The following is a 111,556-nucleotide window of genomic DNA, read 5'->3' as shown; positions in this document are numbered from 1 at the left end:
GGGTCGTCGCAACCTGGACTGAGACATGCGTCGTGGAATGGGGCGGCATCCGTCGGTCTTTTCGGGTGCCGCCCCATTCCACGCTATTTATCACTCCATGGAAATGTTTCTGTTTGCACTGTAACGCGGAGGGTACAGAGCACGTCGGAAACGATCCCGCACCCCTGGAGATGGCCACATGAGAGATAACGTGACGGACGCGGTCGGTGACGCTCTGCGTTCGGTGATGCTGTTCCTGCCGAAGGCGGTCGCCTTCCTGGCCATTCTGCTGGTGGGCTGGCTGATCGCCAAAGCCGTTCGCAAGATCGTGGACAAGGTCCTCGAGCGGGTGCACTTCGACCGCGCCGTCGAGCGTGGCGGCATCCGCACCGCCCTGGCGCGCTCGAAGTACGACGCCAGCGACATCGTCGCGCAGCTGGTCTACTACGCGGTGCTGCTGGTGACCCTGCAGCTGGCGTTCGGTATCTGGGGCCCGAACCCGATCTCGGACCTGATCCGTGGCGTCGTGTCCTGGCTGCCGAAGGCGTTCGTCGCCATCATCATCGTCGTGGTCGCCGCGGCCATCGCCAAGGCCGTCAAGGACCTGATCTCCGCCGCCCTGGGCGGTCTGTCCTACGGCCGCGTCCTGGCCAACGTCGCGTCGGTGTTCATTCTGGCCCTCGGCGTGATCGCCGCGCTGAACCAGATCGGTGTGGCCACCACCGTCACCACCCCGGTGCTGATCGCCGTGTTGGCCACGATCGGTGGCATCCTCGTCGTCGGTGTCGGCGGCGGCCTCGTCCGGCCGATGCAGAACCGGTGGGAGAACTGGCTGAACCGGGCTGAGGAGGAGTCGCAGGCCATCGCCGCGCACACCCGCGCCTACCAGTCCGGGCGCCGCGACATGACCGACGCCATGACCCCGCCGCCCGCCCAGCCGATCGGCCGGGACATCGGGAACGAGGCCACCATGGTCATCCCCGACGGTGGCCGCCGCAGCTGATCGACCGTCGCGTGACGGAGGTGGGATCCGACCGGGGGCGGATCCCACCTCCGCCTGCGACCGACTCGACCACCCGTCGACTGACACCGACGCTCTCCGGCGGCACCCCTCCGGCATTCGCATCGAATAACGGGGCGGCGGCTGCCGCCAACCGCGGCGACCGCGCACCGGAAGGGCCGATAAACGCTGCGAGAAATTCGGGTATGGCCAGTCGACCATGCCCATTTATGGCGTTCCACATCCTAGGACCGGGCTGTTTCCCGGGTCGCCATGCGCCAAGCTCGGCTGAGCTCCGAAGAGGACCGGTTCCGTATCCGGCACACATTCCGGAGCCCGAATGGCATTCATCCATGCCGACTTGCGCGTCGACCCATCTCGACTGGGAGCTGCCCGATGACGGACCATCGGAGCGGGACCACCCTTCCCGCGATCGCCGACGGCGGCCCGCCGCCCGAGCTGACCGTGCGCACCCTGGGCGAGGCGTTGGTCCGGGCGGCGGACCTGCCTCCCAACGGGCACCTCACCTACATCGCCGATGACGGCAGCGAGTCCCGCCAGACGTACGGCGATCTCCTGCGGAACGCGTCGCGGGTCCTCGCCGGCATTCACGGTCACGCCCACGGTCCGGTCACCGGTGACCGGATTCTGCTGCAGATCGACCGGCCCCAGAGCATGCTCGCCGCCTTCTGGGCCTGTGTCCTGGGCGGATACGTGCCGGTCCCGGTGAGCGCCGATCCGCCGCCGGCGGCGGGCATGTCGGCGGCGGAACTGCTGGCCGGCGTCTGGGACGTACTCGGTCGGCGGGCCTGGGTGGTGACCGGTGACGCCGCCGGGGCGGGAACGCCGGTCGACGCGAGCCGGCCACCGGCCTGGCGGGATCGCCTGCTGGGTTCGGTCGCGGAGTTGCGCCGGCGCGGCGCGCAGCCGGGACGGGCGGTCGCCTTCCACCGCGCCGATCCCGACGACGTGGCGGTCCTCCTGCTCACCTCGGGAAGCACCGGGCTGCCCAAGGCGGTCCGCCTGACCCACCGCAACATCCTCAGTCGGGCCGTCGCCGCCGCCCAGGTACGAGGGCTGACGGCGGCCAACCGGTCCTTCAACTGGATGCCGCTGGACCATGTCGGTGGGCTGGCCATGTTCCATGTGCGGGACGTCCTGCTCGGCTGCCACCAGGTCCACGCCCGCCACCGGTGGGTGATGGCCGACCCGCTGCGGTGGCTCGCCGCGATGAGCAGGCACCGGTCCCACACCACCTGGGCACCGAACTTCGCGTTCGGCCTGATCAACGACCGGGCGGGAGACCTCGCGGGACAGTCCTGGGACCTGAGCGGCCTGCGCTACATCATGAACGGTGGGGAGCCGATCAGAGCGAGGGTCGCCCGTCGGTTCCTCAGCCTCCTCGCGCCGTTCGGTCTTCCGGCCACCGCCATCCATCCCGGCTGGGGCATGTCGGAAACCTCGGCCGGCGTGGTCGAGAGCGTGTTCGACCCGGAGTCCAGCAGCGACGAGGACCGCTTCGTCTCACTGGGGAGACCGCACCCGGGGGTGCGGCTCCGGGTCGTCGACGAGCGGGGTGAGCTCCTGCCGGCGGGGGCGGTCGGCAGACTCCAGGTCACGGGCACGGCGATCACCGCCGGGTACGACAACAATCCCGAGCAGAACCGGCAGACCTTCACCGACGACGGCTGGTTCAAGAGCGGTGACCTGGCCTTCATCCGGCACGGGGAACTGACCGTGACCGGGCGCGCCGACGACATCGTCGACGTCGACGGCGTGAGTTACCACAGTCACGAGATCGAGGCCGCGGTGGAGGAGATGCCCTTCGTCGAGCCGTCGTACACCGTCGTGTGCGCCGACGACACGGCGCCGACCGCCGAGCTGGTGATCTTCCTGCACCTGCGGCCCGGTACCGATCACCACGTGGCCGAGCGCACGGTCCACGACCATGTCGCGGCCCGGTTCGGCACACGGCGCACACGCGTCGTACCGGTGGGCAGGGACGAGGTGCCCAAGACCGGGATCGGCAAGCTCAAGCGCACTCAGATGCTGCAACGGCACGCATCCTGACGGCACCTCTGTCACCCGGCGACTGCGCGCGACGGCCGTCGGCGGAGTGTGCGTGACCAGGCGGTGCGGGGGGTCTGACATCGCGCGGGGCACGGTTTTTCGAAGAGGGGACGGGCTGTGGTCAATGGTGGGATGGACGGGGCCGACATCGCCGTGGTCGGCGGTGGGGCGTCGGCGGTGTGCCTCCTCGACGCACTCGTGACGCTGGACGGGCCCCCCGGAGGAGTCACGATATTCGAACCGGGACCGCACCTGTGGCGCGGCCGCCCGTACCAGCGGGACACCGAGGTGCTGCGGCTCAACGCCACCCCCGACGACATGTCGGTGCGGCACGGTGACCCCGGACAGTTCGAGCGGTGGCTGGCGGCCCGTGATCTCGTCGTCGGCGTCCCTGCCGAAGGGCCGGGTCCCCTCGACCCCTACTCCGGCGCACGCTTCGCCTCACGGACGGTGTACGGCGAATACCTGGAGCACTCCGCCCGGGCCAACCTGATGGCGCTCATCGAGCGCGGCTGGCGCGTCGACATCGTCCGGGAGCGGGTGGTCTCCGCCGCCCCCACCGCCGAGGGTGGGGCCCTGCTGCGGACCGAGCAGGGCCGCCGGTTCCAGGCCGACCACGTGGTCCTCTGCGTCGGGGGCGGCGCCACCCAGGACAGTTACGGCCTGAGCGGCTCGCCCCGATTCCTCGTGGACCCCTATCCCTTGTCCGGCACGCTCGACTCCCTCCAGGACTTCGACCAGGATTCCCGGGTCGGGATCATCGGCAGTGGCCTCACCGCGGTCGACGTGGTGCTGGCCCTGGTCGCACGTGGTCACCGGGGGCCCATCAGCCTTCTGTCCCGCGGCGGCGTGCTGCCCGCCGTCCGGCAGCGCCCGGTACGGCACGACCGACGCCACTTCACCCCGGAGCGACTTCGCGCCGCCGCCCAGCGGGGCCCGGTCACGCTGGACACCGCCGTGCGCCTGCTGGACGACGAGCTCACCGCCGCCGGAGAGGACCTCACCACCGTCGCCGCCGAGGTGACCGCGCTGCACCGGGAGGAACCCGTGGCGCGACTGCGACGCCAGTTCGCCGAGGTCGACTCCACCAGCATCGCCCTGCGGATCGTGCAGGCCGCGGTGCCGGACACCGGCCCCGACCTCTGGTCCCTGCTGCCCGACAACCAGAAGGCGGACCTGATCCGCCGCCACTACCGGAGCGTCCTGACTCTGTGCTGTCCGATGCCGGCGGCCAGCGCCGCGACGCTGCTGAGCCTGATCGAGCGTGGGCAGCTCCGGATCGTGCGCGGCCTCCAGCGGATAGCCGCCCCGGGGGTGGCCCACTCCGGCGGATTCACCGTCACCACCGACACCCACGTCCTGCGGGCCGACCACATCGTCAACGCGGTGAGCCCCCCGGCCCACCGGATCCCCGCCGCTGCCGCGGAACTCGTCGACTCGCTGGTCATCGCCGGGGTGGCGTCCCGCAACCCCGTCGGTGGACTGCACGTCGACCGTGCCACCAGCCGGCTGACCGTCGACGGGAGACCCCATCCCCGCTTCTACGCCCTGGGCGACCTCGCCTTCGGCAGCCTCTTCTTCACCTTCGGTATCCCGGCGATGGTGGATCGCGCCCACGAGATCGGCAGCGCCCTGCGCGAGGACATGTCCGTCGTCCGGCGCACCCGGAGGCCGGCGTCCGCCCTGGCCGCCCCCCGGTAGGTCGTCATCCCCGCCGATTCGCCGACCCGCACCAGCATCCCTCGACCAGACACCCGGAGACGCCCATGAGCGAGCTGTCCACCCTGGACCCCGCCCCCTTCCTCGCCGACACCCACACCGGTCTGCCCATCCCCGACGACGCGACCTTCGCCTCGGTGGCCGACGAGCGGCGTCACCGCAAGCAGCGGCTCACGGCCGCGCTGCGACTCTTCGGCAGGTACGGATTCGGCGAGGGAATCTCGGGCCACGTCTCGGTCCGTGACCCCGAGCACCACGACAGGTTCTGGGTCAACCCGTTCGGAGTCTCCTTCAACCGGGTCAAGGTCCGCGACCTGATCCTCGTCGACAGCGGCGGGCGCGTCGTGGAGGGCCGCCACAGGGTCAATCCCAGCGCGTTCGTCATCCATTCCAAGATCCATGAGCTGCGGCCCGGCGCCACGGCGATCGCTCACGCCCACACGGTGAACTCGCGCGCCCTCGGCTCCCTGGGGCGCCTGCTCGAACCCTTCGACCAGGAGTCCGCCGCCTTCTACCAGGACCAGGCCTTGTACGACGACTACCGGGGCACCTCGGTCGGGCTGGACATCGGCCAGGAGATCGCCGAGACGCTGGCCGACAGGAAGGCGCTCCTGCTCAGGTACCACGGCCTCATCACGGTGGGCGGCTCCCTGGAGGAGGCCGTGCACTGGTTCCTCACCTACGACAGCGCCGCCCAGGTGCAACTGCTGGCGTACGCGGCCGGCGAGCCACGGCTCCTGTCGCACGAGCAGGCGCTGGCCGCCAAGGACGGGTTCGGCGACGCGCAGTTGGCCCGGTTCAGCTTCCAACTGCTCTGGGACGAGATCACCTACGAACAGCCCGACCTGTTGGAGGAGGAGTAGCCGCATGGGGGGATACGAGTTCCCCGGAGACGTCTACGAGATCGTCCGCAGGGATTTCCGGAACCTGGGCGCGGAGACGGATCTCCTCGCCTCGCTCGCCCCGCCCGCGGGCCGGTTCCTGGATGTCGGTAGTGGCACCGGGACCAACCTGCGCGCGCTGGCGGAACGGGGACACTCCGGGGTCGGTGTCGACCAGAGTGCGAGTTTCACCGACCACGCCAAGAACGCCGGCGGCGGGAACATCGAGTTCGTGCTCGGTTCGATGACCGAATTCGAGACGGGCGACACGTTCGACGTCGTCTACTGCCTGTTCTCCACGCTCAACCTGGTCCCGCCCCACGAGCTCCCCGGGCTGCTCGCCCGAGCTCGGCGCTGGCTGCGACCCGGCGGTCATCTCGTCCTGGATCCGGGCCACCTGTTGAACTACGTCGACAGCTACCAACCGTCGATGGTGGCGCACCACCGGGGCGACGGTCTGCTCGTCACCCGGCTCACCCGCACCCAGATCAACGCACACACCGCCAACTGGCGGAACGAGGAGACGGTTCTGGTGAGCCGGCCCGACGGCCACGTCTCGCTGTACCCCAACTTCTTCGACCAGTGGGTGGTCACCGCCCCGGAGCTACGCCGGCTGCTGTGCGCGGCCGGCTTCGAGGTCACCGCGGAGTACGGCTCGTTCCGCGGGGACGGTCCGCCCCCCTTCGGCCGGGGGCCTCTCATCCAGGTGGCCCGTGTCGCCGACGACGCCCGTTGACGCAGGGGGACCTGAAACCACGTCGTGGCCGCGGCGACCGGCCGCGGCCACGACGGAGGTCGTGACGTCACTCAGGATGCCGTCGGCCCGGGACGGCAATTGTCGTGGCGCGGGTGACGGGCACATGAACTGCGGTGTCTTGTCGTCGACAACAGCCGCCGACAAGACCGGGAAAGCGACAGCTCCCCGGTGATGCCCGCGTCATGTCGCCCCTTTCCGCACCGCGGAGCATGCCCGAGCAATGCGTTGTCCGGCCGGCTCGGCCGCTCGTTTCCCATTGGCCACCGTCACTGGATCGGGACGGGTGGAATCGACGCCCACCCCGGGCTTCGGAGAGGCCGATCGGCGCCGGTACCCGCCGCGGATCAGCGGCTGCGCAGCCGGCGCAGCGCCCGTCGTGCCTCGGGCAGCGCGAGCACCACGCTGGCCGCCGAGGCGAGGGTGGCGACCTGGCAGTACGCGCAGAGTGCCCGGTTGTCGCGCCACTCCTCGCGGGCGAGTTCGACGGCCAGCACGGTGTCGGCCGCCGCCTTGGCCGCCGTCAGCAGGGACAGCACGGGAGCGCGCTCCGCCCGGGCGGGACCACCTGCCCCGGCCAGCCAGGCCGTCACGCCGTAACTGACGATCATCATCAGGGCGTCCGGGGTGGCCAGGCGGGAGTACGCGTACCCCGAGGAGTCGACGCGGGCGCTGTCGAACGGCCCCGGCGGGTCCGGCAGTCGGCGCAACAGACCGGTCTGGTACGCCCCCACGACCTGACCCATCGCCGCTCCCAGCAACGACAGCGCGACCACACCCCGGCGTCGGCGCAGTTCGGGATCACCGCCGGTGCGCAGGTAGTCGCTCAGGCGGGCCGGCGAGTCGGTGCGGTAGGACAGGCGGGTCATGCCGATCCCCGTACCCGCGATCGTCGTGATCAGTCGCCACGACCCCGTCTCGCCCGGCCGGATGATCCGGTGCTGCTCGCCCGCCCGCGGGTCAGGTCGTCGAGCAGGGTCTGCACCGCGGTCGCCACCTCGGCGGCGCACGCGCGGACGTAGGCGTCGTCGGCCGCGGCCTCGGGGCCGCTGCGGTCGAACCGCAGCGGCGGACCGACGGCGATGGTGATGCGGACCGGCAACGGCAGGTAGGGCACGGCGGGCAGGAAGGTCAGTCCCCAGGGGAGACTGAGCAGCAGCGGCCACCGGTGCAGGCGCAACCATCGGGGCGCGCGCAGCCGGCGGGCGACGGCCGCGCCGTCGTACAGGACGATGGCCGTGTTGTGGGCGCCGGCCGCCGCCACCGGGACGACGGGCGCCCCGCAGGCGACGGCCAGCCGGGCGTGACCGGTCCGCCCCTCGAAGACGACCCGGCGGCGATCCCGCCACGATCGTGCGCCGTCGCAGTCGCCGCCGGGATACGTGAGCACCTTGTCGCCGCCGTTCAGCAGCGCCGCCGCGGTCCGGGGGTCGGCCGGCACCGCCCCCAGGGGGCGCAGCCAGCGACCCAGCAGGGCGACGCCGAGGTCGTGGGTCATCACCCACGGTGTGTCGACCAGACCCCGCTCCTCGTACACGGCTGCCCCGAACAGGTAGGTGTCACCCGTGTAGAAGCCGCCGTTGTGGTTTCCGACGTACAGGGCCGCACCGGGCGGGATGTTCTCGAGCCCGTGGACCTCGGCGCGGTGGTAGGGCACCAGAAACCGCCGTACCCGTGCCGCCGCGCGTGCGAGGGCCGCCGGGTCCCGCACGGGTGGGGCAGCGGTCACCGACGTGCCCGCGTCATGCGGCGACGCTACCAGCCGGGCGCCGCCCGGCGACCACGTGTCCGTGAACCTGAGGGCCTCCGAGAACGACTGTCAGGATTGTGGAGAGCTTGCGGACGGGAGACGGTGTGGAGCGGACCGGGCAGGACGTCCTGCTCGTCGTACGCGCGCAACTCGGTGACCGGCGGTCGCTGGCCGAGCTGGTCGGGTACTGGCACGAGCCGGTGTGGTGGTACGTCCGTCGGCTGCTGGACCGGCCCGGGGCGGCCGACGACGTGAGCCAGGAGGCGTGGGCGGCGGCCCTTCGGGCGCTGCCCGGTCTGCGGCAACCCGAGCGTTTCGCGCCGTGGCTGTTCACCATCGTCCGTCGGGCGGTGGCGAACCATCTGCGGGACCTGTACCGACAGCCCGACCTGGTCGAGAGCGACGAGGTCGTCGACGACGACGTCGCCGGGGTGCTGGACCGCAGACAGGTCAGCGACGGGTTGACCGTGCTGGCGCCACGGGACCGGGACGCGCTGATCCTCTTCTACCTGTACGACTTCACGCTGCAGGAGTGCGCGCAGGTGCTCCAGGTTCCTCCGGGCACGGTCAAGTCCCGCCTGCACCGCGCCCGACGGCTGTTACACGACCACCTCGTGGAGAAGGGCTATCCATCATGACGAAGGACGGACCGGGTTACACCCCGCAGGACCTCCTGCGGCCCCTGTCGTTGCCGCGCCGGGTCGCTCATCTCGTCGCCGGTCTGGGCGGCCTCACCATGGCGGTGCTCATCAGCGTGCTGTGGGCCACCGAACCGCGCGCGCTGCCGGTCGGTACCCGCGTCGCGTTCTCCGGAATGATCGTCGTCGGTCTGTGCTGGGCGGGCGTCGCCGGCTGGGCTCTCGGCCGTCGACCGTTGTTCGCCGCCGACCGGGTCGTGGCCGCCGGTCTGGCGCTCACCGCCAGTGTGCTCGTCACCCTCGCCACCGTGGCGATCACCCTGGCCCGGGACAGCGTGCGGGGCCTGTCGGCCGCCGTCGCCCTGGGCCTGGCCCTCACCGGCACCGCCGGCGTGGCTCTCGCGCGCGCCCGCTCCCACCGGGCGGCGTTGCTCAGCCGCCGGTGGGATCTCGAGAAACGGCCGGACGGCGACCTGCCACCCGCACGTCCGGAAGGTCGTGACCGCTCGCTCCTGCCCGTCGGTCCGCTGGCCCTGGCCCTGCGCCACTTCTCCACCCCCGGGCGCGCCGCGGTGATGGCCGCGGTCCTCGCGGCGGGTGTCGTCGCCGGAACCATCCTGCTGTCACGCTGACGGCGATAGCTCCACCGGCTTCGGTCAGCGGCGCCCGCGCCGCTGGTTCCTGGGTCGCAGCATGTTGCAGACGTCGGCGACACCGGGCACGTCCCAGGCCAGTTCCCCGGCGACCTGTCGTACGTCCGTGCCGCTCACCAGGCCGGAGAGAATGACGACCCGGTTCTGCACGGCGACGCTGATCTGCTGCCGCCGCGTGGTCCAGTCGATGCTCAGGCGCTGCGCGACCAGCGCCTCGACGCGCAGGTCCTCGCTGTCCGGCTCGGGCTGGTCGCCGGCGTCGGCGAGCCAGTTCTCGTCCGGCAGGGGCCATGGCAGGTACATGGCGATCCTCCTTGTCTCGATCAGGAACCGGTGCGCGCTCCGGCCGTCGTGGTGTCGGCGGCCGTCGAACTGCACAGCACGAGCTGGGACAGTCCGGCGAGGGCGTGGTCGCGGCTGTCGAAGATCGGGAAGGCTACGTCCAGGCGCATGGTGTGCAGGACGGTGCGGATGAACCGCGACGGCGCGGCGAGGCAGAGCGTGACACCGCGCTCGCGGGCGTCGCGGTGGGCCCGCACGAGGAGGCCGAGGCTGGTGGAATCGATGACGTGCACGCGGCTCAGGTCGACCACGACGTGCCCGCCCATCTCGGCCGTGTGACGCAGCGCGGTGCGCAGTGTGTCACCGGTGTCGAGGTCGATGTCACCGGCAACGGTGACCACGGTCGCCTCGTCGAGGTGGTCGATGCCGAGGATGCCGCCGGGGCCGTGGCTGTCGCACGACGGGTGCGTGCGACCGGAGGGGGGCAGCAGGCTGCAGCTCGGGCACCGGTGCGGGCCGGTGGCGAACGGGGAGCCGCTCCAGCCGTGCTCCGCCACGAAGGTCCAGACGACCTCGGCGTCCGGGAGCACGCACGCGGGGGCCGTGATCGTGTCGCCGCAGGTGTCGCAGATCAGTGTCATCAGGTGGTCGTCGGGGACGACGGTCATGCTGCTGGTCCTTCCTGTGTCCGGTGTCCGGCCGCCGGGACGCCGGGCGGCGACGGCGCGAGGTCCGTGGTGATCGGCAGGACCTGGTCCAGGCGGGCGGTGTGCAGGATGCGTCGGATGCGGGGATTCGGGTCACGCACGACGAGGACCCCGTCGCTACGGGCCAGCCGCCGGTGCACGTCGAGCAGCAGGCCGATGGCGGCAGCGTCAATGTGCCGGCAGCTCGACAGGTCGACCACGACCTGCTCGGGATTCAGGGCCAGGAGCCGATCGAACACGGCTCCGGCCTCCGGCAGACAGGCCAGGTCGAGCTGGGTGACGCACACCTCCACCAGAGGAAGCGCGCATGGCGTCGGTCCCAGCGGCCCTGTCACGGTCGTACCCCTTTCCTCACCGACCTGGTCGTCCGCCACGGTGCCGGGCCCGCTTGGCGGTCATCGCGCGGATCCATGACAGTTGGGTGACAAATCCGCACGGCGGCGGTCACGATTGGCAAGGTGGCCGGTGGCCTGGGGATGATGCCGGTATGACGGCCGTACTGGTGATCGAGGACGACGACCGGATCCGCCTGGCGCTGCTGCTCGCACTCGAGGACGAGGGCTACGACGCTCTGGGCGCGGCCACCGCCGAGGAGGGCCTGCGCGCCCAGCGCCGCGACCCGGCCGACTACGTACTGGTCGACCTGATGCTGCCCGGCCTCGACGGCTTCGAGTGCATCCGGCAGCTCCGCCGTGACGACGACGTGCCGATCGTGGTGGTCAGCGCCCGCGACGACACCCATGACATCGTCGCCGCCCTCGAAGCTGGCGCCGACGACTACCTCGTCAAGCCGGTGGCGATCAAGGAACTGACCGCGCGGCTGCGCGCCCTGCGCCGCCGCGCCCGTACCGGGGTCGGAGGACCGGCGCCGGACCCGGTGCCCGTGCTGGCCTTCGGGGAGTTGGAGATCAGCCCGGACGCGGGGGAGGTACGCCGTGCCGGCCAGCCTGTCGCGGTGACCCGCACGGAATTCCGGTTGCTCTGCGAGCTGGCCGAACACGCCGGCCGGGTGCTGTCGCGCCAGCAGTTGCTGCAACGGGTCTGGGGGTACGACAGCGGCGACGAGCGGCTGGTCGACGTGCACGTCGGCCGGTTGCGGCAGAAGATCGAGCCGGACCCGGCAACCCCCCGACACCTGGTCACCCTGCGGGGTCTGGGTTACAAACTGCAGCGATGAGACGCCTCGGACTGCGTACCCGGGTCACCGCCGCGTTCGCCGTCGGCGCGCTCCTGCTCGCGGCTTCCATGGCCCTGGTCTCCTACGAGCTGACGCGCCGCTCCCTGATGGACGAGCGGGAGCGCACCGCCCTGCGCGCGGCCTACTTCGACGCCACCATCGTCCGTGCCGGGCTCGACACCGACACCCCCGACGTCGTGCAGGTGCTCCGGTCGCTGGACACGGGGGGTGTGCGCCGTCCCGTGCTGCACCTGAACGGCGAGTGGTACGCCCGGGACGCCGACCGCGGCACCAGCACCGCCATTCCCGCCGACCTGCGTCGCGTCGTCGCCGCCGGAGAGCCGGCGGTGCAGCGCGTACGCGTCGACGGCCAGACCGTCCTGGTGGTCGGCGTGCCGCTGTCCGCGACGGCGACGTACTTCGAGGTCAACTCCCTGCGGGAGCTGGAGCAGACGTTCCAGGTCCTGGCACTCGCCCTGACCACCGTCGCGGTCATGATCGCCGGATCCGGCGCCGCTCTCGGCTGGTACGCCACCCGGCACGGGCTGCGTCCGCTGACGGCGGTCGCCGACGCGGCGGAGAAGATCGCCGCGGGTGACTTCACCGCCCGGCTCGACCCGGCCACCGATCCCGACCTGACCCGTCTCTCCTCCTCGTTCAACCAGATGGTCGACCGGCTCGCCCACCGCATCGAGCGCGATCGCCGCTTCGCCGCCGACGTCAGTCACGAACTGCGCTCGCCGCTGCAGACCCTCGCCGCGGCGGCCAGCGTCCTGGCCCGTCGTCGGGAGCACCAGGACGAACGGACCGCCATCGCCGCCGGGCTCGTCGCCGACGAGATCGACCGTTTCCAGCGGCTCGTCAACGACCTGATCGACCTGGCCCGCAGCGACCAGCCCGCGCACCGGGCCCCGGTGGACGTGGTCGCGCTGGCCCGGGACGCCTGTCGGAACCTCGACCTGCCACCCTCGCTCGTCCACCTCGCACCGGAAGCCCCCCCGATGTGGCGGGTCGAGCGGCGGCGTGTCGCACAGATCCTGGTGAACCTGCTCGACAACGCGGTGACATACGGGGGCGGCCCGACGAGCCTCCTGCTCAGCCGTGCGGGTGGCGCCGGCGTCATCGAGGTCGAGGACGACGGCCCGGGCGTGCCCGTCGAGGACCGCGAGGTGATCTTCGACCGTTTCGTCCGCGGGCGAGCCGCCCACACCCGCGGAGCCGGCGACGGCACCGGCCTCGGCCTCGCGCTGGTCGCCCAGCACGCCGCCGCGCACACCGGGCAGGTCACTGTCGCCGACCGCCCCGGCGGAGGCGCCCGCTTCCGCGTCACTCTGCCGGACTCCCTGACATGAACCACCGCCACCTCGCCCTGTTGGTGCTTGCCGCGCTGGTGGCCGGCTGCGGCATCCCCACCGACGACAGGCCGCGTACGGTGCAGCCGCCGCGGGGACCGTTCCCCAGTTCCGCCACCGCCGATGCCGCGGCGCCGGCGGGCCCTGCCGTGGAGACCCTCTGCCTGGTCCGCGACGGTCGGATCATCCCCGTGGTCCGGCGTGTCGACCGCTCACCCACGGTCGAGGAGCAGCTGCGGCATCTGCTCGCCGGACCCACCACGGCCGAACGCGACACCGACCTGACCAGCGCGTTGCCGGGAGCGGTCAACGCCGCCGGTGCCACGGTGACCGGTACCCGGGCCCAGGTAGCGGTCGACGAACCCGACGAGGCGGCCGGCCGCAGCGACGACGTCCTCGCCTTCGGGCAGATCGTGTGCACCCTCACCAGTCGCGACGACGTCACCACCGTGGCCTTCGTTCGCGACGGCAGACCACTCGGCGTGCCCCGCGCCGACGGCTCACTGTCCGAGCAGCCGCTCGTCCGCGCCGACTACGCGCCACTGATCGCCCCACGTTGACCTCGGTGCGTACGGCGACGGAGGTCACGGCGGTGTGGCGACGTGACCGGCACGCGGGCCCAGGTCGCGGTTCCGCCTGGGGTCATGACAGTTGTGTGACATATCGGCCCGTACGCCGATCTTCGGTTTGCGCCCCGGTCGGCCCAGGGCACCAAGAGCCGCACTGACGACAACCCCTCGGAAGGGACGGCTCCCGTGGAAGTGACGGGCTTCTTCACCGCCATCATCATCGGCCTGATCATCGGGGCTCTCGGCCGGCTCGTGGTCCCCGGCCGACAGAACATCCCGATCTGGCTCACCCTGCTCATCGGTGTGGTCGCCGCTGTCCTCGGCACCCTCGTCGCGGGCGCCCTGGGCGTCGACGACACCCCCGGCGTCGACTGGATCGAACTGCTCCTCCAGGTCGTCTTCGCCGCGATCGGCGTATCCCTCGCGGCGGGTATCTACGGCCGCCGACGCCACTGAGCCTCTGCGGCAGGCCGCCTGCGGCACCGTCGCCGCCCCCGCACGCGCCGGTCGACACGACCGGCGTGTGCGGTCTCTGGCTCCGGTTCCCGCTGTGACGCTGGCGCCGTCGGCGGTTCAGCCCCTCGGCGTCGGGTCCGTCTCGCCGATTCTCGGTTCCAGGACCACGACCGCCGTCTGCGAGGATCGCAGGGCCGCGTAGGCGTCGAGGTTGGTGTCGATGTCACGCCAGCGGGCCCACAGCCGCGCCCGCTCGTCGCCTGTCGCGGCGCGAGCGCGTACCGGCCGCCGCTGCCCAGAGGGACGCCAACCCGGGTGGTCAGAGCGGGCCGGGCGTCTCCCGGCGCAGGGCGGCCTCGATGCGGTGCAGGGTGGTGGTCATGCCGGCGCGCAGGTGGGCGGCGCGGTCGCGGACGCCGACGGCGTCCTGAAGTTTGCGGACGATCGTCAGCTGCGGTGTCGCCCGGGTCATCGACTCGGTGATGCGGGTGCCGCCCTCCCCCTCCTCCAGCAGGTACCGCCAGGACGAGGAGGACGGCCAGTCGGTGGTGAAGGCGAACGTCCGCCCCGGTGTGGCCTCGGTGACGGTGGCGCTGATGCTCCATCGGTAGAACCGCCCGATCCGGTTGCGCCCGGTGAACCGGCGGCCCGGCTCGGTCCACCTGGCGGCGTAGGTCTCCGGACTCCACTCGCCCATCCTGGTGATGTCGCTGATCAGCGCGTAGACCCGGTCGGGGGGTGCGGGGACGGTGTGACTCACGGTCACCGCGAGCGCGGGATGCTCGGTGAGGTCGGCGATCAGCCGGCGAGCCAGCCGCACGGACGAGGCGGGGTTCTGCCCGGTGTAGAGGTTGCGGTCGACCGTGACGTGGGGCCGCAGCGGTATCCGGCCCTTGACGTACCGGGCGCCCCGGTCGACGAGCCGGTCCTCCAGGAGCCACGGCGCCTTGCGCGCGAACCGGTTGAGCAGCTCCTCGCGGTTGGACAGGGCGGTCAGGGTGTAGCCGGCGAACGGCCAGGTGCCGTCCTCGTCGCGCGCGGCCAGCAGCGCCGCGGGGGCGTGGCAGAGCAGCGCGAGCGGCCGGCCGGAACGCAGCCGGCGGGTGAGCAGTGCGCCGGAGACGGGGTCGACGGCCAGATCCTCCATCGGGCCGTGGCTGCCGGGGTAGAAGACCACGTCGTGGTCGTCGGGGTCCATCTCGGCCAGCACGCGGGGCCGGGTGAACGTGTCGGCGTGCGCGGCGAGGTGGCGGCGGTGGCGCCGGGTCCGCCAGGGACTGCCGGCGAGGGGACCGAGGCTGAGCGGGTCGACCGTCGGCGCGACGCCGCCGGGAGTCGCCACGGTGACCTGCCAACCGGCCTCGGTGAAGAGCCGGTGCGGCTCGACGAGTTCCTCGGCCCAGAAACCGGTGGGGTGTCGCGTGCCGTCGCGCAGCGTCCAGTGGTCGGCGGCCGAGACGACCATCAACACCGTACGCATCGCCGCACCTCCAGATCCGAACCAGGTGGTTCGGTATCAGGTCTACCATTCCCGGACGCCGATATCAAACCGTACGGTTCGGTTCGACCTCTGGTGGACGTGGCGGGTGACGGCCGGGCGGCCCTACGGCCCCGGACACACCAGGCGCTCGGCCGCACGACGGACCTCCGTGCGGGGATCCACCACCGGGCTGTCCTCGTTCGCGGCGACCTGATGCAGATCGACGGGCGCCATCAGCCAGGACGTGGCCACCGAGATCAACGTCGCCAGGAGGTGGTGTGGTTGCCACGCCGGATCGGCCAGGCCCGCCGCCTGCGCCTGACGCACGACCTCGATCTTGTGGCGGTAGGCCTTCAGGCGCCGCTCCGGCAGCGGGCCGGCCTGGCCGTGTTCGTGCAGCCACGCCCACACCGCGATCCGTTGCAGGTCGGGGCGGGCGGCGAAGGTGTCGTGCAGGCGCACCGTGTAGTCGACCAGGTCCGTGGTGATCGGTACGACCCGGGACAACTCCTCCAGGCCGACCTGCATCACCTCGTCGAAGAGCGCGTCCTTGTCGCCGAACCACGCGTAGATGCGTTCCTTGCTGGCCTTGGCCTGCGCGGCGATCCGGTTGACGCGGGCTCCGTCCACGCCGTGCAGGGCGAACTCCGCCATCGCCACCTGAACCACCCGCTGCCGGGTCTCCAGGCCCCGTGCCTGCGCAGCCCGAGACGTCATCCGGCCACGCTATCCCAGGCCACGTGCGCGGCCTGGCACGGCACAGCCGTCAGGGCCGGCGCGGCACCGGCTCGGCCAGAGCGCGTATCGGCCCGGGCAGTTGCACCATCGCGTCCTCGAACCGGGCGGCGACCTTGTCGTAGAAGCTCGGCCGGGCCATGCCGTCTCCTTCCGTCCGAGGCGGCGTGGCCACCCGCGCCGTCCGGCGGCGAACGCCCGGCCTTCCCGGGCGGACCGGCGGTCAACGGGGCTGCCGGGAGAAGTATTCGGGACGGCTCACCCAGGTCTCGCTGACGAACATGACGCCGGGCCGGTCGGTGAGCAGTTGCCGCAGGCCCGCGATGACGGACCCGGCCTGCTGGTCCGGCAGCACGGCGATGACCATGACCAGACCGGACCGGTCGTTGAAGATCAGCCGTCCCTCGTGGCTGCCGTGGTGTCCGAAGCCGGACACGCCGGAGAGGCTGGTCCAGCCGGTCACGTCGGCCGTGAGCAGGAGCTCACGAACCACCTCGGCGTCGGCGGCGCGGACCACCACCTCGATCTTGACCATGCGGGTGAGACCGAGCTCCTTCATCGATGACGTCCTTTCCTCGTGGCGGTCGTGTCCGGACAGTGGATCAGGCGGGAGCGGGTGCGAGCGCGGCGGCGGGCACGGTCGGCTCCGCCCCGGCGCCCGGTGCGGGAACCTCGCGCCAGGTGTCGCCGTCGCCGGGCTCCCACCAGACGTCGGTGCTCGGGTCGAGCACCGTGAGGTGGAGCCACGCGCCGTCGACGAGGTCCCGCAGCGCCGGGTTGCGCCGCAGGACGGCAGCCACCGTCGCGCACGGTGCCTGCACCACGGTGAGCAGCCGCAGCGGTTCGTGCACCAGGACGCTCCCGTCGCTGACCGACTGCCACGGCAGCCCGGTGCGCAGGTCTCCGCCGGAGCCGGAGAGCACGCCCAGCCCGTCACCGAGCACGCTGTGCACGGTCTTGTCCCCGGCACCGAACCGGGCGGGGTCCACGCTGGCGAAGTAGTACTGCATGTTGATCCACTGGGCCACCACCAGGGGGCCGGTGAGGATGGTCTCCAGGTTGGCGCCGTCCGGGTCGGTGGACCAGTCGTAGGAGTGCAGGAAGGCTCGGCAGTCGAGGTCCAGTCCGGTGGTCAGTGTCCGGGGGGCGGCGATGAACGCGGCGTTGCCGGCCAGCGCCCACTCCGGCCGGACCTGTGCCCAGTCCGCCGCCCGGGTGGGAACCGTCCGGGCCGCCGGGCGGCCGGGCAGGCGGGTGGCCCGCTCCCGCCGCAGCCGGGTCGACGCCGCCGTCAGCAGGAGGGACAGGTCCACGACCCTGTCCTGGTGCGTGGGCGGCACGCTGTCGGTGTCGTAGAGCCGTACCTCGTCGGTCACCGTGTCGTGCTCGGCGGCCAGGACGTGCGTGCCGCCGGGAATCCGGATGCCGCGCTCGGCCAGGCCCGCCCGCACCGCGGGGTCGTTGAGCATCGCGGCCACCATCCGCGCACTGACGCCGCCCCGGTTCCCGCCGCACGCGCCGCAGTCCAGCGCGGCCGCGTACGGGTTGTTGACGCTGCTGCCGCCGTGTCCGCACAGCAGCAGCAACGGCGCGAAGCCGTCGGTCAGGCCCATCGCCCGCAGGCTCGCCTCCGCGTAGTAGACCCGCTCGTCGAGCGTCAACGCCTGCGCCAGATCGGTCGCCCCGGGTGCCGGGCCCTCCGCGTCCTCGCGGAACCGCCACGGCGTCACGGCCCGGGCCAGCAGGGCACCGACGGCGACGACACCGGCGACCTCGACGAAGGCGAAGGCGCCGACCGGCTGGCTCTTGGCGGCGGCGACGGCTCGCCGCCAGCCCTGCCGCAGACGCCGGCGACGGGCCTCGGCGAGCCCGGGGTCCGGGTTGGTGACGGTGGCGACGGGTCGCATCAGGACCGGGCAGCGGTCCCGCCCGCCGGGGGCATCGGGCGACACCGTCCGGACCGGCAGGCCGAAGAAGCCGGCGAAGCCGAGCGTCTGCACCGGCCCCGCGCCTTCGAGGTGCCGGCGGAGTCCTTCGCTGCGGACGTCGATGCAGAACACCGCCTGCGCCAGCAGTGACCGGCTGTCCGCACCCACGGCGTGACCGGGACCTCGCGGCGCCGTCGTCCCGCCGGCCGCCCGACCCCGGTCGAGCTGGGCGCGAAGCCGCCGCTGGTAGGCGTGCTCGGCGGCGGCGAGCCACACCTCGGCCTGCCGCTGTGGGGGCATGCCGGACACCGCGTCCCGCAACACCGAGAACGCCGGGTCGGCAAGCGCGTCCAGGTCGGCGGCGGTCAGGCCGAGAACGGCGGCCAGTCGGGCAACCGGTAGGGCCGCGTCGAGGAGATCGGGCTCGTCGCCGTCGACCGGCACGTCGACCGCGTCGATCCGGCCGGGAACGCCGAGTCGCCGGCGGGCGAGGCTGTCGCCGAGCGCCACCTCGTACGCCAGCCGGATCGCCAGCAGTTCGACCAGGCTCATTCCGGGCCGGTCACTGGGGTGGGTCGACCACCAGCGGGCGTAGCCCGCCCAGCCGGGCGACCGGAGCGCAGACCGCGACAGGTAGGCCGACCACCGGGCGACGGGTACCCCCAACCGGTGCAACAGGACAGCGAGGGCATGCTCCGGCGTGTCCGGCAACCCGGCGACGAAGCTGTCGAACCCGGCCGCTCCCCGCATCCGGGGCAGGGCGTCGCCGCCCGCCGTCCGACGCCACTGCGACCAGCAGCCGTCGCCGTCGAGCCCGGGCAGCGGCCAGCGGGCGGACCGGTGACCGCAGTACGCCGCGCACCAGCCGGTCAGCAGGTCGTCCACCTCGTCGGTGAGCCGGCCGCCGAGCGACCGGTCCAACCGCTCGGTCAGGGTGGGCTCGGCACTCGCCCCGGCGCGGTCTGCGGTCCGGCCGAGCGGGGGCGCGGCGATCCGTTGTCGGACGACGGCGAGCAGCGGCGCGGGCGGCGGCGCCCCGTCGTGCACCGGCTGGACCAGCACCAGTTCACGCAGCTCCGCGGCGGTGAGCAGGCGACCGTCGGGAAGCAGCACGCTGGCGGTCGCCGGACGGGTGTCGGCCAGCGCGGCGGCTAGGTCGACCGCTTCGATGTCGCCGTCGCGCAGGCGCCGGCGGTACTCCTCGACGGGCAGGTGGGTGCGGGCGTCGACGGTGGCCCGCAGCCGGGCGGTGGCTGCCGGGAACGGCAGGCGTTCCAGTCCGGCCAGCGGGTTGACCGCCACGAACGTGTCGACGGGCCATGCCTGACCGACGAGTTCGGCGGCGTCGGCGGCGGCCGCGACAGCCACCGCGGCGTCCGTACCGGCGGTCCTGCCGGCCGGTGGGAGGGCGGCGGGGGCCGGGACGCGCGCTGCCCGCCACCATCGCCCGGTGTAGCCGTCCCGCCAGGCCCACCACCACAGCCGGATCGAGGGTCGCCGGGTGACGATCCACGTCAGGACCCCGACGGCTGCCAGGGCGCCCGCCGCCACGACGGCGGTGACCGGTGACACCGCGGACGGCAGGCCCAGCCAGGTGCCCGCCAGCCGGCCCAGTGCCAGGTAGGCCGCGCAGGCGGCGACGACCGCGGCGGCGACGGCGAGGGCGTGACGGCGGGCCATCATCCGGTCGGCCAGCGCCGCGCCCAGCGCCGCCGTCCCGGCGGCGACCACCAGCGCGGCGCTGAGCAGCCCGCCCGGGGACACTCCCAGGACCAGTTCGGTGACGCCCACGACCCCGAGCAGGACCGCGGCGGCCGGGACGAGCCGCCACCGGGGCGCGGGCCCGACCGGCCGCGGTGCCTCGGCGGCACGCAGGTGCGCGCGCACCGCGCCGCCGGCCGACAGGAACGCGTACGCCTTGAACACACCGTGCCCGACGAGGTGGACGGCGGCGAGCCCGAACGCGCCGAGACCGCACTGCGCCAGCATGAAGCCCATCTGCGCCACGGTGGACCGGGCCAGCGCCCCCTTGACGTCGGTGCGAACCGTGCCGAACAGCGTGCCGGCGGCTGCGGTCAGCAGACCCACCAGCAGCACCACGGTCATCAGGGCGGGCACCGCCAGGAACACGGGCGCGAGGACGATCAGCAGGAACCCGGCCACGTTCACCATTCCGGCGTGCAGGAACGCCGAGACGGGCGTCGGTGCGTCAAGCGTGCGGGGGAGCCAGCCGTGCAGCGGTACCTGGGCCGAGCGCACCATGCCGGCCGCCAGCAGCAGCAGGCCGGAGGTGGCCAGCAGGCCCACCGGCGCGTCGGGGGCGGCGGCGCGTACGGCGGCCAGGTCGACGGCCCCGACGCCGGCGGCGAGCAGCGCCAGGCCGGCCACCAGGGCCACGTCGCCGGCCAGGAAGAGGCGGCGGATCCGCCGGGTGCCGCGGCGCACCCTGGGCTGGTCGCGGTGGTGTCCGATCAGGCCGGTGAGGAGCCAGCCGGCGACGGTCCAACCGACGGCCAGTTGGACGAGGTTCGGCGCGGTCGCCATCACCAGGGTCGCCGCGGTCGCCCCGGCGACCCGGGTCTGGAATCCGGCCGCCGCCGGGTCGCCGTCGAGGTAGCGGCGGGCGTACCCGGAGACGACCGCGGCGATCCCGCAGACCAGCAGGGCGAAGAGCGCACCGAACCGGTCGATCCGTACGCCGAGGGTGACCGGTACCGCACCGGCCTCGACGCGCAGCACGACGCCGGTGACCGGGGGCCCGACCGAGGCGGCGACGACCAGCAGGAGTGCGGCGCCTGCCGCGACGGCGAGCAGTGGCGCCACGACCCGGGCGGCCCGCCGACCGTCCCGGGTCAGCAGGGCACTCGACGCCCCCAGTGCCGGCGCGGCGAGAGCCACGGTGATCAGTGCGATGGTCATGCCCACACCTCCAATGGGTGCACCATAGAACACGATTCAGAATTCCGGTATTGTGAGCCGTATGACGGTGGCGAGGAGGGGGCAGTCGATGCACGGTGCTAGTCAGCGCGGAAGACCTGCCGCCGATCCTCCGACGCGGGCTCTGGCCCTCCTGCGCGCCGGACACCGGCGCTACCGGGCCGGCGACCCGCCCACCGTGTCAACCTCCGGCGGCCCGGACACCGGGTTCGTCGCCGCGGTGCTCTCCTGTGCCGACCCGCAGACGCCCGCCGCCGCGGTGTTCGGCGGCCTCGACCTGTTCGGCGTGCGGACCGCCGGTCTCCGCCTGGGTCCGGCGGTCCTCGGAAGCCTCGAATACGCCGTCGACCACCTGCACGTGCCACTCGTGGTGGTGCTCGGCCACACCCGCTGCCGCCTCCCCGGCGCCGGCGGCCCCGCGCACGTGCGCGCCGCCGTCGCCGCGCTGCGGCACCGCTCGCGCCACCTGGACGCGGCCGTCACCGACGGCCGTTGCGCAGTCGTCGGCATGTGCTGGCACGACGGGCACGACCAGCTCAGCCGGGTGCTGTCCGGCCCGGTCCGCGTCCGCCGGCCCGCCGGCGTACGGCCGCCGTCGCGCCCGCTCGTGCCGAGCCGCTGACCCCCCGGGCCGCCGTCAGACGGATCACACCGTCACGGGTTGCAGGACGGGCAGCTCGCCGGATCAGCGGCGAACGGCCGCACCCGCTCCGCCCGCTGGTACGTGCACAGGCCGCAACCGGACACCCGCTCCGCGACCAGGTCCGTCTCCGTCCGGCAGGCCGAGCAGGGCAGGCCCGGACGGGCGGCGACCGGACCGAAGCCCGGTGCACCGCACCCGGGACACGCCGTGGCCATCCGCCGCGCGAGCCGGACACCCGCCTCGGCGATCACCGCCATCCGTCGCGGGTTGTGGTGCGCCCGCAGGTCGGCGGCCACCCGTGCCCGGCCGTCCCGGCTGGCCGCGCCGGCCGCCGCCACGGCCGCGAGCAGAGACCGTACGGTCACGATGCCCTTCGCCGGCAGTACCGGTGCACCCGGGGCCGGCACCGCCGGCACCACCGTCAGCGCATGTCCCGGAGTGCCGGTCCGCCGCGCGAACGCCAGCAGCTCGCCCCGGTCGGTCCCGTCGGTCAGCAGGTCCGCGTGGTTGCCGGCGACGCTCGACGCCGTCTCCAGCACCACCAACCCGAGCCGGTCGTCCAAGAGCACCACGTACTCCACCTGGAGGCTGTGCCAGGGCACGGCCGGGTGCGGACCGAAGCTGCCCTCGCTCGCCACGCCCACCGGGCAGTCGGCCGCGTCCATGCCCAACCGGGCCTTCGCCACCACCACCTGCGGCGCGGGACCCGGCCGTTCGACCTCCCCGGTGAACGTCCCCAACGCATCGGTGTCCACCGGGGGCACCCGCAGTCGCAGCCCGAGGTGACGGCGGAGCGGCGGACCGAGCGCCGCCCGCTTGCCGTGCCGCGTGGCCAGGCTTGCCACCACATCCCGGTACACCTGCGGAGCGTACGGGGACGGCGGATGCCCTCGCCGCCACTTCCTCCGCAGCGGGGCGGCCATGGTAGACATGCCGCGTGGAGGACCTGGTGCTGGACGCCGCCCGGGACTGCGTGCTGGCCTACGGGGTGCGCCGGACGACGTTGACGGACGTGGCGCGCCGGGCCGGGGTCTCCCGGATGACCGTCTACCGGCGTTGGCCCGACGTGCAGTCCCTGATCGGGGACCTGATGAGCCGGGAGTGGCACCAGGTGCTGGTGGCCACCGGCGAGGACGAGCACGACGGGCCGGCCCGGTCCCGCCTCGTGGCGCGGGTCACGGCCGGGGCGCGGCTGCTGCGGGAGCATCCACTGCTGTGCAAGATCCGGGACGTCGACCCGGAGGTGCTGCTGCCGTACCTCCTGGACCGGCGCGGCGGCGGCCAGGACGAGATGCTGCAGTTCCTCGCCACGGCGGTGACCGGCGGCCAGACCGACGGCTCCGTCCGGCCCGGCGACGCCGCGCTCCTGGCCCGCGCGGTCTACCTGACCACGCAGTCCTTCGTGCTCTCCGTCCGGACGGTCGCCGACGGCATGCCGGTCGCCGAGTTCGACCGTGAGCTGGCCCGGCTGGTCGACGGATACCTGCGCCCGGACTAGCCGGCGATGATCCGTAGCGCCCCGGGCCGTACCTCCACGTGCACCGTCCCTTCCCGGCAGACGGGGTCCCCGTCGCCGTACACGGCGACCGGACGGTCCGCGCGTACGGTGACCGCACTGCCGCGGTACGAGGTGACCTGCCGCAGCCGCACGTGCGAGCCGGTCCGCATCCGCCACAGGGCGATCGGGAACAGCAGCGGGCTGGCGTGCCGGATCACCACCACCTCCAGGGTCCCGTCGTCGGGCCGCGCCGCCGGGGCGACGTGGAGCCCGCCCCCGTAGTACCCGCAGTTCGCGGCGACGACGGTGTACGCGTGCACCTGCTCCGTCCGGCCGTCGACGGTGATCGTGTACCGGGTGCGGGGCCAGCGCAGCAGCGCGCGCAGCCCGGTGGTGGGATACACCAGCGACGCGGGCAGGCGGGACCGGTTGGCCAGTTCGTTGGCGGCGGCGTCGACGCCGGCGTAGACGCTTCCGACGATCGTCTGGCCCGCGACGCGCAGCACGTCCAACTGCCGGGGTCGACCGTGCAGCAGCAGGTCGGCGACCTCGGCGGGGGAGTGCGGCAGCTCGAGCTGACGGGCCAGGTCGTTGCCACGCCCGGCCGGGACGACGCCGAGCAGCCCTGCGGCGTCGACGACGGCACCGGCGAGGAGGCGGATGGTGCCGTCGCCGCCGGCGGCGACGACGACCTCGCCGGCGTCGACCGCCTCGGCCGCGCACCGGCGGGCCTGCTCAGGGGTCTGCGTGTACTCCACCCGGATCCGCGCGCCGGCGGCCCGCAGGTGGTGGGCCACCGGCATCACGCGGGACAGTCCCCGGCGCGCGGCCGGTCCGAGGATCACCGCGAAGGCGCGCACCTACGGCACCAGGATGCCGGGGTTGAGGATGCCGGCCGGATCCACGTGCCGCTTGACCGCCCGGAGCAGATCCACGGCGACGTCGCCGATCTCGGTGGCGTACCACGTCCGGTGGTCAGCGCCGACCCCGTGGTGGTGGGTGATGGTGGCGCCGGCGGCGACGATCGCGTCGGCGGCGGCCGCCTTCGCGGTGTGCCAACGGCCGATCGGATCCGGTCCCGGGGAGCAGATCACGGTGAAGTACAGCGAGGCGCCGGTCTCGTAGACGTGCGACACGTGACCCAGCACCAGCGCCCCGTCGGGCAGCGCGTCGAGAAGGGCCTGCCGGACGTGGTCGTGGACCTGCGGCAGCGTCGACCAGTACGCGGCGGTCTCCAGGGTCTCGGCGAACGCCCCGGCGTCCAGCAGCGCGTCGCGCAGGTACGGGGCGTCGAAGCGGTGCCGTGCCCACTGCTGTCCCGCCTCCGCTCCCAGCGGCACACCGCCGTGCGCGGCCAGCACGTCGGCGGCCGCCTCGGCGGTGGAACGGACGTCGGCGCCCTCGTACCCGGCAATCAGCAGGCACCCCCCGTCGGAGTGACCGGAGCCGGCCGCCCCGATCATCGTCTCCACCTCGTCGGAGAGCCGCAGCACCGTGGGTCGCGGCCCGTCCTGCGCCAACCGGCGTACGGCGTCCAGGCCGGCGGCGAACGACTCGAACCGCCAGCCCTCGTAATGGGACTGCGCCGGCAGGGGACGTACCCGCAGGGTGACGTCGGTGATGATGCCGAGCGTTCCCTCACTGCCCAGGAAGAGCTGCCGCAGGTCGGGGCCGGCGGCCGAGGCGGGCGCGCGACCGATCCGGAGGGTGCCGCGGGGCGTGGCGACCGTCAGTGCCGTCACCATGTCGTCGAAGCGGCCGTAGCCGGCCGAGGCCTGGCCGGAGGAGCGGGTGGCGGCGAAGCCGCCGATGGTCGCGTACTCGTAGGACTGGGGAACGTGGCCGAGCGTCAGCCCGTGCGCGGCGAGCAGTTGCGCGGCCCGCGGGGCGGGCAGCCCCGCCTGCAGGGTGGCGGTCCGGGACACCGGGTCGACGGCGAGGACCTGGTCGAGCCGGCCGAGGTCGACGGTCACATGCCGGGCTGCGGTCGGCGTGAGGCCACCCACGACGGAGGTGCCGCCACCGAAGGGGACGACCGCCACGCCGTGCGTGGAGCAGACGTCGAGCACGGCCACGACCTCGGCGTGGTCGGCCGGCCGGACCACCGCCTGCGGGGCGAGGGTGGGCCGGCCGTGCCGTTCGCGCAGCAGGTCCGGCGTCGACATCCCCGCCGCGTGCCGCGCCCGGGACCGTGCGGTGGTGGCCACGTGCTCGTCGCCGACCGCGCGCCGCAGCGCGTCGAGAACCGTGCCGTCGAGCGCACAGTCCGGCAGCACGACCTCGTCCAGCGGCACGGCCGGCGGTGGCGGTGCCAGGTCGAGCACCTGCGCCAGCAGTCGGCGCGCGCCGTCCGGCAGCTCCCGCGCCGCCTCCGGCGCTCCCCAACGGGCCCACCCGGTGCGCGACACTTCCCCTCGCTCATTCATGTGTGACAGAGTTACATCCAATGTCACTCAGAATCAAGGAGTACGGGTGAAGGCATCGCTGACCGGCACCCGCCGTGACCGTGACCTGGATGAGCTGGGCGCCGGCACGGCCGTCGACGTCCTCGTGGTCGGGCTGGGCGTCACCGGCGCCGGGGTGGCGCTCGACGCCGCCAGCCGCGGGTTGTCCGTGGTCGCCGTCGACGCCCACGACCTGGCGTACGGCACCTCCCGGTGGAGCTCCAAACTCGTGCACGGCGGGCTGCGCTACCTCGCCCACGGTGAGGTCGGCGTCGCCTACGAGAGCGCGGCCGAACGCCACCTGCTGCTGACCCGTACCGCCCCGCACCTCACACGGCCCCTGCCGATGCTGCTCCCGTCGACCGATTTCACCACCGGGTGGCAGGATCGCGCGGCGGCGGCGGGGTTGCGCGCCGGAGACCTGCTGCGTACCTGCGCCGGGACGTCCCGCAGAACCCTGCCGGGCACCCGCCGGCTCGGCGCGGCCGAGGCCGGCGCAATGGTGCCGGCGCTGCGCCGGTCCGGCCTGCGCGGGGCGCAGTTGTCCTGGGACGGCCAGCTCTGCGACGACGCCCGGCTCGTCGTCGGTCTCGCCCGCGCGGCGGCGGCCCACTCCGCCCGCATCCTGCCCCGGTGCCGGGCCGTCGACCTGCACCGCGACGGCGCCACCATCGAGGACACCCGCACCGGAGGCCGGCTGCACGTCTCCGCCCGCGCCGTGGTCAACGCCACCGGAGTGTGGGCGAGCGACCTCACCCCGCACGTCCGCCTACGCCCCTCGCGGGGCACGCACATCGTCCTGTCCGCCGCCCGGTTGGGCGGGCTCTGGACGGGGCTGACGGTCCCGGTGCCCGGTGAGTTCACCCGGTACGTCTTCGCCCTGCCCCAGACCGACGGCCTGGTCTACGCCGGCCTCACCGACGAGGCCGTGGAGGGACCCGTTCCCGACGTGCCGGAGCCCACCGAGGCCGACATCGCGTTCCTGCTCGACGTGCTCAACAGCGTCCTCGACGCGCCCCTGCGCCGCTCCGACGTCCTCGGCGCGTACGCCGGGCTCCGCCCGCTGCTGGCCGACGGCGACTCCCGGACCGCCGACATCTCCCGGCGGCACGCGGTGATCGACGACCCGGACGGCATCATCAGCGTGGTCGGCGGCAAGCTCACCACCTACCGTCGGATGGCGCAGGACGCCGTCGACACCGCGGTGCGCGCGCGTCGGCTCGCGGCCGGGCCCTGCCGTACCCGGCGGCTGCCGCTGCCCGGCGCCGCGAGCAGGGCGCGGTTGGCACGGGTGCCGGCGCCCCGCCGGCTCGTCCAGCGCTACGGCACCGAGGCGGTCGACGTCCTGGCCCAGGCCCCGGCCGACCTCCGCCGGCCGATCGGGCCGGACATCCCGGTCACCGGGGCCGAGCTGCTCTGGGCCGCCCGGCACGAACTCGCGCTCACCGTCGACGACCTGCTCGACCGGCGTACCCGCGTCGGGCTCGTCGCGGCGCACCGGGAGGCTGCGCTGCCTGTGGCGCGGGAGGTCCTGGCGCTGGCTGCGCGGGGGTGACGCGAGGTCCAGCGCGGAGGCGTCCGGTTCGGGACGCGCGCCGGAACGTGTCCCCGCGGCCGACCGACCACAGTGGGCAGAACATGAATCGACAACTCATGCCGGACTCCCACCCCCTGCCTCCGCCGACATGAATCATCAACGTCTTAGTGATATGCAGTTATTTGTCCGTTATAGGCGGTTAGGGTTATATCGCCTTCTCGACCGTCGGGAGGGGACTGAACGAGCAGAGGCAAGACGTGAATCTTTTCCGCCGAATCTCCGCCACCGGAGCGATGGCCGTCGCTGCCGGTGCGGTGGCGCTGTCCAGCACCGGCCCGGCGTTCGCCCAGCCGGGCGACGCGAGCGCCCGTGGCGTCGTGGTCGATCTGTCCGCCGCCGTGGCCGGCGTCCCGGTGATCACGGCCGACGCGGTCATCGGCAGCGCCGTCGCACCGGCCGGCGGTGGCACGGACACCGACACCGCCCTGGCGATCACCATCCCGGGCGCCTTGGGCGTGACCGCGTCGGGCACGGTCGTCGAGGTCACCGCAACCCGGGGCCCGACGGCCTCGTCGGCCAACGCGGAGATCGCCGACCTGGCCCTGGCCGTGCTCGGCACCCCGGTCATCGACGCCGAGGCGATCACCGCGGCGGTCGCCTGCCCGCAGACCGGCCCGCAGACGGCGGACACCACCTTCGTGGGGCTGGAGCTGTTCGGTGAGCCGATCGAACTCCTGCCCAACACCCCTGGTGTCACCGCCGGCACCGCCGTCGTCGTGCCCGGGCTGGTCGGCGCCACGTTGAACGCGACCCTGACCAACGTCGAGACCGTCACCGCGGACGATGCGGTCGCCATCGCCGTGCAGGCCACCCTGCGGTTGACGGGCACCGTCGTCGGTGGACCGCTGCTGGACGTCCCGGTGGGCACCGTCATCCTCGCCGAGGCGCGCTGCGAGCGTCCGCTCGGACCCTCCCCGACGCCGACCGTGACGCCCACCCAGCCCACGCCGACGCCCACGCAGCCGACCGGGGCCCCGACGCAGCCGACGGCCAGCCCCGACCCCATCCTTCCGGTGACCGGGAATGACTCGACCCGGCTGTGGTGGTTGTTCGGCATGGGCGCCGCGATGGTCGCCGTCGGTGGCGGCGGCATGCTGATCCTGCGCCGCAACAGGACCGCACTCGACGTCTGACACCGCCGTACACGCACGTGACGACGAGGGGTTTCCGGCCGACCAGGCCGGAAACCCCTCGCCCCTGTCCGCGCCCGCGTGCGACGACGTGCCGCTGACCGGCTCGCACCGGCCGGCGGCTCCGGCCCGCACCCTCAGCGATCCCGGACATTGATACATTTACATGTACTGCTCCTGCGTGTATGAAGGCTGCAAGCACGCCTTGGTGCTGGTTCCTCGGGAGGAGCGACGATGAAACATGCCCTGCGCCGCCTACGAACGGCGGCTGTCGCGCTCGGCGCCTGCACCCTCGGGCTGAGCCTGCTGTCGGTCCCCGCCGCCGAGGCGCACTCGGCTCGACCTCTCGCGCCGCAGTCGCAGCGGGCACCCGAGTCGGGTCAGTTCTCGGTGGAGGGCGTCCCCACGGTCGGTGAACTCCGCACCGTCGACGGCGCGCTGTCCCACGCCCGGAACGGCCGCACGCAGATCATCCGCCATCCCGGCGCGACGTACGTCAAGGTGCACTTCAGCGCACTGCGACTGGCTCACGGCGAGCACGTGACGGTGTCGAGCCCCGACGGCCGCGAGAGCTACCGTACGACCGCTACCTGAACCGGGCGACCGGCTCGGACTACACCACCGACGGACAGCCGGGCTTCTGGGCCATGTCGGTCCAGGGCGACACCGCGGTGGTGACGCTGCACAGCAACCGGGCCTCCCGGGGCAACGCCGCGACGATCGACCGGTTCTGGCGCGGCTACGACCGCACCGAGATCGCGCAGCACAACTTCTCCACGCAGTCCGTCTGCAGCACCGATGCCCGCCGCGACGTGGTCTGCTACCAGAGCAGCCACCCCAGCGAGTACGCGCAGGGCCGGGCGGTGGCGCGGCTGCTGATCAGCGGCGGTGGTCTGTGCACCACCTGGCGGGTCGGCAACACCAACCGCATGCTGACCAACAAGCACTGCTTCTCGACGCAGGCCGCCGTCAGCGGCAGTGAGATGCAGTTCAACTACCAGTGCGCCACCTGCGGCGGCGCGAACCCCGGGCCGGGCACCAAGGTCAGCGGTGCCACCCTCTACAAGGTGAGCAGCGGTGGATCCGGCGAACTGGACTACGCCCTGTACTCGGTGAACAACTTCGCCAGCATCCAGGGTTTCGGCACGCTGTACCTGGCGACGACCGCCACCAGCACCGGCACGCGGATGTACATCCCGGGGCACGGCGACGGCAGCCCGAAGCGACTGTCGATCTACGAGAACACCCAGGGCGGCACGACGTGCACCGTGAAGAACGCGAACTACAACACCTGGAACATCAGCTACAGCTGTGACACCTCCGGCGGCAACTCGGGCTCGCCGGTGCTCAACGCCAGCCACCGGGTGATCGCCCTGCACCACCTCGGCGGTTGTCCGTCCAACCAGGGCGCGAAGGCGCACCTCATCTACAACCAGATCGCCAGCCTGATCGACAACGGCTGACGACGACCGACGACGGGCCGCCATGGCGCGACACGCGCCCCCGGCGGCCCGTCGTCACCGCCGGTCGGTCACCGCGCTCGGTAGGGCGGTCAGCCGGACGCGTCGTCGTCGCGGCGTAGGCCGTCGAGGCCGTGCTGGATGAAGCGCAGGGCCCGGTCGAAGTGCGCGATGGTCAGCTCGGGGTGCTGCGTGTCCCGGTGGAACTGCTCGCCGGTCATGGCGGAGCGGTAGAGCGCGGCGACGGCGGCCGAGGCGACCATGTGGGGCGTGGGGTCCTGCGGGCGCTCGCCGAGGTCCACGGCGAGCGCCGCGGCGAGGGACCTCTCGATGCGTGCCATGACGGTGGTGCCGTGGGCGGCGACGGCGGGGATCTCCTCGCTGAGCTGGTCGAGCAGCCGGTCGGCGTCCTCGTCGATCGGCGCGGCGAGGAGGTCGTCCACCAGCCAGGCGCGGGTTTCCTCCAGTGCGCTCCCGCCGGTCGGCCGGGTGGCGAGCCGCTGCTCCAGACGCACGAACAGGGGTTCGAGGTGCTCGAAGAGCAGGGCCTCCTTGCTGTCGAAGTAGGTGAAGAACGTCCGCGGTGACACGTCGGCGGCGGCGGCGATCTCCGCGATGGTGGTGGCCGGGTAGCCCCTCTCGGTGAACAGGCGCAGCGCGGCCTGGTGCAGTGCGTGGCGCGTACGCGTCTTCTTCCGCTCACGGATGCCGGTCACGCGTCGCATCCTAATCCCCACTAAGGCGCACCTCTGCAAACTTGCAGTTGTGCAATACTAGTCCCGGAGTCGTTGCGTCCGGCGCGGCTCGGACGAGGGAGTGGGCGTGTCGGGACTGCTGTATCGGCTGGGTAGGGCCTGTGCAGGCCACGGATGGCGGGTGGTGGCGCTGTGGCTGGTGGTGTTGACCGCCATGGGTGCGGCGGTGGCCTCCGGCAGCACCCGTACGGCGGACGACTTCTCCCTGCCCGGCACGGAGGCGTTCGACGCCCTCGATCGGCTCGGCGCGGCCTTCCCGGGTGCCGACGGGACCAGCGCCCAGCTCGTGTTCGCCGCGCCGGCCGGGCAGGCGATCAGCAGTCCGCAGGACCGGCAGGTGGTCGCCGAGGCGGTCGCGGCCCTCGCCGCCGGGCCGCAGGTGGCATCGGTCGACGACCCCTTCGTCACGGGCGCGGTCTCGCCGGACGGTCGGATCGCGTACGCCTCGGTGCAGTACACGGTCGCGGTCGACGCCCTCGAACCGGCGGCGCGGGACGCGCTGTACGCGGCCGCGGACCAGGCGCGGGCGGCGGGCCTGACCGTGGAGGTCGGCGGCGAGGCGGCCATCGCCGCCGCCGAGATCGGCCTGACCAGTGAGATCATCGGCATGGCGATCGCGCTGATCGTCCTGCTGGTCACCCTCGGCACACTGGTCGCGGCCGGCCTGCCGCTGCTGACCGCGCTGGTCGGCATCGGGATCGGCCTGTTCGGGATCCTGCTGGTCGGCCGCGTCGTGGACCTGTCGTCCACCGCACCGATCCTCGCCCTGATGATCGGCCTCGCGGTCGGCGTCGACTACGCGCTGTTCGTGGTCTCCCGGCACCGCAGCCAGCTCGCCGCCGGGATGCCGGTGCGCGAGTCGATCGCCCGGGCCACCGCCACCGCCGGTGGAGCGGTCGTCTTCGCCGGGCTGACCGTGGTCGTCGCCCTGGCCGGTCTGTCCCTGATCGGCATCCCGTTCCTGACGGTGATGGGACTCGCCGCCGCCGCCACGGTCATGGTCGCGGTCCTGATCGCGGTGACCCTGCTACCCGGCCTGCTCGGTCTGCTCGGCCACCGCATCGACGCGGTCAGGGTCCGCCGCCGGCCGCTGCCGGTGCCGCCGCGCGACCGCACCGCCGGTGGCCGCTGGGTCCGGCTGGTGACCGCCCGTCCGGTCCTGACCCTGCTGGTCGGCATCCTCGCCCTGGGAGTCCTCGCGCTGCCGCTGACGTCCCTGCGCCTCGGCCTGCCCGGCAGCGAGTCCGCCTCCACCGAGCGCAGCGACCGCCGTGCCTACGACCTCGTCGCCGAGGGGTTCGGGCCGGGTGCCAACGGCCCCCTGGTCGTCCTCGTCGAAGCCGACCGCGACGTCGCCGTGACGGCCGAGGCCACCGCCCGCGAACTCGCGACGATCCCCGGCGTGGCGGCCGCGGTGCCGCCGGTCGTCGCCCCCGACGGCGCCACCGCCCTGCTCACCGTCATCCCCACCACCGGACCGGCCGACGAGGCCACGACCGAACTGGTCGAACGCATCCGCGCCCGAGCGGCCGGACTGGAGCAGCGGTACGACGCGACCGTCTCCGTCACGGGCACGACGGCGGCGAACATCGACCTGTCCGAGACCCTCTACTCCGCCCTACCCGTCTTCGTCCTCGTCATCGTCGGCCTCGCGCTGATCCTGTTGACCCTCGCCTTCCGCTCCGTCGTGGTCACCGTCAAGGCGATCCTCGGATTCCTGCTCACCATCGCCGCCACCGGCGGCGCGGTCGTCGCCGTCTTCCAGTGGGGGTGGCTCGCCGGCCCGCTCGGCGTCGACCAGGTCGGGCCCATCCTCAACTTCCTGCCGATCCTGCTCATCGGCATCCTGTTCGGCCTGGCGATGGACTACGAACTGTTCCTGGTCTCCCGCATGCGCGAGGAACATCTGCACGGCAATGACGCCCGCCACTCCGTACACCTGGGCTTCGCCCACGGCGCCCGGGTCGTCACCGCCGCCGCCCTGATCATGACCGCCGTCTTCGCCGGGTTCTTCCTCGCCGACGACCCCATCATCAAATCCATCGGCTTCGCCCTCACCGTCGGCGTCCTCATCGACGCCTTCGTCATCCGCATGACCCTCGTCCCCGCCGCCATGACCCTGCTCGCCGAACGCGCCTGGACCCTGCCCCGCTGGCTCGACCGCGCGCTGCCCCACCTCGACATCGAGGGCGGCACGCCGCACCCCGACCGGACCGTCGGCACCCCGACGTCTCCGACACCGACCGAGCCGGGGGAGGACTCCGTTTCGACGCCTCGACCCGTCACACCCCAGGGTGTCCGATGAGCGCCGCGCTGGTGGCGGGGCTGGCCGGGCTGGCAGCGCTCGACGCCCTCAACCCCGCCACCATCGCCGGGGTGGCACTGCTGCTGCTCGCTCCGCTGGCCCGGCCGGTGCGCGCCGCCGCCGCGTTCGTCGCCGGGGCCTACCTCACCGTCCTCGGCCTGGGTGTCCTGCTCTACTTCGGCGCCGACGCCGCCTCGGCAGCGGTCGGCGACGGTCTGCTCTGGCTGCGACGGGGAGCCTTCACCCTCGCCGCCATCGCCCTGGTCGTCGCCGGGATCCAGCGGCTGCGCACCCGCACCCGGGCGGCCGTCACCGTGCCGCGTTGGGTGAACCCGGTGACGGCGGCACCCCTCGGCGTCCTCATGACGGCGGCGGACCTGCCCAACGCGTTCCCGTACTTCGTCGCCGTCGAACGTCTCGTCAACGCCGACCTCGGCCCGCTCCCCGTGCTGCTGGCCCTGGCCGGCTACGCCCTCGTGTACTGCCTGCCCTGCCTCCTGCTGCTCCTGGCCGGCGCGGTCCGCGGCGACCGGGTACGCACCCGGTTGGAGACCGTCTACCAGCGGCTCGGCGCCGCCCGGGAGCGACCCCGCAGTCTCCCGGTCGCCGCCGCCTACCTCGCCGCCGGCGGCCTGGTGTTCACCCTGGTGGTCGCCACCTGAGGCGCTGGCGACCACTGCCGTCCGCGTGCCCGGCGGCTACCGCGCGGTGATGTCGGCGATGTCGATGGAGGCCAGGACCGGTCCGTCCGGCGTGGTGCCGTCCGCCGGGTCGCGGGGCACGACGCGACGCCGGGTGGGCAACACGAATCCGGCGATCGGCGTGCCGTCGGTCCGCGTGAGGCGGACCAGGCCCGGGGTGTAGACGCCGTGGGTGTTCGGATCGCCGAACGGCGCGAACGACACCCTCTGTTCGCGGGTGCGGACGGTGGGGTGGGTGCCGGCCAGGACACCCTCCTGGCCCATGCTGGCCCACATACCGCCGCCCACGTCGAGGGTGACGGACAGTTCGGTGAGCTCGGCCCATCGGTCGGCGTCCCCCGCGGCGGCGAGGACGTCGTCGAGAAGCGTGGACATCTGGTTCCCTCCGGTGTGCGTGTCAGCTGCGGTTGTCGGCCGTCGGCTGGTGCTGGTGCGGCCGGTTGCGGATGAGGGTGAGCGCGAGGACCGCGGCGGCGAGGAAGACGACGGCGTTGACACGCAGCCCGGCCTGCACGCCGGCGGTGAGGGACTCGGCGAGCGCCTGGCGCGCGGGCCCGGCCGGCGTCGCGGTGTCGCCGGTGCCGGAGCGCACGGCCGCCTGCACGGCGGCGCGGGTGGATTCCGGTACGCCGTGGGCGGCGAGCCGGCCCGGCAGGTCGGCGACCAGCGTGGTGCTGAGCAGGGTACCCAGCAGCGACGCGCCCATCACGGCGCCGAACTGGCGGGCGGTGTTGACCGCCGCGGCGGCCATGCCCGCCCGCGCGGGCGCGACGCTGGCCAGCGCCGCGGCGGTGGCCGGGGCGACCACCAGACCGCAGGCGGCGCCGAAGAGCGCGAGCAGCGGCCAGCTCCGGCCGAACGGGGTGTCCGGTGTGTGGGTGGACAGTCCCAGGCTGGCCAGACCGCCGAGCAGGAGGCCGAGGGTGAGCGGTGCCTTGAAGCCGGTGCGGCGGATCGCCGGGCCGGCGGCGAAGGCGGTGAGGGCGTAGAGGCCGAACAGCACGAGCATCCGCCAGCCGGTGTCGAGCGGGCTGAGCGCCTGGGCGCGTTCGTGGAAGAGCACCAGCAGGATCGACACGCCCGTGAAGCCGAACAGCGACACGGCGGCCACGAGCATGACGGCGCTGAAGGACGGCGACCGGAACAGCCGGACGTCCAGCATCGGCGCGGCGGTACGCAGCTCGACGATGACGAAGGCGACGACCGCGGCGCCCGCGATGAACCAGGCGGCCGCCACCGCCGGGCTGGTGTAGCCGCGCCGACCGCCCTCGATCAGCGCGTAGACGGCGGCGGCGACGGCGAGCGTGCCCAGCAGCAGGCCGAGCAGGTCGGGGCGGCTGGTCGGCTGGCGCGACTCGGCCACCCAGCGGGCGGTGACGGCGAGGGTGAGTACGCCGAGCACCACCGTGGACAGGAAGACGCCGTGCCAGTGGACGTGCGCCAGCAGCGTCCCCGCGATGAGCGGACCCACCGACAGCCCGACGCCGGACGCCGCCGCCCAGGCGGTGATGACCTCGGTACGGCGGTGCGGGTCGGTGAACGTCACGCCGAGGATCGCCAGGCTGTTCGACAGGATGAGGGCTCCACCCGCACCGGCCACGAGCTGTCCCGCGACGACCCAGCCGGGGAGGGTGGCCAGGGCGACCACGCCGGCTCCGGCCATCATGGCGCCGACGCCGGCACTGAACATCCGCTTGCGGCCGTACCGGCTGCCGAGCGTCGCGGCGGAGAGGATGAGGCTGGCCAGCGTGAGGGTGTAGGCGCTGGGGATCCAGACCACGCTGGTCGGGTCGATCCGCAGGTCCCGCTGGATCGTGGTCAGCGTCGAGACGGTCGCGGTGAGATGGAAGAACGTGACCATCGCGCCCAGGCACATGGCGACGAGGGTGGCCAGGTGCGAGCCACGGACCGATCCCTTCCCCGTCGGTGCGGTGGCGGCGGACGACGCCCGCCACCCGGTGGTGGTCCTCCGCGCTCTGGGCACAGCTACTCCTTGCGGGGGTGACGATCGGGAGCGTCGGGCCGGACCGGCCCGACCGCACGGACGTGGGTCGGGGCGGGGTCCGCTACGACAGCGGCGGGTAGACGGCGGCCACGCCGCCGGAGAGCTTGGCGCGTACGTCCCGGCTGAGGTCGTCGGCGAGGATCTCGTACGCGTCCGCCGCGAGCTGGGCGGGGTTGCGGGCGGCGGCGTGGACGGTGGCGCCGCGGGCGAGCAGTTCGTCGGCCAGGGCGCGGCCGAAACCCCGGTTTGCGCCGGTCGCCAGCGCGGTCGCGGTCGAGATGTCCATGATTCATCCTGTCTGCCGGGTGCCGCCGGAGGGCCTAACTTCTGCAAAAAGAAGCCAGCTCGGGCCAGTGAAGTACCCTGACTAGCGTTGACGCAAGTCAGCCCCTACGCTGAGGGCATGCAGGATCTGCGGGAGTTCCGGGAGGCGTGGTCGATGACCAACTGCTCGATCGCCCGCGCCATGGACATCGTGGGCAACAGGTCGGCGATGCTCATCATGCGCGAGGCGCTGCTCGGCACCCGCCGCTTCGACGACTTCGTCCGGCGGGTGGGCATCGGCGAACCGGCGATGGCGGCCCGCCTGCGCGAACTGGTCGCCGCCGGCCTGCTCGAACGGACCCCCTACCGCGAGCAGGGCCAGCGCACCCGGTACGAGTACCAGCTCACCGCCAAGGGGCAGGAGCTGCTGCCGGTCGTCACCGCCCTGCGCCACTGGGGCGACACCTGGGCGGCCGACGAGACGGGTCCGCCGGTGCTCGCCACCCACCGCGACTGCGGGTGTCAGGTCCGCGCCGTGCTCCGCTGCGAGCAGGGTCACGAGGTCGACGCAAGCGACATCACCATCGTCGCCGGCCCCGGCCTGATCACCCGGGACTAGGCGAAGCGGGGGCCACGAGTGGAGTCTTCGCGGTGCGCCGTCGCCGACGTCCTAGGATGCTCTAGCGGGTGTGGCCTGGCGCAGGCTCGCATGGTCGGGCCGACCATCAGAACGTGCAGCGGCGTATCGTTCGGCCGTGGGGCTGCGGTTCGAGACGCGTCGGTCCGACTCGCCATGGGTCGACACCGTGTGGACGTGCACGAGCGAGCGGGCCACGGCGATGACGTCCGTCGCCGGGGTGCGGTGGGGCCTGGTGTTCTGGCAGCAGGCTGGCCAGGCGTACGCGGGTGTCACCGGCCCCGAGACCCGGACCGGCACGGCGCCGGTGCCGGAGGGTGCCACCTTCACGGGCATCGAGTTCGCCGTGGGCACCTCGTTGCGGGCCGTGCCCGCGTCGGTGCTGGTCGACGGCGGCATCGAACTCCCCGACACCACGCGCCGGACGTTCCGGCTGGACGGCGCGTGCTGGGAGACGCCCGGCCCCGACGATGCCGAGGCCCTGGTCGAGAGTCTCGTCCGGGCCGGGATCGTGGTCCGTGACCCGCTCGTCGCCGAGGTGCTGCGGGGTCACCGCCCGGCCGTCTCCGAGCGCACGGTCGAGCGCCGGTTCCGCGCGGCGACCGGACTGACGCGGGGCGCGGTCCGGCAGATCGAACGGGCCCGCACGGCAGCGGAGCTGCTGGCTGCCGGCGACCCGGCCGCCGACGTCGTTGCCAAGCTCGACTACTTCGACGAGCCGCACCTGGCGCGAGCACTACGCTCCTACGTCGGACGCACCGCACGGCAACTGCGCGAGGGCGTCGGCGGCGCGATCGGCCTCGACCTGGATCAGCGCCTGACGTCGTAGACCAGCTTCAGGATCCCGTTCGAGTAGGTCTCGGACTCCCGCAGCGCCAGCATCTGCTTGCCTCGGTCGGCCCGGCCGAACAGGCTCTTCCCGGCACTCAGCAGCACGGGGAAGACGAGCAGGTTGTACTGGTCGATCAGGCCCGCGTCGGACAGCCGCCGGGCCAGCTCCGCGCTTCCGTGGATGAAGATCGCGCCGCCCTCGCCCTCCTTGAGCGCGGCGACGTCCTCGGTCGAGCGCAGGATCGTCGTCGGCCCCCATCCGTCGACGAGGGCGTCGTCCGACAGCGTGGTCGACACCACGTACTTGGGCAGTTCCTTGTAGCCGGCGTGGTCCTCCGAGCCGGGCCAGACCGGCGCGAACGCCTCGTAGCTGCGACGACCGAACATCAGCGCCGTCGTCTCGGTGAGCTCCTCACCCTTCAGTGACCAGGCTTCTGGGACGAACTCCAGGTCCTTGAACACCCAGCCGCCGCTGCGGTGCTCCTCACCCGGCCCGCCGCCGGGCGAGTCGACGACGCCGTCGAGCGACATGAAACCGGTGTAGACCAGGTTACGCATCGTGCTGTCTCCTCATGTTCGGGCGAGCTGCTCGGTCCACGCTAGATCAAGGCCGAGTCGTCGTCTTGGACGGAAACGACAGCAGGTTCCGGACGCGTACCGGGCAACGCCGCCACCCAGACGATGCGGCGCAGGGGGCGGCGACCTCGGCGATGGTGGACTGCCGCCGTGGGCGAACCTGATTCCGTACGGTCATGCGGTCACCCGGGCGATGAACGCGGCGAGGTGGGCCGCGGTCCGCTGGATCTTCTCCTCCTCGGTGAGCGACTCGTGGAGCCGTCCGCCGGCGCCGGCGTCCTTCCTGCCCCGTACGTACAGCGAGCAGGCGAGGTCGCTGCAGATGTACGTGCCCACCGAGTTGCCCTGCTGGCCGGCCTTGCCGGCCTTCGGCGCGACCATCAGGGTGACCCCGCCGCTGTGGGTGGTCAGGCACATCGAGCACATGCTGCGCCGGGGCTGCGAGGTGGTCGGCCGGGGACTGCGCAGCACGAGGGCCCGCGCCTGGCCGTCCACCCGGGCGGCCAGGTAGGCGCGCTCGGGTGCCTGCGGGTCTCGCCAGCCGAGGAAGTCCAGGTCCTTCCAGGGGCGGTCGACCAGGTCGCGTGGAACGAAGGCGCGCTTCGCCTGGCCTTTCGTGCAGTTCACGAACGCGGCGCGAATCTCCTGCTCGGTCAACGGTTCCATGAAAGCCATGGTAGTTTGCCTATAGCCATTAGGCAAAAAGCTTGTACCTGTAGCCGAAGGGAGGGGTATGGCGCGCGTGGGGCTCACCACGGAACGGCTGACCCGGGCGGGAGCGGAACTGGCCGACGAGGCCGGCTTCGACCAGGTGACCGTCTCGGCGCTAGCCCGGCGTTTCGACGTCAAGGTCGCGAGCCTGTACTCGCACGTGAAGAGCTCCGGGGATCTCAAGACCAGGATCGCGCTGTTGGCCCTGGAGGAACTCGCCGACCGGGCCGCCGACGCCGTGGCCGGACGGGCCGGCAAGGACGCCCTGACCGCCCTCGCCGACGTCTACCGCGACTATGCCCGGGAGCACCCCGGCCGCTACGCCGCGACCCAGCTTCGGCTGGACCCGCAGGCGGCTGCGGCCAGTGCCGGCGGCCGGCACGCGCAGATGACGAGGGCCATCCTGCGCGGCTACGACCTGACGGAGCCGGATCAGACGCACGCGGTCCGACTGCTCGGCAGCGTGTTCCACGGTTACGTCAGCCTCGAGCTGGGCGGCGGCTTCAGCCACAGCGCCCCCGACACGCAGGAAACCTGGTCACGGATTCTCGACGCTCTCGACGCGCTGCTCCGCAACTGGCCTCCGGCTTGACCGGGGCTCGATCACCGCACCTCCTCTTCTCGCGGGATCGGCCGTGCGGTCGCGCAGCCGCTGGCCGCCGACGGTCAGGCGATCGTGGTCGGCTAGGCGGGCAACGAGGCGGAGGCGAAGGCCACCGTCGCCGCGATCGAGGAAGCCGGCGGCACGGCGGTGACCGTCCGGGCCGACGTGGTCCAGCCGGACGCGGTCGCGGCGCTGTTCGACACGGCGGAGCAGGTGTACGGCGGCGTGGAGGTCGTGGTCAACGCCGCGGGCATCATGCGGCTGTCGCCGCTGGCGGAGTTGGATCTCGACGAGTTCGACCGGATCCACCGGACGAACGTGCGGGGCGCCTTCGTGGTCGGCCAGCAGGCCGCCCGCCGGGTGCGCTCCGGCGGCGCGATCATCGCCCTCTCGACGTCGGTGACGCGGTTCCGGATTCCGACGTATTCGGCGTACGCAGCGAGCAAGGCCGCCGTGGAGGCGTTGGTGCCGATCCTCGCCAAGGAGCTGCGGGGACGCGACGTCACCGTCAACGCGGTCGCTCCCGGGCCCGCCGCCACGGCGCTGTTCCTCGACGGCAAGAGCGACGAACTGGTCGCGCAGATGGCGAGTCAGAACCCGATGGGGCGGCTGGGCACCCCGGAGGACATCGCCGAGGTGGTCGCCTCGCTCGCCGGGCCGGCGCGGTGGATCAACGGGCAGACCGTCTTCGTCAACGGCGGCGCCGTCTGACCGCTCGACCGGCCACCGTGTGGGCCGACGGTCGTCGAGGACGTCGAGCCGGGCGGCCCACCGGGCCGGCTGCACCGTCGTCCGTCGCCGCGCTACCCGAAAGTGCTGAAGAAGATGACGCGCGGCGGCGGCCCGAGGCAGGAGTGGCGGGTGTGAGCAGTCGCCGGGCCCGCAGGGACTGGGTACGGCGCAGGTCGCGGAGCGGCTGCGATACTCCGAACGCACCGTGAAGAACGTCGTCTACGGGGTCACTCGGCGGTTGAAGCCGCGAACCGGTCGCACGCGGGCGGTGCCCTCGCCCGGCTCGACTCAACTCGTCCGGCTGCTGTCCGGACCGCGACGCAGTCCCGCAAGGACGAGCTCCACCAGATGGCGGGGGTCGTAGCGGGTGTCGTCCGCACCGATGCAGAGATTGCCGACGCCGCGCAGCAGTTCGTAGGGAGCCAGGTCGGGATTGATCTCGCCCGCCGTCGCGGCGGCGTCGAGAAGGCGGCCGCACACCGGGACGAGGCGGTCGACGAAGTAGGCGTGGAGGGTCTGGAAGGCGGCATCGTCGGACTGCAGCGCTTCGGCGAGGCCGTGCTTGGTCACCAGGAAGTCGACGAACAGGTCGATCCACCGCACCAGCGCGGCGTGCGGGCTGCTGCTGTTCGCCAGCAGTTCCGGGCCGGCCGCGGCACACGCCTCGACCTGGTGCCGGTAGACGGCGACGATGAGATCCGCCCGGCTCGGGAAGTGGCGGTAGATCGTACCCACGCCGACGCCGGCCCTGGCGGCGATGTCGCGCACGGGCACGTCGACGCCGGAGGCGACGAAAGCCGCGGCGGCCGCGTCCAGCAGCGCCTCCTGGTTGCGCCGCGCGTCCGCCCGCATCCGCGGGGCGGGCTGCCCCTTCTCGCCGGCCCCGTCGACCATTCCGCCGTTACCTCCGTCACTCCACTGGCAAAACGGAACCGTGTTCCGTATGTTGGCTAGCGGAACAACGCTCCGCTTGTTCAGGATGCCAGAACAGGGCCGGGCGGACCAAATAGACACCAGCAGGGCGGGGAAGCCTCCGACGAGACGAACCTTCCCCGCCGAGGAGGAAAAACCATGCAGTACCGCACCTTGGGTCGTACCGGTGTGCAGGTCAGCACCCTCGTGCTCGGCGCGATGAACTTCGGCAAGATCGGACGAACCACCCAGGACGAGGTCACCGCGATCGTGGGCGCCGCCCTCGACGCGGGCGTCAACCTCATCGACACCGCCGACGTGTACAGCGGGGGCCAGTCCGAGGAGATGGTCGGCAAGGCCGTCGCCGGCCGTCGCGACGACGTCGTGCTGGCCACCAAGGCGGGCCTGCCCATGGGTGACGAGCGCAACCACCAGGGCAGTTCCCGGCGCTGGTTGATCACCGAGCTGGACAACAGCCTGCGCCGGCTCGGCGTCAACCACATCGACCTCTACCAGATCCACCGGTGGGATCCGCGCACCGGCGACGACGAGACGCTGTCGGCCCTGACCGACCTGCAGCGCGCAGGAAAGATCCGCTACTTCGGCTCCTCGACGTTCCCGGCATACCGGATCGTGCAGGCCCAGTGGGCCGCGCGGGAGAACCACCTGGGTCGGTACGTCACCGAACAGCCCAGCTACTCGATCCTGCAGCGCGGGGCCGAGACCCACGTCCTGCCCGTGACCGAGCAGTACGAACTCGGCGTGCTCGCCTGGAGCCCTCTGGCCTCGGGCTGGCTGTCCGGCGCGATCCGCGCGGGTCAGGAGATCGCCACCAGCCGCTCGGCATTCATGCCGCAGCGTTTCGACACCGCGATTCCCGCCAACCGGGCCCGACTCGACGCCGTCGAGCAGCTGGCCACGGTCGCCGACCAGGCCGGCCTGACCATGATCCAGCTCGCCCTCGGCTTCGTCACCGCGCACCCCGCCGTGACCAGCGCCATCATCGGTCCTCGCACCATGGACCACCTGCACTCCCAGCTCGCCGCCGCGGACACCGTGCTCTCCGCCGACGTACTCGACGCGATCGACGCGATCGTCGCTCCCGGTGTCGACCTCGCCGCCCAGGAGAAGAACGACACGCCGCCCGCGCTGCTCGACGCGTCGCTGCGACGTCGCTGATCCCTCGTCGCTCCGAGCAGGGGCGACGGGCGGACCCCGCCGCCGGTGGACCGGCGCGCCGCGGGCCGGCCCGAGCCGGCCCGCGGCGCACGCAAACTCGGGCGCTCCCCGGACGGCGCCATCAGCAAGGTACGGCCGCCCTCCGCCCCACTCGTCCACCCGAAAGCAGCATCCATGCCACCACCACGCGAGAACGCCGACGAGCGGAGGAGCCGACGCCGTACCCGACGGACGTCCGGGTCACCGTTTGCCGGGACGGCAACACGGCTGGAGCAATGCCCGGCGGAGCCGGACGCTGGTGGGAGGAGGTACTGATGTCACACATGTCCGAGGACACGACCACCGGCGGGGGAGAACCCTCGGCCGACGCACGGGACGCTGCCTTCTCGCCACGCATCGAGGCCGAGGTCTGTGAGCTGCTGCTCGGCGACCGACGCCACGGGCTGGGCGAGGTCACGGGTACGGAGGTTCGGCGGCGCGGGAGCCGCCCGACACCGGCAGGGTGATCGTGGTGGCCGGCGCGTCGAGGGCCTTTGGCCACGCGTCCGGTGACGCCGCCCAGGACGTCGTCCTGGGCGGCATCGACAGGCGTAGAGATCGGGAAGTTGACACGGCGATGTTGCCGCGACCGGCGTCAGCACCCGGGCCCTGGGGTAATACGAGGAACAGGGACTGCTCAGCTCGACACGGAGCGCGAGCGGTCAGCGGCACTACCCGACCGACGCGGCGGGGCGTGTGCGGTGGATCCAGGCCCTCTACGCCGCCGGACTCAGCAGCAGGGTGATCGTGGGACTGCTGCCCTGCGTGCACACCGGTGCCGCCACCCCGGACATGGTGGCCCGGCTCGTGGCCGAGCGGGACCGTGTGGAGGCCCAGATCCGCAGCCTGTCGGAGACCCGCGAGCGTCTCGACCAGGTCATCACGGCTGCCCGCGGGCCGGTCTGATTCGCCCGCACAGGGCGCAGACCGTCCGGAGTGTCGGCGGTGGCCACCACGTCGACCCCCTCGGCGTGCAGGAGCAGTGCCATGCCCTCCCGCAGCAGCGACTCGTCCTCGGTGATCACGACGCGTATGGCGGGCGACGGTATCGGTACGGCTGGCCACCAGGCTGCCCAGCAGCCGCAGCGCCTGGGCACTCGCCGATCCGGGTTCGGCGTGGTAGACGACGAGTTGCTGGCCCGGCGGCTGCCCGCACGTCGAAGGCCTGCATCCGCAGGGTCAGCGGCCCCACCTCGGGGTGGTGGAACGTCTTAACCTCGAGCTGCTTGCCGCGCGCCTCGTTGTCCCGCCAGATCTCGCGGAACCGGGCGCTGCGTGCGAGCAGGCCCTCGCACACCTGGGCCAGGCGCTTTGATTACCTGCCCTGCTGCCCGGCATCGTCCTGCTCAGCGTCGGCCAGGGCCTCACCTGGACGGCGATGTTCGCCGCGGCGGCCACCGGCGTGGTCCCGCACCATCAGGGCATCGCCTCCGCCATGGCGTCCACCACCCAGCAGATCGGCGGTGCGGCCGGCCTGGCGATCCTGGTGGCGATCGCGAACGCCGGGGTCACCGCCACGACCGGCCCCACCCGCGTACCGGGGCTGCGTACGGCGGGTCTCACGGCCGCCCTGCTCACGCTCGTCGGTGCGGCCGTCGCGCTGATCCTCCCGGCGGCGCGGACCACGCCCGCCGACGTGAAGTCGACGTCCGAGGCGCCGTGACCGTCTGAGACGGCTTCGCGTCCGCCTCGACAGCGCCGGGACGGTTCGCGGTCACCGCGCGATCGGCAGGGGAGACCTGTCCGGCCGGGCGGTGGCCGCGGGTCACCGACCGCCGTCGTGGTCTTCGCGCAGCCTCCACCAGCGGTCGAGGACGGTCAGGGCCACCAGGACCACCATCAGGACGGCGACGAGGTACACCGGTGCGGGACCCAGGGGCACGACGAGCATCCCGATCGCCGTCACCGGAAATGCCAGCACGATGAGGCCGCGTTGCCGAGGCAGCACACGCAGGACCCAGAACGCCGTCAGGTAGGTCGCGACCGGCAGGGCGACCGCGTACCCGGCGGTCCTCGCGTCGGCGTGTCCCACCTGGCGCTGCCGGTCGATCGCGACCGCGAGCCCGGCACCGATCGCGGCGATCGAGGCGAAGATCAGATAGTGCCCGTACCCCCAGGTGAAGGCCAGGCTGGGGCGGGAGGAAACGTCGATCGGACGGTCGAACTGAAGCCACCAGACGGCATAGGCGGTGAGGGCACCGGCAGCCGCCAGCGGCCACAGTCCTTCGTCACCGGCGTCCACGCCGGCCTGGATGGCCACCGCCGTGGCCAGCACCGACTCACCGAGCACGATCAGCGTGAACAGCTCGTACCGCTCGACGATGTGCCGTGGGTGCCACGGAGTCATGCCGTGTCGCTCGGCGATCACCGGCACGAGCAGTTCGGCCGCGAAGAGCAGCAGGACCGAGGGGATCACCCAGCCGGCCGGCAGCAGGAGCCGCAACAGCCAGCCGAGTTGGAGGAGCGTCACGCCGACCGCGAACGTGGCGGCCGTGGCTCGGTGTGCCGGATCCCCTCGTGCCGCTCGGATCCAGTGCGTGATGCCGCCCAGCCGCATCATCACGTACCCGACGGTGGTGGTGGTGTAGTCGTTGTCGGTGAACGCCGCTGGAACGCCGGCGGCGAGGATCAGCGCCCCGGTGATCTGCACCAGCGTGGTGAGGCGGAAGACGTCGTCGTCGGTGTCGTACGCGGAGGCGAACCAGGTGAAGTTCATCCACGCCCACCAGACGGCGACGAAAACCATGAGATAGCTGGTCACGGCATGGGCGAGGTGGCCCTCCGACACCTCGTGGTGCAGGTTGTCCGCCGCCTGAGCCACCGCCACGACGAAGCAGAGGTCGAAGAAGAGTTCCAGCGGCGTGACCCTGCGATGCCGCTCGTCCGGCCGGCGCCCCTGGATCGGCCGGTGCAGGGGTCGCAGTCCTTGAGCCGTGTCCCGCCGCGCCGACCCCTCGGCGGAGGGACGGGTCGTCACAGCCCGTCGCCGCGTGCATCGCGCATCCTGGTCGCGAGGTCCTGGTCGGCCCGCGGCGAGGAGCCGCTTCGGTCCGTACCTCGCGGGTTCTCCTGCGCGACACGTCGGTCCGCCACGGCTCGGCGGGTGTCCTCGGCCACGAGGGCGGCGTTGATGGCGCCCGCCGCAGTGAGACCGGCGGCCGCGGAGCTGATGACCCGCGCGCGCGGGTCCACGACGTTGCCCGCCACCCATACGCCCGGCACCGTCGTGGCGCCGGTGGGCTCGGCGGTGACGTACGTGCCGATGGAATGGCCGTCCACCGCCATCTCGGTCAGGCCGGCGCCGACGACGAAGCCGAGGGACTCGAGCACCTCGGCGCGGGCGACGAACCGTGGTGCGACGACCAGTGCCTGACAGGCGACCACGGCGCCGGAGCGCAGGCACACCCCGGAAAGCCGGTCATCCTCGATCCGCACGGCGTCGACCTCTCCCTCGATGACCCTGGGGTCGCGCATGCCCCGGCAGTGCGCGCTCCTCCTGACCGGAGCGGCCGTGCGCGCCGTCGTGGCCGAGAACTCCGTCACCTATTCAAACCGTGGCCGTCCGGGCGGGTGGGCGGCCTCGTCCGGAGTCGCTCGATCGTGCTGCCGGGACGGCGCACGGTGGGTCGGCCCGGACACCTCTGTCCGGGCCGACCCAGGGCCTGGCGGCCGAGTTCGACACCCGGTACCGCAAGGTTCGGCGCCGTGGATCCGGCGCCGGCCGAGGTGCTGGCCCTGCTGGTCTTCAGCGTGAGCAAGCCCATGTACGGGCCCGCTCACGCCGCAAGGCCGCGGAGAGGGGCTGACTCGTCGCCGTTGGGGCGCGATGCCGGATCGGCATGAAGGCCACGACTTCTGTCTTCGACAGCATGCCGGACGCCTGTCAGGGTCGACTCCTGCCCGACCGACCCGGTCCACCGGGTCGGCCTACGGTACGGAGAAGGAGTGAAGATGGCACTGTCGACACGACGTCTGGCGACGGCGGTGACCGCGGCCTCGGCCCTGATCCCCCTGGTCGCGTGTGGCACCGCTGACGCGGCCGAGGTGCGGGCGCAGGACCGTGTGGTGGCGGACACCGCTTCGCCCGCGCCCGACCTGGAGTTCCGACGGCTGGAGGAGACGTTCGACGCGCGGCTGGGGGTCTACGCGATCGACACCGGAACGGGTCGGACGGTGGGGTACCGGGCCGACGAGCGGTTCGCGTACGCCTCGACCTACAAGGCGCTGGCCGCCGCCGAGGTCCTCGACGAGACCACCGACGCCGAACTGGACCGGGTGGTGCGGTACTCGGCGGACGACCTGGTCACCTACTCGCCGATCACCGAGCAGCACGTGGCCGAGGGCATGACGCTGCGCGCCCTCGCTGACGCGGCCGTCCGGTACAGCGACAACACGGCGGGCAACCTGCTGCTGCGCCACCTCGGGGGACCGCAGCGCTTCGAGAAGGAACTGCAGGAGGTCGGCGACAAGGTCACCGACGCGGCCCGCTACGAGACCGAGCTCAACGAGGCGACGCCGGGCGACCGGCGGGACACCAGCACCGCCCGGGCCCTGACCGACGACCTGCGGGCGTACGCCGTCGCCGACGCCCTCGACCCGGCGGACCGCGACCTCCTCGCCGGCTGGCTGCGGGGCAACACCACCGGCGGCGCCCTGATCCGCGCCGGGGTGCCCGAGGGCTGGGTCGTCGGCGACAAGACCGGCGCCGCCGGGTACGGCACCCGCAACGACATCGCGGTGATCTGGCCGCCGGATCGCGCGCCGATCGTGCTCTCGGTGCTGTCCAGCCGGGACGAGAAGGACGCCGGCTACGACAACGCCCTCATCGCCCGGGCGACGGAGGTGGTCGTCGCCCAGCTGTGAGGGGCGGGCGGGCGGTCCTGGTACGCACGGGTGACATCCTTGTCGAACGACCCGATCCGCTGTGGGAGGACGCCTCGATGATCACTCGTGCCGACGTGGTGGACGCCGCGGGGCGTACCGCCGGGCAGATCCGGCGCACGCCGGTGGTGACCGCCGGCCCCGACCTCGTTCCGGCGGGGACCGTGTTCAAGCTGGAGTTCCTGCAGCACACCGGGTCGTTCAAGGCGCGCGGTGCGGTCAACCGGATCCTGTCGGCCAAGGAACAGGGCCACCTCGACCCGTCCGTCGGCGTCGTGGTGGCCTCCGGTGGCAACGCCGGTCTCGCCAACGCCTGGGCCGCGACGCACCTCGGCGTCCCGGCGACGGTGTTCGTGCCGCACGGCGCGCCGCAGGTCAAGGTCGACGGACTGCGGGCGTACGGCGCGACGGTGGTCACGCGGGGCAGCGAGTACGCCGAGGCGTACGAGGCCGCCGTCGAGTACGCCGCCACGACGGGCGCGGTGTACTGCCACGCGTACGACCAGCCGGAGATCGTCGCCGGCGCGGGCACCCTCGGTCTGGAGGTGCAGGACCAGACCGAGGGTGCCCTCGACACGGTCCTGGTGGCCGTCGGCGGTGGCGGACTGATGGCCGGGGTCGCGGCGGCGCTGGAGGGCGTTGCCCGGGTGGTGGCGGTCGAACCGGCGGCCGCGCCGACGCTGCACGCGGCGCTGGCGGCCGGAACGCCGGTCGACGTCGGCGTGGCCGGGGTCGCCGCCGACTCCCTGGGCGCCCGCCGCGTCGGCACCATCGCCTTCGACGTGGCGGTACGCACGGGTGTCCGTTCCGTGCTGGTCACCGAGGAGGACATCGTGGCCGCCCGCCGGAGTCTGTGGCGGGACTGGCGGATCGCCGTCGAGCACGGTGCGGCCGTCGCCCTGGCCGCGCTGACGTCGGGCGCCTACCTGCCCGCGCCGGGTGAACGGGTGGCGGTCGTGCTGTGCGGAGCGAACACCGGGCCGCACGACCTGTCGTAGCGGTGCCGCGCTAACCCCACCAGGGCAGGGATCCCGCCCTCAGGTGGTCGTGCAGCGTACGCGCGACGTGGGCCATCGTCGCCTCGCTGCCGGGCTGTGCGACGGCCGGCACGCGGGAGGCGGTCAGCGCCGCGACCGCGTACGACTGCCCGTCGGCGTGGTCCACCACGCCCACCTCGTGCCGCAGGTGCAGCAGGGTGCCGGTCTTCGAGGACCAGCGGGAGGCGTCTGAGGTGAAGTCGGGGGCCAGCCGCTGCCGGAGCAGGTTGTCGCCCATCAGCCCGCGTACCCGGGCGGCGGTGGTCTCGTGGATCGCCGAGGGCCGCCAGACGGCCTGGAGCAGGTCGACGAAGGCCCGTGCCGACCCGGCGTTGGCGCGGGTGACGTCGAGCTGGGCGACGGGGTGGCCCTGCCCGGGTGTCACGGCGCCGATGGCGAGGGAGTGGGCCAGGTGCGCCTCCTCGGGACCGAGCCGTTCCGCCGGCGTGTCGGCGAGGTCGCCGACGCGGTGCCGTACGGCGATGCCCTCGATACCCAGTCGCCCCAGCTCGGCGGCGACCACGGCGGGTGGAGTGAGGTCGAACAGAGCGTCGGCGGCGACGCCGTCACTGACGGAGGTGCTCAGGTAGAGCAGGTCCTCCAGGGCGATCCGCGCGGGGTGCCGGAACCGGCTCAGCCCGGTCGGCCCCGGTGTGGTGATCCGACCGGGCGCGACGTCGACCGGCATCGCCGGGTCGAGTTCCCCTCGCGCCACCCGTTCTCCGACGGCGACCGCCAGCGGCACCTTCACCAGCGACGCCGCCGGGTACGGGACGTCCGCGTCGAAGCCGATCTCCTCGCCCGTGTCGAGGTTGCGCACGAGGAAGGCCCCGTGCAGACCCGCCTCCTCGAGCAGGTCCCGCGCGTTGCGTACCACGGCGGTGACGCTCATGCCGGCTCCTCGACCGGCGGCTCGTCGGGTGTGCCGCCCCGGGGTGGCCTCCGGTCGTCGCCCGTGGCGCCCAGACAGCGCGCGATGTCCGCGTGGAGGACGGTCCCCAACTGGTCGAGGTCCTCGCGCAGTCCGGCGGCGACGTCGTACCCGCGCTGGAGCCGCAGGCCGGCGAGGGGGCGCCAGTGCAGCCCGAAGTCCTCGGCCTGCTGGCGGGAACAGAGCAGCAGGTCGGGAGAGCTGAGCGCCGCCGCCGCGGCGTCGACGAGGGACGGCGCGACCGTCACCTGAGCCGGCGCCAGACCGACCGACTGACCGGCGCGGGTCAACGGATCCCGCAGGTGCGGAACGTCGTCCTCGGGCTGGATCAGGATCCGCCGCCGTGCCTGTGCGCCGGAACGGCCGGTGCGGAGGGTCTCCAGGAACACGGTCGGTGCCGGGAAAGGGGTCCGGGCGGCCAGCCCGAGCGGGACCCGCCAGGACGCCGTGCCGTTCGGAACCGCCACGATCCCGGCGCCGACCTCGAGGGTGCGGCAGAGCCGGGCGCGCTCGTCCGGACCGGCCGGCCGCACCTCCACGTGGATTCGCTGCCGTCGTGCCGCGGCCACCAGGGCGGCCAGGCGGTTCGGTGGGCAGATGTCGGGGACGGCGACCCGGAGTGGGCGCAGCCGCGCCCGCTCGGCGTCGTCGGCCATGGCGTCGGCCAGGTCGACCAGGCGCCGTGCCGTCGGCAGCATGTCCTGGCCGAAGGGAGTCAACCGGACCGCTCGGGAGGACCGGTCGAAGAGCCGGGCGCCGAAGTGTTCCTCCAGGGCGGCGATGCGGCGGCTGGCGACCGATTGCGGAATTCCCGCGGCGGCGGCGCCGGAGGTGAAGCTGCCGTGGCCGCTGACGGCCACGAAGGCCCGGCAGGCAGCAACCACATCCACCTGGGGATCCTATAGCGGAAACGCATCGACGACGCGGCCGGACACCGCCTCGGCATGGTTCTCCACCGTACTGGTCGAAACCTGTGGATGGACGTCGGTGTGGCGGCGCATCGGCCGCGGATGGCGATCCTCGCCGGCACCGGTCGGGGCGGTACGCCGCCCCGATCGGAACGGGCGGTCAGACGTCCGGACCGCCGCGCGCGATGACGTCGCGATACCAGTGGGCGCTCGACTTCAAGGTGCGGCGCTGCGTGGGGTAGTCGACGTGGACGATGCCGAACCGCTTGGCGAACCCTTCCGACCACTCGAAGTTGTCCAGCAGCGACCAGAGGAAGTAACCCCGCAGGTCAACTCCCTCCTCGATCGCGCGGTGCGCGGCCCGCAGGTGGCCACGGAGGAAGTCGACGCGCTGCGGGTCCTGGACCCGACCGTCGGGGTCGGCGTAGTCCTCGTAGGCGGCGCCGTTCTCGGTGATGTAGAGCGGAAGGGGACCGTAGTCGGCGCTGACCCGGTGCAGCAGGTCCGTCAGCGCGTCGGGCTGCACCGGCCAGTCCATGGCGGTGACCGGCACGCCGGGCGGAATCCGCACGTCGGCGCGGAGGGGATCGGAGCTCTCCGGCCGGTCGGCGACGCTGTTGGGCCGGTAGTAGTTGATGCCGAGGAAGTCCAGCGGAGCGTTGATCGCGGCGAGGTCGCCGTCACGGACGAAGGCGTAGTCGGTGTGCTCGCGGTACAGGTCGAGCACGTCCTGCGGGTAGCTGCCCCGGCGTAGGGGATCCAGGTAGAGGCGGTTGAGCTGCCCGTCGACCCGCCGTGCGGCGGCCCGGTCGGCCTCGGTGTCGGTGGCCGGCTCGCAGGGGGACAGGTTGAGCGTGATCCCGACCCGGGTGGACGGGTCCTTCTCCCGCAGCCGGCCGGCGGTCAGGCCGTGGGCCAGCAGGAGGTGGTGGGTGGCGGCGAGAGCCATTCCGGGATCGGCGTGCCCGGGGGCGTGGATGCCGAGCCCGTATCCGCACCAGGCGGAGACCCACGGTTCGTTCAAGGTGGTGACGTGCCGGACCTGGTCACCCAGGGCCTCGTGGACCACCTGCGCGTAGTCGACGTACCGCAGCGCGGTGTCCCGGGCGGTCCAGCCGCCCCGGTCCTCCAGGGACTGGGGGAGGTCCCAGTGGTAGAGCGTCAGGAACGGCTCCACGCCTCGCCGGTGCAGCCCGTCGACGAGCCTGCGGTAGAAGTCCAGCCCTCTGCGGTTGACCTGGCCGGCGTCGTCGATGACCCGCGGCCAGGCCACGGAGAACCGGTAGGCGTCGACCCCCAGATCGGCCAGGAGGTCCAGGTCCTCGTCGACCCGGTGGTAGTGGTCGCAGGCGATCGCGCCGGTGTCGCCGTTGCGGACGTTGCCGGGCTTCGCGCTGAACACGTCCCAGATCGACGGTGTGCGGCCGTCCTCGGCGACCGCGCCCTCGATCTGGTACGCGGCCGTCGCGGTGCCCCAGACGAAGCCCTGCGGAAAGGGGAACATCGACACACCTCCCCCGATCGAAAGCCTTTCGATCGCCTCGCCAGCCTATGCTGCCCGGGACGTACGATCAACCAGGGTTGCCGTGAGCGACCCGAAAGGAGAGGTGGCGTGGCTGCTCACCGCCCGACTCGGCCGACCCTGGCCGCCATCGCCGTCGAGGCGGGCGTCTCCGCGCCCACGGTCTCCAAGGTGCTGCGGGGGCGCTTCGACGTCGCGGAGCGGACCCGGGAACGGGTCGCCGGCCTGCTGGAGAAGTACGGCTACGACGTCGACCGGACGGTGCGCGGCTCCGGCGTCCTCGACCTGCTCCTGGCGGACCTGCGCAGCCCGTGGGCCGACGAGGTGGCGCGGGCGGTCGTCGAGACGGCCGCCGAGGCCGACCTGGGCGTCGTGCTGTCCACCTCGAAGGCCCGTCGCAGCGGCAGCGACTGGCTGGAACTCATGCTCGCCCGCGGCACCGAGGGCCTCATCGCGGTGGTCGACCCGCTCGGGCCGGGGGTGGGGGAGCGGCTGACCAGCTGCGGCGTGCCGGTGGTGCTGCTCGACCCGCTCGGCGAGCCGGCCGCAGGGCTGCCCAGCGTGGGCGTCACCAACTGGCAGGGCGGGCTGAGCGCCGCCGAGCACCTCGCCCGGCTCGGCCACCGCCGGATCGCGGTCATCGGCGGCCCGGAGACCTTCTGGTGCACCCGGGCGCGGATCGACGGCTGGCGGGCCGGACTGATGGCGTACGGCATCGAGCCCGACCCCGTCCTGGTGCGCTTCGGTGACTTCACCGAGACCGGCGGCCGGCGGCACGCGCTGGACCTGTTGGACCTGCCGGACCCGCCGACGGCGATCTTCTGCGGCAATGACGAGCAGGCTCTCGGCGCGCTGCACGCCTGCCGGGAGCGGGGCCTGGACGTGCCGGGAGACGTCTCCCTCGTCGGCTTCGACGACGTGCCGATGGCCGGGTGGCTGACCCCGAGGCTGACCACGGTTCGCCAGCCGCTGGAGGCGATGGGTGCCGAGGCGGTGCACCTGCTGCTGCGGCAGCTCGACGGCGGGCAGGTGCAGGGCGTACGCGTCGAGCTGGCCACCTCGCTGGTGCTCCGGGACAGCACCGCCCCGCCGCGCTGACCGCGGGGCCGGTTACCTCCGCATCCCGGGACGGGGGGATCAGGGGTGTCGGTCGGTCAGCCGCCAGGCCAGCGGACCGAGCCCCCGCCGGTCCAGCGGGGCTCGCGGGTCGCGCCCACCGGTCCGCCATGTCGAGGGGGGCTGGCCGTAGCGCAGCCGGAACCGGCGCGAGAAGTACAGCGGGTCCTCGAAGCCCACGGTGCGGGCGATCCGGGCGACGGTCAGATCGCTGCGGACCAGAAGGTCTGCCGCGAGCGACAGCCGGACCAGTTCCAGGGCGACCCCCGGTGGCGTGCCGTACCGGGCGGTGAAGAGCCGGGACAGGTGGGCCGGCGACATCGCGCAGGCCCGGCTCAACTCGGCGAGGGAGACTGGCCGAGGCCCGGCGGCCCAGGCCGTCGCCACCGCGTCCAGCAGGCGTTCGACCGGGTCGTGCCGTACTCGGGACGGCGGCGTCAACGGGCCGTTGCCGAACAGGTCGACCACCGCACCGACGACCTGCGCGATTCGGGGATGGGTGGCGCCGTGGTGGCCGCCGACCCACAGCAGGTAGCGCAGCAGAGCGGTGATCGGGTCGTGCTCGGTCAGTCGGCGCCGCCACGGCCAGTCCACCGGCTCGGCGCCCGCCGGCAGGGTGAAGTGCACATAGCCGTGGTGGGTGGTCCGGTGACCGCTCCACCGGAACTCGTCGTGCAGCCCGGGCCGGGCGAGCAGCAGCTCACCGGGGCGCAGAGTCAGCGCACCGTGGCGCCCGGCGTGCCGCCAGGTCCACCGCGCCTCGCCACTGAGCAGCCACACCAGTTCGAAGTCGGCGAGCCGCCGTGGGCCGTACCGTGCACCCGGCGGGTAGGCGACCACCGAGGGGCCGGCCACCACCGAGACCTCGGCGCCGGTCCACGTCACGATCGTCCATGGGCGGGGCCGGAAGCTCCATGGCCAGCGACCTGCGGCGGTCGAGATGCTTGCCGCGTCGTCGCTTCCCGGGAGGAAACCACCATGGCATCCATCATCACTCCGTCCATCTCCGCCCCGCCCGACTGGGCGCGGCGGTTCCACGCCGACGGCTACCTCGTGCTGCCTGACGCCCTCGCCCCCGATGAGGTGCAGCACCTGCGGGACGAGGCCCTGCGCATCTGCCGGGGCGAACGCGGCCGGGTGGCCGGCCTGCGACCCGCCGGCCCAACGGACGACGACGAGGAGGTGATCCGCCGGCACGCCTGCGTCCACTTCCCGCACAAGCTGTCCCGCCCGGTGCACGACATGCTGGCGCACCCGGCGATCGTCGCCGTCCTCACCGCCGTCGTCGGGCCGAACGTGAAGGCCATGCAGTCCATGCTCTTCACCAAGGGTGAGGGGCGACCCGGTCAGGCGTGGCACCAGGACGAGTTCTTCATCCCCACCCGGGACCGCTCGCTGACCGCCGCGTGGATCGCTCTCGACGACGCGACCGTGGACAACGGGTGCCTCTGGGTCCTGCCCGGCTCACACCGTCCGGGCGTGATCTACCCCGACCGCGAGCACGACGACGCCCGCTTCGACTGCACCAGCGAGGCGTACGACTTTCCCTACCGGGACGCCGACGCCGTCCCGGTGCCGGTGCGCGCCGGCTCGATCGTCGTCTTCAACGGGTACCTGCTGCACCGGTCGCTGCCCAACCGCGTCCCGCGCGGGCTGCGGCGGGCCCTGGTCAACCACTACATGAGCGCCGAGTCACTGCTGCCCTGGTTCACGCCGCCGGCCGGCACCCACATCGGCAAGTGGGACTACCGCGACGTGGTCATGGTCGCCGGCCGGGACCCGTACGCGTACAAGGGCTGCCCCGACCTGTCGGAGCCGCTGATCCGGCCGGACCGTGACGGTGGCTGCGCCCGCTGAACGCCTACGTGGCCGGTCCGGTCCGCGCGGTCGGAAGATGTCCGGGTTGAGATCGCGCAAAACTTGATTCATTCCAGAAAACTGGACTATGGTCGTCGCGTGACGCCCGACTTCGAGACCCAGTTGCGGGCGGTCTCGTTGCGCGTGACCCGGCCCCGGTTGGCGGTGCTCGCGGCGTTGCGCGACCACCCGCACGTCGACACCGACACGGTGATCGCGCTGGTGCGGGCGGATCAGCCCACGGTCTCCCACCAGGCGGTGTACGACGTGCTGCGGGCGCTCACCGACGCCGGTCTGGTGCGGCGCATCCAGCCGGCCGGTGCGACCGCCCGGTACGAGTCGCGGGTCAGTGACAACCACCACCATGTCGTGTGCCGCTCCTGCGGCGCGATCGCCGACGTCGACTGCGCCGTCGGCCATGCTCCCTGTCTCACCGCCTCGGACGGCCACGGTTTCGTGGTCGACGAGGCGGAGGTCGTCTACTGGGGCACCTGCCCCGACTGTGCGGCCGAACGCACCTTTCAGTAATCCGTCAGTTCGGAAGGATGTAGATGAGCGACACCCAGGGCAACACGCCCTCCAGCGCGCAGGGCGTGGACAAGAAGGCGGCGGCCGGCTGCCCGGTCGCGCACGACTCCGTGACCGCGCACGGCAGCGAGAGCGAGAACCCGGCGATCGACTCGCCGACCCCGAAAACTGGAGGTCGTCCGCGCACCAACCGCGACTGGTGGCCCAACCAGCTCGACCTTTCGGTGCTGCACGCCCATTCGTCCAAGGTCAACCCGCTGGGGCCGAGCTTCAGCTACGCCAGGGAGTTCGCCAAGCTCGACGTCGAGGCCGTCAAGCGGGACATCACCGAGGTGCTCACCACCTCGCAGGACTGGTGGCCGGCCGACTTCGGCCACTACGGCGGCCTGATGATCCGGATGAGCTGGCACGCCGCGGGCACCTACCGCATCCACGACGGTCGCGGCGGCGCCGGCGACGGTGGCCAGCGGTTCGCCCCGCTCAACAGCTGGCCCGACAACGCCAACCTCGACAAGGCCCGCCGCCTGCTGTGGCCGGTCAAGCAGAAGTACGGCCAGAAGATTTCGTGGGCCGACCTGCTCGTGCTCGCCGGCAACGTCGCCCTGGAGTCGATGGGCTTCAAGACCTTCGGCTTCGGCTTCGGCCGGCAGGATGTCTGGGAGCCCGAGGAGATCTTCTGGGGTCCGGAGGACACCTGGCTCGGCGACGAGCGCTACGTCTCCGAGAAGGAGATGGCGGCCGACGTCGGGGCGACCGAGATGGGTCTCATCTACGTCAACCCGGAGGGTCCCAACGGCAACGCGAACCCGGCCGCGGCGGCCCACTTCATCCGGGAGACCTTCGCCCGGATGGCGATGAACGACGAGGAGACCGTCGCCCTCATCGCCGGCGGCCACACCTTCGGCAAGACCCACGGCGCCGGCCCGGCCGACGACCACGTGGGCCCCGAGCCCGAGGGCGCTCCGCTGGAGACGCAGGGCCTGGGCTGGCTGAGCACCTACGGCAGCGGCAAGGGCCCGGACACGATCACCAGCGGCCTCGAGGTGACGTGGACCGACCGGCCGACGCAGTGGAGCAACCGCTTCTTCGAGATCCTCTTCGCCCACGAGTGGGAACTCACCACCAGCCCCGGTGGCGCGAAGCAGTGGGTCGCCAAGGACGCCGAGGCGATCATCCCGGACGCCCACGACCCGTCGAAGAAGCACAAGCCGACGATGCTCACGACCGACCTGGCGCTGCGCGTCGACCCGGCGTACGAGAAGATCTCGCGCCGCTTCCTGGAGAACCCCGACGAGTTCGCGCTGGCGTTCGCCAAGGCCTGGTACAAGCTGCTGCACCGCGACATGGGTCCGGTCAGCCGCTTCCTCGGGCCGTGGGTGGCGGAGCCCCAGCTGTGGCAGGACCCGGTGCCGGCCGTCGACCACGAGCTCGTGGGTGACGCCGCCGTCGCCGCCCTCAAGGCGAAGGTCCTGGAGTCCGGCCTCACGACCGACCAGCTGGTCTCCACCGCGTGGGCCTCCGCCGCGAGCTACCGGTCCACCGACAAGCGTGGCGGCGCCAACGGTGCCCGGATCCGGCTCGAGCCGCAGCGCAGCTGGGAGGTGAACCAGCCGGAGCAGCTCGCGACGGTCCTGGCCACCCTCGAGAGCATCCAGCGGGAGTTCAACGCCGCCGGCGGCGCGAAGATCTCGCTCGCCGACCTCATCGTGCTGGCCGGCTCGGCCGCCGTCGAGAAGGCCGCGCGCGACGCCGGTGTCGAGGTGACCGTGCCGTTCCGGCCGGGCCGCACCGACGCCAGCCAGGAGCAGACCGACGTCGAGTCGTTCCGGGTCCTCGAGCCGCGTGCCGACGGGTTCCGCAACTACCTGCGGTCCGGCGAGAAGACCCAGCCGGAGGTGCTGCTCGTCGACCGTGCCTACATGCTCAACCTGACCGCGCCCGAGATGACCGTCCTCGTCGGCGGCCTGCGCTCCCTCGGGGCCACCGTCGCCGGCAGCCGGCACGGCGTCCTCACCGACCGGCCCGGCGTGCTCACCAACGACTTCTTCGCCAACCTGCTCTCCCCGGGCACCCGGTGGAAGGCGTCGGAGTCCGACGAGCACGTGTACGAGATCCGCGACCTGGCCACCGACGAGGTGAAGTGGACCGCCACCGCGGTCGACCTCATCTTCGGCTCCAACTCCCAGCTGCGGGCCCTCGCGGAGGTCTACGCCAGCGAGGACGCGCGCGACAAGTTCGTCTCCGACTTCGTCGCCGCGTGGACCAAGGTCATGGAACTCGACCGGTTCGACCTCGTCTGACCGCTCCGACCGATGTGCCCCGGCCGATCCCACCAGCGATCGGCCGGGGCACTCACACCAGCTCCCGAACCGCCCGCAGCACCGCGTCCACGTCCGCCTCGTTGTTGGCGATGGTCGCGCCGAATCTGAGGTAGGAGGGTCGGTACGGGGTGCTGGTGGCGATCACGCCCGCCGCGTACAGCCGGCCCACCGCCTCGCCGACCTGCACCCCGGGCATGTCACAGCAGACGATGCCGGCGGAGAGCTCGGACGAGCGCGGGGTGACCAGCCGTACCCCACGCGTCCCGGCCAGGCCGTCCTTCAGCCGGTCGGCCAGCTCCCGGGTGCGCGCGGCGACCCGCTCCGACCCGATCCGGCGGTGGAACTCGAAGGCGTCGGCCAGCGCCCACCGGTGCTCGAAACTGTGGTAGCCCCCGGGCGTGTGCGCGGGGCCGGCGGACAGCGCCGGCGCGCCCGTACCCCCGGACAGCCAGTGGCCGATGCCGCGCCCGTCGAAGCTGGGGATCACCGGTGTCATGCGGCCCCACGCCCGCTCGCTGCCCCAGACGAGGCCGGTGCCACGTGGCCCGAGCAGCCACTTGTGGCATCCGGAGACCAGCACGTCGCAGCCGAGCTGCGCCGCGGTCACCGCCTCGGCACCGAAGCCGTGCACCCCGTCGACGCACACCAGCGCCTCCGGGCTCCGCGCCCGGACCGCCTCGGCGAGCTGCCGGATCGGCAGCTTGACCCCGGTGCTGGAGTGCACCCAGGTGAGCGCGACGACCCGGGTCCGAGCGGTGACGGCCGCCGCGAGGTTGCCGACCACCTCGTCCACACTCGTCGTCGCCGGGTCCCGGTAGAGGCGCACCCGGCGGACGGTCACCCCGTCCCGCTGGGCCCGCAGCCGCAGCGACTCGTGGGTGGCGTAGAAGTCGTGTTCGGTGGTCAACACCTCGTCGCCCGGACGGAGGCGGACCGCGGTGTAGACCAGACCGAGGCCCATCGTGGTCGAATCAGTCAGGGCGACCTGCTCCGGGCGACTGTCCAGGTGGCCCGCCGCAGCGGTGAGCACCGCCTCGTCGAGCCGTTGCTCGTTGGTGCCCAGGTAACCCACGGCGTCCCGGTCGAGCCCGTCGCGGTGCGCGGCGACCGCTGCGCGGACCGGCGCGGGGTGCGCCGAGAAGACGAACGTCGCCAGGTGTGCACGGGTGCGGTCGAGCGCGAACTGTCCGCGTACGCTCTCCCAACTCGCCGGGTCGAGGGTCGGCGCGGCGCTCGCCGGGGCGGCGGCCGAGGGGGCAGCGGATCCCGCCCGGTCCGCCTCGCAGCCGGTGGCCAGACCGGTCACTCCGGCTGCCGCGGTTGCACCGAGCAGGTGTCGTCGGGTGAGCTGCATGCCGTCCATCGTTCACCGGCGATGTCACGTACAGGTCACCGACGACCCGGCCGGGCCGGGCTCGCCCTACCGGTTGTCGTTCCTGCGTCGGTCCTCGCGGACGACGTACCGGATCGAGCGCAGGGTCGCATCCGGCGCGAAGATCGCCGCGTACCACCGGTCCAGGGTGGCGCGCAGGTCGGTGAGAGTGGACTGGAGCTGGCGGATCCGCTCATCGGCCACCCGGAGCTGCTCGCGGTTGGTCTGGGCCTCGGTCTCCAGCTCGGTCATCCGCGTACGCATCGGCTGGACCAGGGTCAGTGCGGTGTCGGTGAGCAGGTCGGCCGCCTCGGCGCGGAACTTGCCCCGTTGCATCAGGACGGCGGCGATGGCGGTGAGTCCGCCGGCCCCGCCGAGGACCCCGAGTACCGACAGCAGGATCTGGACCCAGGGAGGCGCGGGCGTCGTGCCGGGCGGAGGTGTCATGGGAGCCCGCCGAGGGCGTCGGCGTGGTACGGCTGCCGTGGCCGCATCAGCCGTCGGAGGTCACGGACGATCTCCCACCCGCGCCAGCACGCCCCGAGGGCCACGGCGGTGATGAAGGAGGCGGCCACGACGGCCATCCGCCCGGAGATCACCCACAGGGCGACGGCGTACATGCCCATGACGGTGCCGAGCATCAGCATCGACGCCAGTTCCAGGCCGAGACGGGTGGAGCACCGGCCGGGCCACAGCAGGCCGGTCAGGCCGAGCAGACCGGCCGCGATCAGTCCCACCTGCCAGCCGATGCGGACCGGCCCGGGCATGGCCATCTCCACCGAGGGCGGTCGCACCTGCAGGGTGAGCATCAGGATCCCGCACACCGGCGCGGTGAGGATGATCGCGTGCTGGAAGGGCCGTTGATGACGCCAGATCCGCTGCTTCGGCACCGCATGCTCCTCAGGGTCGCCCGCCGGGTGGCCCCCGCACACGGTCCGCGATCGGAGGTGTGTGCGGTGTGGGGACGACGGCTAGCACCATTGGTGGCCGACACCTCAGTCATATCACCGCCGCCTTCGACCACGTAGTGATGAGATCCGACATAAGGGCAGGTCAGAGCGGCTGATCGGGCTGTCTTCGCCGGTGGGTCGGACATCGCCGTCACTCGTCGCGTCGTGCCGCTGCCGGGCCGGCCGTGGGCCGGCTCGTGACGCCGTTGCCGGACGTCGCCGGGGCCGCCGCGACGCCGACCGCCTGCCCGACGGCGATGGCCATCAGCAGCCACTCGTCGGCGCGCAGGCCGCCGAGGATGGCCGTGACGAGGACCTGCAGGGCGGCCAGCAGTGCGGCGACGGCCGTCTTCGTCCAGCGGTAGCGCGGTGCCAGGGGGACGACGTACACGCCGACGGCGCTGGTCGCCGCTATCGCGACGGCGACCCACTCGTCGGGGTCGACACGCCCGTCACCCGACGACGTCACATACAGCGTGGTGACGGCGGCGAAGGCGGTCGCGGCGAGCGCCTTGCCGTACCTGCGCAGGAAAGCGTCCATGGTGCACGTCCGATCGTGAGGATTCCGGACCGGTCGGTTCGGCAGGCGACAACGCTGGGGTGCACCTCGACTATAGGCACGCCCTCCGTGCGAATTGCCAGGTCAGAAGCCTGTTGATCTCACATGGACGGCGGCCGGATCGGGCGTGGCGCACCGACTGTCCGTGATCTGACCGACGGGACGGGAGGACGCTTCAGCCGCTCGTTCCCACCACGGCGTCGACCTCGAACTCCACCAACCACGCCGGATCGATGAAACCGGAGACCTCCACGAACGTGCACGCCGGTCGTATCTGAGCGAACCGTTCGCCGTGCGCGCGCGCCGCCTCTCGCCAACGGGTGATGTCGACGAGCATGACCCTGGTGCGGATGACGTCCGCCAGCGTCGCCCCGGCCTCGCGCAGGGCCTGCTCGGCGATGTCCAGGCACCGCACGGACTGCGCGTACACGTCTCCCGGACCGGCGGCGGTGCCGTCGTCCGCGATCGGCGCGGTGCCGGCCACGGACACGTACGGCCCTATCCGTACGGCGCGGGAGAAGCCGATCTCCGGTTCCAGCGGTGATCCTGACGTGACCAGACGGCGCAACGACGTCACGGTACCGATCATCGCAGTGCGATCGTCGTGTTGGCCAGTCACTGCGTGTCACCTTCGCGATGCGATACCGACCGTGACGGTGCTTCACTCGCGCGCACGCGCCTCCCGCCGCTTTGCTCTGCACCCCAGGACGCGCCACGACGTTGAACAGGGGCTTCTCGTTGTGGGGTGAGGCCTACCTCCGGCCCCACCGTGACTCCCCGTCACCGGTGCGTATCGGGGTGCAGAGCAAAGTGGCGGAGGAGATGGTCCGAGAGTTGCTCGGATGTCGCGCAGCGTGGCGTGCCCGGGGCTCGCCGAAGGTCACACCGTGACATCCACAGCCATCGACCCATGGTCGACCGGCCTCACGGACCGTACTGTGTGGACACAACGGCGCGCGCCACGGCGCCGAGCCTCCCTCCGACACTGCGAGGACCGCCCGTGAGAAGACTGCTCGCCAGTGGCGTCATCGCCGTTCTGGTCGCCACCCTCGTGGGTACGCCGGCACGCGCCGCGGAACTCGACGTCGTACCGGTCGACTGGGCGCGGTTCACCGCCGCCCTGCCGACCGACGGCAACTCCACGCTGGCGCGCAGCGTCCTGCTGTCGACCAACAAGTACGCCCTGGGCACCTGGTGGACGGGCAACTTCGGCTCACAGACCGGCACGTACCTGACCCTGGGTGGCACGGGCGAACACCAGGTGCGCCCCCCGGCGAGTCAGGCGTACGCGCTGGCGATCTCGCTGAAGACCGGCGCCTACGATCCGCAGGTGACCGGCGTGAGCCGGGCCGACGCCCTGGCCAGGGCCGAGAGGCTGACCACGTCCGTGGCGTACCGGCACCGCGCGAACTCCTCCGGTGGTTGGGGCGCGGGCTGGCAGAGCGCGTACTGGGCAGCCCTGGCCGGCACTGCCGGCTGGCTACTGTGGGACGACCTGTCGAGCACCGACCGCGCGTACGTGCGCGCGATGGTCATCTCCGAGGCCGACCGGTTCATCGGCTACCGGGTGCCGTATTACCGCGACGCGGCCGGCACCGTCGTGACCGCCGGTGACAGCAAGGCCGAGGAGAACGCCTGGAACGCCATGCTGCTCAACCTGGCCGTGGTGATGCTGCCTTCGCACGGCCACCGGCACGCCTGGCTGTACAAGCTCACCGAGCTGCAGCTCTCGGCGTTCGCCCGGCCACAGGACACCACCTCGACCACCCGGTACAACGGACGGGCGATCAAGGACTGGTTGTACGGGTCCAACGCGAACGCCGACGCCACCGTGACCAACCACGGTTTCGTGCACCCCGACTACATGGCCACCATCGACCAGAACACCGGCGGTGCCCTGATGTGGTCCCTCGCCGGTCAGGCGGTCCCCGTCTCGGCGCGGTACGGGGTCGACCGGGTCTACGACGCCTTCGTGGACCTGACGTTCACCTCCCCGCCCTACGCGAGTCCGGGCGGCACCATGTACGTGCCGGGCAGCGGTGACGCCTACTACCCGCAGAGCAACGACTGGGGCACCGGCCGGCGGGCGCACTTCGCCACCGTCGACGCGCTCGCCGCTCTCTACGGCTTCGACCAGTTCGCCTCCGTCAAGGCCCCGGTGTGGGAAGCGCTGCACGCGGGCAGGGTCCAGGAGATGCAGGCCCGGTCCACCGACGGTCGCACCTACACCAGCTCCGGCGAGGACACGTACACCGGGCGCGAGTCGTGGGTGGCCCGGCAGGCGGCGACCTCCTGGTTGGCGAAGTTCGTCAAGGCGCAGTCGGCCTTCCGCACGGCCGACCCCGTCCACTCCGTCGTCGTCGACAACGAGGACCGGGAGGCGGCAGTCCGGTCCGGCACCTGGACCGTCGGCACGTCCGGCGCCCGGATCCTGCGTACCGAGCACTACCACGTCGCCGGCAGCGGCTCCAGCGCCTTCCGCTTCGCGCCGCGGCTGAGCGCCACCGGCTCCTACCGGATCTACGCCTGGTGGAACGCCTACCCCAATCACGGCACCAACGTCCCGTACCTCGTCCGGACCTCCGACGGCGCCACCACCACCGTCCGGGTGGACCAGACCGCCAACGGCGGACGCTGGAACCTGCTGGGCACGTTCTCCCTGGCCGCCGGCTCCAGTTCCTTCGTGGAGGTCACCAACGACGCCAACGGCTACGTGGTCGCCGACGCCGTACGGTTCGAACCGGCCTGACCGCGGGCGAAGCCGCCTGAGCGGGCGTCCCCGCGTCCTGTCCGTCCGGGGCCACCGCCGTGGTACCAGCTACCGGCCGTCCCGCAACAGAGCGGCCGCCGTCGCCGCGTCCGGGAGCCCGGCCGTGTCTCCGCGCCGGCCGACCACCGCGGCGGCCAGCCGGCTGCCCAACCGGGCTGCCGCGACGGTGTCCGCTCCGGACAGCCGGGCGGCGAGGTAACCGCCCGCGAACGCGTCACCCGCGCCGACGGGGTCCACGACGCGGCGAGCGTCGCTGGGCAGATGGACCACGACACCGTCGGCGAGGACGAAGCAGCCCCGCTCGCCGGCCTTGAGGACGGTCTCCCCGGCACCCGCCGCCGCGGCGGCGGCGAAGACCGCGTCGGGCTCGCTCACCCCGAACAGCGGACCGGCCTCGTCGACGCCCAGGATCAGGAAGTCGGCGTACGGCAGGAGCGGTCGCAGCCGTGCCGCCTGGTCCCGCACCGGACCGAGAGCCGGACGCAGGTTGGGGTCGAGCGCGAACCTGCTCCCGGCCTGCCGTGCCGGTCCGGCCAGCGTGGTGACCGCCGCCAGCGGACCCGGGCCGAGCGCGGCGGTGATACCGGAGACGGCGACCACCCGGGGTCGGGCGGCGAGCAGGCGTGCCGCGTCCGAGACGTCCATCGCCGCCGCCGCCGAGCCGGCCCGGTAGTAGTGCACGCGGCGGTGGCCGTCGGGGCGGACGTCCTTGAGGAAGAGCCCGGTCGGGCGGTCCGGGTCGATTTCGACGAGGTCGCTGGCGATGCCCAGCTCGGTGGCCTCGGCCAGCAGTCGTGTCCCGAACGGGTCGCGGCCGACCCGGCTGCAGAACCCGGCGCGCAGCCCCAGCCGCGCCACCGCCGCGCAGAGGTTGAACTCGGCCCCGGCGACGTGGACCTCCAGCGTGGCGGCCGACTCCAGGTGGTCGCCGTCCGGCGGCTGGAGCAGGACCATCGCCTCACCGAAGCCGACCACGTCGGGTCGGTCGGTCACGTCAGCCACCGGGCGCGCAGATCGGCGCGGAGGAACGCCGCCGGAGACGCGATGGACAGCCCACCGTCGACCGGCAGGGTCACCCCGGTGACGAAGCCCGCGTGGGCGAGGAAGTGCACGGCCGCTGCGACCTCGTCGGGTGTGCCGGTGCGACCGAGCGGGTAGCCGGCGGCCGCGTCGTCGACGGCATCGCCGATCATGCCCGGGGCGACCGCGTTGACCCGGATCCCGCGTGGTCCGTACTCCAGGGCCAGCTGGCGTACCAGCCCCTCCACCCCGGCCTTGGCGGCGGCGTACGCGGGGACCCCCGGTGCGGCAAGGAACGCGTTCACCGAGCTGACCGCGACGATCGCGGCCCCGTCCGGCAGCAGCGGCAGCGCCGCCCGGGTGACCGCGAACGCGGTGCCCAGCGTGGCGTCCAGGGCGGTGCGCCACTGCGCGTCGGTGGTCGCGGTGACGGGACCGACCGGCATCGCGGCGGCGGCGAGCACCACCACGTCGAGCCGACCGGCGGCGGCGATGGCGGCCCGTACGGCGGTGTCGGCGCCGGCTGCCGTCGCGCAGTCGACGACCGCGGTGTGGTCGTACCCACCCCGGTCGACGGGGTCGAGGGCCGCGCCGACGGTGATGTCGCCGCCGGCCTGGAAGGCCCGGCCGATCGACGCGCCGATGGGGGAGCTGGCGCCGACGACCAGCACGCCGCGGCCACTCATCGGCTCACCCCGGCACCGGACCAGGGCCGGACGGCGACCCGGCCGGTCACGCCAGGTCCAGGTCGGCGAGGATCGCGTCGAGCGCGGCGAGGGTCGCCGGGTCGGCGTCCACGGCGGGCGGTCGTACCGTGGCGGTGTCGATGACGCCCCGGCGGACCAGCACGTGCTTGTGGATCGACCAGGCGATGCCGGGCTGGAGCCCGAAGCGGATCAGGGGGAGCACCCGGTTGAAGGCCGCCCGGGCGGCGGCCGGATCGGAGGCGTCGAGCACGGTTCGCAGCAGATCGGGGAACTCGCAGGCGGGCATCGTCCCGGCGGCGCCGCGGTCGTACTCCTCGAGCAGGAACAGGGCGTTCTGGCCGCCGAGGACCAGGCAGTCCGGGGCCACGGCGGAGACCACCGCGCCCAGCTTCGGGGCGGTGGGCTGGGTCTCGACCTTGACCGAGGTGACACCGGTCAGCTTGGACAGTTCGGCGATGAGGGGCACCGGCATGGTGACCCCGGTCGAGGCCGGGGCGTCCTGCACCATCACCGGCAGGCCGCCGTCACCGGCCACCGTCCCGTAGAAGTCGACGATCTGTGCGGGGTTCGGCTTGACCATGTGCGGCGGGATGAGCATGGCCACGCTGGCGCCGGCCTCGGCCGCCGCGGCGGCCTGCTCGACCGCCTCGCGGGTGCCGGTCGCGCCGACCCCGGCCACCACCGGCACGCGCGGACCGACCCGCGCGGTCACCACCCGGAGGATCTCGGCGCGCTCCCGTGCGGTGAGGGCGAAGCCTTCGCTGGCGAACCCGAACACGGCGACCCCGTCGACGCCCGCGGACACCTGGAAGTCGACGAGCCGGGCCAGCGAGTCGAGGTCCAGCTCCCCGTCGGCGCGGAACGGGGTGGCGAGTACCGGGATGAGACCGCGTACGTCGGTGGAGCGGGTCATGAGTCCTCCATCAGGGTTGCCAGGTCGACGTCGACGCCCAGGCCGGGCGCGTCGGGAAGTGCGAAGGAGACGGGGCCGCCGGCGAGCGGGGCGGTCAGGATGGTGTCGGCCACGGCCATCGTCGTGGGCTGGTACTCGAAGGCGGGCATCGCCTCGACCGCCGCGGCGACGTGCAGTCCGGCGGCCACCGCCACGCCGAGGCCCACCGAGTGGTGCGGCGCGACCGGTACGTGGTGCGCGGTGGCCAGCTCGGCGATGGCCATGGCCTCGGTGATGCCGGTGCGGGCCACGTCGGGTTGGCACAGGTCGACGGCGCGGGCCGCCAGCCAGGTGCGGAACTCGTAGCGGTTGCGCAGTGCCTCACCGATCGCGACGGGCGTGGTGAGGGCCGCGGCCAGCTCCCGGTGTCCCTCGACGTCCTCGGGGACCAACGGTGCCTCCAGGAACCAGGCCCGCCGCTCGTCCAGGGCCCGGCCCAGCCGCAGCGCGTCGGCCAGGTCGTACGCCCAGTGGGCGTCGACGGCCACCGTCAGGTCCGGGTGGACCGCGGCGACGGCGTCGTAGGTGGCGAGGTCCGCGTCGACCCCCCGGCCGAGGTGGAGCTTGACCGCCCGTACGCCCCGACCGACCCAGTCCGCGGCGAGGGCGGCGCGGTCGGCGTCGGTAGAGCGGGGCAGGCCCGAGACGTAGGTGGGCACCCGCTCCCGGAAGGCACCGCCCAGCAGGGCGTGCACCGGGACGCCGTGGGCCTTGCCGGCCAGGTCCCACAGTGCGGTGTCGACGGCGGCGAGCGCGTCGGCCTGGTGCCCGACCAGGTGCCCCCGCTCGCGCATCAGCCCGGTCAACCGGCTCCACTGCGGACGTACTCGCCGTGGGTCGGTGCCGATCAGTACGGGGGCCAGCAGCCGATCCACCACCGCGCGGGGAATCTCCGGACCGACCGGGGCCAGGGCCTCGCCCCAGCCGTACCGGCCGTCGCCGGCGGTGATCCGGACCAGCATCGTCTCGAACCGGTCGGAGTAGAGGCTGCGCCAGGGCGGGCGCAGGTAGTAGCCGTCGTCTCCGCCGGGGTCGGGCCGTTGCCCGAGGTACGCCTCGGGTGGGCGCACCTTGAGGACCCAGGTCTGCACCCGTTCAATCTTCACAAGCCACTCCCGACAGACGGTTGACCGCTTGCAGCATGCGGGATACCTTGCCGTATCACGCAAGCAATTTCCAGAGAGGCCGGCAGATGGCAGCGGAAACGGGAAGCAATCAGAGCGTCGAGCGGGCCTTCACGGTCCTGCGCGCCTTCACCGCCGGACGGGCCGAGCTGCGGGTCTCCGATGTGGCCAAGGCGGCCGGCCTGGGCGTGTCCACCGCGTCACGGCTGCTCGCGACACTGGAGGTCGCCGGGTTCGTGGACCGGGACCCGATCAGCGGCCTCTACCGCCTGGGGCTCGACGTCGTCACGCTGGGCGGCGCGGTGCTCAACGCCCATCCCGTGCACCGCGAGGCCCGGCAGATCGCGCAGAACCTCGCCGGTGAGCTCGGCCTCGGCGCGAACGTCGCGGTCCGTCGGGACGACCGACTCTTCTACCTGCTCAACTTCGAGGGTCGCCAGTCGCCCCGGGCGTTCGTCCTGTCCGGACAGCGCAATCCGTTGCACGCCACCGGGCTCGGCAAGTCCCTGCTGTGCGGGATGACCCCCGCCGAGCGCCGGGAACTGCTGCCGGAGGCCGCCCTCGTCGGATACACCCCGCGCACGGTGACCAGCCACGACCAGCTCGACGAGGAGATCGCCCGGTCCCTGGCCCGGGGCTACGCCACCGAGGTCGAGGAGTTGGCGCTGGGCCGGGCCTGCGTCGCGGCGCCGATCCGGGACTCCTCCGGCGCGGTGGTGGCGGCCCTGTCGGTCTCCGGTCCGCTCTCGGCGATCGACCTCGGCACCCGTGAGGCGTCCCTGGCCCGCGCCGTGATCGAGGCGGCGGACTCCATCAGCATCGGGCTGGGCTACGTCGGGCCGGCCCACCTCGCCGCCGAACCCCTCGGGATGCCGGCATGACCACGCCGACCGCTCCCGTACGCCGTGGCCTGTCCGACGGCACGTTCGGGCTGCTGCTCACCTTCCCGGCGCTCGCGCTGTTCGGCGCGGTGGTGCTCTATCCCCTGATCGGCGCGCTTAGCACCAGCGTCTTCGCGCAGAGCCTCGTCGTTCCGGGCCGCACGTTCGTCGGGCTGGACAACTTCCGCGCGGTGCTCGACGGCGAGTTCTGGTCGATCATGCAGAACACGATCGTCTACACGATCGGCTCGACCGTCGCGCCGGTGGTGGTCGGCTTCGCCCTGGCGCTGGCGCTGAACAGCCGCATCCGGGGACGGTCGGTGCTGCGCGGGCTCTTCCTGTTTCCCTGGGTGATCCCCGGCGTGGTCGTCTCCTTCGTCTGGCTCTGGATCTTCAACGCCAACTACGGCCTGCTCAACGGCATCCTGGTCGGGCTGGGTCTGGTGGACGACCCGATCACCTGGCTCGGCGACCCCGGCACCGCCATGGCGGCGATCATCGTCGCCAAGACCTGGGCCAGCTTCCCGTGGATCATGGTGATGCTCCTTGCCGGCCTGCAGACCATCCCCGCGACGCTGACCGAGGCGGCCAGCCTCGACGGCGCCGGCCCGGTCGCCCGGTTCCGGCACGTGACGCTCCCGCACCTGCGGGGGATCCTCGGCATCGTCGTACTCCTGGAAGTGATCTGGAACCTCCAGCACTTCGACATGATCTACGTGCTCACCGGCGGCGGCCCCGCCGGCTCCACCACGACCTTCGCCGTCGCGGTCTACGACACCGCGTTCAAGGGGTTCGACCTGGGCAAGGCCAGCGCGCTCGGCGCACTCTGGCTCGTGCTGATCATGGCCCTGGTCGTGGTCTACGTCCGGATCAGCGAGCGGGGTGAGCAGGCATGACGATGACAGCCGCACCGCCGGACACCGCCTCGGCGGCGCCGCCGGCCGTCCCCGCCCCCCGCCGCCGACGCCGTCCGCCGTCCTGGGGCGCCATCGTCACGGTCGCCGTCCTGGGCGTCTTCGCCTTCGGGCCGGTCTACTGGGTGGCGGTGACGGCGTTCACGCCGACCGCCGACGTCTTCCGGTTCCCGCCCCGGCTCTTCCCGGAACGGCTGACCGTCGAGAACTTCAGCACGCTGTGGGACAACCCGGTGCTGCTGCGCTACCTGGTAAACAGCCTGATCGTGTCGACGCTGACCGCCCTGCTCACGGTCGTCGTCTCCGCCTACACCGCCTACTCGTTCGCCAAGTTCCGCTACCGCGGCCGGCGCTCGCTGATGTACCTCGTCCTCGCCTCGCAGATGTTTCCGCAGGCACTCCTGCTGATCACGCTCTACCTGGTCTTCAGCCAGGTCGGGCTGCTCAACTCGTACCTCGCGCTGATCCTCTCCTTCACCACGTTCACCCTGCCGCTGTGCATCTGGATGCTCAAGGGATTCTTCGACACCATCCCGGACGAGCTGATCGAGGCGGCCAAGGTGGACGGCGCCGGCCAGGGCGCCATCATCCACCGGATCCTGCTGCCGGTGTCCCTGCCCGGACTCGTCGCCACCGGCCTGTTCGCCTTCATCCGTGGCTGGAACGACTTCATCTTCGCCCTCACCCTCGCCGGGCCGGAGAAGCAGACACTCCCGCCCGGCCTGGTGAACACGTTCCTCGGCGAGGTCGAGACCGCCTGGCCGGCGTTGATGGCCGCATCGTTGGTCGTCTCGCTGCCGGTCGTGATCGGCTTCGCCGTCCTGCAGCGCTATCTCGTCGCCGGACTCACCGCCGGCGCCGTCAAGGGCTGACCTTCCCCCACCACCCCGTCCACAACTGGAGACGCAGATGTCCGACCAGTTCTCCCGCCGAAACCTGCTCAAGCTCCTGGGTGTCGGCGCCGGTCTCGCCGTCGCCGGCCCGACGCTCGCGGCCTGCGCCCCGTCCGGACCGACGGAGTCGTCCGGCGGCCTCACCGACGACGACGTCAAGCAGTTCCCGTTCACCACCTGGGCCGCGAACGAGGCGGTCACCAAGGAACCCCTCGCCGCCCTGATCAGCCGGTACACCGGGGCGAACGGCGGCACCAGCATCCAGACGCCGTCGTACCCCTACAACGACTACCTCAACCAGTTGCTGCTCCAGGTGCAGGGCGGTCAGCTCAAGGGCGCCATGCAGCTCGACGTGGCCTGGCTGGCCACCCTCGCCGCCACCGGCAAGCTGGCCGACCTGGGCAGCGTCGCCGCCGGCCAGGACTACACCGACGCCGCGCTCGCGCTCGGGAAGGTCGATGGGAAGCAGGTCGGCCTGCCGTGGACCCAGGCCGGCATCGGGCTGATCGGCAACCAGGAGATCCTCACCCGGGCCGGGGTGAGCGCCCCGCCCACGAGCGTCGAGGAGTTCGAGGCGGCGCTGCGCGCGGTGAAGGGCCTCGGCGGCGGCATCGTGCCGTACGCCGCCATGACCAAGGTCGACCAGCTCAAGGACATCATCGCCTGGATGTGGACCTTCGGCTCGCCGGTCGTCGAGAACGGGCGGATCGTCGTCGACGACGAGGGCAGCGTCGCCGCCCTGACCTGGTACAAGAAGCTCTACGACGAGAAGCTGATCGCGGCCGACGTCAACCGGGTCGACGCCCGTGCCCTGATGTCGCAGGGCAAGGCCGCCTTCTACGAGGACGCGATCAGCGGCCGGGCGGCCGTGACCAAGTCCTCCACCGACAGCGCCCTCGGCGACAAACTCCGTCCCGTCGCCCGTCCGGTCCGCGCTGCCGGCGACAAGCCCCGTCACCTGGCCTGGGGGCACGTCATCGCGGTCGTCAACGCCGAGGGCGGCGCCGCGGCGGCACAGTTCGCGAAGACCCTCACCACCGACCCGGCGTACAGCATGGAGTGGTTCGCCAAGGCCGGCCTGCCGCCGACCACCAAGGCCGGTCTGGCCGCCTCCGACGTGCAGCAGAACGCCTTCGCGGCCGCCTTCACCCGGGAGATCGCGGCGAACTCCACCGCCGGCCCGTTCTGGATCTACCCGCAGTTCTCCCAGATGGAGAAGGTGCTGGCCGAGAAGGTGCAGGCCGCGCTCATCGGCCGGTCCTCGCCCAAGGAGGCGCTGACCGAGGCCCGCGAGCAGATGTCGTCACTGATCAAGTGAGCCCGGCCGCCGGGGCGGTCCGACGGACCGCCCCGGCGCAGCACCGCCACACCACCCGAGAACCCCTGGGAGTACGACCATGCCGGACTTCGCCACCATCCTCGGCGACCGTCCCCTGGTGGCCATTCTGCGCGGACTGGCCGTCGACACCGCCGTCGACCTGGCCGAAGCCGTCTGGGACACCGGTCTCGGTGTGGTCGAGGTCCCGGTGCAGAGCCCGGAGGCCTTCGGGGTCCTGACGGCGGTGGCCCGCGCCGGATCCGCCCGCGGTGAGCCGGTCGGTGCCGGCACCGTGCTCACCGTCGAGCACGTCCGCCTCGCGGTGGAGGCGGGCGCCGCGTTCACGGTGGCACCCGGTCTCGACCTCGACGTGCTGGCGGCCAGCGTCGCGGCCGACGCGCCCCACCTGCCCGGTGTCGCCACCGCCACCGAGGTGCACCGGGCACTGCGCGCCGGGTGCCACTGGCTCAAGGTGTTCCCGGCCGGTTCCCTGGGACCGTCGTGGATCCGCGAGATGCGCGGCCCGTTCCCCGACCTCGACCTGGTGGCCACCGGCGGGATCACCGCCGCGAACGCCGCCGAGTTCCGTGCCGCCGGCGCCCGTGCCCTGGGCGTCGGCGGATCGCTCACCCGCCCCGGCGGACTGGCCGCGATGGTGGCCGCGCTGACCGGATGACCTCCCGGAGGTAGCTGTGCGCAGACTCCTCACCGGCGTCCTCGTCGTCCTGACGACGGTGGCGCTCCACCCCGGCCCGGCCCTTGCCGCCCCGGCCGCCGTCACCCTCGTCCCCTATTCCATCGACTCGTCCAACCAGGCCGCCTGGTGGACCCCCGTCGAGACGTACGTGGGCGCCCAGCAGTACGCCTACTTCGCCTTCAACGAGCCCGCCCCGACGGCCGGCAACCACCGGGTCGCGATCGCCCGCCGCGACGGCAGTGGCTCGTGGACCCGGCTGCCACTGATGAACGGCGGCACCCAGGCCGAGTACGTCGACGACATCGGTCACCACCAGCCGTCGATGGCCCGCGACGGCAGCGGCCGGTTCCACGTCTTCACCTCCATGCACAACGACACGTGGCGGTACTTCCGCTCCGACAGCGCCGGCGGTGTCCCGCAGAACCGCTCCGGCGACATGCCGGACCAGGGGATCGGCGTGACCTATCCGGTGCTCACCACCGCGCCCAACGGTGATGTCTACCTGTTCGCCCGACTCGTCGGGACCAGTGGCGAGGGCCGCTCCGGCCGGCTGTACCGCTGGAACAACGCGGCCTCGACCTGGAGCCGGGTCGCCGTCGTCGCCGCCTCGGCCAACCGGTCGGTCTACCCCGACGACCTGCGCTTCGACTCCGCCGGTGACCTGCACATCCTCTGGGAGTGGAGCCTCTACCCGTCCGCCGCGTTCCGGCACCAGCTCAGCTACCTGAAGTACCGGCCGGCCAGCGGCACCTTCGTCGACCACACCGGCGCCCCCCGCACCGTGCCGGTCTCCACCAGCAACGCCGACGTCGTGCAGCCGATCGAGGCCGGCGAGGTCTACGAGGGCAACGAGAGCACCGGCCCGGCCGTGCAGAGCGCCAAGCTGACCCTCGACGGCACCAGCCCGAAGATCACCTACCGCTACCGCTCGCTGGCCAGCGGCCCGATCTTCACCGTCCGCTACGCGTACGTCGGCGGGAACGGAGCGTGGACCCGGCAGACGGTGTACGCCGCCGAGCAGACCCGGGCGGCACTCGGCATCACCTGGCACCCCACCGACGGCAAGCGCATCTACTTCGCCCGTACCTCCGGCACCGACCGGGTCCTCCTCGCCACCGAGAACGGGGGCACCTGGACCACCGCGGCGGTCGCACCCGGTCTGCCGATCGACCGGCTCGCCGTCGAGCGTGACGCCGCCGGCACCGACGTGCTCTACCTCGCCGACACCACCAACGGCCGCCTGTACCACGGCCGCAACTGACCTCAGCTCCAGTCCGTCCCCTCGGAGGTTCCCATGCGTACCCTCACATCCGTCCTACGCGGCGGGCTCGCCGTCGCACTCGCCGCCGGTGGCCTCGCCGTGCTCGCGCCCGACCCCGCCCGGGCCGCGCCGACCGGCACCGGCTGGACCCTCGCCTTCTCCGACGAGTTCAACGGCACCACGGTCGACACCGGGAAGTGGAACTACCGCACCGACGTCAAGGCCTACAGCGCCCAGCGACCGCAGAACGTCTCGGTCTCCGGCGGTGCGATGAACATCGCCCTGCGGCAGGAGAGCTACGGCGGCATGAACTTCACCGGCGGCGGTCTGGTCAGCAAGCAGAAGCTGCGCTACGGCTACTACGAGACCCGCGCGAAGATCAATGACGGCGCCGGCTGGCACAGCGCGTTCTGGCTCCAGGCCGGCGACGGGTCGACCACCTTCCCGGCCGACCAGCGCACCGAGATCGACGTCTTCGAGATCGACTCGATCAAGCCGCAACACCTGCGGCACAACGTGATCACCTGGACGGGCTCCGGCCAACGGGCGGCGACCTACTACACCAGCGGGATCTACGACATCGGCTTCGACCTACGGCAGTGGCACACCTACGGGGTCGACTGGGACGAGCGGTCGGTCCGGTACTACGTCGACGGGATCCTCAAGGCGACGCACCCCTACACCCCGGACCAGTGGACCCACGACTACACCGCCATCTGGCTGACCAGCATCGCCTACGGCACCGTGCCCGACGCCAGCAAGCTTCCCTCGACGGTGCAGTTCGACTACATCCGCTACTGGCAGAAGAACCACTACGTCGACAACGACGGCCCCGGCGCGTACGGCTACACCGAGACGGGGAACTGGTCGACCTCGACGCTGACCGGTTGGACGCGCAACTCACCCACCCGGTACGCGACCTGCTCCAGTGCCGGGTCCACCGCGACCTGGCGACCCGACCTGCGGGCCGCCGGCACCTACGAGGTCTTCGCGTACAAGATCGTGGCCAGCAACAGCGATCCCGCCCAGCGCTACGACGTCGTCCACGACGGCACGACGTCGACCAGCACCCTCGACGGCTCCTCCGGAACGAGCGGGTGGGTGTCCCTGGGCACCTGGTACTTCCCGGCCGGGACGAGCGGCCACGTCCGGACCACCGCCAGCGGTTCGGGTTGTGCCCGGGCGGACGCGGTGAAGTTCGTCCGCGTCTGATCGTCGACCGAGCCGGCAGGTCCCCGAGCCCGGGTGGCCTGCCGGCTCAGCCGGCGAACGGCACGACCGGCAGCCCGCGCACACCGACGTCGACGCGGAACACCGCCCCCGCGTCCGGCTCGTCGGCGGGGTCGATGCCACGCCGGGAGGTGGTGACGAAGAGCTGGTCGAGCGCCGGGCCGCCGAACGTGCACGCGCTGACGCGGCTGACCGGCAGGTCGACCCGGGCATCCAGGCGACCGTCCGGCGCGTACCGGCACACCCGCGACCCCGCCCACATGGCCACCCACACGTGCCCCTCGGCGTCCACGCTGATGCCGTCGGGCACGCCGGTGCCCTCCGGCACCACCACGAACGGCCGCCGGTCCACCAGCAGGCCGTCGACGTGGTCGAACCGGTCCACCCGCCGGGTGGCGCTGTCCACGTAGTACGCCGTGGTGCCGTCCGGACTCCAGGCGAGCCCGTTGGAGGTCGTCACACCGTTCACCACCCGATGGGTGGAGAGGTCGGGGTCCAGCCGGTACAGCGATCCCGCACCCGGTGAGCCGTCGGCCGACATCGAGCCGCAGTAGAAGCGGCCGTCCGGGTCGCATCCGCCGTCGTTCATCCGCACGGTGTGGTCGTCCCACAGGTCGTCGAGTCGCCGGACCGTCCCGTCGGCGTCGACCAGGGCGAATCCTCGGCTCAGCGCGGCCACCATGCCGCCGCCGGCCCGCGGCCGGAACGCGGCGAGAAACTCGCCCACGTGGTGCCGGGTCACCGTACCGCCGTCGGGATCGAGCGTGAGGACGTCACCGGCGAACATGTCCGTCCAGCGCAGGCCACCCCAGCCGGGCCACCAGACCGGTCCCTCGCCGTGCCCGGCCACCGGTTCGGAGATCTGTTCGGCCCGCATCAGGCCGATGGTAGCGGGGCGTTCCGGCTCGCACGCCCCCCTGCCGGCGCTACGGTGAATCTGCCCCGACCCGGAGCTTCGAGGTGTGTAAGGAGATCGTGATGGGCTCAGCTCCCACCGGGTTTCCGGTCGCGACGGGCCGCGGCTCCGTCTCGCAGGCGCCGCAGCTTCCGGCCGGCTTCACCGACACGTTCACCAGTCTGTACGTCGATGCCGGTGGACTTCGTCAGCACGCGGTCGTCGGTGGTGACGGACCACCGTTGCTGCTGGTGCACGGTTGGCCGGAGAACTGGTACGCCTGGCGTCTCCTGATGCCGGCGCTGGCCCGCGACTTCACGGTCATCGCGGTCGACCAGCGCGGTATCGGGCTGACCGACAAGCCCCGGGACGGGTACGACAGCGCGACCCTCGCCAACGACCTGGCCGCGCTGATGGGTGCGCTCGGTCACGACCGCTTCGCCGTGGTGGGCCACGACAGCGGGTACATCATCGGCTACGCGCTGGCCGCGGACTACCCGCACCGCGTCGACCGGGTGGCCCTGGTCGAGATCCCCGGACCTCCGGGGGTGACACCGTCACCGCCGCTGTTCGTTCCCGATCAGGTCAACGACCGGGTGTGGCACATCCCGTTCAACCGCGTCGACAACGAGCTGACCGAACAGCTCGTCCGGGGGCGCGAGGAGCTCTTCTTCGGCTACGAGTTCGCCATCCAGGGTGGGAAGCCGCTGCCGGACCACGTGCTGAGGTACTACTTCGATCTGTACTCCGACCCGGATGTCCTGCGCGGCAGCTTCGGGCTCTATCGCGCGTGGGGTGCCACGCTGGCCCAGAACGAGCAGCGAAGGACGGAGCCGCTCACGATGCCCGTCCTCGGGATCGGCGGCGAGAAGAGCTGGGGTGACCAGGCCGGACGCGCGATGGAGTCCGCGGCCAACGACGTGCAGACCGTGGTCGTTCCCGGTGCCGGCCACTGGGTCGCCGAGCAGGCTCCCGAGGAGATGCTGGCGGCGCTGATCCCGTTCCTGGCTCCCTACCGGGACGCGGAGGCAGCCGGCATCCGGCCTTGACCGGCGTCCCCGGAGTCCCGTTCGTCGTGGCTGTTCAGCCGTTCCCGCCGTCCGGGCGCGGCGTCCCCGATCGGCGCAGTTCGCGCAGGTGGCCGAGATGTGCGCGAAGCGCTGCGGCGACGTCGCCCGCCGCGACGAGCTGGTCCGGCGTCAGCGCGTCCACGAAGAGCTCGCGGACCGCGCGCAGGTGCGGCACCGTGGCGCCGCCGAACGCCTCCGCGCCGGTCTCCGTGAGCACGACCTCGGCTCCCCGGTTGTCGGCGGCGCACTCCTCGCGACGGACGAGGGCGCGCCGTTCCATCCGGCCGAGGTGGTGCGAGAGGCGGCTGCGCTCCCAACCGATGCCCGCCGCGAGCTCGGAGGAGCGCATCCGCCGCCCCTCGGCCTCGCTGAGGGCGAGCAGGACCACGTAGTCGCCGGGCGACAGCGAGGACTCGCTCTGCAACCGGGACGACAGCTCGGACCTGAGTGCCTCCGCCGTCTCGATGAAGTCGCGCCAGATCCGCAGCTGGTCCGCGGTCGGTAGCTGCCGTTTGCGCTGTTGGGGTGTGTTCTCCGTCATCCGTCCTCCAATTGACGTGTCAATCATACCGGGCATAATTGACACGTCAATCAAGTTGGCCATGGCAGGGCGGACAACGCCGCACCACCCGGACCGGCAGGAGGAGACCATGAGCGCCGAAGGCTTCGAACTGGGACTCAACTCGTTCGGCGAGGTGGCCACCGACGGCGACCGCGTCCTGAGCGACGCCGAGACCCTCCGGCTGATCGTCGAGGAGGCGCAGCTCGCCGAATCGGTCGGCCTGGACGTGTTCAGCGTGGGGGAGCACTACCGCGAGGGCCACAACGACTCGGCGACGCCCGTACTGCTTGCGGCGATCGCGACGGCCACCGAGCGCATCCGCCTCGGCACCTCGGTCACGGTGCTCAGCACCAACGACCCCGTCCGGCTCTACCACGAGTTCTCGACGCTGGACGCGGTGTCGAACGGCCGCGCGCAGCTCGTCCTCGGGCGCGCCTCGGCGACCGAGTCGTTCCCGCTGTTCGGCTACGACCTGGCCGACTACGAGCAGTTGTTCGAGGAGAAGCTCGACCTGTTCGTGCGGCTCCAGCGGGAGGACCCGGTGACCTGGTCGGGCACCGTCCGCAGCCCGCTGGTCGAGCAGCGCCTGCACCCGCGGATGCGCCCCGGTGGCATCCCGACCTGGATCGGTGTGGGCGGCAGCCCGCACTCGGTGATCCGCGCCGCCCGCTACGGACTTCCGCTCATGCTCGCGATCATCGGCGGGCGCCCGCAACGGTTCGCCGGCCATGTCGACCTCTACCACCGCGCGCTCGCGCAGTACGGGCACTCCGCGCAGCCGGTCGGACAGCACTCGCTCGGCCTCGTCGCCGACACCGACGAGGAGGCCGCGGAGACCTGGTGGCGCTACTGGCAGCCGCTCGTGCGGCAGATGGCCCGGGAGCGCGGCTTCTACAAGCCGACGTGGGAACGCTACAAGGCCGAGATCGACACCGGAGCGCTCTTCGTGGGCTCGCCCGAGACGGTCGCGCAGAAGATCGCCACGATGACCCGCGACCTGCGGCTCAGCCGCTTCGACCTCAAGTACGACGTCATGCACCTACCCCGCCAGGCCCGCGCCCGCAGCATCGAACTGCTCGGCCGCGAGGTCGCCCCGCGCGTGCGGGAACTACTGGCCAAGGAGCCCACCCATGTCTGACATCCTTTTCGGCCTCGACACCTTCGGCGACGTCCCGCAGGACGACTCCGGTGCACCCGTCTCGTACGCCGCCGCGGTCCGGCAGGTCGTCGAGGAGGCGGTGCTCGCCGACGCCACCGGCGTCGACGTCATCGCCCTCGGCGAGCACCATCGACCCGAGTACGCGGTGTCGACACCGGAGACGGTGCTCGCCGGGATCGCCACGCGCACCTCGCGCATCCGTCTCGGTTCCGGGGTGACCGTCCTCAGCTCGGACGACCCCGTACGCGTCTTCCAGCGCTTCGCCACGGTGGACGCGCTGTCGGAGGGTCGCGCCGAGGTCATCCTCGGACGCGGCTCGTTCACCGAGTCGTTCCCGCTGTTCGGCTACGACCTGACCGACTACGACGCGCTGTTCGAGGAGAAGCTCGACCTCTTCGTCAAGCTGCTCGACGAGCAGCCGGTCACCTGGAGCGGCACCCTGCGCGCCCCACTGCGGGACGCCGACGTCTTCCCCAAGACCGAGTCGGGACGCCTCCCCACCTGGGTGGGCGTCGGCGGGTCGCCGCAGTCGGTCGTGCGTACCGCACGCCACGGCCTGCCTCTCATGCTCGCCATCATCGGCGGCCCGCCCAAGCGCTTCGCGCCCTACCTCGACCTGTACCGGCGAGCCGCAGGCCAGTTCGGCACGACCGCGCACCCGGTCGGCATGCACTCGCCGGGCTTCGTCGCCGACACCGACGAGGAGGCCCGCGAGGTGTACTGGCCGCACTACCGGCTCATCCGGGACCGGATCGGCGCCCTGCGCGGCTGGCCGCCAATCCGCCGCGCGGAGTTCGACGCCGAGATCGAGCAGGGATCGCTGTACATAGGCTCGCCGGAGACCGTGGCCCGCAAGGTCGCCCGCACAATCGGCGACCTCGGCGTCGGCCGGTTCGACCTCATCTACACCGCGGGTCCGCAGCCCGTGTCCGCCCGGCTGCGGGCCGTCGAGCTGTACGGCACGAAGGTGGTTCCCATGGTCCGCGACATCCTCGCCGGCTGACCTCCCCGACCGGCGCGGCACCGAACGAACGGAAGGAAACGACATGAACGACACCGCCGCTCAGGGTGCGCGGACCCTCGGCATCCTCGGCGCGGGCAAGCTGGGCACCGTGCTGGCCCGGCTCGCCCTGGCCGCCGGTCACCGGGTGTTCATCGCCGGCTCCGGCGATCCGGCGCGCATCGCGCTCACCGTCGAGGTGCTCACTCCCGGCGCGGTCGCCACGACCGCGCGGGACGCCGCCGCCCGCGCCGACATCGTCGTCCTCGCCCTCCCGCTCGGCAGGTACCGCACCATCCCCGCGGACGCGCTGCGCGGCAAGCTCGTCGTCGACGCCATGAACTACTGGTGGGAGGTCGACGGCATCCGGGACGACCTCACCGACCCACGGACGTCGTCGAGCGAGATCGTCCAGGCGTTCCTTCCGGGCGCCCGGGTCGTCAAGGCGTTCAACCACGTGGGCTACCACGACATCGAGGACAAGGCCCGCCCTACGGGAGCTGCCGCACGCACGGCGGTCGCGATCGCCGGGAACGATCCCGCCGATCTCGCCACCGTCGCCTCCCTGGTGGACGCGCTCGGCTTCGATCCGGTCATCGCCGGCCCCCTCGCCGAGGGCATCCGTTTCGAACCCGGCACGGAGCTGTTCGGCGCCGACGTCGACGCCGACGAGGTCCGTGCCAGACTCGCCCGCTTCCCCGAGTCGGAGCGTGGGCGGGTCGTCGCCCGCGCACGTGGGGCGACCGGGGGACTGATCAACCACGGCGGGGGAGAGTGAGTGACATGGACATGACCGTCGTCCGGAGCAGTCCGGAGAGATCGAGGTACGAGATTCTGGTCGGGGGCACTCTCGTCGGCTTCGCCGACTACCGCCTCGTCGACGGCGACGTGGTCTTCACCCACACCGAGATCGACGTCGCCCACGAGGGGCGCGGACTCGGCTCGCGACTGATCGGCGAGGCCCTGGACGACGTGCGACGGCAGGGGCGATCCGCCGTCCCGCTGTGCTCGTTCGTCGCGGCCTACATCGCCCGCCACCCCGAGTACGCCGACCTGGTCCGGCGCCCGTGACGCCCCCGCCGGCTGCTGGCTGACGTACGCGACCTCGCCCGCCGCCGTCCGGCGACGAGCGTGATGGCGCTCACGCGGTCCTCCGCCGGCGGCTAAACGGGCGGCGCGGTGTCGGTGTCGGCGGATACTCTTCCTGCGGTCTCGACCCGCAGCACGTCGCGCCCCTGCCCTGGCACACGTCGCGCCGGCCACCCACCGCTCATCCGTTCGGCCCATTCGACTCAGGAGATTTCGTGACACAGCAACCTGTCGCGACACCGCAGCCTGTCCCGACATCGGACAAGCTCGACGCCGCGGTACTCAAGGTGGCAGGCGTCGTCGTGCTCGGCGCGATCATGTCGATCCTCGACGTGACGGTGGTGAGCGTCGCGCTGCCGACGTTCCAGAGCGAGTTCGACGCCTCCTACGCGCGCGTCGCGTGGACGATGACCGGCTACACGCTCGCGCTGGCCACGGTCATCCCGCTCAGCGGGTGGGCGGCGGACCGGTTCGGCACCAAACGGCTGTACATGATCGCCCTGGCGCTGTTCACGATCGGGTCGGGCCTCTGTGCCACCGCCGACTCGATCGGCGAGCTGATCGGGTACCGGGTGCTGCAGGGCCTCGGCGGCGGCATGCTGATGCCGATCGGCATGACGATCATGACGCGGGCCGCAGGTCCGCACCGGATCGGCCGGTTGATGGCCGTCCTCGGTATCCCGATGCTGCTCGGCCCGATCGGCGGCCCGATCCTCGGCGGCTGGCTGATCGACGTGGCGAGCTGGCAGTGGATCTTCCTGATCAACATCCCGATCGGTGCGATCGCGCTCGTCTACGCCCAGATGGCCCTGCCGAAGGACAACCCGGAGCCCTCGGAGTCGTTCGACTTCCTCGGCATGCTGATGCTCTCGCCGGGGCTCGCCCTCTTCCTGTACGGCGTCTCCACGCTGCCGGAGGCCGGCACCTTCGCCGACCCCGAGGTGTGGCTGCCCATGCTGATCGGCGCGGCGCTGGTGGTGGCGTTCGTCCTCTACTCCTTCAAGCCGCGGCACCCGCTGCTCGACCTGCGGCTGTTCCGGAACCGCAGCCTGACCATCGCGTCGGTGACCCTGTTCGTGTTCATCATCGCGTTCATGGGTGCCGGGCTGCTGTTCCCCAGCTACTTCCTGCAGGTACGCGGCGAGTCGACGCTCGCCGCCGGCCTGCTGATGGCGCCGCAGGGCCTCGGCGCGATGGTCACCATGCCGATCGCCGGCATGCTGGCCGACAAGGTGCCGGTCGGCCGTACGGTGCCGTTCGCGCTGGTGCTGATCGCCGCCGGGTTCTTCACCTTCACCCAGGTCGACCCGAACACGTCGTACGTGCTGCTGTGCGGCTCGCTGTTCGTGATGGGTCTCGGCATGGGCGGCACGATGATGCCGATCATGACCTCGGCGCTGCGGACCCTCTCCGGACCGGAGGTGGCCCGCGGTTCGACCCTGGTGAACATCCTCCAGCAGATCGGCGGCTCCGTCGGCGCCGCGGTGATGTCGGTGATCCTCACCAACGAGCTGAACAACTCCCGACCGATCCCCGGCGCGGTCGACCCGAACGGCGCCCCGGTCACCGAAGCCGGCCTGGCCATCGCCGCGCAGCAGCGGCCGGAGCTGATCCAGCAGTTCCCGGTCGAGCCGTCGGTCATTCAGCGCGGGCTCGACTTCGCCGCCGACTCCTTCGCCACGACGTTCTGGGTGGGCTTCGGGCTGGTGCTGCTGACGTTCATCCCGGCCGCGTTCCTGCCCCGGCGGCGGGAACGCTCGCACCTGCTGGACGACCAGCCGGGCGACGAGCAGATGAAGACCCCCGTCGTCATCCACTGATCCGATCCGTCAGGGCGGCCGTCTCGGCGGCCGCCCTGACGGCGTCGGTGCCCAGCGGGTGGGCCGGGACCACGACGGAGCCCGGTCGTCCGGCCGGCCCCTACCGGCGCGGTCCCCGACGGTGCCGGTCAGCGGGCCCGCTTCGTCGCCCGCTTGCGGGGCGGCGTCAACAACTCGGCTATCGCCGCGATCGCGGACGGCACCAGGCGGTAGTACGCCCACACGCCGCGCTTCTCGCGTTCGAGCAGGCCCGCCTCGGTGAGGATCCGTAGGTGGTGACTGACGGTCGGTTGGGAGAGACCGAGCGGCGCGGTGAGGTCGGTGACGGACGCCTCGCCCTCCGGAGCGGACTGGATCAGGCTGAGCAGTCGCAGTCGGGCCGGATCGGCGAACGCCTTCAGCACATCCGCGAGCCGCTCGGCATCGGCAGGCTTGATCGGCTCGCCGGACAGCGGCGAGATGGCAGGCATAGAAGTTTTCGCAGTTCCCACGTCATGCATCGTTCCATCAACACCGCCGACAGGCCGGTGGAACGGGGAGCAGCACCCGATGGCGATCCGTCCTGGGGTGATGTGCGGCATCCCCGGCGGCGAGGATGCGCGCTGCGGCCACCCACCCTCGGGGCGTCGCGGATGCTGACCAGCCCGCACCACGGCCGCGCCGTCGCGCCGTCGCGCACCCGCGCCGTCGCGCACCCGCGCCGTCGCGCACCCGCGCCGTCGCGCACCCGCGCCGTCGCGCACCCGCGCCGTCGCGCACCCGCGCCGTCGCGCACCCGCGCCGTCGCGCACCCGCGCCGTCGCGCATCCGTGCCGTCGCGTGGCCGCTCAGCCAATGCGACGGGAGTGGCGCAGGGCCAGTCCACCGAGGACCCCGGCGATCAGCCCCACGACCACGGCCACGTAGGCCCCGCCTCGCCCGTTGCCGGTGCCGATCCCGCTGTCGGAGGTGGCCACGACCAGCCCGCCGAGGGCTGTGCCGATCAGCCCCGCGCCCAGGGCGACGGTGGCTCCGAGTCGTCCCTTCGCGGCGCCGACACGACCGGTGGGGCGGGCCAGGGCCAACCCGCCGACGAGCACGCCGGTCAACCCCAGCACGGCGGCCACGGTGGCCCCGAGCCGCCCGGCGCTCATCGTGGCGACACCGGCGGCGGCCGGCTGGGCCGAGACGTACGCGGCGGCCGGTGCGGCAGGCCCGAATGCCCCGAGCAGGGTGGCGGGGACGGCGGCAAGTACCAGCCGGACTGATGCCAGGGTTCCTGATGACCTCATGGTCTCTCCTTCTTCGTGCGTCTCGTTCCCGAGGTCGGGATGTCCCTGATCATGTCTCCGGACGCGCCACCGGTCGTCCTGCCGCCGTATGCATCTGCGCTGCCGCAGGTGACGCATCCGACTGCTGCGGACGTCGCAGGCGGCGGGACGGTACTGCGGGTGCGGTAGGTGCCCACTCGTCGGTGAGGGGGAGTCGTCCCGGAGCCGAACATGGCTAGGGTGCGCCTGTGTACACAGGACGGATCGGCGTTCCGGCCGGCGTCAGGGACGGGGCCGTCGCCCTCGGCGTGGCGGCGACGCTGCTGGTCGCCGGGCTCTCCGGGAAACACCCCACCCCGGACCTCGACCCGCTCGGCTACGCCCTGCTGATCGCCGGTGGTCTGGCGCTGGCCGCCCGCCGCCGGGCCCCGGTTCCCGTCCTGGCCGTCACCGGGCTCTGCGCGGTGGGACACCAGGCCGTCGGGTTCGACGTGCCCGCCGTCGCGTTCCTGTTCGCGGTGTACGCCGCCGTGCGGGCGGGGCACCGCGCCGTCACGGTGGTGGCGGCGGTGACGATGCTGGCCGCTCTGCCGCTCGCGGCCCTCACCCTGCCGCAGGACCTTTCCGTGGGCGAGGCGCTCGCCCGGGGCCGGGGCGCCCTCGAACTGGCGTGGCTGGTCGCCGCCGGTGCCGCGGGGGAAGCGCTGCGGCAGGCCGAGCGGCGGGCGGACGAAGCCGAGCGCACCCGGGAGGAGACCGCACGGCGTCGGGCCGACGAGGAGCGGCTGCACATCGCCCGGGAGCTGCACGACACGCTCACCCACCAGATCTCGGTCATCAAGGTGCAGGCCGAAGTCGCCGTCCACCTGGCCCAGAGGCGTGGGGAGGAGGTGCCGGCGGCCCTGCTGGCGATCCGCGAGGCCGGCCGTGAGGCGACCCGGGAACTGCGCGCGACCCTGGAGGTGTTGCGCGACGACGGCAAGGCTCCGCCGTACGGGATCGACCAGCTCCCGGAACTGGTGGAACGGGCCCGGGCGACCGGCCTGGACGCGACGTTGACGATCGAAGGACAACGACACGACGTGCCGGCGACGGTCGACCGGACCGCCTACCGGATCGTTCAGGAGTCGCTGACCAACATCGCCCGGCACGCCGCCGCCGCCACGGCGTCGATCCGGATCGACTACCGTCCGGACGCCCTGGCGATCCGCGTCGACGACGACGGTACGGCCGTGCCGGACACCGTCCCGGTGCCCGGCGTCGGGCTGCTCGGCATGCGGGAACGCGTCACGGCCCTCGGCGGTCACCTGCGCGCCGAGCCCCGCCACGAGGGCGGCTTCACCGTCCACGCCGAACTTCCCGTGGGCCGGACGTCATGATCCGTGTCCTGCTGGTCGACGACCAGCCGCTCCTGCGCAGCGGCTTCCGCGCGCTCCTCGACATCGAGGACGACATCGAGGTGGTGGCCGAGGCCGCCGACGGCAGGGAGGGCCTGGCTCTCGTCAGGGAACACCTGCCCGACATCGCGCTCCTCGACATCCAGATGCCGGTCATGGACGGCATCGAAGCGACCCGGCGCATCGCCGCAGATCCGGCCCTGGCCGGAGTGCACGTGGTCATCCTGACCAACTACGGCCTCGACGAACACGTCTTCGACGCGCTGCGCGCCGGCGCGGCCGGTTTCCTGGTCAAGGACATCGAGCCGGAAGACTTCCTGCACGCCATCCGCGTCGCCGCACGCGGCGACGCCCTGCTCGCACCGTCGATCACCCGCCAGCTGATCGACCGGTACGTCACCGAGCCGCTCCACCTGGCTGCCGGCAGGACCCTGGACGGGCTGACCAACCGGGAGCGCGAGGCCGTCGCCCTGGTCGCGCAGGGACTGTCCAACGAGCAGATCGCCGGCCGCATGGTGATCAGCCCGCTGACCGCGAAGACCCACGTCAACCGGGCCATGGCCAAGCTCCGTGCCCGCGACCGCGCCCAACTCGTGGTCCTGGCCTACGAATCCGGCCTGGTGTCGCCCCGCAACCGCTGACACCGACGGTGCCGCGCCGGCCGTCGTACGCCCGGTGGCAGCCCCGCGGAGGACTCGCGGTCCCGCGGCCGTACCCTTCGCTGCGTGACATACGGGGAGCCTGTGGCCGACGACCACCCGCCGACCACGCCCGCCACGACCGGGTCGGCGCCGCATCCACCACCCGACCGGCGACCTCGCCGGCGCTGGCCGTTGTGGACGGCGTTCGTGGCGGTCCTGCTTCTGCTCGCCGGCGGCGTGTCGGCGGCACTGCCGGCCGGTGCGGTGTTCGGGAGCGACGCGACGCTCGCAAGGATCGCCGCACCGGCGGAGAACCCGACCACCCGCGCCGCCCGGGAACTCGCCGGGCGGATCACCGCGCAACTGGACCGGCAGTCCGGCGCGCTGCTCAGCGGAGATCGGGCCGCGTTCCTGGCGATCGCGGAACCGGCCGTGCACGCCACCCTCCGCGGCCGGTTCGCCGCGCTCCGGGCGCTCCGGGTGAGCGACTGGCAGGGCCGGCCGAGGGGCCTGCCCACCCAGGCCGGACGACCGGGCGAGTGGCGGCTGTCGGTGGAGTTCCGGTACTGCTTCGCGGTGCCGGACTGCCGCCGGCCCAGCTCGGTGCTCGTCGAGACGCGGTGGCGCGACGCCGGCGCGGAGCCGCGCCTGCTCGAACTGGCGCGATCCAAGCCCGAGGCGCAGCTGGCCGGCCGGGCGACCGAACAGGTCGGTGCCCTGCCCTGGGAGATCAGCGAGCTGGTCGTGGCGGTGGGCAGGCGCACGCTCGTGGCGACGACCCCGGCGTTCCGCAAGCGATTGCCGGACCTGCTGGCGCGGGCGGAGGCGGCGGCGCGGACCGCCGATCAGTACGTGGTGACCGGCGACAGACCGGAGCGATACCGGATCTACTACGCCGGCCCCCGGGAGTGGAAACGCTGGTACGGCGGCGAGCAGCCGGAGTGGGTCGCGGGGTACGCCATCGGTCTCGGCGGGGACCACGAGGTCGTGTTCAGGCACGACAGTTACACCTCGGCCGGTCTGGGGGAACTGCTGCGGCACGAGCTGACCCACGTCGCCTCGCTGCCCGACCACGACGGTCTGGACGACTCGACGTGGTGGCTGACGGAAGGGCTGGCCGAGTACGCCGCCACGGTCGGCCGGTACAACGGGCTGACCGAGACGCGGCGGCTGGTCAAGCGCGGCTGGGACGGCAAGCTCGACACCCTCGCACCCGCCGGGGACACCCCGGACGCGCGGGTGATCGGCAGCTACGGGATCGCGTACCTCGCCGTCCGGTACCTCGTCGACCGGTTCGGCGAGGAACGGGTGTTCGCCTTCGTCAAGGCGGTGATCCACGACCGTCGGATCCCCCGGCAGACGTCCGACGAGATCTTCGGCGTGCCCTGGTCCACCCTCCACGCGGACTGCGTCAAGGGCATCCGGAGTGCCGCGGACTGAGGCTGCGGGTCTTCCTGCGGGACCGGGACGGACCGGTCAGCGCAGTCCGGCGAACAGGTCGTCCTCGGGTAGCGACGCGTCCGTGGTGTCGTGGACCCGCACGAAGGTCTCCATGCCCATCAGCTCCGTGAACCGCTCCCTGCCCAGTTGCAGGAAGAAGATGTTCTCGGTCTGGCTGGCGTGGGTGGCCAGGGCGTCGAACTTCTGCCCGCCGTACCTGCTCGTGTCCACCCATGTGGTGATCTCGTCGTCGGGCAGACCGAGCTGCGGCTCGTGCTCCGCCGACGCCGCGTCCGGCTCGGCCCACTCGACGCCGATCTCCTTCATGACCCGGCCGAACTCCTCGAACGCCGAGCGCGGCACGGTGGTCCAGTACACCTTGGCCGGGATGTCCGTCATGGCCACCGCGGCCATGGTGATCCGGTGGGCCTGGATGTGGTCCGGATGGCCGTAGAAGCCGTTCTCGTCGTAGGTGACGACCACGTCCGGCCGGTACCGCCGGATCAGCTCCGCCAGCCGGCTCGCCGCCTCGGTCACCGGCGTCGTCCAGAACGCGCCGGGCAGGTCGTTGGTCGGCCAGCCCATCATCCCGGAATCGGCGTAACCGAGCGTCTCCAGGTGGGTGACCTGCAGCGCCGCGCAGCTGGCCTCCAGTTCCTTCTGGCGCATCGCCACCACCGCGGCCGGGTCGTGCCCCGGGTCGCCGGGCTTGACTCCGCCCGGGCCGTCGCCGCAGCGCCCGTCGGTGCAGGTCACGAGCACCGTCGAGATCCCCTCCGCCGCGTAGCGGGCAAGGACACCACCGGTGCTCGTCGCCTCGTCGTCGGGGTGGGCGTGCACCGCCATCAACGTCAGAGATCGCTCGTTCATGCCGCCACCCTACGAGGATCGCCGCGACCGCGCGGGCCCGCGGCCGGCGCGGTCGTACCGGCGCGCTCCGTCATCCGAGGGCTGACCCCGTCGAGCTGCGGTGGGCGTCGACCGCCCGGCCCATGCGGGTGACGGCCTCGGTGAGGATCGTCGGGGAGGTGGCGAAGTTGAGGCGTACGAAGCCGGCTCCGCCCGTGCCGAAGACGTGCCCGGAGCTGAGGGCGACCCGCGCGTGGTCGAGGAACATCTTCGCGGGCCCGGCGACGTCGCTGGCCACGCCGGGACCGCCGTCCGACTGCCCGGTGTCGATGCCCAGCCTCGTGCAGTCCAGCCAGGCGAGGTAGGTGCCCTCGGGGCGGTGGTACGTGACGGACGGGAGGTGCGTCGCCAGCAGCGTCTGTAGCAGCGTGCGATTGGCGTCGAGGCCGTCGAGGAGGCGGTCGAGCCACTGCCCGCCGGCGCGGAACGCGGCGGTGTGCGCGATGACGCCCAGGTGGCTCGGCCCGTGGCCGACCTCCTCCGGCATGCGCGCGAGGTCTGCGGCGGCCTGCGGCCCGGCCACCGCGACCGCCGCCTTGAGGCCGGCGAGGTTCCACGCCTTCGAGGCGGAGATCAGGGCGAACGCGTTCGCCGCGCCCGCCACGGTCAGGTACGGGGTGAACTGCGTCCCGGGCAGCACCAGGGGAGCGTGGATCTCGTCGGAGATCACTCGCAGGCCGTGCCGGTCGGCCAGTGTGGCGACGGCCTCCAGCTCGTCCCGGCGGTGGACGACGCCGGTCGGGTTGTGTGGGTTGCACAACAGAAACGCCGGACGGCCGCCGCCGGCCCGGGCCCGGCGGAAGGCCTCGTCGAGAGCCGCGAGGTCCATCCGCAGGTCGGGCCCGAGCGGTGCCTCGATCACCTGGCGGCCGGCGTTGCCGACGAAGGCGTAGAAGGGCGGGTACACGGGGGAGCAGACCACCACCGCGTCCCCGGGACCGGTGACGAGCCGGAGAACCTCGACGATGCCCATCATCACGTCGGGTACGACGGTGGTGTGGTCGGCGCGGAAGTCGTGCCAGCCCCAGCGCCGAGCGGCGAACTCACCGAGCGCCTCGGCGTACGCCGTGCCGTGCGAGTATCCGGTGTCCCCGAGGTCGATCGCGCGGTGCAGCGCGTCGGCCACCGGCGGGGCGAGGGGTACGTCCTGCTCCGCCACCCAGAGGGGGAGGACGTCGGGCGGGTGCATGCGCCACTTCACGCTGGTGCGCTGACGGAGTTCGTCCAGCGTCAGCCGGGTGAGGGGGTTCTGGTCCGCGGACGCGTCGACGGAGGGGGCCGGGCTTCCCATCATGCCGCCCACCCTAGGCCGTACCCGGCGACGCTGGTTCAGGCGCTGGTCACGACTGCGGGCGGGGTGCCACGAACGGGGAAGCCGGGTGCGGGGACTCGCCGGTGACCTGGGTGATGATCTCCACGGCGACGTCGCGCAGTTTGCGGTTGCGGCGCTGCGACGCCTGCCGGAGCAGGGCGAAGGCCTCCGTGGCGGTGCACCGTTGTTGGCCCATCAGCACCCCGAGGGCCTGGTCGATGACGCTGCGGGAGGCCATCGCGTCGGTGAGCTGCTGGTGCAGCAGCGCCTGGTCGGCCTGGCGGAGGATGACGGTCAGCGCCGCCGTCCCCTGGTCGGCGAACGCCACGGCGTTCCGGCGCGCCTTCTCGGTGAACGCTCCCGGCTCGGTGGCGTAGAGGTTCAACGCGCCGACGGTCTGGCGGTCGACCGTCATCGGCAGGGACAGCGAGCTCGCGATGCCGAGCCGCAGCGCGTGTTCCCGGTAGCGGCGCCAGCGTCGGTCCTCGCGCAGGTCGACGACCTCGACGATCCGTCCTCGGTGCAGGGCTTCGAGGCAGGGCCCCTGCTGGGCGCCGTACTGGATCTCGTCCCCCTTCGCGGCGAGGTCGCCGGTGCTGGCGACGGTGAAGGCGCCGCCGTCCCGGCGCATGGTCAGCCCGCAGGCCACCGCGGGAGTGACGACCTCCGCGGCGACCCGGACGACCTGGTCGAGGAACAGGTCGACGTGGAGCGAGTCCGCGAGCAGGGTCAACAATCGGCCGTACGCCGAGGCAAGGTGCGATTCAGCAGCGTCGGACACCACCGCTACCTCCCGGGAACCCGGTGTCCGTGGTGCCACCGCGCGTGCGGCACCTGTCCCGGCTCACTCCTCGGGGGAGCCGCCGGCCGGTGCGATCCGTCGCCGAGGGGCCCACACCGGCCAACGGGCAGGGTGCGGATCGAGCGGGAGTTGGCTAGGGTTGACCTGGGTTCGGACATGAGCCCAGGACCAGTGCCGCCCGCCGACGGCGGGCCGAGCGCCGACCCGGTCCCGACATCCTCACCGAGGAGCAGCTCGTGTCCGTCCATCAGGCGTCACCTCTGACGACGCGCAAGCCCCCCCGCCGGTCGACCCTGTCCCTCGCGGTCGCCCGGGAAGGCCCGGCGGCGGTGGTGGCCGTCCACGGGCCACTCGACATGGACACCGTCGGCCTGCTCGTCGACGTCGTGGACACCGTGCTGTCCGGCCGACCGCCCCCGGTGCTGGTGCTCGACCTGAGCGGGGTGGACTTCTTCAGCGCCGCCGGGATCACGGCGTTGCTGACGGTGCGCCGGCGAGTCGCCTCGGGCGGGTGCACGCTGGTGCTGCGCGAGCCCTCCCGGATCACCGTCACCGTCCTCGACCTGGTCGGCCTGCGGTCCGAGTTCACCACTGACTGACCTGCCTTTCCCTCCACGTCCGTCGGGTCGTACCCGTTGCCGACGCGCGGGATCTACCCAGCAGTTGGATCAACTCAAACGCGGGCGCGGCGAGCGGTGACCAGGCGGTCAAATCGGTGGTTACCAGACGATGGGCCTCGTTCCTGGCTACGTTGTGTCGGTGACGATGGAAGCTGAGCGCACCCTGCGCGAGGAGGACCTGACCAGGTTGGGTGAGCTCGCCGCCCAGCTACGGGTGGACTCGATCCGGTGCAGCACCAGAGCCGGATCCGGGCATCCGACCTCCAGCCTCTCCGCTGCCGACCTGCTCGCGGTGCTGATGTCCCGGCACCTGCGCTACGACTGGGCGGAGCCGCGCGGTCGCGCCAACGACCATCTGATCCTCTCCAAGGGGCACGCCTCGCCGCTGCTGTACGCGGTCTTCAAGGCCGCCGGCGCGATCACCGATGAGGAGCTGGTCGAGACCTACCGCCAGTTCGGGTCGCGCCTGCAGGGACATCCCACGCCGGTGCTGCCCTGGGTGGACGTCGCGACCGGTTCGCTCGGTCAGGGCCTGCCCGTCGGCGTCGGGATCGCGCTCGCCGGCCGGTACCTCGACCGTCTGCCGTTCCGGGTGTGGGTGCTCTGCGGCGACAGCGAGATGGCCGAGGGTTCCATCTGGGAGGCGCTGGACAAGGCCGGCCACTACGGGCTGCACAACCTCACCGCGATCGTCGACGTGAACCGGTTCGGGCAGCGGGGACCGACCGAGTTGGAGTGGGACCTGGACACCTACCGTCGGCGGGTCGAGGCGTTCGGCTGCCAGGCGCTCGTCGTCGACGGCCACGACCTGGTCGCGGTCGACGAGGCGTTGGGCCGCGCCCGGCAGGCGACGGGCCCCACGGTGGTGCTGGCCCGGACGGTCAAGGGCAGGGGCGTGCCGGAGATCGAGAACCAGCCGGGATGGCATGGCAAGCAGCTGGAACCGGAGATGGCCGAGCGAGCCGTCGACGCGCTGGGCGGGGTGCGCCAGACCCGGGTGACGACGCCGCGACCGGAGCCCGCACCGTCCGCCGCGGCGAGGCCTCCGGGCCAGCCGCCGGTGCTGCCCCGGTACGACAAGGGGGCGAAGGTGGCCACGCGGAACGCGTACGGTGACGCGTTGCGCGCGTTGGGGTCCCGCACGGACGTGGTCGTCCTGGACGGCGAGGTCAGCGACTCCACCCGTGCCGACCGGTTCGCGGAGGCCCACCCCGACCGGTACTTCGAGATGTTCATCTCCGAACAGCAGATGGTGGCCGCCGCGGTCGGACTCCAGGTGCGCGGGTACCGACCGTTCGCCTCGACCTTCGCCGCCTTCTTCTCCCGCGCCTACGACTTCGTCCGGATGGCGGCCGTCTCCCAGGCGGACATCGCCCTGGTGGGGTCGCACGCGGGGGTGGAGATCGGGGCGGACGGTCCCTCGCAGATGGGGCTGGAGGACCTGGCGGCCATGCGCGCGGTGCACGGGTCCACCGTCCTGTATCCCAGCGACGCCGTGTCCTGCGCCGCCCTCGTCGCCCAGATGCCCGACCGCAAGGGCGTCAACTACCTGCGCACCACCCGCGGCGGGTACCCCGTCCTCTACGACAACGACGACACCTTCCCGGTCGGTGGCAGCAAGGTGCTCCGCGGCGGCGGTGACGACCATGTCGCGCTGATCGGGGCGGGGGTGACGGTGCACAACTGCCTCGCCGCCGCCGACGAGCTGGCGCGCGAGGGGATCAACGCCCGGGTCGTCGACCTGTACTCGGTCAAGCCGCTGGACCGGCAGCGGGTGCTCGACGCCGCCCGGGACACCGGCGGCCGGCTGGTCGTGGTGGAGGACCACCACCCGGAGGGCGGCCTGGGCTCGGCGGTCCTCGAGTCGATGGCCGACGTCGCCGAGCCCGTGCGGGTGGCACACCTGGCGGTGCGCAAGCTACCCACCTCCGGCAAGCCGACCGAGTTGATGGACGCGGCCGGCATCGGGGTGAGCGCCATCGTCGCGGCGGCACGGGCCTCGGTACCGCAGCGCGGCTGACGGACCGCCGTCGGCGAAAGCAGGGGGCACAGTCCGCGGGTCAGGACTCCGTTCGCGGGTTGCTGGTCAGCCAGCGTCGGATGCAGTGCAGCAGGTCGTCGGCGTCGACCGGCTTGGTGACGTAGTCGCTGGCGCCGGAGGAGATGCTCTTCTCCCGGTCTCCGTGCATGGCCTTGGCCGTGACGGCGACGATGGGCAGGTCCGCGTAGCGGGGCATGGCACGGATGGCGGCCGTCGCGGCGTACCCGTCCATCTCGGGCATCATCACGTCCATCAGCACGAGGTCGATGTCGTCGTGGCGCATCAGCGTCTCGACGCCCTTGCGGCCGTCTTCGGCGTAGACCACGTCCATGCCGTGCAGTTCCAGGATGTTGGTCAACGCGAAGACGTTCCGGGCGTCGTCGTCGACGACGAGGACCTTGCGCCCCGCCAGGGCCGCGGCGAACGGGTTCTCGGCGAGGGCGGGGTCACCGGTGGACGGTGCGAGAGGCAGGACACGCTCCGGGTTCTCGGCGGACAGGTGCAGCACGATGCGTTCGCGCAGCTCGTCGAGGCTGCGCAGAACCTCCAGCGGCCGGCTCCTGGCCAGGGTCTGCAGAAGGGCCTCCTGGCCGGCGCTCAGCGGGTGCCCGTGGTAGGCCAGCACCGGCAGGCCGGGCAGGTCCGGGTGGTCGTCCAGCGCCCTGAACAGGGCGGCTCCCGTGTCGGCGAACATGTCGAGGTGCAGGACCAGCAGGTGGTGCGGGTGTGCGGTGAGGGCCTCGATCGCCGACGCGATGTCCACCGCCGTGGCCACGTCGACGGCGTGCTCCGCCGGTCCGGCGGCGACGCCCTGGGCCAGCATGGTGAGCAGGCCCTTGTCGTGGCCTTCGAGCACGAGCAGCCGCCGCTGCCCGCCACGCCAGGCGTCCGGCGCGGTCGGCCCGGCGAGGTGGCCGCCGGCTGCGCCGGAGGTGTCCGCGGCGTACGCACCGGCGACGGTGGCGGGCAGGTAGAGGGTGAAGGTGCTGCCCTGCCCGAAGACGCTCTCGGCGGTGATGCGCCCGCCCAGCAGGTGGGCGATCTCGCGGCTGATCGACAGGCCGAGTCCGGTGCCCCCGTAGCGGCGGCTGGTGGTGCCGTCGGCCTGCTGGAAGGCGTCGAAGATGGCGGTCAGGTGCTGCTCGGCGATGCCGATACCGGTGTCGGTGACCCGGAACGCGATCACGGTGTCCGCCGGCTCGACCCCGCCGGGCAGCTCGTCCGGTCGGGCCCGTTCGATGCGGAGCTGCACCTTGCCCTTCTCGGTGAACTTCACCGCGTTGGAGACCAGGTTGCGCAGCACCTGGCGCAGCCGCTGCTCGTCGGTGTGCAGCGTGCTCGGGACGTCCGGGCCGGTGACGATGTCCAGCTCCAGACCACGCGGTGTGGTCAGCGGGCGGAAGGTGACATCGACGTAGTCCCGCAGCACGGACAGGTTGAACGTCTCCGGGTTGATGTCCATCTTGCCGGCCTCGACCTTCGACAGGTCGAGGATGTCGTTGATGAGCTGCAACAGGTCGGTGCCGGCGGAGTGGATGACCGTGGCGTACTCGACCTGCTTGGCGGTCAGGTTGCGGTTCGGGTTCTGCGCCAGGAGCTGGGCGAGGATGAGCAGCGAGTTCAGCGGCGTACGCAACTCGTGGCTCATGTTGGCCAGGAACTCGGACTTGTACTTCGACGCCAGCGCCAGCTGCTGCGCCCGGGCCTCCAACTCCTGGCGAGCCTGCTCGATCTCGGAGTTCTTCGTCTCGATGTCGTGGTTCTGGCGGGCCAGCAGGGCCGCCTTGTCCTCCAGTTCCGCGTTGGAGCGCTGCAGCTCCTCGGAACGGGCCTGCAACTCCTCCGAGCGGGCCCGCAGCTCCGCGGCGAGGCGCTGGGACTCGGTGAGCAGGACGTCGGTGCGGGCGTTGGCGACGATGGTGTTGACGTTGACGCCGATGGTCTCGGCGAGCTGGTCGAGGAAGTCGCGCTGAACCTCGGTGAAACGGCTCATGCTGGCGAGCTCGATGACGCCGAGGACCTGGTCCTCGAAGAGGACCGGCAGGACCACCAGGTGCAGCGGTACGGCGGCGCCGAGGCTGGAGGAGACGGTCACGTAGTCCGCCGGCACCGCGTCGACGACGATCGGCTGCTTGCTCAGCGCCGCCTGGCCCACCAGGGAGTCGCCGAGGACGTAACGGCGCTTGGTGACGTCGTGCCCGTAGCCGCCGACGACCCGCAGGGCCCTGCCCTCGGCGAGGTCGTCCACCAGCAGGAAGGTGCCGAGCTGGGCGGAGACCAGCGGCGCGAGTTCGTTCATCACCAGGCCGGCGACGACGTCCAGGTCGCGGTGGCCCTGCATGAGCCCGGAGATGCGGGCCAGGTTGGTCTTCAGCCAGTCCTGTTCCTGGTTGGTGCGGGTGGTCTCGCGCAGCGACTCCACCATCGAGTTGATGTTGTCCTTCAGGTCGCCGACCTCGCCGGGGGCGTCGACGGTGATGGAGCGGGTCAGGTCGCCGGTGGCCACCGCGCTGGTCACCTCGGCGATGGCGCGGACCTGGCGGGTGAGGTTGCCGGCCAGCTCGTTGACGTTCTCGGTGAGCCGCTTCCAGGTGCCCGAGACACCCTCGACCTCGGCCTGGCCGCCGAGGCGGCCCTCGCTGCCCACCTCGCGGGCCACCCGGGTCACCTCGGCGGCGAAGCTGGAGAGCTGGTCGACCATGGTGTTGATGGTGGTCTTCAACTCCAGGATCTCGCCCCGGGCGTCGACGTCGATCTTCCTGGTCAGGTCACCCTGGGCCACCGCGGTGGTGACCTGGGCGATGTTGCGGACCTGGCCGGTGAGGTTGTTGGCCATCGAGTTGACGTTGTCGGTCAGGTCCTTCCAGGTGCCGGCGACGTTGGGCACCCGGGCCTGGCCGCCGAGGCGGCCCTCGGTGCCGACCTCGCGGGCCACCCGGGTCACCTCGTCGGCGAACGCGCCCAGCGTGCCGACCATGGTGTTGATGGTCTGCGCGAGAACCGCGACCTCGCCCTTGGCCTCCACCGTGATCTGGCGGCTCAGGTCACCCTGGGCGACGGCGGTGGCGACGAGCGCGATCGAGCGCACCTGGTTGGTGAGGTTGTTGGCCATCTCGTTGACGTTGTCGGTCAGGTCCTTCCAGGTGCCACCCACGTTGGACACCCGGGCCTGGCCGCCGAGCCGGCCCTCGGTGCCGACCTCGCGGGCCACCCGGGTCACCTCGTCGGCGAACGCGGAGAGCTGGTCGACCATCGTGTTGATGGTCTCCTTCAGCGCCAGGATCTCCCCGCGCGCGTCCACCCGGATCTTCTGCGTCAGGTCGCCCTTGGCGACCGCGGTGGTGACCTCGGCGATGCTGCGGACCTGGGCGGTGAGGTTGTCCGCCATGACGTTGACCGACTCGGTGAGGTCCTTCCAGGTACCGGAGACGCCCTTCACGTCCGCCTGGCCGCCGAGGCGACCCTCGGTGCCGACCTCGCGGGCCACGCGGGTGACCTCGTCGGCGAACGAGGACAGCTGGTCCACCATCGTGTTGATGGTGTTCTTGAGCTCCAGGATCTCGCCGTGCGCGGTGACGGTGATCTTCTGGGACAGGTCACCGCGGGCCACCGCCGTGGCCACCTGGGCGATGCTGCGGACCTGGTCGGTCAGGTTGCCGGCCATCGAGTTGACCGAGTCGGTGAGGTCGCGCCAGGTGCCGGCCACGCCACTGACCTGGGCCTGACCGCCGAGCCGCCCGTCGGTGCCGACCTCGCGGGCCACCCGGGTGACCTCGTCGGCGAACGAGGACAGCTGGTCCACCATCGTGTTGATGGTGCTCTTGAGCTCCAGGATCTCGCCGCGGGCGTCGACGGTGATCTTCTGCGACAGGTCACCCCGGGCCACGGCGGTGGTGACCTGGGCGATGTTGCGGACCTGGCTGGTCAGGTTGCCGGCCATGAAGTTGACCGAGTCGGTGAGGTCGCGCCAGGTCCCGGCCACGCCGGGTACCTCGGCCTGGCCGCCGAGGCGACCCTCGCTGCCGACCTCGCGGGCCACCCGGGTTACCTCGTCGGCGAACGACGACAGCTGGTCCACCATCGTGTTGATGGTGACCTTGAGCTCCAGGATCTCGCCGCGGACGTCGACGGTGATCTTCTGCGACAGGTCACCGCGGGCCACCGCCGTGGCCACCTCGGCGATGTCGCGGACCTGGTCGGTCAGGTTGCCGGCCATCGCGTTGACCGAGTCGGTCAGGTCCTTCCAGGTACCCGACACCCCGGGGACCTCCGCCTGGCCGCCCAGCTGCCCCTCGGTGCCCACCTCCCGGGCCACCCGCGTCACCTCGGAGGTGAACAGGGACAGCTGGTCCACCATGCCGTTGAAGACCGTTGCGATCTCGCCGAGCAGGCCGTCGGCGTCCTCCGGCAGCCGGGTGCCGAAGTCGCCGTCGCGTACCGCGGTCAGGCCCGCGAGCAGTTGCCGCAGCCCGGGGTCGGCCACCGCCGAGGTGCTGCCGGTCACCGTCGCCTGTCGCGCCGTCGTCTTGTCGACCACCACAACCACCCCGCCCGATAGCCGGCGGGCGTCCCCTCCGGCACAACATCATCCGCGTAAGTATGCACAGCTCAAGCCGGTCCGCCTCCGCTGGCCCACGGCGCCCTGGACGGCACTGTGATGATGCGCTCCCACGTCGCCGGACGTGTGGGTGGCGACCATGGACGCGGTCGCAGCCACCACCGGCCCCGGGGCCGCCGTCCCCGATAGGGCCCCGTGCCAGCCCGACCCCGGCCGGGCACCGGCTCAGGCGCCATGGGCGAACAGGGCGAGGCGTACGCGGTTGGGGCTGTTGGTCTTGGTCATCAGGCTGGTGATGTGGGTCTTGACAGTGGTGACGCCGATATGGAGCCGGTCGGCGATCTCCGTGTTGGACAGCCCCTCGGCGATGAGGTTCAGCACGTCCTGTTCGCGCGTGGTCAGCCCCGGAGCGAGCCGCGGCGCCGCGGCACGGGCGTGCACCGCGCGCTGGACCAGGCGCTGCAGCACCTCCTGACTGAACGGGCTGTCGCCCGCGGCGGCCCGGCGGACGCCGTCGAGCAGGTCGGCGGGCGGGGCGTCCTTGAGCAGGAACCCGCAGGCGCCGGCGGTCAGCGCGGGATAGAGGTGGTCGTCGTCACCGAACGTGGTCAGCACCAGGACGCGGGTGGCGGGGCGGTCGGCGAGGATGCGACTGGTCGCGGTGATGCCGTCGACGCCGGGCATGCGCAGGTCCATGACGACGACGTCGGGGACGAGCCGCGCGGCGAGGGCGATCGCCTCGCGACCGTTGTCGGCCTCACCGACGACCTCGATGTCGGGCTGCGCGTCGCAGAGCATGCGCACACCCGCGCGGATGAGGTGCTGGTCGTCGACCAGCAGGACGCGGATCACGCGGGCTCGGGCGCGTGCGGGCCGGCCCCGCGTACGCGGGGCATCGACGAGGCCGCCGTGACGGCGGGGGAGGGGGCGGCAGCCGTCGGTGCGGTGACCGCGGCCGGCAGGACGGTGCGGACCCGCCAACCCGCGCCGGCCGGGCCCGCCTCCAGCCGACCACCGAGGACGTCGACGCGCTCCCGCATCCCGGTGATGCCGTGGCCGCCACCGGCCGGCGCCGCCGCCGGCACCCGGCCGCGCCCGTTGTCCGTGACCTCCCAGTGGACGGCTCCGTCGACCACGGCAACGGACAGGCGCGCCAACGCGGACGTGCCGGCATGCTTGGCCACGTTGGTCAGCGCCTCCTGGGTCAGTCGCAACACCGCCAGGCCCCGAACCGCGTCGAGTGAACCGACCGCGGGGTCGATGTCGGCCTCCACCGTGACACCGGCCTGGCGGGCCCGGTCGACGGCCGCGCCGAGTGCCGCCGGAAGCGCCGACGGCTCGATCGCGGTGAGCGCCGCGTCACCGCGTACCCCGTCGGGGTCGCGCAGGACCGCGACCAGCCGGCGCAGGTCCGCCAGGGCCGCGCTCCCCGTGCCGTGCACGTCGTCGAACACCTCGCCCACCTGCGGAGGCAGGTCGGTGAGGACGTGCCGGGCCACGCCGACGCGCAGCACCATCGACGCCACGTGGTGGGCGACCACGTCGTGCAGTTCCCGGGCGATGGCGGTGCGCTCGTCGGCGCGGGCGGCGCGGCTCTCCGACTCCCGGCGGCGCTGCTCCTCCTCCGCCCGCTGCTCGGCCTGCCGGGTGAGTTCCCGCGTGGTCCGGATGACCAGGCCCAGCAGCAGCGGTACGCCGACCTCCACCACCAGCCCGAAAGCGCCGGAGAGGACCCGTCCGAACGGGTCGCCGATCGAGTCCGTCAGGTCGACCGTGACCAGCAGGCCGGCGGCCAACCAGATGGTGCGCGGCCGAGGTGCCCGCATGGCCACCTCGAGCAACGCCCAGCTCGCACCCACCTGGTTGATCGTGATGTCGTCGAGGACGGGGAACGCCACGGCCAGCAGCGCGGCCTGCACCACCAGGTTGACCAGCGGCCGGCGGTGCAACGCCAGCGCGACCGCGAACGCGACCGCCGCGAGCAGCCACTGCATGGCGGTCGGTGAACGTCCGGCCTGGGTGCCGAAGACCAGGTAGCCGACGCCGCTGAGGTTGAGCAGCACCGTCCGCGCGAGCGTGTCCCGCGTGTCGAACAGTCGCGCCACCCACCCCACCGGATCAGCCTAGGCGCTGCGGCCGGGGCGCAGGAACCGCCGCCGGCCCCACCCAACGGGTCCGGACCCCGAGGTAGGCGGCCAGGCCGAGCGGCCCGAGCAGGATCGTCAGCACCAGCACCGGAGCCATGACCAGCGCCGGCACCCCCCGTTCCCGGCTGTCGAGCCACGCCCACCGGCCGGCGAACAGATCGAATGCGATCATGTGCGCCCAGGCCGCCGCCGCGCCGTCCGCGGTGCCGAGCAGTTCGCGCACGCCGTTCAGGGTCGGCGACAGCACGGCCGGCAGCACGTCGTCGAGCGCCGGGATCACCAGCATCGCGTAGATCACCAGGCCCGGCAGCGCGATCAGCGGCGAGGAGATGACCCGGGTCGTCCAGGACCAGTGCGGCAGCAGGATCATCAGCGCCCAGAACGGCGCGGCCACCGCGAACGTCAGCGCGAACAGCGTGGCGGTCATGCGGCCAGCGCCAGTTCCGGGCTGCGTCGGCGGGCCACCACCACGCCGACGGCGGTCGCCGTCGCCAGCACCAGGGCCGCCCCGGCGACCAGGGTGGTCGCGTCCGGACGCAGGAGCGGTTGCCCGCGCAGGGCCTGCCAGGTCAACAGCATCGTGAGTACGCCGTAGGCCACGCCGGCGACCACCAGCAGCCGCACCCGGTCGCGTTCGTCGAGCCGGGTCCCGAGGAACCGGCTCAGCAGGATCGCCAGGATCGGCAGCGCCTGTAGGGCGTGCAGTCCCACGAAGTGCCCGATCCGCAGATCCCCGCCGGTGGTGCTCCAGCCGACCAGCGGCAGCCCGGACCCCCCGTCCGGTACGCCCACGCTGTGCGCCCCGCTGACCCCCTCGATCCCCGGAGCCTGTCCGGGCAGCACCATCGGCACCGCCGCCAGCATGCCCAGCAGGGTCAGGCCGATCCCCAGCCCGACCGCGTACGCGACGACCCGGTCCGCCAGCCGCTGCGACAGCACGACGATCCCGATGACGAGGTGCGCGACGAACAACACCATGATCGACGCGCCCATCACATCCCACAGGGCGGAGTTCAGCGCGGTGGTGGTGTTGTAGTGGCTGGTCGTGCCGCGCAGCACCTGCGCGACGATCACCACCATCTCCGCCACTGACATCGCGACGATGACCGTGCCCGCCCACTCCGCGATCCGGCTGCGCCGCGGCAGGAGGGAGAGCATCCAGGCGAGGGTGACGCCGTACACCACGAAGGATACGGCGAACTTGAACGGCTTGAGCCAGACCGGCACGCCGGTGAGGACACGAGGATCGGCGACGATGCCGACCGCCGTGACGACGGCGAGCACCGCCATCGCCGAGACGAAGACCATCAGGGGGCGGTGCCAGTGTGGCGCCCGGTGCAGTGCGGTAGTCATGCCATAGATGCTGGTGAACCCGCACCCGGATCGCGCCCGACCGGAAGCCCGGGATGTGGCCGGCGGTCGGAGCGCCGCCTCCTCCCTGGGTAGGAGGCGCATACCCGCCGTTTCCCGCACGCCCGACCGCCGCATCGCCGACAGTGGTGGCGTGGTCGAGGAGGAGACATGACGGGGCTGCGCACCGACCTGTACGAGCTGCGGATGGCGGCCAGCTACCTGCGTCGCGGCATGGTGGAGAACGCCACGTTCAGCCTGTTCGCCCGCCGCCTCCCGGCACGGCGCGGCTTCCTGGTGGCCGCCGGGCTGGCCGAGGCGCTGGCGTTCCTGGAGGGCTTCGGTTTCGACGACGACGAACTGGCCTACCTGCGCGACGTCGTCGGGCTCGATCAGCCGACCCTCGCCGCGCTCGCCCGACTGCGGTTCACCGGCGACGTCTGGGCCGTACCGGAAGGGCGTGTCGTGTTCGCCGACGAGCCGCTGCTGGAGGTCACCGCGCCGATCGCCGAGGCGCAGCTCGTGGAGACCGGCGTACTGAACCTGCTGACCTTCCACACGACGGTGGCCAGCAAGGCGGCCCGCTGCCGCCTGGCCGCCGGCGACGCCCAGCTGATCGACTTCGCCTTCCGTCGGACGCACGGGATCGAGGCCGGGGCGGCCGTGGCGCGGGCGTCGGCCATCGCCGGTTTCACGGCGACGAGCAACGTCGAGGCCGCCCGACGCTACGGACTGCGGCCGTCCGGGACGATGGCCCACTCGTACGTCGAGGCGTTCGGAGACGAGCGGGCCGCGTTCCGCGCGTTCGCCGAGGACTTCCCCGTGAACCCGGTGTTCCTCGTCGACACGTACGACACGCCCGCCGGAGTCCGGGCCGCCGTGGACGTCGTCACCGAGCGGGGCCTGACCGGTCCGTTCGGTGTCCGGCTCGACTCCGGAGACCTCGCCGCCCTGGCCAGGGAGACCCGCGCGATCCTGGACGGTGCCGGGCTGACGCAGGCCCGGATCGTGGCGAGCGGCAGCCTCGACGAGGACGTCCTCGCGGCGCTCGTCGCCGACGGCGCGCCGATCGACGCGTACGGCGTCGGCACCCGCATGGGCGTCTCGTACGACGCGCCGTCGCTGGACAGCGCGTACAAGCTGGTCGCCCTCGGCGACCGCCCGGTGCTCAAGCTGTCGCCCGGCAAGGCCACCCTGCCCGGACCCAAGCAGGTCTTCCGCGATCCCGCCGGGGCGAGTGGCGACGTCGTGGGGCTGCGCGACGAGCCGCCGCCGGGAGACCGCGAGCCGATGCTCGTGCCGGTCATGCGCGGCGGCCGTCGCCTCGACGCCGCCGATCCGGCCGCCGAGGTACGCGCCGCCGTCCGCCGGTTCGACGCGGACCTCGCGTGGCTGCCCGAGGCGGCGCGCGGGCTGGCGGACCCGACGCCGCTCACCGCCACCGTCAGCCCGGCACTCGCGGCGCTGCGCGACCGGGTGGCGCGCGTCGCAACGTCCTGGCCAGCACGCCCAGCGCCACCACCTGAAGGGCCACGGTGACGGCCACCAGGAGGGGGACGGACGTCTCGTACAGCCCACCCGCCAACGCGCCGCCGCCCGCGGCGGCGACGCCGATCACCGCACCGAACATGCCGTACGCCGTGGCCCGCCTGTCCGGTCCGACCAGGTCGGCGACGGTGGCCTTCAGCGTCGACTCCTGCATGCCCAGGGCGGCGCCCCACACCAGGACACCCGCCAGGGCGAGCGGGAGCGTGGCGGAGAAGGCCAGCGCGGGCACGAGGGCGGCCGCGACCGGCAGGACGACGAGGACCACGCCCCCGTACCGGTCGTACGCCCACCCGGTCGCGACCGCGGCCACCGCGTCGACGACCATCGCCGCGGCGTACAGCACAGGCACCGCGGAGGCGGGGAGCAGATCGGCGCTCACGAGGTGGAAGGACAACACCCCGAACGTCGCGAAGCCCGTCATGGTGAGCCCCGCGAACACCGCGTACATCCAGAACCGGCCCGGCAGGCGGGCGGCGACGGCACGGCTCGGCGCTCGACGTGGCGTCCGTGCCGGTGCCGTCGGCGTCGAGGTGTCGCCGCGTTCGTAGCGGACCGGGCGCGGAACCCGGACCCGTAACCACACCACCAGGGCGAGGGCGAGAGCCCCGGGCACCGCGAGCGTGAGCAGCGCCGGCCCGTAGTCGTCCCCCGTCACCGCCAGCACACCGGCCACCGCGAGTGGCCCGACCAACGCGCCGGCCTGGTCCAGCGCCTCGTGCACCGCGAAGCCACGCCCCCGACCGGTCACCGCCGACGCGTGCGACAGCAGGGTGTCCTTCGCCGGCTGCCGTACCGCCTTCCCGACCCGCTCGCTGATGACGAGGGCGCAGGCCACCCACAGCACCGAGGTGAGGCCCAGCAGCGGCACGGAGACGACGGTGAGGCCGTACCCGGCGATCGCCCACGCCCAGAAGCGGCCGGTACGATCGGCCAGCGGCCCGGACACCAGTCGCAGCACGAACGCGGACGCCTCACCCACGCCGGTGACCACCCCCACCACCAGAGCACTCGCTCCCAGGTGGGCCAGCAGGGGGCCGGTGATGGACCGCGCACCCTCGTAGACGACGTCGGCCAGCATCGCCACGACGCCGAACCACACCACGAACCGCCAGGCCGACAGGGGGCCGGCGGGCTCCTCCGAGGGGCCGGTGGGAGTGCCGGCGTGCTTCGGACCGTGTGCCATCACCACCAGTGTGATTCCCGTCCCCTCCCCACCGAGCGGGAATCAGACCATCGGATCTGGATTTGGAGTTGGACGTGACTTCCGCACCGTTCCCCGCCTCGACGCCGGGGGACCTCATGAGCCCCCGGCAGCGCCTCCGACTCGTCCTCGTCCTCGGATCGCTGATCGCGGTGGGTCCGCTGACCATCGACATGTACCTGCCCGCGCTTCCCGCGATCGTCGCCGACTTCCACACCACGTCGGCGGCGGTCCAACTGACCCTCACCGGCACGCTGGCGGGCCTCGCCGTCGGCCAGTTGCTGATCGGTCCGCTGTCCGACGCCGTCGGCCGGCGCACGCCGCTGATCAGCGGCATCGCGTTGCACGTCGTGGCGTCCGTCCTCTGCGCCGTCGCACCGAACATCGCCGTTCTGGGTGGATTGCGGGTGGTGCAGGGGCTCGGCATCGCCGCGGCCTCGGTGGTCGCGATGGCGGTGGTCCGCGACCTGTTCAGCGGCGCGGCCTTCGCCAAGCTGCTCTCCCGGCTGCTGCTGGTCATGGGCGCGGCACCGATCCTCGCGCCGACCCTCGGTGGCGGGCTGCTGCGCTGGACGGACTGGCGCGGCGTGTTCGTCGCCCTGGCCGCCTTCGGTGTGCTGCTCGTCGTGGTCGCCGCGCTCGGCCTGCCCGAGACCCTGCCGCCCGACCGGCGCCGGCGCGGCGGGGTGGTCGCGACGCTCTCCGTGTACGGCGCGCTGCTGCGGGACCGTACGTTCGTGGGCCTGGTCCTGGTCGCCGGACTGGCCATGGCGGCGTTGTTCGCGTACGTGGCCGGGTCGTCCTTCGTCCTGCAGGAGCAGTACGGCCTGGACGAGCAGCAGTTCGGGCTCGCCTTCGGCGCGGGCGCGGTCGGACTGATCGCGGCGACCCAGTTCAACGTACGGCTGCTGCGCCGCCACTCGTCGCAGCGGATCCTCGTCGCCGCCCTGACCGTGGGGACCGCGGCGGGGCTTGCGCTGCTCGCCTTCGCCGCGACCGGGCTCGGTGGGCTGCCGAGCCTGCTGATCTCGTTGTGGGTGGTACTCGCCGCGGCGGGCCTCGCGATGCCGAACGCGCCGGCCCTGGCCCTGGCACGGCACGGGGAAGCGGCCGGTACGGCCTCCGCCCTGCTCGGCGCGGTGCAGTTCGGCGTCGGCGCGCTGGCCGCGCCCCTGGTGGGCGTCCTGGGCACCGGTGCGGTCGCCATGTCCCTCGTCGTCGCGGGCGGCATGGTGGCGGCGACGGCGGTCCTGCTCGTGGTGGTGCGTCCGGGCCGGCTCGTCGACCTCGACCTCGACCCCGGTGCGGTGGTCGTGGCGGCGCACTGAGGCGACCGGGCAGAGCGCGCCCTTGACTCTCCGTGAGAACGCGTGTTCGTTGCGCGATCGGTCCACGCATGGCGGGCACGTTTGCGGGTAAGTCGCTGCCCGCAGCGGACGAGGGGGACCCATGAGTGAAACGGCGGGGAGACTGCCGGGAGCAGCCGGCAGGGCGGGCGGTCCGACCGAACGCCTGGCCGCGGACGTGGCCGAGGTGGTACGCGAGGAGGTCCGGGAGGTACGCACCCAGTTGATGCGGGCGGCCGGCCCGACGGGAGTCGGCGTGGCGCTGCTCGCCACCGCCGGGGGGTGTCTCGTCCTGGGAGCCGGGGCCGCGTCGACGACCGTACTGCGGGCGTTGGAGACCTTCCTGCCCCGACGGCTGGCCACCGCCGGACTCACCGCGGGCTACCTCGCTGCCGCCGTCGTGCTGGGACGGGCCGGATTGGCGCAGCTGCGGTCGGCCGGAGGCCACTCGGCCCGGCTGGCGGACGAGATGCGGGACGCCGTCGCCACCACCGCGAGTCGAGTGGTGCCGGCCGGTGCCGCCGCCGTTCGGGATGAAATCGACCAGATCGGTTCCCCCACGCGGGACCGTTGATCTCGGCATGCGGAGTGTCGTCCGTGCCCGGCCTGCCGGCCGCGCGGTGACGACCGCCGAACACCATCCTTGCGTCGATCGGAAGGGGTAGTCATGTCGGACAAGTCGCATCAGAAGAACAACGTCAAGAAGCAGGGCCGGACGGTGAAGGAGAAGCGGGCGGCGAAGAAGGCCAAGCAGGCGGACAAGGCCTCGTCGATCCCGCCGACCGACCACTGAACGAACGGCACACCATCGCCCGGGATCGCCTCGGACGGAAGAGCGCCTCGCTACCCTCCGCGATCCCGGGCGTCACCCTCGGTGCCATCTCGTCCCGGTGGGACGGCTGCCGACGAGGGCCTATTGACTGTGAACCAGCCCACACCATTGAATGTCGACGTGCCACGACGCCTGGTCCGAGTGGGCGCGAGCACCGGCAGGGCCGCATCGACCCACCGGACCGCCGCGTCGCCCGGCCCCCTCGCCAAGGGGCAGTGGGTGCGGTGGACCATGGGATGAACGAGCGCCGACGGCGGATGGCCCTGAGCGCGGCGTTGCACGTCGGCTCCCACGGTGTCGCCATCGTCTACTGCCTCATGACGCTCCACGAGCCGAACCGGCCCCTGATGCTCGCGGCGTACGGCTGTGGGATGGCGGCCGGCGCGGTCGGGCTGTGTGCGGCGAAGAGGATCACCACGAAGGCGACCGCCTACCTCGTCTCGTTCACGATCCTGCTGGTCACGCTCCTCATGGCGGCGCTGGGCGCGTACTGGGACGGCGGCGCGGCCTCGCCGGTCACCCTGGGGTTCGTGACCACCTCCGTGTTCGTCGCCAGCTTCACCCCGCACCTGCGGTTGTTGATCGGGCTGGAGGCGCTCATCGTCGGTTCGTACCTGGCCGTCGCCGCGACCGGGCAGCCGGCACCGCCCGGGCACGTCTTCCTCTACGTCGCCGGCATGCTGGTGCTCATCTCGGTCTGCGCCACGCAGACCCGCATCGTGGCGCGGCAACGGTCCCAGCTCCGGTCCCTCGCGACGCTGGACCCGCTGACGGGCGCCCTGAACCGGCGCGGCCTGGCGGACTTCGCCGGACCGCTGTTCCGGGGCTGTCGGCGTTCGGGACCGTCTCTGCTGTGCCTGGACCTGGACGACTTCAAGCTCGTCAACGACCGGTTCGGCCATGCCGCCGGTGACGCGCTGCTGCAACGGACCGTGTCGGTGGCGCGGGACGCGTTGCGCACCGGCGACGCGATCGCCCGGATCGGTGGCGACGAGTTCGTGGCCGTCCTGGTCAACGCCCACGAACCCACCGCGCGGACGGTGGCGGCGCGCATCGACGCGGCCCTGCGGGAGCACACCGGCGTCAGCATCGGCTGGGCCACCGCGCCGCACGACGGGGACACGCTGGAAACCTTGATGCAGGTCGCCGACCAGCGCCTCTACCGCGTGAAACAGGACCGCTGCCGAGCCGCCCAACGACCGTCGAGGACGGGGTACGGCCTGCTGGCCGGTTCACCGGACCTCGGCACCCCGTAGCGGCACGCGTCCAGGAGCGCGGGCCGTGCGGGGCCCGGATGTGGTCTCAGCCGACGTCGACCCAGTCGAGGGTGCGCTGGACCGCCTTTCTCCACCGGGCGTAGCCGGTCTCGCGCTGCTCGGGCGACCACTCCGGCCGCCACCGCCGGCTCTCGTTCCAGTTCTCCCGTAGTTCGTCGGTGTCCTTCCAGAAGCCGACGGCGAGACCGGCGGCGTACGCAGCGCCGAGCGCGGTGGTCTCGGCGACCACCGGTCGGCTCACCGGCACGCCGAGGATGTCGGCCTGCATCTGCATGCACAGGTCGTTGACGGTGACGCCGCCGTCCACCTTGAGGCACTCCAGATGCACCCCGGAGTCCTGCCGCATGGCCTCGGCCACGTCGCGGCTCTGGTAGCAGATGGATTCGAGGGTGGCGCGGGCGATGTGGGCGTCGGTGTTGAACCGGGACAGGCCGACGATCGCGCCGCGGGCGTCCGAGCGCCAGTACGGGGCGAACAGGCCGGAGAAGGCGGGCACGAAGTACACCCCGCCGTTGTCCTCCACCTGCCGGGCGAGGATCTCGCTCTGCGCGGCACTACTGATGATCTTGAGTTGGTCGCGCAGCCACTGCACGGCCGACCCGGTGACCGCGATGGAACCTTCGAGAGCGTAGACCGGCGCCTGGTCGCCGAACTGGTAGCAGACCGTCGTGAGCAGGCCCGCCTTGGAGCGGACGATGTCGGTACCGGTGTTGAGCAGCATGAAGTTGCCGGTGCCGTAGGTGTTCTTCGCCTCGCCGGGGGCGAAGCAGACCTGCCCGACGGTGGCGGCCTGCTGGTCGCCGAGGTCGCCGGTGAGCGGGACCGGGCCGGCGAACGGACCGTGCGGCACCGTGCTGCCGTACGAGCGCGGGTCCGACGACGGCCGGATCTCCGGCAGCATGGCGCGGGGGACGCCGAAGAACGACAGCAGCTCGTCGTCCCAGTCCAGCGTCTCCAGGTTCATCAGCATGGTGCGGCTGGCGTTGGTGGGGTCGGTGACGTGTACACCGCCCTCGACGCCGCCGGTGAGGTTCCACAGCAGCCAGGTGTCGGTGTTGCCGAAGACGGCCTCGCCACGCTCGGCGGCCTCCCGGACCCCGTCGACGTTCTCCAGGATCCACTGGATCTTGCCACCGGAGAAGTACGTCGCGGGCGGAAGGCCGGCCCTGCGCCGGATGACGTCGCCCTTGCCCTCGCGTTCCAGCGCCGAGGCGACGCGGTCGGTACGGGTGTCCTGCCAGACGATGGCGTTGTAGTAGGGCCGGCCCGTCCGGCGGTTCCACACCACCGTGGTCTCCCGCTGGTTGGTGATCCCCAGCGCGGCCAGGTCCGAGGCGGTCAGCCCCTGAGCGTTCATGGTGGTCTGGACGACCGTCTGGGTCCGCTCCCAGATCTCGAGCGGGTTGTGCTCCACCCAGCCGGCCTGCGGCAGGATCTGCTGGTGTTCGAGCTGGTGACGGCCGACCTCGTTGCCCCCGTGATCGAAGATCATGAAGCGGGTGCTGGTGGTGCCCTGGTCTACCGCGCCGACGAAATCAGCCATTCGAGGTGTCTCCTTCTGGTGCTGCCACCGTGCGGAGAACCGTAGGGAACCTGCGCGGCCCGGTCAACGAGCGGGCCGCGTCGACCCCCGTGCCCGACCGGCGGGCGTGACGGGACCCGCCGGTCGGGTCGTGCGGTGGGTCAGCCTCTGCGCCACTTCTGGTTGGCGGTGCCGGCGCAGTCCCAGAGCTGGAGCCGGGCGCCGTCCGCGCCGTTCCAGTCCTTGATGTCGACGCACCTGTTGGCCTGCACATTCACCAGGTCGCCGGCGGCCGTGAGCGTGAACTGCTGGGCTCCGGTACCGTTGCAGGTGTAGAGCTGGACGACCGCGCCGTTTCCGGTCGCGCCGCCGTCGACGTCCATGCACTTGTTGTTCTGGCTCTGCAGCGCGGTACCGGTGAATGTCCACTTCTGCGCGTTGGTGCCGTTGCAGCCCCACATCTGCAGCGGCACCCGGTCGGCGAAGGTGGAGCTGGGCACGTCGATGCACTTGTTGTTCCAGTTGCTCACCAGCGCCGAGCCGCCACCGGGGTTGCCCGGACCGCCGGCGCCGAACGGACTGAGGATCAGCCCGGCCGCGCGGGGGTCGCCGTCGTGGACCAGCGACTCGAAGGCACCGACGTCGTCGAAGGCGAAGGCGTACGCCCTGCCGTCGACCATGTTGGCGTGGATGACCCGGGCGTAGTGGTTGGTCGGGCTGTTGCGGTAGAACTCGGCGGGGTTGGTGCTGGGCTGGGTGTCGATGCTGCCCAGGGTGCCCCGGTTCAGCGCGGCGCAGAGCGTACGGGAGATGGGACCGACCACCTGGTCGTTCGGTGCGGGCAGGTCGCCGTCGCAGCCCCACACGCTGGCCGACGAGGGCCGGTTGAAGGACGCGACCACCTGGCCGGCGCCGTTGGTGAAGGTCATGACGTTGCCGGAGGTACGCCCGTAGTACCGGATGGTCGGCTGGTTGGCGAACGGCACGACGGTCAAAGTCCTGGTGGTGTACGCGTTCCACGCCGAGGCGATGTACGAGTCCAGGTAGGTGGAGCTGAGCAGACCCGCGCCGGCGGCCTTGCCCGGTGCCAGCACGCGCAGCACTGTCCCGTCGGACCGCGTGTACACCGTGTTCGCCCAGCCGGGCTGCGATCGGATGCCGTCGATGATGGCGTTGCGGCCGTTGCTCACCACGTCCCCGGTGCGCGTGGTGACACCGTTGGCGCCGGTGACGCTGACCGCGTGCGGCACCGCGAACATGTCGACCTGCGAACTGTTGAGCCACAGCCCGGCGTCGTTGTAGGTGAACTCGCTCCAGTCGAACAGGATGTCCCGGTTGGCGTCCCCGGGGGCCCAGGGCGCGGGCTGCACCAGCCCGTCCGGGGTCAGGAAGAACCGCAGTTTCTCCCCGAAGGAGAAGTAGACGCGGCCGGAGAAGCCGCGCGGGAAGCGGATGGTGGTGGTGCCGCCGGTGGTCGGGCCCGGGATGGAGGCGTCCGGCGCGGGTGCCGGCGGGTTCTGCCCGCCGGACCAGGGGATGAACGTGCCGGCCTGGTTGACGTAGCCGAGGCGGTCGGTGGCGAGCTGGATGCCGATCACGTAGAGGTGGACGGCCTCGGCGCGGCCGGTGCTGTTGGTCACGGTGACGGGCAGCAGGGTGGGGCCGACCGCCTGGGCGGGGGACGCGACGGCGACCGTCGGGGCAGCGACGATCAGGGTGGAGAGGGCGGTCAGGAGTCTTCTTCGGAGGCCCACGGCAACTCCTCGGGGGTGGCGGACGGGTGAGAGAGCGCTCTCCCAGCCTCCAACTGTTAACTACGTGTGTCAATAGACGGACGCTGATGTGTTGGGTGCGGGAAGCACGCGACCCGCCTCCGAGGAGGCGGGTGCGGGTGCGGTGGTCCGACGCGGGCGGTGTCAACCGCGCGGGGTCGGGACACCGAAGAGGTCGACGATGCCACCGGGAAGCTGGGCGAGCAGGTCCGCGCGCTCGTCGTCGTCCAACGCGTCGGCCACGGTGCGCAGCACCGCCTGCGCGTGCTGGCGGACCAGGTCCGCGTCCGCGCACTGCTCCCGCTCCCCGACGATCCGCAGGAAATCGCCGACGTCCCACCTGCGGCCCCGGGGATTGCGGGTGACGTACCGGTCCACCCGATCCGGAAGCTGTGCCGCGAGGTGGTCGGCCTCGCGTCCGGCGAGTCGTTCGCCGAGCACCGACAGGACGGCTTGGACGGACCGCGCCGCCTCCTCGTCGCTGAGGCCAGCGCGCTGCCGCACCGTGGAGATCAACTGCTCGTACTCCATGACCCGCTCCTTCCCCCACGGTCCCGGCTCCTCCCGTCGGGACCCCTGCGCCCCGCGCCGGTGTCGTCGTCGCTGCGACATCAGCGGGGGCGCGACGGATTACCCGGTCCACGAGAGCGGAAGCCACCCCGCACGGGAAAGGTCGCGACCGTGACGGCAGCGCGGCGATCCGGCCGTCCGGTCGCGGGCCGATCGTCCTCGCCGTCCTGTCCAGCCGTCAGAGTCGTACGCACGGGATCGGGCACGCGGTGGGCAGGGCGGACCCGCTCGGCTCCGGCGCGGTTTCCGACGGCGCCACGGTCGCCGCCGGTGGTGCCGGGGCGGGGGTCCGATCCCCGGTCGGTGCGGGACGGGCGCTGGGCGGGCGACGCCATGTCTGGTCCTTGGCCGTCGGCGGTGCGGCGTGCGGAGCTGCCGTGGGCCGGACCGGTGGCGCAGTCGTCGGCGGCCGGCGGCCCGTCTCGTCGGCGCGCGCCGTGGTGCTGGGGGTGCGGGGCGGGGTCGGGCCGGCGCTCGACGCGACCGGCGCCGGGGACACGGCGTCGGCGGGGGCGGGCGGGTCGGTGGCGAAGGGAGCCGACGTGCCGGCCTCGGCCCGGTACGGCGGGTCGGTGGACGCGGTGCCGAGAACACCGGTGGTCCATGCGGCGGCGACGACGACCAGGGCGGCGAGCGCGCTCGTGCGGCGGTCCGGGCGCCGGGCGGTGAGCGGTGCGTCCGCCGGTCGTGCGGGCGGTGGTGGCACCGGGCGGGTCGCCTCGTGGGCGACGAGGGAGGCGTCGACGTCGGCGACGACCTCGGCGCGGCGCCCGGTGGCCGCGGCGAACGCCAGGGTGAGGTAGAAGCGGAAGTTCACCACGGCGTCGGGTGACGCCAGGAGCCCGGCCAGGCGGGTCCCTCCGGTGCTGTGCAGCAGCGACAGGGGAGCGTCGGTGTGGTGTGCGAGCCCCGTGACGTCGGCGTACCGCCATTCGCGCGCGCCGCCCGATCCGGCGAACGTGACCCGTCGATCGGTGACCAGGACGATGCCGTGGTCGACGATCCGAAGGCCCCTCGGTGCGCCCGGTCGGGCCGGGATGCGGCGTACGCCGGTCGTCACACCGGGCGCCGGCAACCCGACGGCGTGCCGCGCGGGAACCTCGACCAGCCGCACGCCCGGCACGAGGCGGTGGACCACCTCGTGGTCGGCGAGCGGCACCGGCAGGCCGGCGCCGGAGGGCCGGTAGCCCCGGAACTCGACCGCCTCGATCCGCAGCCGCGTGAGATGGTCATGGTGTCGCTGCCAGGCCGAGGCTGCCTCCTCGTACGCGCGTTGCCGCCGGTCGTCCTCCCGGCGGGACCACCTGGTCCGCCAGTGGGGAGGGTCTCCGGTCGCCGGGTCGTCGATGACCGTTGATTCCGCCGTCACATCCGGTACAACTGACGACGGACCACGAAGGACACGAACGTCAGTCGCGACGGTCCTCGTCCGGCGTCGGGATCTCCTGGTTCTGTTCCAGGGCGTCCGCCGTGCCGAGGTCACCGCGCACGGCGTCGGCCACCTCGGTCCGCTCGCTCGGAGCAGCCAGGACACCCTGCTCCGCCAGGTCCGCCTCGGTCGCCTCCGGCACGGCGTGCGACACCGTG

At 72.4% G+C, this 111,556-nt stretch carries 109 protein-coding genes and 4 pseudogenes (2 of these 113 cut by a window edge); 59 read left to right on the top strand and 54 right to left on the bottom strand.

Going from position 1 to position 111,556, the window contains the following annotated elements; translation table 11 throughout:
* The 6 genes from ACTMSW_RS08475 to ACTMSW_RS08450 form a co-directional block, all read left to right on the top strand.
* Positions 1-22 carry the 3' end of a DUF2382 domain-containing protein gene (locus ACTMSW_RS08475; protein WP_441179956.1) on the top strand. The gene continues 779 nt to the left of window position 1, outside the view, so the window shows 22 of its 801 coding nt (coding positions 780-801); its start codon lies beyond the left edge, outside the window; the stop codon is at positions 20-22.
* 156 nt (positions 23-178) lie between these two features.
* Complete coding sequence (locus ACTMSW_RS08470; RefSeq protein WP_441179955.1) at positions 179-982, top strand: mechanosensitive ion channel family protein; 804 nt, start codon at positions 179-181, stop codon at positions 980-982.
* Positions 983-1,375: 393 nt separating this feature from the next.
* On the top strand, positions 1,376-3,049 hold the full coding sequence (locus tag ACTMSW_RS08465; protein ID WP_441179954.1) for an AMP-binding protein: 1,674 nt from the start codon (positions 1,376-1,378) through the stop codon (positions 3,047-3,049).
* Positions 3,050-3,181: 132 nt separating this feature from the next.
* The gene (locus tag ACTMSW_RS08460; protein WP_441179953.1) at positions 3,182-4,750 is read left to right on the top strand and encodes an FAD/NAD(P)-binding protein; all 1,569 of its coding nucleotides are present in this window, start codon (positions 3,182-3,184) and stop codon (positions 4,748-4,750) included.
* 65 nt (positions 4,751-4,815) lie between these two features.
* Positions 4,816-5,631 (top strand): class II aldolase/adducin family protein, encoded by an 816-nt coding sequence (locus tag ACTMSW_RS08455; protein WP_441179952.1) that lies wholly within the window; start codon positions 4,816-4,818, stop codon positions 5,629-5,631.
* Positions 5,632-5,635: 4 nt separating this feature from the next.
* The gene (locus ACTMSW_RS08450; RefSeq protein ID WP_441179951.1) at positions 5,636-6,385 is read left to right on the top strand and encodes a class I SAM-dependent methyltransferase; all 750 of its coding nucleotides are present in this window, start codon (positions 5,636-5,638) and stop codon (positions 6,383-6,385) included.
* Between the two features lie 365 nt (positions 6,386-6,750).
* Here ACTMSW_RS08450 and ACTMSW_RS08445 read toward each other — a convergent pair whose 3' ends face one another.
* Positions 6,751-7,272, bottom strand: coding sequence for a vitamin K epoxide reductase family protein (locus ACTMSW_RS08445; protein WP_441179950.1), 522 nt, complete (start codon positions 7,270-7,272; stop codon positions 6,751-6,753).
* Between the two features lie 29 nt (positions 7,273-7,301).
* Complete coding sequence (locus ACTMSW_RS08440) at positions 7,302-8,060, bottom strand: 1-acyl-sn-glycerol-3-phosphate acyltransferase (RefSeq protein WP_441179949.1); 759 nt, start codon at positions 8,058-8,060, stop codon at positions 7,302-7,304.
* Between the two features lie 179 nt (positions 8,061-8,239).
* Here ACTMSW_RS08440 and ACTMSW_RS08435 point away from each other — a divergent pair, with 179 nt between their 5' ends.
* Both ACTMSW_RS08435 and ACTMSW_RS08430 read left to right on the top strand, forming a co-directional pair.
* Positions 8,240-8,791, top strand: a complete 552-nt coding sequence (locus tag ACTMSW_RS08435; protein ID WP_441179948.1) for an RNA polymerase sigma factor — start codon at positions 8,240-8,242, stop codon at positions 8,789-8,791.
* Positions 8,788-9,423 carry a hypothetical protein gene (locus ACTMSW_RS08430; RefSeq protein WP_441179947.1) on the top strand — a complete coding sequence of 212 codons (636 nt, stop codon included), beginning with the start codon at positions 8,788-8,790 and terminating at the stop codon, positions 9,421-9,423. The genes ACTMSW_RS08435 and ACTMSW_RS08430 overlap by 4 nt, the downstream gene beginning before the upstream one ends.
* 24 nt (positions 9,424-9,447) lie before the next feature.
* Here the strand turns inward: ACTMSW_RS08430 and ACTMSW_RS08425 are convergent, their stop codons facing one another.
* From ACTMSW_RS08425 to ACTMSW_RS08415, 3 genes are read right to left on the bottom strand one after another with little or no spacing between them, the layout of a single operon-like run.
* Positions 9,448-9,747: a BON domain-containing protein gene (locus tag ACTMSW_RS08425; protein ID WP_441179946.1), complete on the bottom strand. Its 300-nt coding sequence runs from the start codon at positions 9,745-9,747 to the stop codon at positions 9,448-9,450.
* A gap of 20 nt (positions 9,748-9,767) precedes the next feature.
* Positions 9,768-10,394 carry an STAS domain-containing protein gene (locus ACTMSW_RS08420; RefSeq protein WP_441179945.1) on the bottom strand — a complete coding sequence of 209 codons (627 nt, stop codon included), beginning with the start codon at positions 10,392-10,394 and terminating at the stop codon, positions 9,768-9,770.
* Positions 10,391-10,768, bottom strand: coding sequence for an STAS domain-containing protein (locus ACTMSW_RS08415; protein WP_441179944.1), 378 nt, complete (start codon positions 10,766-10,768; stop codon positions 10,391-10,393). Before ACTMSW_RS08415 ends, ACTMSW_RS08420 begins: the two co-directional genes overlap by 4 nt.
* Positions 10,769-10,920: 152 nt before the next feature.
* Between ACTMSW_RS08415 and ACTMSW_RS08410 the strand changes: the two genes are divergently transcribed.
* From ACTMSW_RS08410 to ACTMSW_RS08395, 4 genes are all read left to right on the top strand, one after another.
* Positions 10,921-11,610 carry a response regulator transcription factor gene (locus tag ACTMSW_RS08410; RefSeq protein WP_441179943.1) on the top strand — a complete coding sequence of 230 codons (690 nt, stop codon included), beginning with the start codon at positions 10,921-10,923 and terminating at the stop codon, positions 11,608-11,610.
* Positions 11,607-12,962: a sensor histidine kinase gene (locus tag ACTMSW_RS08405; protein ID WP_441179942.1), complete on the top strand. Its 1,356-nt coding sequence runs from the start codon at positions 11,607-11,609 to the stop codon at positions 12,960-12,962. The genes ACTMSW_RS08410 and ACTMSW_RS08405 overlap by 4 nt, the downstream gene beginning before the upstream one ends.
* On the top strand, positions 12,959-13,522 hold the full coding sequence (locus tag ACTMSW_RS08400) for a GerMN domain-containing protein (protein ID WP_441179941.1): 564 nt from the start codon (positions 12,959-12,961) through the stop codon (positions 13,520-13,522). Before ACTMSW_RS08405 ends, ACTMSW_RS08400 begins: the two co-directional genes overlap by 4 nt.
* A gap of 195 nt (positions 13,523-13,717) precedes the next feature.
* The gene (locus ACTMSW_RS08395) at positions 13,718-13,987 is read left to right on the top strand and encodes a GlsB/YeaQ/YmgE family stress response membrane protein (RefSeq protein ID WP_441179940.1); all 270 of its coding nucleotides are present in this window, start codon (positions 13,718-13,720) and stop codon (positions 13,985-13,987) included.
* Positions 13,988-14,104: 117 nt separating this feature from the next.
* On the opposite strand, the pseudogene ACTMSW_RS08390 reads toward ACTMSW_RS08395, so the two are convergent.
* The 5 genes and pseudogenes from ACTMSW_RS08390 to ACTMSW_RS08370 all read right to left on the bottom strand — a co-directional run.
* A pseudogene (locus ACTMSW_RS08390) lies at positions 14,105-14,272 on the bottom strand (nitroreductase family deazaflavin-dependent oxidoreductase); the annotation flags it as partial.
* A gap of 34 nt (positions 14,273-14,306) precedes the next feature.
* On the bottom strand, positions 14,307-15,467 hold the full coding sequence (locus ACTMSW_RS08385) for an SRPBCC family protein (protein ID WP_441179939.1): 1,161 nt from the start codon (positions 15,465-15,467) through the stop codon (positions 14,307-14,309).
* Positions 15,468-15,590: 123 nt separating this feature from the next.
* Positions 15,591-16,184, bottom strand: coding sequence for a TetR family transcriptional regulator (locus ACTMSW_RS08380; protein WP_441179938.1), 594 nt, complete (start codon positions 16,182-16,184; stop codon positions 15,591-15,593).
* Positions 16,185-16,425: 241 nt separating this feature from the next.
* Positions 16,426-16,761 (bottom strand): P-II family nitrogen regulator, encoded by a 336-nt coding sequence (locus ACTMSW_RS08375; RefSeq protein WP_441179937.1) that lies wholly within the window; start codon positions 16,759-16,761, stop codon positions 16,426-16,428.
* Positions 16,762-16,804: 43 nt separating this feature from the next.
* The gene (locus tag ACTMSW_RS08370) at positions 16,805-21,049 is read right to left on the bottom strand and encodes a putative inorganic carbon transporter subunit DabA (RefSeq protein ID WP_441179936.1); all 4,245 of its coding nucleotides are present in this window, start codon (positions 21,047-21,049) and stop codon (positions 16,805-16,807) included.
* An 88-nt stretch (positions 21,050-21,137) separates the two neighbouring features.
* On the opposite strand from ACTMSW_RS08370, the gene ACTMSW_RS08365 reads away from it, so the two are divergent.
* Positions 21,138-21,689 (top strand): carbonic anhydrase, encoded by a 552-nt coding sequence (locus ACTMSW_RS08365; protein ID WP_441179935.1) that lies wholly within the window; start codon positions 21,138-21,140, stop codon positions 21,687-21,689.
* A 32-nt stretch (positions 21,690-21,721) separates the two neighbouring features.
* On the opposite strand, the gene ACTMSW_RS08360 is transcribed toward ACTMSW_RS08365, so the two are convergent.
* Positions 21,722-22,570, bottom strand: coding sequence for a DUF6671 family protein (locus ACTMSW_RS08360; protein ID WP_441179934.1), 849 nt, complete (start codon positions 22,568-22,570; stop codon positions 21,722-21,724).
* Positions 22,571-22,647: 77 nt separating this feature from the next.
* On the opposite strand from ACTMSW_RS08360, the gene ACTMSW_RS08355 reads away from it, so the two are divergent.
* Positions 22,648-23,208, top strand: a complete 561-nt coding sequence (locus ACTMSW_RS08355; RefSeq protein ID WP_441179933.1) for a TetR/AcrR family transcriptional regulator — start codon at positions 22,648-22,650, stop codon at positions 23,206-23,208.
* Here the strand turns inward: ACTMSW_RS08355 and ACTMSW_RS08350 are convergent.
* Together ACTMSW_RS08350 and ACTMSW_RS08345 are read right to left on the bottom strand one after the other, a co-directional pair.
* A complete protein-coding gene (locus ACTMSW_RS08350; RefSeq protein ID WP_441179932.1) occupies positions 23,205-24,068 on the bottom strand; it encodes a diacylglycerol/lipid kinase family protein in 864 nt (287 codons plus the stop codon). The two genes, ACTMSW_RS08355 and ACTMSW_RS08350, sit on opposite strands and share 4 nt — an antisense overlap.
* A complete protein-coding gene (locus ACTMSW_RS08345; protein ID WP_441179931.1) occupies positions 24,069-25,634 on the bottom strand; it encodes an FAD-binding oxidoreductase in 1,566 nt (521 codons plus the stop codon).
* A 46-nt stretch (positions 25,635-25,680) separates the two neighbouring features.
* Here ACTMSW_RS08345 and ACTMSW_RS08340 point away from each other — a divergent pair, with 46 nt between their 5' ends.
* From ACTMSW_RS08340 to ACTMSW_RS08325, 4 genes are all read left to right on the top strand, one after another.
* Complete coding sequence (locus ACTMSW_RS08340) at positions 25,681-27,207, top strand: glycerol-3-phosphate dehydrogenase/oxidase (protein WP_441179930.1); 1,527 nt, start codon at positions 25,681-25,683, stop codon at positions 27,205-27,207.
* Between the two features lie 239 nt (positions 27,208-27,446).
* Positions 27,447-28,382, top strand: coding sequence for a hypothetical protein (locus ACTMSW_RS08335; protein WP_441179929.1), 936 nt, complete (start codon positions 27,447-27,449; stop codon positions 28,380-28,382).
* A gap of 231 nt (positions 28,383-28,613) precedes the next feature.
* Positions 28,614-28,973, top strand: coding sequence for a hypothetical protein (locus ACTMSW_RS08330; protein WP_441179928.1), 360 nt, complete (start codon positions 28,614-28,616; stop codon positions 28,971-28,973).
* A gap of 53 nt (positions 28,974-29,026) precedes the next feature.
* Positions 29,027-29,842, top strand: a complete 816-nt coding sequence (locus ACTMSW_RS08325; protein ID WP_441179927.1) for a trypsin-like serine peptidase — start codon at positions 29,027-29,029, stop codon at positions 29,840-29,842.
* Between the two features lie 89 nt (positions 29,843-29,931).
* Here ACTMSW_RS08325 and ACTMSW_RS08320 read toward each other — a convergent pair whose 3' ends face one another.
* Positions 29,932-30,555: a TetR/AcrR family transcriptional regulator gene (locus tag ACTMSW_RS08320; RefSeq protein WP_441179926.1), complete on the bottom strand. Its 624-nt coding sequence runs from the start codon at positions 30,553-30,555 to the stop codon at positions 29,932-29,934.
* A 106-nt stretch (positions 30,556-30,661) separates the two neighbouring features.
* Between ACTMSW_RS08320 and ACTMSW_RS08315 the strand changes: the two genes are divergently transcribed.
* Together ACTMSW_RS08315 and ACTMSW_RS08310 are read left to right on the top strand one after the other, a co-directional pair.
* Entirely contained in the window at positions 30,662-32,899 is a 2,238-nt protein-coding gene (locus tag ACTMSW_RS08315) for an MMPL family transporter (protein WP_441179925.1), read from the top strand.
* Positions 32,896-33,561, top strand: coding sequence for a GAP family protein (locus ACTMSW_RS08310; protein WP_441179924.1), 666 nt, complete (start codon positions 32,896-32,898; stop codon positions 33,559-33,561). Before ACTMSW_RS08315 ends, ACTMSW_RS08310 begins: the two co-directional genes overlap by 4 nt.
* 36 nt (positions 33,562-33,597) lie before the next feature.
* Here the strand turns inward: ACTMSW_RS08310 and ACTMSW_RS08305 are convergent, their stop codons facing one another.
* The 3 genes from ACTMSW_RS08305 to ACTMSW_RS08295 all read right to left on the bottom strand — a co-directional run bounded on the left by ACTMSW_RS08305 (position 33,598) and on the right by ACTMSW_RS08295 (position 35,891).
* Complete coding sequence (locus tag ACTMSW_RS08305; protein WP_441179923.1) at positions 33,598-33,975, bottom strand: hypothetical protein; 378 nt, start codon at positions 33,973-33,975, stop codon at positions 33,598-33,600.
* A 22-nt stretch (positions 33,976-33,997) separates the two neighbouring features.
* Positions 33,998-35,584: an MFS transporter gene (locus ACTMSW_RS08300; RefSeq protein WP_441179922.1), complete on the bottom strand. Its 1,587-nt coding sequence runs from the start codon at positions 35,582-35,584 to the stop codon at positions 33,998-34,000.
* Between the two features lie 82 nt (positions 35,585-35,666).
* Positions 35,667-35,891: an SDR family NAD(P)-dependent oxidoreductase gene (locus ACTMSW_RS08295; protein WP_441179921.1), complete on the bottom strand. Its 225-nt coding sequence runs from the start codon at positions 35,889-35,891 to the stop codon at positions 35,667-35,669.
* Between the two features lie 117 nt (positions 35,892-36,008).
* Here ACTMSW_RS08295 and ACTMSW_RS08290 point away from each other — a divergent pair, with 117 nt between their 5' ends.
* Positions 36,009-36,488, top strand: coding sequence for a winged helix-turn-helix transcriptional regulator (locus ACTMSW_RS08290; protein WP_441179920.1), 480 nt, complete (start codon positions 36,009-36,011; stop codon positions 36,486-36,488).
* Positions 36,489-36,624: 136 nt separating this feature from the next.
* Positions 36,625-37,335: a helix-turn-helix domain-containing protein gene (locus ACTMSW_RS08285; RefSeq protein WP_441179919.1), complete on the top strand. Its 711-nt coding sequence runs from the start codon at positions 36,625-36,627 to the stop codon at positions 37,333-37,335.
* On the opposite strand, the gene ACTMSW_RS08280 is transcribed toward ACTMSW_RS08285, so the two are convergent.
* Together ACTMSW_RS08280 and ACTMSW_RS08275 are read right to left on the bottom strand one after the other, a co-directional pair.
* Positions 37,317-37,895, bottom strand: coding sequence for a dihydrofolate reductase family protein (locus tag ACTMSW_RS08280; protein ID WP_441179918.1), 579 nt, complete (start codon positions 37,893-37,895; stop codon positions 37,317-37,319). The two genes, ACTMSW_RS08285 and ACTMSW_RS08280, sit on opposite strands and share 19 nt — an antisense overlap.
* Positions 37,896-38,087: 192 nt before the next feature.
* Entirely contained in the window at positions 38,088-38,579 is a 492-nt protein-coding gene (locus ACTMSW_RS08275; RefSeq protein ID WP_441179917.1) for an FBP domain-containing protein, read from the bottom strand.
* A 67-nt stretch (positions 38,580-38,646) separates the two neighbouring features.
* Here ACTMSW_RS08275 and ACTMSW_RS08270 point away from each other — a divergent pair, with 67 nt between their 5' ends.
* The 3 genes and pseudogenes from ACTMSW_RS08270 to ACTMSW_RS08260 all read left to right on the top strand — a co-directional run.
* Positions 38,647-39,216: a TetR/AcrR family transcriptional regulator gene (locus ACTMSW_RS08270; RefSeq protein WP_441179916.1), complete on the top strand. Its 570-nt coding sequence runs from the start codon at positions 38,647-38,649 to the stop codon at positions 39,214-39,216.
* Between the two features lie 36 nt (positions 39,217-39,252).
* Positions 39,253-39,939, top strand: a pseudogene (locus ACTMSW_RS08265) (SDR family oxidoreductase).
* Between the two features lie 175 nt (positions 39,940-40,114).
* Positions 40,115-40,231, top strand: a pseudogene (locus tag ACTMSW_RS08260) (DNA-binding response regulator); the annotation flags it as partial.
* A gap of 17 nt (positions 40,232-40,248) precedes the next feature.
* Here ACTMSW_RS08260 and ACTMSW_RS08255 read toward each other — a convergent pair.
* Entirely contained in the window at positions 40,249-40,854 is a 606-nt protein-coding gene (locus ACTMSW_RS08255; protein WP_441179915.1) for a TetR/AcrR family transcriptional regulator, read from the bottom strand.
* Positions 40,855-41,031: 177 nt separating this feature from the next.
* Between ACTMSW_RS08255 and ACTMSW_RS08250 the strand changes: the two genes are divergently transcribed.
* The 3 genes and pseudogenes from ACTMSW_RS08250 to ACTMSW_RS08240 all read left to right on the top strand — a co-directional run bounded on the left by ACTMSW_RS08250 (position 41,032) and on the right by ACTMSW_RS08240 (position 42,996).
* Entirely contained in the window at positions 41,032-42,051 is a 1,020-nt protein-coding gene (locus ACTMSW_RS08250) for an aldo/keto reductase (RefSeq protein WP_441179914.1), read from the top strand.
* A gap of 314 nt (positions 42,052-42,365) precedes the next feature.
* Positions 42,366-42,557: a hypothetical protein gene (locus ACTMSW_RS08245; protein ID WP_441179913.1), complete on the top strand. Its 192-nt coding sequence runs from the start codon at positions 42,366-42,368 to the stop codon at positions 42,555-42,557.
* A 142-nt stretch (positions 42,558-42,699) separates the two neighbouring features.
* Positions 42,700-42,996 (top strand): annotated as a pseudogene (locus tag ACTMSW_RS08240) (MerR family transcriptional regulator).
* 115 nt (positions 42,997-43,111) lie between these two features.
* Here ACTMSW_RS08240 and ACTMSW_RS08235 read toward each other — a convergent pair.
* Positions 43,112-43,396, bottom strand: coding sequence for an MmyB family transcriptional regulator (locus ACTMSW_RS08235; RefSeq protein WP_441180194.1), 285 nt, complete (start codon positions 43,394-43,396; stop codon positions 43,112-43,114).
* Positions 43,397-43,468: 72 nt separating this feature from the next.
* On the opposite strand from ACTMSW_RS08235, the gene ACTMSW_RS08230 reads away from it, so the two are divergent.
* Positions 43,469-43,753 carry a hypothetical protein gene (locus ACTMSW_RS08230; protein ID WP_441179912.1) on the top strand — a complete coding sequence of 95 codons (285 nt, stop codon included), beginning with the start codon at positions 43,469-43,471 and terminating at the stop codon, positions 43,751-43,753.
* Positions 43,754-43,855: 102 nt separating this feature from the next.
* Here the strand turns inward: ACTMSW_RS08230 and ACTMSW_RS08225 are convergent, their stop codons facing one another.
* Together ACTMSW_RS08225 and ACTMSW_RS08220 are read right to left on the bottom strand one after the other, a co-directional pair.
* Positions 43,856-45,067, bottom strand: a complete 1,212-nt coding sequence (locus tag ACTMSW_RS08225; protein WP_441179911.1) for a low temperature requirement protein A — start codon at positions 45,065-45,067, stop codon at positions 43,856-43,858.
* Positions 45,064-45,564, bottom strand: coding sequence for a hypothetical protein (locus ACTMSW_RS08220; protein ID WP_441179910.1), 501 nt, complete (start codon positions 45,562-45,564; stop codon positions 45,064-45,066). The genes ACTMSW_RS08225 and ACTMSW_RS08220 overlap by 4 nt, the downstream gene beginning before the upstream one ends.
* Positions 45,565-46,041: 477 nt before the next feature.
* Between ACTMSW_RS08220 and bla the strand changes: the two genes are divergently transcribed.
* The gene (bla, locus tag ACTMSW_RS08215) at positions 46,042-46,953 is read left to right on the top strand and encodes a class A beta-lactamase (protein ID WP_441179909.1); all 912 of its coding nucleotides are present in this window, start codon (positions 46,042-46,044) and stop codon (positions 46,951-46,953) included.
* Between the two features lie 77 nt (positions 46,954-47,030).
* On the top strand, positions 47,031-47,969 hold the full coding sequence (locus ACTMSW_RS08210) for a threonine/serine dehydratase (RefSeq protein WP_441179908.1): 939 nt from the start codon (positions 47,031-47,033) through the stop codon (positions 47,967-47,969).
* Between the two features lie 10 nt (positions 47,970-47,979).
* Here ACTMSW_RS08210 and ACTMSW_RS08205 read toward each other — a convergent pair whose 3' ends face one another.
* From ACTMSW_RS08205 to ACTMSW_RS08195, 3 genes are all read right to left on the bottom strand, one after another.
* Positions 47,980-48,900 (bottom strand): serine hydrolase, encoded by a 921-nt coding sequence (locus tag ACTMSW_RS08205; RefSeq protein WP_441179907.1) that lies wholly within the window; start codon positions 48,898-48,900, stop codon positions 47,980-47,982.
* A complete protein-coding gene (locus tag ACTMSW_RS08200) occupies positions 48,897-49,829 on the bottom strand; it encodes a helix-turn-helix domain-containing protein (RefSeq protein WP_441179906.1) in 933 nt (310 codons plus the stop codon). Before ACTMSW_RS08200 ends, ACTMSW_RS08205 begins: the two co-directional genes overlap by 4 nt.
* Before the next feature lie 178 nt (positions 49,830-50,007).
* Positions 50,008-51,351 carry a GH1 family beta-glucosidase gene (locus ACTMSW_RS08195; protein WP_441179905.1) on the bottom strand — a complete coding sequence of 448 codons (1,344 nt, stop codon included), beginning with the start codon at positions 51,349-51,351 and terminating at the stop codon, positions 50,008-50,010.
* A 108-nt stretch (positions 51,352-51,459) separates the two neighbouring features.
* Here ACTMSW_RS08195 and ACTMSW_RS08190 point away from each other — a divergent pair, with 108 nt between their 5' ends.
* Complete coding sequence (locus tag ACTMSW_RS08190; RefSeq protein ID WP_441179904.1) at positions 51,460-52,467, top strand: LacI family DNA-binding transcriptional regulator; 1,008 nt, start codon at positions 51,460-51,462, stop codon at positions 52,465-52,467.
* 39 nt (positions 52,468-52,506) lie between these two features.
* Here ACTMSW_RS08190 and ACTMSW_RS08185 read toward each other — a convergent pair whose 3' ends face one another.
* Positions 52,507-53,370, bottom strand: a complete 864-nt coding sequence (locus tag ACTMSW_RS08185) for a helix-turn-helix transcriptional regulator (protein ID WP_441179903.1) — start codon at positions 53,368-53,370, stop codon at positions 52,507-52,509.
* Positions 53,371-53,463: 93 nt separating this feature from the next.
* Here ACTMSW_RS08185 and ACTMSW_RS08180 point away from each other — a divergent pair, with 93 nt between their 5' ends.
* From ACTMSW_RS08180 to katG, 3 genes are all read left to right on the top strand, one after another.
* Complete coding sequence (locus tag ACTMSW_RS08180; protein ID WP_441179902.1) at positions 53,464-54,342, top strand: phytanoyl-CoA dioxygenase family protein; 879 nt, start codon at positions 53,464-53,466, stop codon at positions 54,340-54,342.
* Positions 54,343-54,441: 99 nt separating this feature from the next.
* Positions 54,442-54,870, top strand: a complete 429-nt coding sequence (locus tag ACTMSW_RS08175) for a Fur family transcriptional regulator (protein ID WP_441179901.1) — start codon at positions 54,442-54,444, stop codon at positions 54,868-54,870.
* Positions 54,871-54,893: 23 nt separating this feature from the next.
* Entirely contained in the window at positions 54,894-57,170 is a 2,277-nt protein-coding gene (katG, locus tag ACTMSW_RS08170; protein ID WP_441179900.1) for a catalase/peroxidase HPI, read from the top strand.
* Positions 57,171-57,222: 52 nt separating this feature from the next.
* On the opposite strand, the gene ACTMSW_RS08165 is transcribed toward katG, so the two are convergent.
* The 5 genes from ACTMSW_RS08165 to ACTMSW_RS08145 form a co-directional block, all read right to left on the bottom strand.
* On the bottom strand, positions 57,223-58,545 hold the full coding sequence (locus ACTMSW_RS08165; protein WP_441179899.1) for an aminotransferase class V-fold PLP-dependent enzyme: 1,323 nt from the start codon (positions 58,543-58,545) through the stop codon (positions 57,223-57,225).
* A 66-nt stretch (positions 58,546-58,611) separates the two neighbouring features.
* Positions 58,612-59,010 carry a hypothetical protein gene (locus tag ACTMSW_RS08160; protein WP_441179898.1) on the bottom strand — a complete coding sequence of 133 codons (399 nt, stop codon included), beginning with the start codon at positions 59,008-59,010 and terminating at the stop codon, positions 58,612-58,614.
* Positions 59,007-59,453 (bottom strand): hypothetical protein, encoded by a 447-nt coding sequence (locus ACTMSW_RS08155; RefSeq protein ID WP_441179897.1) that lies wholly within the window; start codon positions 59,451-59,453, stop codon positions 59,007-59,009. Before ACTMSW_RS08155 ends, ACTMSW_RS08160 begins: the two co-directional genes overlap by 4 nt.
* A gap of 211 nt (positions 59,454-59,664) precedes the next feature.
* Entirely contained in the window at positions 59,665-60,054 is a 390-nt protein-coding gene (locus tag ACTMSW_RS08150; protein ID WP_441179896.1) for a hypothetical protein, read from the bottom strand.
* A 193-nt stretch (positions 60,055-60,247) separates the two neighbouring features.
* On the bottom strand, positions 60,248-60,661 hold the full coding sequence (locus tag ACTMSW_RS08145) for a RidA family protein (protein WP_441179895.1): 414 nt from the start codon (positions 60,659-60,661) through the stop codon (positions 60,248-60,250).
* Between the two features lie 411 nt (positions 60,662-61,072).
* Here ACTMSW_RS08145 and ACTMSW_RS08140 point away from each other — a divergent pair, with 411 nt between their 5' ends.
* Positions 61,073-62,821, top strand: a complete 1,749-nt coding sequence (locus tag ACTMSW_RS08140; RefSeq protein WP_441179894.1) for a golvesin C-terminal-like domain-containing protein — start codon at positions 61,073-61,075, stop codon at positions 62,819-62,821.
* 69 nt (positions 62,822-62,890) lie between these two features.
* Here the strand turns inward: ACTMSW_RS08140 and ACTMSW_RS08135 are convergent, their stop codons facing one another.
* Genes ACTMSW_RS08135 through ACTMSW_RS08120 form a run of 4 tightly spaced genes read right to left on the bottom strand, consistent with a single transcriptional unit; the run spans position 62,891 to position 66,627 of the window.
* Positions 62,891-63,835 carry a sugar kinase gene (locus ACTMSW_RS08135; RefSeq protein ID WP_441179893.1) on the bottom strand — a complete coding sequence of 315 codons (945 nt, stop codon included), beginning with the start codon at positions 63,833-63,835 and terminating at the stop codon, positions 62,891-62,893.
* Positions 63,832-64,548: an SDR family NAD(P)-dependent oxidoreductase gene (locus ACTMSW_RS08130; RefSeq protein WP_441179892.1), complete on the bottom strand. Its 717-nt coding sequence runs from the start codon at positions 64,546-64,548 to the stop codon at positions 63,832-63,834. Before ACTMSW_RS08130 ends, ACTMSW_RS08135 begins: the two co-directional genes overlap by 4 nt.
* 46 nt (positions 64,549-64,594) lie before the next feature.
* Positions 64,595-65,482, bottom strand: a complete 888-nt coding sequence (locus ACTMSW_RS08125) for a dihydrodipicolinate synthase family protein (RefSeq protein WP_441179891.1) — start codon at positions 65,480-65,482, stop codon at positions 64,595-64,597.
* Positions 65,479-66,627, bottom strand: coding sequence for a mandelate racemase/muconate lactonizing enzyme family protein (locus ACTMSW_RS08120; protein ID WP_441179890.1), 1,149 nt, complete (start codon positions 66,625-66,627; stop codon positions 65,479-65,481). Before ACTMSW_RS08120 ends, ACTMSW_RS08125 begins: the two co-directional genes overlap by 4 nt.
* 86 nt (positions 66,628-66,713) lie before the next feature.
* On the opposite strand from ACTMSW_RS08120, the gene ACTMSW_RS08115 reads away from it, so the two are divergent.
* The 7 genes from ACTMSW_RS08115 (at position 66,714) to ACTMSW_RS08085 (ending at position 73,821) form a co-directional block, all read left to right on the top strand.
* The gene (locus ACTMSW_RS08115; RefSeq protein ID WP_441179889.1) at positions 66,714-67,526 is read left to right on the top strand and encodes an IclR family transcriptional regulator; all 813 of its coding nucleotides are present in this window, start codon (positions 66,714-66,716) and stop codon (positions 67,524-67,526) included.
* On the top strand, positions 67,523-68,422 hold the full coding sequence (locus ACTMSW_RS08110; RefSeq protein WP_441179888.1) for a carbohydrate ABC transporter permease: 900 nt from the start codon (positions 67,523-67,525) through the stop codon (positions 68,420-68,422). The genes ACTMSW_RS08115 and ACTMSW_RS08110 overlap by 4 nt, the downstream gene beginning before the upstream one ends.
* Positions 68,419-69,312: a carbohydrate ABC transporter permease gene (locus tag ACTMSW_RS08105; protein WP_441179887.1), complete on the top strand. Its 894-nt coding sequence runs from the start codon at positions 68,419-68,421 to the stop codon at positions 69,310-69,312. Before ACTMSW_RS08110 ends, ACTMSW_RS08105 begins: the two co-directional genes overlap by 4 nt.
* 37 nt (positions 69,313-69,349) lie before the next feature.
* Entirely contained in the window at positions 69,350-70,651 is a 1,302-nt protein-coding gene (locus tag ACTMSW_RS08100; RefSeq protein ID WP_441179886.1) for a sugar ABC transporter substrate-binding protein, read from the top strand.
* A 79-nt stretch (positions 70,652-70,730) separates the two neighbouring features.
* Positions 70,731-71,327, top strand: a complete 597-nt coding sequence (locus ACTMSW_RS08095) for a bifunctional 4-hydroxy-2-oxoglutarate aldolase/2-dehydro-3-deoxy-phosphogluconate aldolase (RefSeq protein ID WP_441179885.1) — start codon at positions 70,731-70,733, stop codon at positions 71,325-71,327.
* A gap of 16 nt (positions 71,328-71,343) precedes the next feature.
* Positions 71,344-72,609 carry a BNR-4 repeat-containing protein gene (locus tag ACTMSW_RS08090; RefSeq protein ID WP_441179884.1) on the top strand — a complete coding sequence of 422 codons (1,266 nt, stop codon included), beginning with the start codon at positions 71,344-71,346 and terminating at the stop codon, positions 72,607-72,609.
* Positions 72,610-72,642: 33 nt separating this feature from the next.
* Positions 72,643-73,821: a golvesin C-terminal-like domain-containing protein gene (locus ACTMSW_RS08085; protein ID WP_441179883.1), complete on the top strand. Its 1,179-nt coding sequence runs from the start codon at positions 72,643-72,645 to the stop codon at positions 73,819-73,821.
* Positions 73,822-73,867: 46 nt separating this feature from the next.
* Here the strand turns inward: ACTMSW_RS08085 and ACTMSW_RS08080 are convergent, their stop codons facing one another.
* On the bottom strand, positions 73,868-74,716 hold the full coding sequence (locus tag ACTMSW_RS08080; protein ID WP_441179882.1) for an SMP-30/gluconolactonase/LRE family protein: 849 nt from the start codon (positions 74,714-74,716) through the stop codon (positions 73,868-73,870).
* 101 nt (positions 74,717-74,817) lie between these two features.
* Between ACTMSW_RS08080 and ACTMSW_RS08075 the strand changes: the two genes are divergently transcribed.
* Entirely contained in the window at positions 74,818-75,783 is a 966-nt protein-coding gene (locus ACTMSW_RS08075) for an alpha/beta fold hydrolase (RefSeq protein WP_441179881.1), read from the top strand.
* 34 nt (positions 75,784-75,817) lie between these two features.
* Here the strand turns inward: ACTMSW_RS08075 and ACTMSW_RS08070 are convergent, their stop codons facing one another.
* Complete coding sequence (locus ACTMSW_RS08070; RefSeq protein WP_441179880.1) at positions 75,818-76,345, bottom strand: MarR family winged helix-turn-helix transcriptional regulator; 528 nt, start codon at positions 76,343-76,345, stop codon at positions 75,818-75,820.
* A 109-nt stretch (positions 76,346-76,454) separates the two neighbouring features.
* Between ACTMSW_RS08070 and ACTMSW_RS08065 the strand changes: the two genes are divergently transcribed.
* The 5 genes from ACTMSW_RS08065 (at position 76,455) to ACTMSW_RS08045 (ending at position 81,434) form a co-directional block, all read left to right on the top strand.
* A complete protein-coding gene (locus tag ACTMSW_RS08065) occupies positions 76,455-77,504 on the top strand; it encodes an LLM class flavin-dependent oxidoreductase (protein ID WP_441179879.1) in 1,050 nt (349 codons plus the stop codon).
* Positions 77,497-78,528, top strand: coding sequence for an LLM class flavin-dependent oxidoreductase (locus tag ACTMSW_RS08060; RefSeq protein ID WP_441179878.1), 1,032 nt, complete (start codon positions 77,497-77,499; stop codon positions 78,526-78,528). The genes ACTMSW_RS08065 and ACTMSW_RS08060 overlap by 8 nt, the downstream gene beginning before the upstream one ends.
* Before the next feature lie 43 nt (positions 78,529-78,571).
* Positions 78,572-79,303, top strand: coding sequence for an NADPH-dependent F420 reductase (locus ACTMSW_RS08055; protein ID WP_441179877.1), 732 nt, complete (start codon positions 78,572-78,574; stop codon positions 79,301-79,303).
* Positions 79,304-79,308: 5 nt separating this feature from the next.
* Positions 79,309-79,596, top strand: a complete 288-nt coding sequence (locus ACTMSW_RS08050; protein ID WP_441179876.1) for a GNAT family N-acetyltransferase — start codon at positions 79,309-79,311, stop codon at positions 79,594-79,596.
* A gap of 233 nt (positions 79,597-79,829) precedes the next feature.
* Positions 79,830-81,434 (top strand): DHA2 family efflux MFS transporter permease subunit, encoded by a 1,605-nt coding sequence (locus tag ACTMSW_RS08045; protein WP_441179875.1) that lies wholly within the window; start codon positions 79,830-79,832, stop codon positions 81,432-81,434.
* Positions 81,435-81,562: 128 nt separating this feature from the next.
* Here ACTMSW_RS08045 and ACTMSW_RS08040 read toward each other — a convergent pair whose 3' ends face one another.
* Both ACTMSW_RS08040 and ACTMSW_RS08035 read right to left on the bottom strand, forming a co-directional pair.
* Complete coding sequence (locus ACTMSW_RS08040; protein ID WP_441179874.1) at positions 81,563-81,934, bottom strand: ArsR/SmtB family transcription factor; 372 nt, start codon at positions 81,932-81,934, stop codon at positions 81,563-81,565.
* A gap of 327 nt (positions 81,935-82,261) precedes the next feature.
* Complete coding sequence (locus ACTMSW_RS08035; RefSeq protein WP_441179873.1) at positions 82,262-82,705, bottom strand: DUF6223 family protein; 444 nt, start codon at positions 82,703-82,705, stop codon at positions 82,262-82,264.
* 227 nt (positions 82,706-82,932) lie between these two features.
* On the opposite strand from ACTMSW_RS08035, the gene ACTMSW_RS08030 reads away from it, so the two are divergent.
* The 3 genes from ACTMSW_RS08030 to ACTMSW_RS08020 all read left to right on the top strand — a co-directional run bounded on the left by ACTMSW_RS08030 (position 82,933) and on the right by ACTMSW_RS08020 (position 86,162).
* On the top strand, positions 82,933-84,063 hold the full coding sequence (locus ACTMSW_RS08030) for a sensor histidine kinase (protein WP_441179872.1): 1,131 nt from the start codon (positions 82,933-82,935) through the stop codon (positions 84,061-84,063).
* On the top strand, positions 84,060-84,722 hold the full coding sequence (locus tag ACTMSW_RS08025; protein ID WP_441179870.1) for a response regulator: 663 nt from the start codon (positions 84,060-84,062) through the stop codon (positions 84,720-84,722). Before ACTMSW_RS08030 ends, ACTMSW_RS08025 begins: the two co-directional genes overlap by 4 nt.
* An 84-nt stretch (positions 84,723-84,806) precedes the next feature.
* Positions 84,807-86,162: a hypothetical protein gene (locus ACTMSW_RS08020; protein ID WP_441179868.1), complete on the top strand. Its 1,356-nt coding sequence runs from the start codon at positions 84,807-84,809 to the stop codon at positions 86,160-86,162.
* Between the two features lie 36 nt (positions 86,163-86,198).
* Here ACTMSW_RS08020 and ACTMSW_RS08015 read toward each other — a convergent pair whose 3' ends face one another.
* From ACTMSW_RS08015 to ACTMSW_RS08005, 3 genes are all read right to left on the bottom strand, one after another.
* Entirely contained in the window at positions 86,199-87,032 is an 834-nt protein-coding gene (locus tag ACTMSW_RS08015) for a PIG-L family deacetylase (protein ID WP_441179866.1), read from the bottom strand.
* A 70-nt stretch (positions 87,033-87,102) separates the two neighbouring features.
* On the bottom strand, positions 87,103-88,362 hold the full coding sequence (locus ACTMSW_RS08010) for a MalY/PatB family protein (protein WP_441180193.1): 1,260 nt from the start codon (positions 88,360-88,362) through the stop codon (positions 87,103-87,105).
* 49 nt (positions 88,363-88,411) lie between these two features.
* The gene (locus ACTMSW_RS08005) at positions 88,412-89,164 is read right to left on the bottom strand and encodes a GAF and ANTAR domain-containing protein (protein WP_441179864.1); all 753 of its coding nucleotides are present in this window, start codon (positions 89,162-89,164) and stop codon (positions 88,412-88,414) included.
* Between the two features lie 257 nt (positions 89,165-89,421).
* On the opposite strand from ACTMSW_RS08005, the gene ACTMSW_RS08000 reads away from it, so the two are divergent.
* The gene (locus tag ACTMSW_RS08000) at positions 89,422-89,784 is read left to right on the top strand and encodes an STAS domain-containing protein (RefSeq protein WP_441179863.1); all 363 of its coding nucleotides are present in this window, start codon (positions 89,422-89,424) and stop codon (positions 89,782-89,784) included.
* A 166-nt stretch (positions 89,785-89,950) separates the two neighbouring features.
* Positions 89,951-91,825, top strand: a complete 1,875-nt coding sequence (locus ACTMSW_RS07995) for a transketolase (protein ID WP_441180192.1) — start codon at positions 89,951-89,953, stop codon at positions 91,823-91,825.
* A 40-nt stretch (positions 91,826-91,865) separates the two neighbouring features.
* Here the strand turns inward: ACTMSW_RS07995 and ACTMSW_RS07990 are convergent, their stop codons facing one another.
* From ACTMSW_RS07990 to ACTMSW_RS07970, 5 genes are all read right to left on the bottom strand, one after another.
* Complete coding sequence (locus ACTMSW_RS07990; protein WP_441179862.1) at positions 91,866-96,383, bottom strand: HAMP domain-containing protein; 4,518 nt, start codon at positions 96,381-96,383, stop codon at positions 91,866-91,868.
* A gap of 246 nt (positions 96,384-96,629) precedes the next feature.
* The gene (locus ACTMSW_RS07985; RefSeq protein ID WP_441179860.1) at positions 96,630-97,256 is read right to left on the bottom strand and encodes a response regulator transcription factor; all 627 of its coding nucleotides are present in this window, start codon (positions 97,254-97,256) and stop codon (positions 96,630-96,632) included.
* A complete protein-coding gene (locus tag ACTMSW_RS07980; protein WP_441179859.1) occupies positions 97,253-98,518 on the bottom strand; it encodes a sensor histidine kinase in 1,266 nt (421 codons plus the stop codon). Before ACTMSW_RS07980 ends, ACTMSW_RS07985 begins: the two co-directional genes overlap by 4 nt.
* Positions 98,519-98,522: 4 nt before the next feature.
* A complete protein-coding gene (locus tag ACTMSW_RS07975) occupies positions 98,523-98,978 on the bottom strand; it encodes an ABA4-like family protein (RefSeq protein WP_441179858.1) in 456 nt (151 codons plus the stop codon).
* Positions 98,975-99,904, bottom strand: a complete 930-nt coding sequence (locus tag ACTMSW_RS07970; protein WP_441179856.1) for a hypothetical protein — start codon at positions 99,902-99,904, stop codon at positions 98,975-98,977. The genes ACTMSW_RS07975 and ACTMSW_RS07970 overlap by 4 nt, the downstream gene beginning before the upstream one ends.
* Positions 99,905-100,072: 168 nt before the next feature.
* Between ACTMSW_RS07970 and ACTMSW_RS07965 the strand changes: the two genes are divergently transcribed.
* Positions 100,073-101,440 carry a nicotinate phosphoribosyltransferase gene (locus tag ACTMSW_RS07965; RefSeq protein ID WP_441179854.1) on the top strand — a complete coding sequence of 456 codons (1,368 nt, stop codon included), beginning with the start codon at positions 100,073-100,075 and terminating at the stop codon, positions 101,438-101,440.
* On the opposite strand, the gene ACTMSW_RS07960 is transcribed toward ACTMSW_RS07965, so the two are convergent.
* Entirely contained in the window at positions 101,346-102,632 is a 1,287-nt protein-coding gene (locus ACTMSW_RS07960) for an MFS transporter (RefSeq protein ID WP_441179853.1), read from the bottom strand. The two genes, ACTMSW_RS07965 and ACTMSW_RS07960, sit on opposite strands and share 95 nt — an antisense overlap.
* A 116-nt stretch (positions 102,633-102,748) precedes the next feature.
* On the opposite strand from ACTMSW_RS07960, the gene ACTMSW_RS07955 reads away from it, so the two are divergent.
* The 4 genes from ACTMSW_RS07955 to ACTMSW_RS07940 all read left to right on the top strand — a co-directional run bounded on the left by ACTMSW_RS07955 (position 102,749) and on the right by ACTMSW_RS07940 (position 106,084).
* The gene (locus tag ACTMSW_RS07955) at positions 102,749-103,978 is read left to right on the top strand and encodes a multidrug effflux MFS transporter (RefSeq protein WP_441180191.1); all 1,230 of its coding nucleotides are present in this window, start codon (positions 102,749-102,751) and stop codon (positions 103,976-103,978) included.
* Between the two features lie 121 nt (positions 103,979-104,099).
* Complete coding sequence (locus ACTMSW_RS07950) at positions 104,100-104,570, top strand: phage holin family protein (RefSeq protein WP_441179852.1); 471 nt, start codon at positions 104,100-104,102, stop codon at positions 104,568-104,570.
* Positions 104,571-104,663: 93 nt separating this feature from the next.
* Positions 104,664-104,789, top strand: coding sequence for a hypothetical protein (locus tag ACTMSW_RS07945; protein ID WP_441179851.1), 126 nt, complete (start codon positions 104,664-104,666; stop codon positions 104,787-104,789).
* Positions 104,790-105,064: 275 nt separating this feature from the next.
* A complete protein-coding gene (locus ACTMSW_RS07940; RefSeq protein WP_441179850.1) occupies positions 105,065-106,084 on the top strand; it encodes a GGDEF domain-containing protein in 1,020 nt (339 codons plus the stop codon).
* Positions 106,085-106,130: 46 nt separating this feature from the next.
* Here the strand turns inward: ACTMSW_RS07940 and glpK are convergent, their stop codons facing one another.
* The 5 genes from glpK to ACTMSW_RS07915 form a co-directional block, all read right to left on the bottom strand.
* Positions 106,131-107,648, bottom strand: coding sequence for a glycerol kinase GlpK (glpK, locus tag ACTMSW_RS07935; RefSeq protein ID WP_441179849.1), 1,518 nt, complete (start codon positions 107,646-107,648; stop codon positions 106,131-106,133).
* 140 nt (positions 107,649-107,788) lie between these two features.
* Positions 107,789-109,381 (bottom strand): beta-1,3-glucanase family protein, encoded by a 1,593-nt coding sequence (locus tag ACTMSW_RS07930; RefSeq protein ID WP_441179848.1) that lies wholly within the window; start codon positions 109,379-109,381, stop codon positions 107,789-107,791.
* Between the two features lie 162 nt (positions 109,382-109,543).
* Positions 109,544-109,930: a DUF2267 domain-containing protein gene (locus tag ACTMSW_RS07925; protein WP_441179847.1), complete on the bottom strand. Its 387-nt coding sequence runs from the start codon at positions 109,928-109,930 to the stop codon at positions 109,544-109,546.
* A 217-nt stretch (positions 109,931-110,147) separates the two neighbouring features.
* A complete protein-coding gene (locus ACTMSW_RS07920) occupies positions 110,148-111,338 on the bottom strand; it encodes a hypothetical protein (protein ID WP_441179846.1) in 1,191 nt (396 codons plus the stop codon).
* 40 nt (positions 111,339-111,378) lie between these two features.
* A protein-coding gene (locus ACTMSW_RS07915) for a hypothetical protein (RefSeq protein ID WP_441179845.1) crosses the window boundary here: on the bottom strand, positions 111,379-111,556 show its 3' portion. It continues 98 nt past the right edge of the window; 178 of the gene's 276 nt are visible here — the last part of the coding sequence; the start codon falls outside the window, past its right edge; its stop codon occupies positions 111,379-111,381.

Source organism: Micromonospora sp. BQ11 (assembly GCF_052068135.1).
Classification (GTDB): Bacteria; Actinomycetota; Actinomycetes; order Mycobacteriales; family Micromonosporaceae; genus Micromonospora.
This window is presented reverse-complemented; position numbering and strand designations above follow the sequence as displayed.

Excerpts from the sequence above, each read along its gene's own strand:
- ACTMSW_RS08470 (WP_441179955.1), top strand. The coding sequence starts at position 179 with ATGAGAGATAACGTGACGGACGCGGTCGGTGACGCTCTGCGTTCGGTG.
- ACTMSW_RS08465 (WP_441179954.1), top strand. The coding sequence starts at position 1,376 with ATGACGGACCATCGGAGCGGGACCACCCTTCCCGCGATCGCCGACGGC.
- ACTMSW_RS08460 (WP_441179953.1), top strand. The coding sequence starts at position 3,182 with ATGGACGGGGCCGACATCGCCGTGGTCGGCGGTGGGGCGTCGGCGGTG.
- ACTMSW_RS08455 (WP_441179952.1), top strand. The coding sequence starts at position 4,816 with ATGAGCGAGCTGTCCACCCTGGACCCCGCCCCCTTCCTCGCCGACACC.
- ACTMSW_RS08450 (WP_441179951.1), top strand. The coding sequence starts at position 5,636 with ATGGGGGGATACGAGTTCCCCGGAGACGTCTACGAGATCGTCCGCAGG.
- ACTMSW_RS08445 (WP_441179950.1), bottom strand. The coding sequence starts at position 7,272 with ATGACCCGCCTGTCCTACCGCACCGACTCGCCGGCCCGCCTGAGCGAC.
- ACTMSW_RS08430 (WP_441179947.1), top strand. The coding sequence starts at position 8,788 with ATGACGAAGGACGGACCGGGTTACACCCCGCAGGACCTCCTGCGGCCC.
- ACTMSW_RS08425 (WP_441179946.1), bottom strand. The coding sequence starts at position 9,747 with ATGTACCTGCCATGGCCCCTGCCGGACGAGAACTGGCTCGCCGACGCC.
- ACTMSW_RS08420 (WP_441179945.1), bottom strand. The coding sequence starts at position 10,394 with ATGACCGTCGTCCCCGACGACCACCTGATGACACTGATCTGCGACACC.
- ACTMSW_RS08410 (WP_441179943.1), top strand. The coding sequence starts at position 10,921 with ATGACGGCCGTACTGGTGATCGAGGACGACGACCGGATCCGCCTGGCG.
- ACTMSW_RS08405 (WP_441179942.1), top strand. The coding sequence starts at position 11,607 with ATGAGACGCCTCGGACTGCGTACCCGGGTCACCGCCGCGTTCGCCGTC.
- ACTMSW_RS08400 (WP_441179941.1), top strand. The coding sequence starts at position 12,959 with ATGAACCACCGCCACCTCGCCCTGTTGGTGCTTGCCGCGCTGGTGGCC.
- ACTMSW_RS08385 (WP_441179939.1), bottom strand. The coding sequence starts at position 15,467 with ATGCGTACGGTGTTGATGGTCGTCTCGGCCGCCGACCACTGGACGCTG.
- ACTMSW_RS08380 (WP_441179938.1), bottom strand. The coding sequence starts at position 16,184 with ATGACGTCTCGGGCTGCGCAGGCACGGGGCCTGGAGACCCGGCAGCGG.
- ACTMSW_RS08375 (WP_441179937.1), bottom strand. The coding sequence starts at position 16,761 with ATGAAGGAGCTCGGTCTCACCCGCATGGTCAAGATCGAGGTGGTGGTC.
- ACTMSW_RS08370 (WP_441179936.1), bottom strand. The coding sequence starts at position 21,049 with ATGACCATCGCACTGATCACCGTGGCTCTCGCCGCGCCGGCACTGGGG.
- ACTMSW_RS08365 (WP_441179935.1), top strand. The coding sequence starts at position 21,138 with ATGCACGGTGCTAGTCAGCGCGGAAGACCTGCCGCCGATCCTCCGACG.
- ACTMSW_RS08345 (WP_441179931.1), bottom strand. The coding sequence starts at position 25,634 with ATGAATGAGCGAGGGGAAGTGTCGCGCACCGGGTGGGCCCGTTGGGGA.
- ACTMSW_RS08330 (WP_441179928.1), top strand. The coding sequence starts at position 28,614 with ATGAAACATGCCCTGCGCCGCCTACGAACGGCGGCTGTCGCGCTCGGC.
- ACTMSW_RS08325 (WP_441179927.1), top strand. The coding sequence starts at position 29,027 with ATGTCGGTCCAGGGCGACACCGCGGTGGTGACGCTGCACAGCAACCGG.
- ACTMSW_RS08310 (WP_441179924.1), top strand. The coding sequence starts at position 32,896 with ATGAGCGCCGCGCTGGTGGCGGGGCTGGCCGGGCTGGCAGCGCTCGAC.
- ACTMSW_RS08305 (WP_441179923.1), bottom strand. The coding sequence starts at position 33,975 with ATGTCCACGCTTCTCGACGACGTCCTCGCCGCCGCGGGGGACGCCGAC.
- ACTMSW_RS08295 (WP_441179921.1), bottom strand. The coding sequence starts at position 35,891 with ATGGACATCTCGACCGCGACCGCGCTGGCGACCGGCGCAAACCGGGGT.
- ACTMSW_RS08290 (WP_441179920.1), top strand. The coding sequence starts at position 36,009 with ATGCAGGATCTGCGGGAGTTCCGGGAGGCGTGGTCGATGACCAACTGC.
- ACTMSW_RS08280 (WP_441179918.1), bottom strand. The coding sequence starts at position 37,895 with ATGCGTAACCTGGTCTACACCGGTTTCATGTCGCTCGACGGCGTCGTC.
- ACTMSW_RS08275 (WP_441179917.1), bottom strand. The coding sequence starts at position 38,579 with ATGGAACCGTTGACCGAGCAGGAGATTCGCGCCGCGTTCGTGAACTGC.
- ACTMSW_RS08270 (WP_441179916.1), top strand. The coding sequence starts at position 38,647 with ATGGCGCGCGTGGGGCTCACCACGGAACGGCTGACCCGGGCGGGAGCG.
- ACTMSW_RS08255 (WP_441179915.1), bottom strand. The coding sequence starts at position 40,854 with ATGGTCGACGGGGCCGGCGAGAAGGGGCAGCCCGCCCCGCGGATGCGG.
- ACTMSW_RS08250 (WP_441179914.1), top strand. The coding sequence starts at position 41,032 with ATGCAGTACCGCACCTTGGGTCGTACCGGTGTGCAGGTCAGCACCCTC.
- ACTMSW_RS08245 (WP_441179913.1), top strand. The coding sequence starts at position 42,366 with ATGTCACACATGTCCGAGGACACGACCACCGGCGGGGGAGAACCCTCG.
- ACTMSW_RS08230 (WP_441179912.1), top strand. The coding sequence starts at position 43,469 with ATGTTCGCCGCGGCGGCCACCGGCGTGGTCCCGCACCATCAGGGCATC.
- ACTMSW_RS08220 (WP_441179910.1), bottom strand. The coding sequence starts at position 45,564 with ATGCGCGACCCCAGGGTCATCGAGGGAGAGGTCGACGCCGTGCGGATC.
- bla (WP_441179909.1), top strand. The coding sequence starts at position 46,042 with ATGGCACTGTCGACACGACGTCTGGCGACGGCGGTGACCGCGGCCTCG.
- ACTMSW_RS08210 (WP_441179908.1), top strand. The coding sequence starts at position 47,031 with ATGATCACTCGTGCCGACGTGGTGGACGCCGCGGGGCGTACCGCCGGG.
- ACTMSW_RS08205 (WP_441179907.1), bottom strand. The coding sequence starts at position 48,900 with ATGAGCGTCACCGCCGTGGTACGCAACGCGCGGGACCTGCTCGAGGAG.
- ACTMSW_RS08195 (WP_441179905.1), bottom strand. The coding sequence starts at position 51,351 with ATGTTCCCCTTTCCGCAGGGCTTCGTCTGGGGCACCGCGACGGCCGCG.
- ACTMSW_RS08180 (WP_441179902.1), top strand. The coding sequence starts at position 53,464 with ATGGCATCCATCATCACTCCGTCCATCTCCGCCCCGCCCGACTGGGCG.
- katG (WP_441179900.1), top strand. The coding sequence starts at position 54,894 with ATGAGCGACACCCAGGGCAACACGCCCTCCAGCGCGCAGGGCGTGGAC.
- ACTMSW_RS08165 (WP_441179899.1), bottom strand. The coding sequence starts at position 58,545 with ATGCAGCTCACCCGACGACACCTGCTCGGTGCAACCGCGGCAGCCGGA.
- ACTMSW_RS08160 (WP_441179898.1), bottom strand. The coding sequence starts at position 59,010 with ATGACACCTCCGCCCGGCACGACGCCCGCGCCTCCCTGGGTCCAGATC.
- ACTMSW_RS08150 (WP_441179896.1), bottom strand. The coding sequence starts at position 60,054 with ATGGACGCTTTCCTGCGCAGGTACGGCAAGGCGCTCGCCGCGACCGCC.
- ACTMSW_RS08145 (WP_441179895.1), bottom strand. The coding sequence starts at position 60,661 with ATGATCGGTACCGTGACGTCGTTGCGCCGTCTGGTCACGTCAGGATCA.
- ACTMSW_RS08130 (WP_441179892.1), bottom strand. The coding sequence starts at position 64,548 with ATGAGTGGCCGCGGCGTGCTGGTCGTCGGCGCCAGCTCCCCCATCGGC.
- ACTMSW_RS08125 (WP_441179891.1), bottom strand. The coding sequence starts at position 65,482 with ATGACCCGCTCCACCGACGTACGCGGTCTCATCCCGGTACTCGCCACC.
- ACTMSW_RS08115 (WP_441179889.1), top strand. The coding sequence starts at position 66,714 with ATGGCAGCGGAAACGGGAAGCAATCAGAGCGTCGAGCGGGCCTTCACG.
- ACTMSW_RS08110 (WP_441179888.1), top strand. The coding sequence starts at position 67,523 with ATGACCACGCCGACCGCTCCCGTACGCCGTGGCCTGTCCGACGGCACG.
- ACTMSW_RS08105 (WP_441179887.1), top strand. The coding sequence starts at position 68,419 with ATGACGATGACAGCCGCACCGCCGGACACCGCCTCGGCGGCGCCGCCG.
- ACTMSW_RS08100 (WP_441179886.1), top strand. The coding sequence starts at position 69,350 with ATGTCCGACCAGTTCTCCCGCCGAAACCTGCTCAAGCTCCTGGGTGTC.
- ACTMSW_RS08095 (WP_441179885.1), top strand. The coding sequence starts at position 70,731 with ATGCCGGACTTCGCCACCATCCTCGGCGACCGTCCCCTGGTGGCCATT.
- ACTMSW_RS08085 (WP_441179883.1), top strand. The coding sequence starts at position 72,643 with ATGCGTACCCTCACATCCGTCCTACGCGGCGGGCTCGCCGTCGCACTC.
- ACTMSW_RS08080 (WP_441179882.1), bottom strand. The coding sequence starts at position 74,716 with ATGCGGGCCGAACAGATCTCCGAACCGGTGGCCGGGCACGGCGAGGGA.
- ACTMSW_RS08075 (WP_441179881.1), top strand. The coding sequence starts at position 74,818 with ATGGGCTCAGCTCCCACCGGGTTTCCGGTCGCGACGGGCCGCGGCTCC.
- ACTMSW_RS08070 (WP_441179880.1), bottom strand. The coding sequence starts at position 76,345 with ATGACGGAGAACACACCCCAACAGCGCAAACGGCAGCTACCGACCGCG.
- ACTMSW_RS08065 (WP_441179879.1), top strand. The coding sequence starts at position 76,455 with ATGAGCGCCGAAGGCTTCGAACTGGGACTCAACTCGTTCGGCGAGGTG.
- ACTMSW_RS08060 (WP_441179878.1), top strand. The coding sequence starts at position 77,497 with ATGTCTGACATCCTTTTCGGCCTCGACACCTTCGGCGACGTCCCGCAG.
- ACTMSW_RS08055 (WP_441179877.1), top strand. The coding sequence starts at position 78,572 with ATGAACGACACCGCCGCTCAGGGTGCGCGGACCCTCGGCATCCTCGGC.
- ACTMSW_RS08050 (WP_441179876.1), top strand. The coding sequence starts at position 79,309 with ATGGACATGACCGTCGTCCGGAGCAGTCCGGAGAGATCGAGGTACGAG.
- ACTMSW_RS08040 (WP_441179874.1), bottom strand. The coding sequence starts at position 81,934 with ATGCATGACGTGGGAACTGCGAAAACTTCTATGCCTGCCATCTCGCCG.
- ACTMSW_RS08035 (WP_441179873.1), bottom strand. The coding sequence starts at position 82,705 with ATGAGGTCATCAGGAACCCTGGCATCAGTCCGGCTGGTACTTGCCGCC.
- ACTMSW_RS08025 (WP_441179870.1), top strand. The coding sequence starts at position 84,060 with ATGATCCGTGTCCTGCTGGTCGACGACCAGCCGCTCCTGCGCAGCGGC.
- ACTMSW_RS08015 (WP_441179866.1), bottom strand. The coding sequence starts at position 87,032 with ATGAACGAGCGATCTCTGACGTTGATGGCGGTGCACGCCCACCCCGAC.
- ACTMSW_RS08010 (WP_441180193.1), bottom strand. The coding sequence starts at position 88,362 with ATGGGAAGCCCGGCCCCCTCCGTCGACGCGTCCGCGGACCAGAACCCC.
- ACTMSW_RS07995 (WP_441180192.1), top strand. The coding sequence starts at position 89,951 with ATGGAAGCTGAGCGCACCCTGCGCGAGGAGGACCTGACCAGGTTGGGT.
- ACTMSW_RS07975 (WP_441179858.1), bottom strand. The coding sequence starts at position 98,978 with ATGACCGCCACGCTGTTCGCGCTGACGTTCGCGGTGGCCGCGCCGTTC.
- ACTMSW_RS07970 (WP_441179856.1), bottom strand. The coding sequence starts at position 99,904 with ATGACTACCGCACTGCACCGGGCGCCACACTGGCACCGCCCCCTGATG.
- ACTMSW_RS07965 (WP_441179854.1), top strand. The coding sequence starts at position 100,073 with ATGACGGGGCTGCGCACCGACCTGTACGAGCTGCGGATGGCGGCCAGC.
- ACTMSW_RS07960 (WP_441179853.1), bottom strand. The coding sequence starts at position 102,632 with ATGGCACACGGTCCGAAGCACGCCGGCACTCCCACCGGCCCCTCGGAG.
- ACTMSW_RS07955 (WP_441180191.1), top strand. The coding sequence starts at position 102,749 with ATGAGCCCCCGGCAGCGCCTCCGACTCGTCCTCGTCCTCGGATCGCTG.
- ACTMSW_RS07950 (WP_441179852.1), top strand. The coding sequence starts at position 104,100 with ATGAGTGAAACGGCGGGGAGACTGCCGGGAGCAGCCGGCAGGGCGGGC.
- ACTMSW_RS07945 (WP_441179851.1), top strand. The coding sequence starts at position 104,664 with ATGTCGGACAAGTCGCATCAGAAGAACAACGTCAAGAAGCAGGGCCGG.
- ACTMSW_RS07940 (WP_441179850.1), top strand. The coding sequence starts at position 105,065 with ATGAACGAGCGCCGACGGCGGATGGCCCTGAGCGCGGCGTTGCACGTC.
- glpK (WP_441179849.1), bottom strand. The coding sequence starts at position 107,648 with ATGGCTGATTTCGTCGGCGCGGTAGACCAGGGCACCACCAGCACCCGC.
- ACTMSW_RS07925 (WP_441179847.1), bottom strand. The coding sequence starts at position 109,930 with ATGGAGTACGAGCAGTTGATCTCCACGGTGCGGCAGCGCGCTGGCCTC.